The sequence below is a fragment of the Bradyrhizobium daqingense genome (genome assembly GCF_021044685.1).
Taxonomy (GTDB): domain Bacteria; phylum Pseudomonadota; class Alphaproteobacteria; order Rhizobiales; family Xanthobacteraceae; genus Bradyrhizobium; species Bradyrhizobium daqingense.
The window spans coordinates 454,867-568,653 of the sequence record NZ_CP088014.1 but is presented as its reverse complement, the minus strand read 5'-3'; the positions used below and the strand labels follow the sequence as shown (position 1 = coordinate 568,653).

Annotated in this window: 101 protein-coding genes (2 of these 101 cut by a window edge); 48 read left to right on the top strand and 53 right to left on the bottom strand. The window is 64.9% G+C overall.

The annotated features are described in order from the left end of the window. From LPJ38_RS02615 to LPJ38_RS02580, 8 genes are all read left to right on the top strand, one after another. Positions 1–520 carry the 3' portion of an acyl-CoA dehydrogenase family protein gene (locus LPJ38_RS02615; protein WP_167520608.1) on the top strand. 617 nt of this gene lie to the left of the window's left edge, so only the last 520 of its 1,137 coding nucleotides appear in the window; the start codon falls outside the window, past its left edge; it ends in the stop codon at positions 518–520. A 132-nt stretch (positions 521–652) separates the two neighbouring features. Then, positions 653–1,816 (top strand): acyl-CoA dehydrogenase family protein, encoded by a 1,164-nt coding sequence (locus LPJ38_RS02610; protein WP_145638516.1) that lies wholly within the window; start codon positions 653–655, stop codon positions 1,814–1,816. Continuing rightward, positions 1,816–2,472: a glutathione S-transferase family protein gene (locus LPJ38_RS02605; RefSeq protein WP_145638518.1), complete on the top strand. Its 657-nt coding sequence runs from the start codon at positions 1,816–1,818 to the stop codon at positions 2,470–2,472. Before LPJ38_RS02610 ends, LPJ38_RS02605 begins: the two co-directional genes overlap by 1 nt. Before the next feature lie 202 nt (positions 2,473–2,674). Continuing rightward, positions 2,675–3,475: a helix-turn-helix domain-containing protein gene (locus LPJ38_RS02600; protein WP_145638520.1), complete on the top strand. Its 801-nt coding sequence runs from the start codon at positions 2,675–2,677 to the stop codon at positions 3,473–3,475. A gap of 200 nt (positions 3,476–3,675) precedes the next feature. Beyond that, a complete protein-coding gene (locus LPJ38_RS02595; RefSeq protein WP_145638522.1) occupies positions 3,676–4,542 on the top strand; it encodes a beta-keto acid cleavage family enzyme in 867 nt (288 codons plus the stop codon). 91 nt (positions 4,543–4,633) lie between these two features. Next, a complete protein-coding gene (locus LPJ38_RS02590; protein ID WP_145638524.1) occupies positions 4,634–6,250 on the top strand; it encodes an acyl-CoA carboxylase subunit beta in 1,617 nt (538 codons plus the stop codon). Continuing rightward, entirely contained in the window at positions 6,247–8,223 is a 1,977-nt protein-coding gene (locus tag LPJ38_RS02585) for an acetyl-CoA carboxylase biotin carboxylase subunit (RefSeq protein WP_145638526.1), read from the top strand. Before LPJ38_RS02590 ends, LPJ38_RS02585 begins: the two co-directional genes overlap by 4 nt. Positions 8,224–8,489: 266 nt before the next feature. Beyond that, complete coding sequence (locus LPJ38_RS02580) at positions 8,490–9,302, top strand: hypothetical protein (protein WP_145638528.1); 813 nt, start codon at positions 8,490–8,492, stop codon at positions 9,300–9,302. Here the strand turns inward: LPJ38_RS02580 and LPJ38_RS02575 are convergent. The 7 genes from LPJ38_RS02575 to LPJ38_RS02545 all read right to left on the bottom strand — a co-directional run bounded on the left by LPJ38_RS02575 (position 9,274) and on the right by LPJ38_RS02545 (position 17,718). Then, a complete protein-coding gene (locus LPJ38_RS02575; RefSeq protein ID WP_145638530.1) occupies positions 9,274–10,260 on the bottom strand; it encodes an ABC transporter ATP-binding protein in 987 nt (328 codons plus the stop codon). The two genes, LPJ38_RS02580 and LPJ38_RS02575, sit on opposite strands and share 29 nt — an antisense overlap. Then, positions 10,257–11,264 (bottom strand): ABC transporter ATP-binding protein, encoded by a 1,008-nt coding sequence (locus LPJ38_RS02570; RefSeq protein WP_145638532.1) that lies wholly within the window; start codon positions 11,262–11,264, stop codon positions 10,257–10,259. Before LPJ38_RS02570 ends, LPJ38_RS02575 begins: the two co-directional genes overlap by 4 nt. Beyond that, positions 11,264–12,157 (bottom strand): ABC transporter permease, encoded by an 894-nt coding sequence (locus LPJ38_RS02565; RefSeq protein ID WP_061850745.1) that lies wholly within the window; start codon positions 12,155–12,157, stop codon positions 11,264–11,266. The genes LPJ38_RS02570 and LPJ38_RS02565 overlap by 1 nt, the downstream gene beginning before the upstream one ends. 9 nt (positions 12,158–12,166) lie before the next feature. Beyond that, positions 12,167–13,114: an ABC transporter permease gene (locus LPJ38_RS02560; protein ID WP_145638534.1), complete on the bottom strand. Its 948-nt coding sequence runs from the start codon at positions 13,112–13,114 to the stop codon at positions 12,167–12,169. 42 nt (positions 13,115–13,156) lie between these two features. Then, the gene (locus tag LPJ38_RS02555) at positions 13,157–14,755 is read right to left on the bottom strand and encodes an ABC transporter substrate-binding protein (RefSeq protein WP_145638536.1); all 1,599 of its coding nucleotides are present in this window, start codon (positions 14,753–14,755) and stop codon (positions 13,157–13,159) included. 238 nt (positions 14,756–14,993) lie between these two features. Continuing rightward, complete coding sequence (locus tag LPJ38_RS02550; RefSeq protein ID WP_145638537.1) at positions 14,994–16,544, bottom strand: AMP-binding protein; 1,551 nt, start codon at positions 16,542–16,544, stop codon at positions 14,994–14,996. Positions 16,545–16,563: 19 nt separating this feature from the next. Beyond that, on the bottom strand, positions 16,564–17,718 hold the full coding sequence (locus LPJ38_RS02545) for an iron-containing alcohol dehydrogenase (RefSeq protein WP_145638539.1): 1,155 nt from the start codon (positions 17,716–17,718) through the stop codon (positions 16,564–16,566). A 288-nt stretch (positions 17,719–18,006) separates the two neighbouring features. Here LPJ38_RS02545 and LPJ38_RS02540 point away from each other — a divergent pair, with 288 nt between their 5' ends. From LPJ38_RS02540 to LPJ38_RS02530, 3 genes are all read left to right on the top strand, one after another. Next, the gene (locus LPJ38_RS02540) at positions 18,007–19,212 is read left to right on the top strand and encodes an efflux RND transporter periplasmic adaptor subunit (RefSeq protein ID WP_145638541.1); all 1,206 of its coding nucleotides are present in this window, start codon (positions 18,007–18,009) and stop codon (positions 19,210–19,212) included. Next, positions 19,209–22,373: an efflux RND transporter permease subunit gene (locus tag LPJ38_RS02535; RefSeq protein WP_145638544.1), complete on the top strand. Its 3,165-nt coding sequence runs from the start codon at positions 19,209–19,211 to the stop codon at positions 22,371–22,373. Before LPJ38_RS02540 ends, LPJ38_RS02535 begins: the two co-directional genes overlap by 4 nt. A 160-nt stretch (positions 22,374–22,533) precedes the next feature. Continuing rightward, complete coding sequence (locus LPJ38_RS02530; protein ID WP_145638546.1) at positions 22,534–23,724, top strand: ABC transporter substrate-binding protein; 1,191 nt, start codon at positions 22,534–22,536, stop codon at positions 23,722–23,724. 158 nt (positions 23,725–23,882) lie between these two features. Here LPJ38_RS02530 and LPJ38_RS02525 read toward each other — a convergent pair whose 3' ends face one another. Genes LPJ38_RS02525 through LPJ38_RS02510 form a run of 4 tightly spaced genes read right to left on the bottom strand, consistent with a single transcriptional unit; the run spans position 23,883 to position 28,483 of the window. After that, the gene (locus LPJ38_RS02525; protein WP_145638689.1) at positions 23,883–24,272 is read right to left on the bottom strand and encodes an MAPEG family protein; all 390 of its coding nucleotides are present in this window, start codon (positions 24,270–24,272) and stop codon (positions 23,883–23,885) included. Positions 24,273–24,298: 26 nt separating this feature from the next. Further along, a complete protein-coding gene (locus LPJ38_RS02520) occupies positions 24,299–25,381 on the bottom strand; it encodes a lipocalin-like domain-containing protein (protein ID WP_145638548.1) in 1,083 nt (360 codons plus the stop codon). Beyond that, positions 25,371–27,833 (bottom strand): FtsX-like permease family protein, encoded by a 2,463-nt coding sequence (locus LPJ38_RS02515; RefSeq protein ID WP_145638550.1) that lies wholly within the window; start codon positions 27,831–27,833, stop codon positions 25,371–25,373. Before LPJ38_RS02515 ends, LPJ38_RS02520 begins: the two co-directional genes overlap by 11 nt. Then, a complete protein-coding gene (locus LPJ38_RS02510) occupies positions 27,830–28,483 on the bottom strand; it encodes an ABC transporter ATP-binding protein (protein ID WP_145638552.1) in 654 nt (217 codons plus the stop codon). The genes LPJ38_RS02515 and LPJ38_RS02510 overlap by 4 nt, the downstream gene beginning before the upstream one ends. A 144-nt stretch (positions 28,484–28,627) precedes the next feature. Here LPJ38_RS02510 and LPJ38_RS02505 point away from each other — a divergent pair, with 144 nt between their 5' ends. After that, positions 28,628–29,950, top strand: coding sequence for an MFS transporter (locus LPJ38_RS02505; protein WP_145638555.1), 1,323 nt, complete (start codon positions 28,628–28,630; stop codon positions 29,948–29,950). 53 nt (positions 29,951–30,003) lie between these two features. On the opposite strand, the gene LPJ38_RS02500 is transcribed toward LPJ38_RS02505, so the two are convergent. From LPJ38_RS02500 to soxX, 11 genes are all read right to left on the bottom strand, one after another. Next, the gene (locus LPJ38_RS02500) at positions 30,004–31,722 is read right to left on the bottom strand and encodes an N-acyl-D-amino-acid deacylase family protein (RefSeq protein ID WP_145638557.1); all 1,719 of its coding nucleotides are present in this window, start codon (positions 31,720–31,722) and stop codon (positions 30,004–30,006) included. 42 nt (positions 31,723–31,764) lie between these two features. Beyond that, positions 31,765–32,973 (bottom strand): MFS transporter, encoded by a 1,209-nt coding sequence (locus tag LPJ38_RS02495; protein WP_145638559.1) that lies wholly within the window; start codon positions 32,971–32,973, stop codon positions 31,765–31,767. Between the two features lie 198 nt (positions 32,974–33,171). Further along, on the bottom strand, positions 33,172–33,342 hold the full coding sequence (locus tag LPJ38_RS02490; protein WP_167520609.1) for a hypothetical protein: 171 nt from the start codon (positions 33,340–33,342) through the stop codon (positions 33,172–33,174). A gap of 76 nt (positions 33,343–33,418) precedes the next feature. Continuing rightward, complete coding sequence (locus LPJ38_RS02485; RefSeq protein WP_145638561.1) at positions 33,419–34,456, bottom strand: MBL fold metallo-hydrolase; 1,038 nt, start codon at positions 34,454–34,456, stop codon at positions 33,419–33,421. Positions 34,457–34,697: 241 nt separating this feature from the next. Beyond that, positions 34,698–35,156, bottom strand: a complete 459-nt coding sequence (locus tag LPJ38_RS02480) for a DsrE family protein (protein ID WP_145638563.1) — start codon at positions 35,154–35,156, stop codon at positions 34,698–34,700. Further along, the gene (gene soxB, locus LPJ38_RS02475; RefSeq protein WP_145638565.1) at positions 35,153–36,904 is read right to left on the bottom strand and encodes a thiosulfohydrolase SoxB; all 1,752 of its coding nucleotides are present in this window, start codon (positions 36,902–36,904) and stop codon (positions 35,153–35,155) included. The genes LPJ38_RS02480 and soxB overlap by 4 nt, the downstream gene beginning before the upstream one ends. Before the next feature lie 154 nt (positions 36,905–37,058). Beyond that, entirely contained in the window at positions 37,059–37,364 is a 306-nt protein-coding gene (locus LPJ38_RS02470; RefSeq protein WP_145638567.1) for a hypothetical protein, read from the bottom strand. Continuing rightward, positions 37,361–38,224, bottom strand: a complete 864-nt coding sequence (gene soxA, locus LPJ38_RS02465) for a sulfur oxidation c-type cytochrome SoxA (protein ID WP_167520610.1) — start codon at positions 38,222–38,224, stop codon at positions 37,361–37,363. The genes LPJ38_RS02470 and soxA overlap by 4 nt, the downstream gene beginning before the upstream one ends. Next, positions 38,224–38,535: a thiosulfate oxidation carrier complex protein SoxZ gene (gene soxZ / locus LPJ38_RS02460; RefSeq protein WP_145638571.1), complete on the bottom strand. Its 312-nt coding sequence runs from the start codon at positions 38,533–38,535 to the stop codon at positions 38,224–38,226. The genes soxA and soxZ overlap by 1 nt, the downstream gene beginning before the upstream one ends. A gap of 15 nt (positions 38,536–38,550) precedes the next feature. After that, the gene (soxY, locus tag LPJ38_RS02455) at positions 38,551–39,042 is read right to left on the bottom strand and encodes a thiosulfate oxidation carrier protein SoxY (protein ID WP_145638574.1); all 492 of its coding nucleotides are present in this window, start codon (positions 39,040–39,042) and stop codon (positions 38,551–38,553) included. Between the two features lie 25 nt (positions 39,043–39,067). Further along, positions 39,068–39,421, bottom strand: a complete 354-nt coding sequence (gene soxX, locus LPJ38_RS02450; RefSeq protein WP_145638576.1) for a sulfur oxidation c-type cytochrome SoxX — start codon at positions 39,419–39,421, stop codon at positions 39,068–39,070. 260 nt (positions 39,422–39,681) lie between these two features. Between soxX and LPJ38_RS02445 the strand changes: the two genes are divergently transcribed. Further along, positions 39,682–40,353 carry a DUF938 domain-containing protein gene (locus tag LPJ38_RS02445; protein WP_145638578.1) on the top strand — a complete coding sequence of 224 codons (672 nt, stop codon included), beginning with the start codon at positions 39,682–39,684 and terminating at the stop codon, positions 40,351–40,353. A 117-nt stretch (positions 40,354–40,470) separates the two neighbouring features. Here the strand turns inward: LPJ38_RS02445 and LPJ38_RS02440 are convergent, their stop codons facing one another. Beyond that, entirely contained in the window at positions 40,471–42,537 is a 2,067-nt protein-coding gene (locus LPJ38_RS02440) for a prolyl oligopeptidase family serine peptidase (protein ID WP_145638580.1), read from the bottom strand. Between the two features lie 195 nt (positions 42,538–42,732). On the opposite strand from LPJ38_RS02440, the gene LPJ38_RS02435 reads away from it, so the two are divergent. Continuing rightward, a complete protein-coding gene (locus LPJ38_RS02435) occupies positions 42,733–43,980 on the top strand; it encodes an MFS transporter (protein WP_167520611.1) in 1,248 nt (415 codons plus the stop codon). A 286-nt stretch (positions 43,981–44,266) separates the two neighbouring features. Further along, the gene (locus tag LPJ38_RS02430) at positions 44,267–45,502 is read left to right on the top strand and encodes an MFS transporter (protein ID WP_145638584.1); all 1,236 of its coding nucleotides are present in this window, start codon (positions 44,267–44,269) and stop codon (positions 45,500–45,502) included. A 129-nt stretch (positions 45,503–45,631) separates the two neighbouring features. On the opposite strand, the gene LPJ38_RS02425 is transcribed toward LPJ38_RS02430, so the two are convergent. Next, positions 45,632–46,126 (bottom strand): VOC family protein, encoded by a 495-nt coding sequence (locus LPJ38_RS02425; protein ID WP_145638586.1) that lies wholly within the window; start codon positions 46,124–46,126, stop codon positions 45,632–45,634. Positions 46,127–46,215: 89 nt separating this feature from the next. Continuing rightward, positions 46,216–46,761, bottom strand: coding sequence for a carboxymuconolactone decarboxylase family protein (locus LPJ38_RS02420; RefSeq protein ID WP_145638588.1), 546 nt, complete (start codon positions 46,759–46,761; stop codon positions 46,216–46,218). A 129-nt stretch (positions 46,762–46,890) separates the two neighbouring features. Here LPJ38_RS02420 and LPJ38_RS02415 point away from each other — a divergent pair, with 129 nt between their 5' ends. Both LPJ38_RS02415 and LPJ38_RS02410 read left to right on the top strand, forming a co-directional pair. Beyond that, the gene (locus LPJ38_RS02415) at positions 46,891–48,090 is read left to right on the top strand and encodes an acyl-CoA dehydrogenase family protein (protein WP_167520612.1); all 1,200 of its coding nucleotides are present in this window, start codon (positions 46,891–46,893) and stop codon (positions 48,088–48,090) included. A 149-nt stretch (positions 48,091–48,239) separates the two neighbouring features. Continuing rightward, a complete protein-coding gene (locus LPJ38_RS02410; protein ID WP_145638591.1) occupies positions 48,240–49,379 on the top strand; it encodes an acyl-CoA dehydrogenase family protein in 1,140 nt (379 codons plus the stop codon). Positions 49,380–49,590: 211 nt separating this feature from the next. Here LPJ38_RS02410 and LPJ38_RS02405 read toward each other — a convergent pair whose 3' ends face one another. The 10 genes from LPJ38_RS02405 to LPJ38_RS02360 form a co-directional block, all read right to left on the bottom strand. Then, positions 49,591–50,628: an amino acid ABC transporter substrate-binding protein gene (locus LPJ38_RS02405; protein ID WP_145638691.1), complete on the bottom strand. Its 1,038-nt coding sequence runs from the start codon at positions 50,626–50,628 to the stop codon at positions 49,591–49,593. Positions 50,629–50,687: 59 nt separating this feature from the next. Further along, the gene (locus tag LPJ38_RS02400) at positions 50,688–51,281 is read right to left on the bottom strand and encodes a L,D-transpeptidase (protein ID WP_060737353.1); all 594 of its coding nucleotides are present in this window, start codon (positions 51,279–51,281) and stop codon (positions 50,688–50,690) included. A 405-nt stretch (positions 51,282–51,686) separates the two neighbouring features. Next, positions 51,687–52,661, bottom strand: coding sequence for a hypothetical protein (locus LPJ38_RS02395; RefSeq protein ID WP_167520613.1), 975 nt, complete (start codon positions 52,659–52,661; stop codon positions 51,687–51,689). A 103-nt stretch (positions 52,662–52,764) separates the two neighbouring features. Continuing rightward, positions 52,765–53,328 carry a thioredoxin family protein gene (locus LPJ38_RS02390; RefSeq protein ID WP_145638596.1) on the bottom strand — a complete coding sequence of 188 codons (564 nt, stop codon included), beginning with the start codon at positions 53,326–53,328 and terminating at the stop codon, positions 52,765–52,767. A 31-nt stretch (positions 53,329–53,359) separates the two neighbouring features. Beyond that, entirely contained in the window at positions 53,360–54,058 is a 699-nt protein-coding gene (locus tag LPJ38_RS02385) for a cytochrome c biogenesis CcdA family protein (protein WP_145638598.1), read from the bottom strand. Between the two features lie 323 nt (positions 54,059–54,381). Next, complete coding sequence (locus LPJ38_RS02380) at positions 54,382–54,993, bottom strand: sigma-70 family RNA polymerase sigma factor (RefSeq protein ID WP_145638599.1); 612 nt, start codon at positions 54,991–54,993, stop codon at positions 54,382–54,384. Positions 54,994–55,292: 299 nt separating this feature from the next. Continuing rightward, complete coding sequence (locus LPJ38_RS02375) at positions 55,293–56,030, bottom strand: response regulator (protein WP_060737349.1); 738 nt, start codon at positions 56,028–56,030, stop codon at positions 55,293–55,295. Between the two features lie 4 nt (positions 56,031–56,034). Beyond that, entirely contained in the window at positions 56,035–57,783 is a 1,749-nt protein-coding gene (locus tag LPJ38_RS02370) for an ATP-binding response regulator (protein WP_145638602.1), read from the bottom strand. Next, entirely contained in the window at positions 57,753–59,831 is a 2,079-nt protein-coding gene (locus LPJ38_RS02365; protein WP_167520614.1) for a sensor histidine kinase, read from the bottom strand. Before LPJ38_RS02365 ends, LPJ38_RS02370 begins: the two co-directional genes overlap by 31 nt. Positions 59,832–59,837: 6 nt before the next feature. Next, a complete protein-coding gene (locus LPJ38_RS02360) occupies positions 59,838–60,833 on the bottom strand; it encodes a TRAP transporter substrate-binding protein (RefSeq protein ID WP_145638604.1) in 996 nt (331 codons plus the stop codon). Positions 60,834–61,020: 187 nt separating this feature from the next. Between LPJ38_RS02360 and ugpB the strand changes: the two genes are divergently transcribed. The 10 genes from ugpB (at position 61,021) to LPJ38_RS02310 (ending at position 72,207) form a co-directional block, all read left to right on the top strand. Further along, positions 61,021–62,361 (top strand): sn-glycerol-3-phosphate ABC transporter substrate-binding protein UgpB, encoded by a 1,341-nt coding sequence (ugpB, locus tag LPJ38_RS02355; protein WP_145638605.1) that lies wholly within the window; start codon positions 61,021–61,023, stop codon positions 62,359–62,361. A gap of 179 nt (positions 62,362–62,540) precedes the next feature. Beyond that, entirely contained in the window at positions 62,541–63,488 is a 948-nt protein-coding gene (locus LPJ38_RS02350; RefSeq protein ID WP_145638607.1) for an aminoglycoside phosphotransferase family protein, read from the top strand. Between the two features lie 322 nt (positions 63,489–63,810). Beyond that, positions 63,811–65,433, top strand: a complete 1,623-nt coding sequence (locus tag LPJ38_RS02345) for an ABC transporter substrate-binding protein (RefSeq protein WP_145638609.1) — start codon at positions 63,811–63,813, stop codon at positions 65,431–65,433. Between the two features lie 209 nt (positions 65,434–65,642). Then, entirely contained in the window at positions 65,643–66,656 is a 1,014-nt protein-coding gene (locus tag LPJ38_RS02340) for an ABC transporter permease (RefSeq protein WP_145638611.1), read from the top strand. 9 nt (positions 66,657–66,665) lie between these two features. Next, positions 66,666–67,565: an ABC transporter permease gene (locus LPJ38_RS02335; protein WP_145638613.1), complete on the top strand. Its 900-nt coding sequence runs from the start codon at positions 66,666–66,668 to the stop codon at positions 67,563–67,565. A gap of 145 nt (positions 67,566–67,710) precedes the next feature. Further along, positions 67,711–69,486, top strand: a complete 1,776-nt coding sequence (locus LPJ38_RS02330; protein ID WP_145638615.1) for a dipeptide ABC transporter ATP-binding protein — start codon at positions 67,711–67,713, stop codon at positions 69,484–69,486. Between the two features lie 18 nt (positions 69,487–69,504). Further along, on the top strand, positions 69,505–69,684 hold the full coding sequence (locus tag LPJ38_RS02325) for a DUF4089 domain-containing protein (RefSeq protein WP_167520615.1): 180 nt from the start codon (positions 69,505–69,507) through the stop codon (positions 69,682–69,684). A 7-nt stretch (positions 69,685–69,691) separates the two neighbouring features. Next, on the top strand, positions 69,692–71,086 hold the full coding sequence (locus LPJ38_RS02320) for an AtzE family amidohydrolase (RefSeq protein WP_167520616.1): 1,395 nt from the start codon (positions 69,692–69,694) through the stop codon (positions 71,084–71,086). 1 nt (position 71,087) lies between these two features. Beyond that, entirely contained in the window at positions 71,088–71,480 is a 393-nt protein-coding gene (hpxZ, locus tag LPJ38_RS02315; RefSeq protein WP_145638619.1) for an oxalurate catabolism protein HpxZ, read from the top strand. A gap of 4 nt (positions 71,481–71,484) precedes the next feature. Beyond that, positions 71,485–72,207 (top strand): GntR family transcriptional regulator, encoded by a 723-nt coding sequence (locus LPJ38_RS02310; RefSeq protein WP_167520617.1) that lies wholly within the window; start codon positions 71,485–71,487, stop codon positions 72,205–72,207. Positions 72,208–72,351: 144 nt separating this feature from the next. On the opposite strand, the gene atzF is transcribed toward LPJ38_RS02310, so the two are convergent. Beyond that, the gene (gene atzF, locus LPJ38_RS02305) at positions 72,352–74,160 is read right to left on the bottom strand and encodes an allophanate hydrolase (RefSeq protein WP_145638622.1); all 1,809 of its coding nucleotides are present in this window, start codon (positions 74,158–74,160) and stop codon (positions 72,352–72,354) included. 183 nt (positions 74,161–74,343) lie between these two features. Beyond that, the gene (locus tag LPJ38_RS02300; protein ID WP_145638624.1) at positions 74,344–74,838 is read right to left on the bottom strand and encodes a MarR family winged helix-turn-helix transcriptional regulator; all 495 of its coding nucleotides are present in this window, start codon (positions 74,836–74,838) and stop codon (positions 74,344–74,346) included. Between the two features lie 146 nt (positions 74,839–74,984). Here LPJ38_RS02300 and LPJ38_RS02295 point away from each other — a divergent pair, with 146 nt between their 5' ends. Beyond that, positions 74,985–76,835, top strand: a complete 1,851-nt coding sequence (locus LPJ38_RS02295) for a feruloyl-CoA synthase (RefSeq protein WP_167520618.1) — start codon at positions 74,985–74,987, stop codon at positions 76,833–76,835. A gap of 370 nt (positions 76,836–77,205) precedes the next feature. On the opposite strand, the gene LPJ38_RS02290 is transcribed toward LPJ38_RS02295, so the two are convergent. Next, positions 77,206–77,712, bottom strand: a complete 507-nt coding sequence (locus tag LPJ38_RS02290) for a MarR family winged helix-turn-helix transcriptional regulator (RefSeq protein ID WP_145638628.1) — start codon at positions 77,710–77,712, stop codon at positions 77,206–77,208. An 83-nt stretch (positions 77,713–77,795) separates the two neighbouring features. Here LPJ38_RS02290 and LPJ38_RS02285 point away from each other — a divergent pair, with 83 nt between their 5' ends. The 3 genes from LPJ38_RS02285 to LPJ38_RS02275 all read left to right on the top strand — a co-directional run bounded on the left by LPJ38_RS02285 (position 77,796) and on the right by LPJ38_RS02275 (position 80,647). After that, positions 77,796–79,016, top strand: a complete 1,221-nt coding sequence (locus LPJ38_RS02285) for a cytochrome P450 (RefSeq protein WP_145638630.1) — start codon at positions 77,796–77,798, stop codon at positions 79,014–79,016. A gap of 11 nt (positions 79,017–79,027) precedes the next feature. Further along, positions 79,028–79,351, top strand: a complete 324-nt coding sequence (locus LPJ38_RS02280) for a 2Fe-2S iron-sulfur cluster-binding protein (protein ID WP_145638632.1) — start codon at positions 79,028–79,030, stop codon at positions 79,349–79,351. An 84-nt stretch (positions 79,352–79,435) separates the two neighbouring features. Then, a complete protein-coding gene (locus tag LPJ38_RS02275) occupies positions 79,436–80,647 on the top strand; it encodes an ABC transporter substrate-binding protein (protein WP_145638634.1) in 1,212 nt (403 codons plus the stop codon). A gap of 195 nt (positions 80,648–80,842) precedes the next feature. On the opposite strand, the gene LPJ38_RS02270 is transcribed toward LPJ38_RS02275, so the two are convergent. Beyond that, complete coding sequence (locus tag LPJ38_RS02270; protein ID WP_167520619.1) at positions 80,843–82,105, bottom strand: NAD(P)/FAD-dependent oxidoreductase; 1,263 nt, start codon at positions 82,103–82,105, stop codon at positions 80,843–80,845. A gap of 298 nt (positions 82,106–82,403) precedes the next feature. Here LPJ38_RS02270 and LPJ38_RS02265 point away from each other — a divergent pair, with 298 nt between their 5' ends. After that, entirely contained in the window at positions 82,404–83,576 is a 1,173-nt protein-coding gene (locus LPJ38_RS02265; RefSeq protein WP_167520620.1) for an ABC transporter substrate-binding protein, read from the top strand. Positions 83,577–83,778: 202 nt separating this feature from the next. Here the strand turns inward: LPJ38_RS02265 and LPJ38_RS02260 are convergent, their stop codons facing one another. From LPJ38_RS02260 to LPJ38_RS02220, 9 genes are all read right to left on the bottom strand, one after another. Then, entirely contained in the window at positions 83,779–85,650 is a 1,872-nt protein-coding gene (locus LPJ38_RS02260) for a bifunctional sugar phosphate isomerase/epimerase/4-hydroxyphenylpyruvate dioxygenase family protein (protein WP_145638640.1), read from the bottom strand. Next, positions 85,647–86,384 (bottom strand): ABC transporter ATP-binding protein, encoded by a 738-nt coding sequence (locus tag LPJ38_RS02255; protein WP_145638642.1) that lies wholly within the window; start codon positions 86,382–86,384, stop codon positions 85,647–85,649. The genes LPJ38_RS02260 and LPJ38_RS02255 overlap by 4 nt, the downstream gene beginning before the upstream one ends. Positions 86,385–86,393: 9 nt before the next feature. Then, positions 86,394–87,137: an ABC transporter ATP-binding protein gene (locus LPJ38_RS02250; RefSeq protein ID WP_061850706.1), complete on the bottom strand. Its 744-nt coding sequence runs from the start codon at positions 87,135–87,137 to the stop codon at positions 86,394–86,396. Beyond that, positions 87,134–88,132: a branched-chain amino acid ABC transporter permease gene (locus LPJ38_RS02245; RefSeq protein WP_145638644.1), complete on the bottom strand. Its 999-nt coding sequence runs from the start codon at positions 88,130–88,132 to the stop codon at positions 87,134–87,136. The genes LPJ38_RS02250 and LPJ38_RS02245 overlap by 4 nt, the downstream gene beginning before the upstream one ends. Beyond that, complete coding sequence (locus LPJ38_RS02240) at positions 88,129–89,004, bottom strand: branched-chain amino acid ABC transporter permease (protein WP_145638646.1); 876 nt, start codon at positions 89,002–89,004, stop codon at positions 88,129–88,131. Before LPJ38_RS02240 ends, LPJ38_RS02245 begins: the two co-directional genes overlap by 4 nt. A 232-nt stretch (positions 89,005–89,236) precedes the next feature. Then, complete coding sequence (locus LPJ38_RS02235; protein ID WP_145638648.1) at positions 89,237–90,367, bottom strand: ABC transporter substrate-binding protein; 1,131 nt, start codon at positions 90,365–90,367, stop codon at positions 89,237–89,239. 55 nt (positions 90,368–90,422) lie between these two features. Beyond that, complete coding sequence (locus LPJ38_RS02230) at positions 90,423–91,301, bottom strand: shikimate dehydrogenase (RefSeq protein WP_145638650.1); 879 nt, start codon at positions 91,299–91,301, stop codon at positions 90,423–90,425. A 133-nt stretch (positions 91,302–91,434) separates the two neighbouring features. After that, positions 91,435–92,373: a LysR family transcriptional regulator gene (locus LPJ38_RS02225; RefSeq protein WP_145638653.1), complete on the bottom strand. Its 939-nt coding sequence runs from the start codon at positions 92,371–92,373 to the stop codon at positions 91,435–91,437. A gap of 191 nt (positions 92,374–92,564) precedes the next feature. Further along, positions 92,565–92,741, bottom strand: a complete 177-nt coding sequence (locus LPJ38_RS02220) for a hypothetical protein (protein WP_145638655.1) — start codon at positions 92,739–92,741, stop codon at positions 92,565–92,567. A 166-nt stretch (positions 92,742–92,907) separates the two neighbouring features. Here LPJ38_RS02220 and LPJ38_RS02215 point away from each other — a divergent pair, with 166 nt between their 5' ends. The 9 genes from LPJ38_RS02215 to LPJ38_RS02175 all read left to right on the top strand — a co-directional run bounded on the left by LPJ38_RS02215 (position 92,908) and on the right by LPJ38_RS02175 (position 101,733). Further along, entirely contained in the window at positions 92,908–93,645 is a 738-nt protein-coding gene (locus LPJ38_RS02215) for a helix-turn-helix transcriptional regulator (protein ID WP_145638656.1), read from the top strand. An 84-nt stretch (positions 93,646–93,729) separates the two neighbouring features. Further along, the gene (locus LPJ38_RS02210) at positions 93,730–94,389 is read left to right on the top strand and encodes an acyl-homoserine-lactone synthase (RefSeq protein ID WP_167520621.1); all 660 of its coding nucleotides are present in this window, start codon (positions 93,730–93,732) and stop codon (positions 94,387–94,389) included. A gap of 1 nt (position 94,390) precedes the next feature. Beyond that, entirely contained in the window at positions 94,391–94,609 is a 219-nt protein-coding gene (locus LPJ38_RS02205; protein ID WP_145638660.1) for a hypothetical protein, read from the top strand. A 281-nt stretch (positions 94,610–94,890) separates the two neighbouring features. Beyond that, the gene (locus LPJ38_RS02200; RefSeq protein WP_060737326.1) at positions 94,891–95,808 is read left to right on the top strand and encodes a branched-chain amino acid ABC transporter permease; all 918 of its coding nucleotides are present in this window, start codon (positions 94,891–94,893) and stop codon (positions 95,806–95,808) included. Then, positions 95,805–96,749 carry a branched-chain amino acid ABC transporter permease gene (locus LPJ38_RS02195; RefSeq protein WP_145638662.1) on the top strand — a complete coding sequence of 315 codons (945 nt, stop codon included), beginning with the start codon at positions 95,805–95,807 and terminating at the stop codon, positions 96,747–96,749. Before LPJ38_RS02200 ends, LPJ38_RS02195 begins: the two co-directional genes overlap by 4 nt. Next, positions 96,742–97,509 (top strand): ABC transporter ATP-binding protein, encoded by a 768-nt coding sequence (locus LPJ38_RS02190; protein ID WP_145638664.1) that lies wholly within the window; start codon positions 96,742–96,744, stop codon positions 97,507–97,509. The genes LPJ38_RS02195 and LPJ38_RS02190 overlap by 8 nt, the downstream gene beginning before the upstream one ends. After that, positions 97,502–98,215 (top strand): ABC transporter ATP-binding protein, encoded by a 714-nt coding sequence (locus LPJ38_RS02185; RefSeq protein WP_145638666.1) that lies wholly within the window; start codon positions 97,502–97,504, stop codon positions 98,213–98,215. The genes LPJ38_RS02190 and LPJ38_RS02185 overlap by 8 nt, the downstream gene beginning before the upstream one ends. A gap of 263 nt (positions 98,216–98,478) precedes the next feature. After that, entirely contained in the window at positions 98,479–99,255 is a 777-nt protein-coding gene (locus tag LPJ38_RS02180) for a helix-turn-helix transcriptional regulator (RefSeq protein WP_231088566.1), read from the top strand. 183 nt (positions 99,256–99,438) lie between these two features. Beyond that, positions 99,439–101,733, top strand: coding sequence for a TonB-dependent siderophore receptor (locus tag LPJ38_RS02175; RefSeq protein WP_231088565.1), 2,295 nt, complete (start codon positions 99,439–99,441; stop codon positions 101,731–101,733). Positions 101,734–101,764: 31 nt separating this feature from the next. Here LPJ38_RS02175 and LPJ38_RS02170 read toward each other — a convergent pair whose 3' ends face one another. Further along, a complete protein-coding gene (locus tag LPJ38_RS02170) occupies positions 101,765–102,112 on the bottom strand; it encodes a hypothetical protein (RefSeq protein ID WP_145638670.1) in 348 nt (115 codons plus the stop codon). A 204-nt stretch (positions 102,113–102,316) separates the two neighbouring features. Between LPJ38_RS02170 and LPJ38_RS02165 the strand changes: the two genes are divergently transcribed. Continuing rightward, on the top strand, positions 102,317–103,663 hold the full coding sequence (locus LPJ38_RS02165) for an IS5-like element ISBj5_B family transposase (protein ID WP_011084757.1): 1,347 nt from the start codon (positions 102,317–102,319) through the stop codon (positions 103,661–103,663). A 278-nt stretch (positions 103,664–103,941) separates the two neighbouring features. Here the strand turns inward: LPJ38_RS02165 and LPJ38_RS02160 are convergent, their stop codons facing one another. Both LPJ38_RS02160 and LPJ38_RS02155 read right to left on the bottom strand, forming a co-directional pair. Then, positions 103,942–105,378, bottom strand: coding sequence for a glutamine synthetase family protein (locus LPJ38_RS02160; protein ID WP_145642248.1), 1,437 nt, complete (start codon positions 105,376–105,378; stop codon positions 103,942–103,944). Between the two features lie 145 nt (positions 105,379–105,523). Then, positions 105,524–106,882, bottom strand: coding sequence for an aromatic ring-hydroxylating dioxygenase subunit alpha (locus LPJ38_RS02155; protein WP_145642246.1), 1,359 nt, complete (start codon positions 106,880–106,882; stop codon positions 105,524–105,526). 111 nt (positions 106,883–106,993) lie between these two features. On the opposite strand from LPJ38_RS02155, the gene LPJ38_RS02150 reads away from it, so the two are divergent. Together LPJ38_RS02150 and LPJ38_RS02145 are read left to right on the top strand one after the other, a co-directional pair. Then, the gene (locus LPJ38_RS02150) at positions 106,994–107,779 is read left to right on the top strand and encodes an IclR family transcriptional regulator domain-containing protein (RefSeq protein ID WP_145642243.1); all 786 of its coding nucleotides are present in this window, start codon (positions 106,994–106,996) and stop codon (positions 107,777–107,779) included. A gap of 102 nt (positions 107,780–107,881) precedes the next feature. Then, on the top strand, positions 107,882–108,214 hold the full coding sequence (locus tag LPJ38_RS02145; protein ID WP_145642240.1) for a PRC-barrel domain-containing protein: 333 nt from the start codon (positions 107,882–107,884) through the stop codon (positions 108,212–108,214). Between the two features lie 21 nt (positions 108,215–108,235). Here LPJ38_RS02145 and LPJ38_RS02140 read toward each other — a convergent pair whose 3' ends face one another. After that, complete coding sequence (locus LPJ38_RS02140) at positions 108,236–108,631, bottom strand: group II truncated hemoglobin (RefSeq protein WP_145642238.1); 396 nt, start codon at positions 108,629–108,631, stop codon at positions 108,236–108,238. Then, positions 108,632–109,540, bottom strand: coding sequence for a helix-turn-helix transcriptional regulator (locus LPJ38_RS02135; protein WP_145642235.1), 909 nt, complete (start codon positions 109,538–109,540; stop codon positions 108,632–108,634). It lies immediately after the preceding gene. Positions 109,541–109,671: 131 nt separating this feature from the next. On the opposite strand from LPJ38_RS02135, the gene LPJ38_RS02130 reads away from it, so the two are divergent. The 4 genes from LPJ38_RS02130 to boxC form a co-directional block, all read left to right on the top strand. After that, positions 109,672–111,213 (top strand): benzoate-CoA ligase family protein, encoded by a 1,542-nt coding sequence (locus tag LPJ38_RS02130; RefSeq protein ID WP_145642232.1) that lies wholly within the window; start codon positions 109,672–109,674, stop codon positions 111,211–111,213. Between the two features lie 112 nt (positions 111,214–111,325). Then, on the top strand, positions 111,326–112,144 hold the full coding sequence (locus LPJ38_RS02125) for an alpha/beta fold hydrolase (protein ID WP_145642229.1): 819 nt from the start codon (positions 111,326–111,328) through the stop codon (positions 112,142–112,144). A gap of 21 nt (positions 112,145–112,165) precedes the next feature. Further along, on the top strand, positions 112,166–112,690 hold the full coding sequence (locus LPJ38_RS02120; protein WP_145642226.1) for a DUF309 domain-containing protein: 525 nt from the start codon (positions 112,166–112,168) through the stop codon (positions 112,688–112,690). A gap of 119 nt (positions 112,691–112,809) precedes the next feature. Further along, positions 112,810–113,787, top strand: partial view of a 2,3-epoxybenzoyl-CoA dihydrolase gene (gene boxC, locus LPJ38_RS02115; RefSeq protein WP_145642223.1) — the 5' portion only. Its footprint extends 711 nt past the window's final position; 978 of the gene's 1,689 nt are visible here — the first part of the coding sequence; the start codon lies at positions 112,810–112,812; its stop codon lies off the right edge, out of view.

Here is a 113,787-nt window from a genome sequence, read left to right as displayed (position 1 = left end):
CGACACCGCGACCGTGCATTTCGACGAGTGCCGCGTGCCGGCCGAAAACTTGATCGGCGAAGAGGGGCAGGGCTTCAAGATCATCATGCAGAACTTCAACAGCGAGCGCATGGGCATGGCCGCCAGCTGCACCGCCTTCGCGCGGGTCTGTGTCGACGAGGCGATCGCCTACGCCAAGGAGCGCAAGACCTTCGGCAAGCCGCTGGCCCAGCATCAGGTCATCCGCCACAAGATCGTCGACATGGCACAGAAGGTCGCGGCCTCGCAAGCGATGCTGGAGATGCTGGCCTGGCGGCTCGAGCAGGGCGAGAGCCCGGTCGCCGAAATCTGCATGATGAAGAACCAGGCGACCCAGACCATGGCTTTCTGCGCCTCTGAGGCGGTGCAGATCTTCGGCGGCGCCGGCTTCATGCGCGGCATCAAGGCCGAGCGCATCTACCGCGAGGTCAAGGTCAACGCCATCGGCGGCGGCACTGAGGAGATCATGAAGGACCTGGCGTCGCGGCAGATGGGGTTGTAGCCGCATTCTCCGTCATGCCCGGGCTTGTCCCGGGCATCCACGTTCTTCTGCCGGGTGACGAAGCCGTGGATGGCCGGGACAAGCCCGGCCATGACGAGCACATCAGAGATACGAGAGCTGAGCTGACAAAAAATGCTATTCACCGCCGACCACGACGACATCCGCCGCTCCCTGCAGAAGTTCATCGCCAACGAGATCAATCCTCGTGTCGATGAGTGGGAGAAGGCCGACATCTTCCCGGCCCACGAGCTGTTCAAGAAGATGGGCAGCCTCGGCTTTCTCGGTCTGAACAAGCCCACCGTGTTCGGCGGCTCGGGCCTCGACTATTCCTATGCGCTGATGATGGCGGAGGAACTGGGCGCCATCACCTGCGGCGGCGTGCCGATGGCGATCGGGGTGCAGACCGACATGGCGACCCCGGCGCTGGCGCGGTTCGGCTCGGACGAGGTGCGGCGCGAGTTTCTCAGCCCCTCGATATCAGGCGACTATGTCGCCTGCATCGGCGTCTCCGAGCCCGGCGCCGGATCGGACGTGGCCTCGATCAAAACCAACGCGCGCTCGGACGGCGACGACTACGTCATCAATGGCGGCAAGATGTGGATCACCAACGGCACCCAGGCCGACTGGATCTGCCTGCTCGCCAATACCGGCGAGGGGCCCGTTCACCGCAACAAGTCGCTGATCTGCGTGCCCATGAAGAGCAAGGGCGTCACGGTGGCGCGTAAGCTCGACAAGATGGGCATGCGCTCGTCGGACACCGCGCAGATCTTCTTCGACAATGTCCGCGTGCCCAAGCGCAACCGGATCGGAGAGGAGGGCAAGGGCTTCACCTATCAGATGATCCAATTCCAGGAGGAGCGGCTGTGGGGCGCGGCCGCCTGCCTGAAGGCGCATGAATACATCATCGAACAGACCATCGAATACACCCGCAACCGCCAGGCCTTCGGCAAGTCGATCCTCGATAACCAGGTCGTGCACTTCAAGCTGGCGGAGATGCAGACCGAGGTCGAGCTGTTGCGTGCGCTGATCTATCGCGCCGCGGAGCAACTGGTCGCCGGCGAGGATGTGACGCGGCTTGCGACCATGGCCAAGCTGAAGGCCGGGCGGCTCGGGCGTGAGCTCACCGACGCCTGCTTGCAATATTGGGGGGGAATGGGCTTTACCAACGAGACGCCGGTGAGCCGCGCCTATCGCGACAGCCGCCTGACCTCGATTGGCGGCGGCGCTGACGAGGTCATGCTGATGGTCCTGTGCAAGATGATGGGCACGCTGCCCGGCAGCAAAGGAAGCGCTTGATGATCACGCTCTATCACTGCGACGCTGCTCGCTCGTTCCGTCCGCTCTGGATGCTCGAGGAGATGGGGCTGCCGTACGAGTTGAAGATGCTGCCGTTTCCCCCGCGGGTCTTCGCCAAGGACTATCTTGCGCTCAATCCGCTCGGCACCATCCCCTTCCTGATCGACGGCGAGACGCGGATGACCGAGTCTTCCGGAATCTGCCATTATCTCGGCATCAAATATGGTCCGACGCCGCTGATGGTCGGCCCGGAGGATCCCGCCTATGGCGCGTTCCTGAACTGGATGTATTTCAGCGATGCCACGTTAACCTTCCCGCAGACGCTGGTGCTCAGATACACCCAGCTCGAGCCGGAGGAGCGGCGCAATCCGCAGGTCGCCGGCGACTATGCCAAATGGTTCCTGGGACGCCTGCGCGCCGTCGAGGCAGCGACCGCGAATGCCGAAACTTTATGCGCAGGCCGCTTCACCGCCGCTGACATTGTCATCGGTTACGCGCTTCGCCTCGCCGATAACATCGGCCTCGCCAGGGATTTCGGGCCAAATGTCGCAGCCTATTGGGCGCGCCTGCAACAGCGGGACGGCTTCAAGCGCGCGGTTGCTGCGGAGCAAGCGGCCGGAAAGCAGCAGAATGTTGCGCCGCGGGTGAGAGGATAATCTCCGCCGTCGTCCTGGCTCTGCGGTCCGCTTCGCTTTGCTTGTCAGACGACGGGATGGACGGTTCCGAACGCTACTCATCCTGCTGGAATGCCAGCGGTTTGCGTCTCATGACAGCGCTATCGCGTCGTGACAGCGCCCAAATTTCCGCTAAGGTGACCTCCGTCCGCAGCGGCCAGAGAGCCGCGCGAGGAGGAACCCAATGGAATATATCGGTCGCGAATCCGACCATCTGATGCTGATCACACCGGAGCGCGTGTTCTATGCCGGCCTGCTTGGCCGGCCCCGCAAGCGGACCCCCGGTTGCTGCCATGTCTATGTCGCGGTGAAGGGCAGCCTGCATCTGACGATCGACGACGTGCACACATCAGACGAATTGATCGTGACCCTGCCTAACCAGCGCCATTCGATTGCGAGCGACTACCGGACTGCGATCAGCGTGACGCTGGAGCCGGAAAGCATGCCGGATGGCGTGATCGAAGCTCTGGCCGATCGGCTGCGGGGCCCGGACAAGGCCGCCTATGCCCGCAAGATCCTCGCCGCCTATGCGCTGCTGCGCCAGCGCCGCTATGGCGACCTCACCACCGCCGAGTTCGACGAGATGTGTTTTGGCGAGCCGCTGCCGCGCCGCGTGCTCGACCCGCGCGTGATGCGCGCGGTCGCCCGCATCGAGCGCTTCTCCGGCGAGCCGGTGACGGCCGACACTTGCGCGGCTGAAGCGGGCCTATCCGCCTCGCGCTTCCTGCATCTGTTCAAGGAAGAGACCGGCATCTCGTTCCGCTCCTTCCGCGCCTGGAAGCGCGCGCGGCATCTGCTGCACTTCGCCAACCAGGACCTCAACCTCGCCCATCTCGCGCAGGATATCGGCTATCCCGATTCCACGCATTTCAGCCACTCGATCCGCCGCTTCTACGGTTTGAAGCCGCGTGCGATCTTCGTCGGCTCGCGCGACCTTGCGATCTACCGCAGCAACGAGACTGTGCGGCTGGCAGAGGCGAGCTAGCGCCGTTCTTGTAGGGTGGGCAAAGCGAAGCGTGCCCACCATCTTTGCCAGACACGGAGAATGGTGGGCACGGCGCAAGAGCGCCTTTGCCCACCCTACGATTTCCTATCCTGTACTCAGCTTCTCCGCGCAAGAAGCCGCATCCCCGCGCGTCACATGATCGCAACCGTTGAATTCTCAACGTGCGAGACATTTTTGGCATGAGCGACAAGGCCGTCATCACCTGCGCGCTGAACGGCGTGCTCACCGACCCGAAGCAGCACAACGTGCCCGTGACGCCCGAGCAGATGGCGCGCGAGGCCAAGGCTGCTTTCGATGCCGGCGCGTCCGTCATGCACATCCATCTGCGCCAGCAGGCGCCGAACAAGGGGCACCTGCCGTCCTGGGAGGTCGCGGTCAGCAGGGAGATCCAGCAGGCGATCCGCGAGGCCTGTCCCGGGGTCATCATCAACCACACCTCGGGCGTCTCAGGTCCGAACTACTCGGGCGCGCTCGACTGCATCCGAGAAACCAAGCCCGAGATCGCGGCCTGCAACGCCGGCTCGCTGAATTACCTGAAGGTCAAGTCGGACAACACCTGGGCCTGGCCGCCGATGATGTTCGACAACGCGGTCGAGAAGGTGAAAGACTATCTCGACGTCATGAACGCCATCGGCACCATCCCCGAGTTCGAGTGCTTCGACGTCGGCATCGTCCGCTGCGTCGGCATGTACCACCAGGTCGGCATGTACAAAGGTCCGCTCGAATACAACTTCGTGATGGGGGTCGCCTCAGGGATGCCTGCCGATCCCGAGCTGTTGCCGATCCTGATCAAGCTGAAGCGTCCAGAAGCGCATTTCCAGGTCACGGCGATCGGCCGCGAGGAGATCTGGCCGTTGCACCAGCGTTGCGCCGAGCTCGGCGGCCATTTGCGCACGGGGCTGGAGGATACATTCTATCTCGCCGACGGCAAGAAGGTGACGTCGAACGGCCAGCTCATCGAGGCCATCGCCGCCTGCGCCCGCCGCGCAGGCCGCGAGATCGCAAGCCCCGCCGAGGCGCGGAAGATCTTTGGGACGAATCGCTGAACGTCGTTCCGGGGCGCGCGGCAGCGCGAACCCGGAACCTCGAGATTCCGGGTTCGATGCTCCGCATCGCCCCGGAATGACGGAGTAAACTGTGTCCATTCTCGAAAACACCATCTCCTCCGGCAGCGCCGCCTACCAGGCCAACCGCGACGGCATGCTCGGTCTGATCGAGCGCATGCGCGCGCTGGAGGAGCGCACGCGTGCGGCCTCGGCGGCCGCCAAAGACCGCTTCCACAAGCGTGGCCAGCTGCTACCGCGCGAGCGCGTCGCGCTGGTGCTCGATCCCGGCGCGCCCTTCATCGAGCTGTCGACGCTCGCCGGCTACATGTTCGACGTGCCGGATGCGGCCAAGAGCGTGCCGGGTGGCGGCGTCATCGCCGGCATCGGCTTCGTCTCGGGCATCCGCTGTATGGTCAGCGCCAACGACGCCGGCATCGATGCTGGCGCGCTGCAGCCCTACGGCCTCGACAAGACGCTGCGGGTGCAGGAGCTCGCGCTGGAGAACAAGCTGCCTTACGTCCAGCTCGTCGAAAGTGCCGGCGCCAATCTGTTGCGCTACCGCGTCGAGGATTTCGTTCGCGGCGGCAACATCTTTCGCAACCTCGCGCGGCTCTCGGCCGCCGGTCTGCCGGTCGTCACCGTCACGCACGGCTCTTCCACCGCCGGCGGCGCCTATCAGACCGGCCTTTCGGATTACATCGTGATGGTCCGCGGCCGCACCCGCGCTTTCCTCGCAGGGCCGCCGCTGCTGAAGGCTGCGACCGGCGAGGTCGCGACGGAGGAAGAGCTCGGCGGCGCCGAGATGCACACCCAGGTCTCCGGCCTTGGCGATTATCTCGCCGAGGACGACCGCGACGCGCTGCGCATCGCGCGCGAGATCATGGGTGCGATGGAATGGGATCGGCCGGACAAGGCAGCTACGCAATTCAAGCCGCCGCGCTACGATCAGGACGAGCTGCTTGGCATCATGCCGATGGACCACAAGCGGCCCGTCGACATGAAGCAGGTGATCGCCCGCATCGTCGATGATTCCGATTTCACCGAGATGGCGCCGAACTACGGACCCGCCACCGTCTGCGGCCACGCCCGCATCGAGGGTCAGGCCATCGGCATCATCACCAACAACGGCCCGCTCGATCCTGCCGGCGCCAACAAGGCGACGCATTTCATCCAGGCCTGCTGCCAGACCCGTACGCCGCTGCTCTATCTGAACAACACCACCGGCTACATGGTCGGCAAGGCCTATGAGGAAGCCGGCATGATCAAGCACGGCTCGAAGATGATCCAGGCGGTGACCTCGGCGACGGTGCCGCAGATCACGATCTATTGCGGCGCTTCCTTCGGCGCCGGCAATTACGGCATGTGCGGCCGCGGCTTCCATCCGCGCTTCTGCTTCTCCTGGCCCAACGCCAAGACCGCGGTGATGGGCGGCGAGCAGGCCGCGGAGACCATGGCCATCGTGACCGAAGCCGCCGCCGCGCGCCGCGGCAAGCCGATCGAAAAGGATAAGCTAGAGGCCATGAAGGCACAGATCATCGGCGTGTTCGACGGCCAGATGGACGTGTTCTCCACCAGCGCGCGGGTGCTTGACGATGGCGTCATCGATCCGCGCGACACCCGCGCGGTATTGTCCGAGGTGCTCGCGATCTGCCGCGAGGGCGACGCGCGCACGCCCCAGCGCATGCAGTTCTCGGTGGCCCGCCCATGAGGAACGGATCAGTGCAGCACCGGCCGTTCTTCAAGGTTTTGGTGGCCAATCGCGGTGAGATTGCAATCCGCGTGATGCGAAGTGCGCGGCAGCTTGGGCTCGGCGTCGTCGCGGTCTATTCGGATGCAGATCGCGACGCGCTCCACGTCAAGCACGCCGATCAGGCCGTGCGGATCGGCGAAGCCTTGCCGGCGCAATCCTATCTCAACATCCGCGCGATCATCGCTGCCGCCAAGGCCAGCGGCGCCGACGCCGTCCATCCCGGCTACGGCTTCCTCGCCGAGAACGAGGAATTCGCGCAGGCCTGCAAGGATGCCGGTCTCGTCTTCATCGGTCCGTCGTCGCAGGCGATCGAAGCCATGGGCAACAAGGCTGGCGCCAAGGAGATCATGAAGAAGGCCGGCGTTCCCATCGTGCCCGGCTATCAAGGCGCTGACCAGGGCGACGAGGTCATGCTCGCGGAAGCCAGGAAGATCGGCTTCCCCGTGATGATCAAGGCTGTCGCCGGCGGCGGCGGTCGCGGCATGCGGCTCGTCACTGACGGGGCATCCTTTCCCGATGCGTTGCGCAGTGCGCGATCGGAAGCGAAGGCCGCGTTCGGCGATCCCACCGTCATCCTCGAACGCGCCATTCAGAACCCACGCCACATCGAGATCCAGGTGTTCGGCGACAGCCATGGCAATGCCATCCATCTCGGCGAGCGCGACTGCTCGGTGCAGCGCCGGCACCAGAAGCTGATCGAGGAGGCGCCGTCGCCCGCCGTCACGCCCGAGCTGCGCGCGAAAATGGGCGAGGTCGCGGTCGCCGCCGTCAGGGCGCTGCGCTATGAGGGTGCCGGTACGCTCGAATTCCTGCTCGATGCAAGCGGCGAGTTCTACTTCATGGAGATGAACACGCGGCTCCAGGTCGAGCATCCCGTGACCGAGGCGATCACCGGACTGGATCTCGTCGAGCTGCAGCTGCGCGTCGCGCGTGGCGAGCCGCTGCCGATCAAGCAGCAGGACATCAGGTTCTCCGGCCATGCCATCGAGGTGCGGCTCTGCTCGGAAGATGCCGCAAACGATTTCATGCCGCAGTCCGGCCGCATGGCGCGCTGGCAGGCGCCCGCTGGCATCCGCGTCGAGCATGCGCTGCAATCGGGCACGGAGATCCCGCCGTTCTACGATTCCATGATCGCCAAGGTCATCAGCCACGGCGCCACGCGCGAGGAGGCGCGGGGGCGGCTGATCGTCGGCCTGGAGCAGCTCACGGCGTTCGGCGTGACCACCAACCAGGCGTTCCTGATGTCGTGCCTGCGTCATCCCGGTTTTGCCAAGGGCGAGGCGACGACGGCCTTCATCGGCGCGCATCGGGACGAGCTGTTGGCGCCGCGGGCGGATGGCGCATTCGACGCAGCGCTCGCGGGCCTGCTGCTCTACGTCACCAATCCCCGCGCGCCGTCATGGCAAAGGGGCCGCAGCCTGTCGGCAACGTTTCCTATGCCCGCAAAGATCGAGATCGCCGGCCACCCGCACGAGCTCGACATCACGCGCGAGCGCGACGGCAGCTACATGGTTGCCGCCGATGGTCGCCAGGAGGGATTCGAAATCGATCGGCTCGATGCCGACGCCATACGCTTCCGCCATGATGGCGTGATGGACAGCGCCAAATTCCTGCGCGACGGCGACCGGCTATACGTCCAGCACCGCGGTATCCCGCTTGCGGTGACCGATCTCACCCTTGCCGCACCGAAGGCTGCGGCAAGCAACGGCGGCGACGGCAAGGTGCGCGCGGCCCTGAACGGCCGCGTCGTCGCTGTGTTGGTCAAGCCGGGCGATCGCGTCACCGCTGGTCAACCGGTGATGACCTTGGAAGCGATGAAGATGGAGCATGTCCACAAGGCCGGCATCGACGGCGTCGTTGCTGCGATCGACGTCGCTGAAGGTGAGCAGGTCACGACGGGGAGGGTCGTCGCCGAGATCGGAGCGACCTAGCCTCTTTCCTCGTCATTGCGAGCGCAGCGAAGCAATCCAGAATCTTTTACGCGGGAGGGGTCTGGATTGCTTCGCTGCGCTCGCAATGACGCTGGGGGCGCCGTGAGCCTCCCGCGTTCTGGAAAGGCGAGCCGTGCGCCTACGGGATAAAAATACATAGTTTCAATAGGATGCAGGTTTTCTCGCCTCGAATACGAGTTTCATTGAACTTCGTTCATTTTCAGGCTACAAATGTTGAACAATGTTCAGTCATTTTGGAGCCCCGAATGTTCCGCACAAATGATCCCAACCGGGTGTCCGGCGCCATACTCCCCTCAGTGCCGCGCCGCATCTCGTTCGCCGCCCCGCAAGCCCGCGAAAAATATCTATTGGCCGCGCTGTTGGCTCTCGCACTCGCGGCACTTTTCGCGCCCGCGCTGCCGGCCGCCAGTTGGCACATCCCGCATTTCGTCGATACGCGCTCCTGGCTCGGCGTGTCCAACGCCGGCGACGTGCTGAGCAATCTCGCCTTTCTCGCGATGGGTGTCTGGGGCTCGGAGCGGCTGCGCGCCCGCAGGGATGCGCCCGTGGGTGCGAGCTGGTTCTTCGTCGGACTGATCCTCACTTGCCTGGGCTCCGGTTTCTATCACCTCGATCCCGACATGCCGCAGCGGCTCGTGGCCGATCGTCTCGGCATGGCGGTGGCGTTCGCGGGCTTTCTGGGCATCGCGGCCAGCGAGCGCGTCAGCCCGCGCGCGGGCGAAGCGGTGTTGGTTCTGATGATGGTTGCGGGCCTGCTCGCGGCCTGGGTGGCACGAGAGAATCTCACGCCTTGGGTGGTCGTGCAGTTCGGCGGCATGGCGCTCGCAGTCGGGCTGGCTTTGACACAGCCTCGGCCCGGCGCGATCGGCGTGCCGCTCGGGGGCGTGCTCTTCTTCTACGTGCTGGCCAAGCTGTTCGAGCTCGGCGACGAGACCATCTTCGAAGCGACCGGACACATCGTCTCGGGCCACACGCTCAAGCATCTCGCTGCTGCGCTGGCAGCATGGCCGGTGATCCGGGCGCTGCGGCCTACTGGCTCCGTCCCGTCCCCTCATTGAGCAGACACGCCACCTGATGCCCGTCGCCGGCGTCCGCCAGCGCCGGCCGCTCGGTCTTGCAGCGCTCCATCGCGAACCGGCAGCGGGTGTGAAACGCGCAGCCCGAGGGCGGATTGACCGGGCTCGGCACGTCGCCGTCAACCAGCGGTGTAAGTCTTTTCGCGAGCGGATTGGCGACCGGTACCGAAGCGAGCAGGGCCTGCGTATAGGGATGCCGCGGGTTTCGGAACAGCTCGTCTTTGTCGGCGATCTCGACGATGCGGCCGAGATACATCACGGCGACGCGGTGGCTGATATGAGCGACCACGGCGAGGTCGTGCGCGATGAAGAGATAGGAGAAGCCGTGCTGGCGTTGCAGGTCGATCAGGAGGTTGATCACCTGCGCCTGGATCGAGACGTCGAGCGCAGAGACCGGTTCGTCGCAGACGATCAGCCTTGGCTCCAGCGCCAGCGCCCGTGCGATGCAGATGCGCTGGCGTTGGCCGCCGGAGAATTGATGCGGGAAGTTGCGCATCTGGTCCGGCCTCAGGCCCACCTGCTCGAACAGTCTTGCGACGCGCGCCTCCAGCGCCTTGCCGGTCGCCAGGCCATGCACGGCGAGCGGCTCGCCAACGATGTCGCCCGCGGTCATGCGTGGATTGAGCGAGGCGAAGGGGTCCTGGAACACGATCTGCATCGACCGCCGGTGCGGGCGAAGATCGGACTTGGAGAGATGGGTGATGTCCTCGCCTTCGAGGCGGATCTGCCCCGAGGTCGGCTCCACCAGCCGCAATACGCTGCGCGCCACCGTCGACTTGCCGCAGCCGGATTCGCCGACGAGGCCGAGCGTCTCGCCGATACCAAGCGAAAACGACACGCCGTCGACCGCATGCACCGTGCCGACGCGCCGGCGCAGCACGCCCGCGCGCACTGGATAGTGCTTCTTGAGATCGGTGACCTCGAGCAGCGCTTCGGTCATGCCACCTCCGCAACTTCAGCGGCGCGCCAGCACGCCGCGAGATGGCCGCCGCCCCAGTCCGCGAGCGGTGGATATTCGGCCTCGCAGCGCTTGATCGCGAGCTTGCAGCGCGGCGCGAAAGCGCAACCTTGCGGCAGCCGCACCAGCGAGGGCACGGTGCCAGGAATTTCGTTCAGCCGCGCCTGCGCGGCGGCGCCGGACGCCGGTACCGCGGGGATCGACGCCATCAGCCCGCGCGTATAGGGATGTTTTGGCGCCGCAAACAAGGCCTCGACGCTGGCTTCCTCGACCTTCCGACCGGCATACATCACGATCACGCGCTGCGCAGTCTGCGCGACGACGCCGAGATCATGCGTGATCAGCACGAGGCCGGTGCCGAGCTCTTTCTGGAGATCGAGGATCAGCGCCAGAATCTGCGCCTGGATGGTGACGTCGAGCGCGGTGGTCGGCTCGTCCGCGATCAGCAGCGCCGGCCGGCAGGCCAGCGCCATGGCGATCATCGCGCGCTGGCGCATGCCGCCGGAGAGCTGATGCGGATATTCCCGTGCGCGCCGCGCCGGCTCGGGGATGCGCACCAGCCGCAGCATCTCGACTGCGATATTCCCGGCCTCCTTGGCCGACAGGTTCCGGTGCAGCCGCACGGCTTCGACGATCTGGTCGCCGATCCGCATTACGGGGTTGAGCGAAGTCATCGGCTCCTGGAAGATCATGGAGATGCGGTTGCCGCGGATCTTGCGCATCTCCGCTTCCTCCAGCGCCAGCACATCGGTGCCTTCGAGCGACACGGAGCCGCCGACGATACGCCCGGGCGGATCGGGCACCAGCCGCATCAGCGAGAGCGCCGTGACGCTCTTGCCGCAGCCGGATTCGCCGACGATTGCCAGAGTCTCGCCGCGTCTCACACTGAAGGAGAGATCGTCGACGGCCTTGAACAGGCCTGAATTGGTGAAGAACACCGTCTTCAGGTTCTTCACGTCGAGCACGAGATCGGATTTGTCAGCCATCAGCCGCGCTGCCGTGGATCGAGGACGTCGCGCAGGGCGTCGCCGAACAGGTTGGCGCCGAATACGGCGAGGCTGATGGCGATGCCCGGGAAGATCACCAGCCAGGGCGCGGTGCGGACATATTCGGCGGCGGATTCCGAGAGCATGCGGCCCCATGACGGATACGGCTCGGGAATGCCGAGGCCGAGGAAGGAGAGGGAAGCTTCGGTGAGGATGGTCGAGCCGAGTTGCGCGGTGGCGAGCACGATCAGCGGCGCCAGCGTGTTCGGCAGCACGTGGCGGAGCGCGATGCGCATCTCGCTCATGCCGATCGATTTTGCGGCCTCCACGAAGGGCTGCTCGCGCAGCGCCAGCGTGTTGGCCCGGATCACGCGCGCGACCGTCGGGATCAGCGGAATCGCGATGGCGATGATGACGTTCGGCAGCGACGGGCCGAGCGCGGCCGTCATCACCAGCGCGAGCACCAGCAGCGGCAGCGCCTGGAGCACGTCCGAGACGCGCTGGAACACGAGATCGACCCAGCCGGAGAGATAGCCCGACGTCAGGCCGACGATCACCCCGATGATGCCGCCGAGCGCGGTCGAGCCGAGTCCGACCGCGAGCGAGATCCGTGCCCCGTGGATGATGCGGCTGAACACGTCGCGGCCGAAGGAGTCCGTGCCCATCCAGTGCGCCAGGCTCGGGCGGGCCAGCGCACGGGCGGAATCGACCGTCAGCGGATCGTAGCGCGCGATGAAGTCGGCGAAGATCGCGGTGAGAACGAACGCCGTCATGATGACGAGCCCGGCCGCGCCCAGCACATGCCGCTGCGCCATGAACAGCACGCGCCGCCACCCGCCGGTCGCATGCGCCCCGGCGCGCCTGAGTTCAACGTCGAAGTCGATCGCGGCCAAGCTGATCTCCTAATCCGTGTACCTGATCCGCGGATCGAACACCGCGTAGAGCATGTCGACGATGAAATTGGCGAACACCACCACGACGGCGATGAACATCACGAGGTTCTGCACGATCGGATAGTCGCGCCAGCGGATCGCCTCGACCAGGTAGCGGGCGACGCCGGGGATGTTGAACACGGTCTCGGTCACGATCAGGCCGCCGATCAGGAACGCGGCCTCGATGCCGATCACGGTGATGACCGGCAGGATCGCGTTCTTCAGCGCGTGGTGATAGTTCACGGCGGCCTCGGAGGCACCCTTGGCACGGGCGGTGCGGATGTAGTCCTGCCGCAGCACCTCCAGCATCGAGGAGCGAGCGATGCGCATGGTCAGCGCTGCGCTGCGGAAGCCGACCGCGGCGGCCGGCACGGCGTAGGTGGCGAACGCCTCGAGCCAGGTCTGCGGATTCGGATTGAAGATCGGCATCTGGCCGAACATCGCCACCGACGCGGTGAGGATGAGCAGGCCGAGCCAGAACGAGGGCAGCGACAATCCGCTGAGGCTGACGACGCGTAAGGCGTAGTCGAGCTTCGTGCCCTGTTTCACCGCGCTGATGACGCCGAGCGGGATGCCGATGGAGGCCGAGAACAATAGCGCAAGGCCGGCGAGGCGCGCCGTGATCGGGATCCGCGGCAGGATCTCCTGCAGCGCGGGCTTTTCCGAGACGTAGGAGTAGCCGAAATCGCCGCGCAGGAAACCGCTGATCCAGTGCCAATATTGCACGACCAGCGGCCGGTCGATGCCGAGCTCCTTCTCCAGATTGGCCTTGTCGGCGGGATCGACATAGCCGGCGGCGGCGAACAGGATGTCGACGATGTTGCCGGGCACGATGCGCAGCAGGAAGAAGATGACGATCGAGATCCCGAACAGGGTCACGAGCATCAGGAATAGGCGCCGCACCAGATAGGCAAACATGCACCGCCTCCCGTCGAACCCGTCAGCTGCCCACGGCCTGCGCTACTTGTCCAGCCACGCATCCTCGTAGCGATAGCCGTTATAGGAGCTGTTCGTCATGATGGTGATGCCCTTGACGTAAGGCTGCCAGCAGCTACCCATGCGGCTGTGGAAGATGATGGGCCGCGCGACATCCTCCTGCAGCTTCTTGTCGATGTCCCAGACCAGCTTCTTGCGCTTCTCGACATTGGTCTCCTGTGACTGCACGTCGAACAGCTTTTCGATCTCCTTGTTGCAATAGTTGGTGTAGTTGCGCTCCGAGCCGCAGGCATAGTTCTCGTAGAAGGACTGGTCGGGGTCGTCCACGGCATTGCCGGTGAGATTGAGCCCGATCATGTAGTCCTTGCGCGCGACCTTCGGGAACCAGTTCGCTGTTTCTACCACGTCGACCTCGCCGTCAATATAGATGTTCTTGAGCTGGTCGATCAGGATCACCGCGGGATCGCGATAGATCGGGATGTTGCGCGTGGAGACCTTTACGGCGAGATGCTTGTCGGGCCCGTAGCCGGCCTTCTGCATCAGCTTCTTGGCCTCCTCACGATTGGCCTTCACGTCGGGGCCGTATCCGGGAATGGTCTCCAGCATCTCCTTGGGCATGCCCCACAGGCCGTTCGGCGGCGGCAGCATGGTGCCGCCGACGTCGCCCTGGCCCTCGAACATGATCGAGATGAACGCCTTGCGGTCGAGCGCCATCGCCATGGCGCGGCGGATGTCGACATTGTCGAACGGCGGCGAGGACGAATTGACGATGATGTTGGTGGCAACATTGGTCGGCGCGATCTCGCAGATCGCGTTCGGCGCCTGCGACTTGACGTCCTTCACCAGCGGGATCGTCACCTCCGTCGGGAAGGTCATGTCGAACTTGCCGGCGATGAAGGCGAGGATCGCGGTCGAGCGGTTCGGGATGATGGTGAACTCGATGCCGTCCAGATAGGGCCGGCCCTTGCGCCAGTAATCGGGATTGCGGGTCAGTTTGATGGATTCGTTGGCCTTGAACTCGACGAACTTGAACGGGCCGGTGCCGATCGGATGCGTGCGCATCTCCGCGGGCGGGACATGGCAGGGATAGACCGGCGTGTAGCCCGAGGCGAGCAGCGCCAGCAGCGAGGGCTGCGGCCGCTTCAGGTTGAACGAGACCTCGAAGTCGCCATTGGTCGAGACGTCGTTGACCTGGTCGTACCAGGTCTTGCGCGGGTTCTGCCGGAACTTCTGCTGCGCCTTGCCCATCAGCATGTCGAAGGTGCATTTCACGTCGGCCGAGGTGAACGGCTTGCCGTCGTGCCATTTCACGCCCTGGCGCAGCTTGAAGGTCAGCGTCTTGTTATCGCCCGCCCAGGCCCAGCTCTCGGCGAGCTCGGGCACGATGCTGTCCATGCTGTTCTGCGCCACGTCCTGCTTGTAGATGACGAGGTTGTTGAACACCGGCATGAAGGGAATGTTGAGCGAGTAGGTCGCGCCCTCATGGATGGAGGCGTTGGCGGGGCTGTCGCGATGATACATCCGCAGGATGCCGCCCTGCTTGGGCTCGCCGGCCAGCGTGGTGGTCGAGGCCGTCAGCACAGATAGCGCCGCCATTGCGGCGAGCGCCCACACGCTCCGCATGCTCATCCTCCCTAGACAACGGCCTTTGCGGCCTGTTTGTCAGACGATAGCGAGACAGGTGGAGCGAAGCAACGGGCAAGTCCGCAGGAAGCCTCGACAATTCGGATGACGGATGGCCGCGGGGTTTCACACGTTCATCATGTGAGAGTGCAGGTGCGAAGGGACGGATCACGCGGTATCCCGGCCCCGCGCGCAGTTGCGCGCCAGGCGGGGACGACGATGAATGTGTCGTTGGCCCTCACACGATCCGCGACGCCTTGTTCGCCCAATAGCGGTCCCTGAGCAGCCGCTTGTACAGCTTGCCTGTCGGCAGCCGCGGCAATTCCTTCTCGAAATCGACCGAGCGCGGCACTTTCTGCCGCGACAGCGATTTGGCGCAGAACGCGATCAACTCATCCGCGAGCGCGGGGCCGGGCACCACGCCGGGCATCGGCTGCACCACCGCCTTCACCTCTTCACCGAGGTCAGGATTGGGCACGCCGAACACGGCGGCATCGGCGACCTTCGGGTGAGTAATCAGCAGATTCTCGCATTCCTGCGGATAGATGTTTACCCCGCCGGAGATGATCATGAAGGTGGCGCGGTCGGTGAGATAAAGGAAGCGGTCCTGGTCGACATAGCCGACGTCGCCGACCGTGCTCATGCTGCCGTCGGCCGAGCGGGCTTCCTTGGTCTTCTCGGGATCGTTGAAATATTCGAATGGTGTGGCCGTCTTGAACCAGACCTGGCCGGGCGTTCCGGTCGGGCATTCCTGCATGTTCTCGTCGAGAATGTGGAGGTCGCCGAGCAGAACCTTGCCAACGGTGCCGCGATGGGCCAGCCATTCCTCGCTGTTGCAGGCGGTGAAGCCGAGGCCCTCGGTCGCGCCGTAATATTCGTGGATGATCGGTCCCCACCATTTGATCATGTCGTCCTTGACCAGGGCCGGGCAGGGCGCGGCGGCGTGGATCGCGATCTCGAGCGAGGACAGGTCGTAGCGCTTTCGCACCTCCTCCGGCAGCTTCAGCATGCGCGAGAACATGGTCGGCACCAGCTGGGTGTGGGTGATGCCCCAGCGCTCGACGAGCTGGAGATAGCGTTCGGGATCGAAGCTCTCCATGATGATCACGGTGCCGCCCATGCGGATCGTGAGGTTCACGGCCGCCTGCGGCGCCGAGTGATAGAGCGGCGCCGGCGACAGATAGACCATGCCCTCGCGGTAGTTCCAGAGCTTGGTCAGAAAATCGAACAGCGGCAGATTGTGCCTCGGCGGCTCCTCGGGCAGCGGCCGCAAAATGCCTTTGGGCCGTCCCGTCGTGCCCGATGAATAGAGCATGGCGGTGCCGAGCCACTCGTCGGCGATCGGCGTCGCCGGCAGGCCGGCGGTCACCTCGGCAAGGCCGACGATGCGGTCGCTCTCGCCGGGGCCGTCGGCGACGATGCAGAGCTTGACCTCGGGGCAGGCCTGGATCGCCTCGCGCGCGATGTCGAGCTTGGCCACCGACGTGATCAGGATCCTGGACCGACTGTTGACGAGGAGATAAGCGAGCTCGCCCGGCGTCAGGAAGGAGTTGATGCAGGTGTAGTAGAGGCCGGACCGCTCGCCCGCGCCGCAGGCTTCGAGATAACGGGAATTGTTCTCCATGAAGATCGAGTAGTGATCGAGCCGCTTCAGGCCGTGCTTCCGGAACAGATGCGCGAGGCGGTTACTGCGTGCCTCCAGCTCGCGATAGGTGATGGTCTCGCCTGTCGCCGCCATGATGAAGGCGGGCTGAAGCGGGCGTAGGCGGGCATGCTGACCTGGGTACATCAGTCCTCCGGCTTGGGGATCATGCGGCAAGAAGCAGGATTTCGCGCACGTCGGCGGGGCCGTCGATCCTGCGCGGATTGCGCGGGATCCAGTTCGTGCGCATCGCCTGTTCGGCAATGCCATCGAAATGCTCCCGCAACACGCCGACGTCGGCGAGGCTGCGTGGCATGCCGAGCGAGCGGATGAAGGCATCGAGCACGTCGGCCGCGCTCCGACCGGGATAGCCCATCGCGGCGGCGACGATCATCTGGCGCTCGGCATTGTCGCGCGCGTTCCAGCGCATCACCGCCGGCAGCATGACGCAGGAGGTGTAGCCATGCGGCACGTCGAAAGCCCCGCCCAGCACGTAGCCGATGCCGTGGCTCGCGCCCATGGGAACGCCGGCCGAAAGCGCGCCCATCGACAGCCAAGTGCCGATCTGCGCGTCCATCCGGGCGTCGAGATCGGCAGGGTCCGCCTTCACCCGCGGCAGCGCGTCGGCGAGCATGGCGAGGCCCTTGACCGATTGCGCGTCGGCATAGGGATGCGTCTCGCGCGAGCAGATCGCTTCCACGCAATGGTCGACGGCGCGGATACCCGTCGACAGAAACAGCCATTCCGGCGTGTGTACGGTGATGGCGGGGTCGAGGATGGTCGCGCGCGGCACCGTGAGCGGATGCCGCAGCATCTGCTTCACATGGGCAGCTCGGTCGGTGATGCCGGCGATCGCGCTGAACTCGCCGCCGGCGATCGTGGTCGGCACGCTGATCTGGCGCACCGCGGGTGCGTTCATCTGCGGCGCGGCGCCCTTGTGGACGCGAATGCGGTCGATGCCCTCGATATCGTCGATGCCGTTGGCAAGGCAGAGCTGCACCGCCTTGGCGCCGTCGGTGATGGAGCCGCCACCGACGGTGACGATCAGGTCGGCGTCAACTTCGCGCGCCGCGCGAGTGGCGGCGATCACCGCTTCGCGCGGCGTGTGCGCCGGCATCGCGTCGAACAGTCCGGCGCAGCGTGCGCCGAGCGCCAGCTTGATTCTTGTGATCTCGTCGGTCTGCCGGTTGAGCGTGCCTGAGACCATCAGGAAGGCGCGGCGCGTTCCCAGCCGGTCCATCTGCGCCACGATGGCCTCGGCTGCGGGATGGCCGAACACGACCTCCTCGATCGCGCCGTAAACGACACGTCCCTGGTGCACGCCTGTCCTCCCCGGACAATTCCTCTTGTTTTTGTTGGAGTATCCTAGCCGAGGCCGCCTTGCCCGTCATGTGCGAAGACGCTGACCCGCCCTTCCTTCTCCTCCGCCCGTCCCGCCGCAGGCGAGGAGAGGCGAACAAGTCGTGTCAACCGGCCATCCGGTCAGGCCTCCCGGCGGAGCATTGCACGCGCATTGGTCTTGAAGAGTTCATTATTGCCGCCCATCTTGTGACGCCCGTGAGCAGGCGCGCACCCTGCATTTGCCGCGGCTTTTGATGCGAGGACTGGGATGGGCGGACCGGACGGAAACGAGCGACCTGTCAAAAAGCACGATTTCATCCAGGTGCGGCACGGCGCCATGGGCGGGCTCCTCATCGCGGCATTCGCGCTCGCGGGCTGCGACAAACCGGCATCCCAGGCTGCTGCCCCGCCGCCGGCGCCGGTCACTGTCGCCCAGCCGGTCAAGCGCACCGTCACCGATTGGGACGAATACACCGGCCGCTTCGAGGCGGTCGAGGAGGTGCAGGTGCGCCCCCGCGTCGGCGGCTTCGTCAACTCGGTCGAATTCCAGGACGGGGCCATCGTGCGTCAGGGCGATCTGCTCTACGTGATCGACCCGCGTCCGTTCGAGGCGGTGGCGACGCAGGCGGAAGGGCAGCTCTCCGACGCGCGCGCCCGGGTCGAGCTTGCCAAGCGCGAGCTCGATCGCGGCCTCAGCCTGGTGCAGACCAGTGCGGTCTCCGAGCAGGTCGTCGATCAGCGCCGCCAGGCCTTGCAGGCCGCGCACGCTGCCGAGAAGCAGGCCGAGGGCGCGCTGAAGGCCGCCAAGCTCAACATCGAGTTCACGCATGTCACGGCGCCGCTGACCGGCCGCGTCAGCCGCCACCTCGTCAGCCCCGGCAACCTCGTGCAGGGCAGCGATAGCGGAACGTCGACATTGCTAACGTCGATCGTCACGCTGGATCCGATCTACATCTATTTCGACATGGATGAGGCGACCTTCATCAAATACAGCAAGCTGTGGTTCGAAGGACGGCGCCCAAGCTCGCGCGACACCGCAAATCCGGTGCAGGTGACGCTGGCAGGCGAGACCAAGCCGTCGCGTGAGGGCGCCGTCAATTTTCTCGACAACCGCCTCGACGTCTCGACCGGCACGTTGCGCAGCCGCGCCGTGGTCAAGAACACCGACCTCTCGATCCTGCCCGGCCAGTTCGGCCGCGTCCGCCTGATCGGCAGCGCGCCCTATGAGGCGCTGCTGATCCCCGACGTTGCGATTGCGACCGATCAGTCCCGCAAGATCGTGTTCGTGGTCAAACCTGATGACACCGTCGAGGCGCGCCCGGTGGTGCTCGGTCCGCTGGACGACGGCCTGCGCGTGATCCGCGAAGGCTTGAAGGCGGAGGACCGCGTCATCGTCAACGGCATCCAGCGCGCCCGTGTCGGCGCCAAGGTCGCCCCGCAGACCGCGCAAGCCCCGGCCGGTGGCAAGTCATGAATCTTGGCCGTCTCTCCATCAACCAGCCTATCCTCGCGATGGTGCTGTCGATCGTGCTGCTGATCGTCGGCGCGCTGGCCTATACCACGCTGCCGGTCTCCGAATATCCGCAAGTGGTGCCGCCGACGGTCGTCGTCACCACGCAATATCCTGGCGCCTCGGCGCAGACCGTGTCCGACACGGTCGCAGCTCCGATCGAGCAGGAGATCAACGGCGTCGAGGACATGCTGTATCTCTACAGCCAGGCCACCTCGAACGGCCAGCTCACCATCACCGTCACCTTCAAGCTCGGCACCGATCTCGACAAGGCTCAGGTGCTGGTGCAGAACCGCGTCGCCATCGCGCAGCCGCGCCTGCCGGAGGAAGTGCAGCGCAACGGTGTCACCACGCGCAAGAACTCGCCCGACATCCTGATGGTCGTGTTCATGCTGTCGCCGGACGACACCTTCGACCAGCTCTACATCTCCAACTATGCGCTGCTTCAGGTTCGTGACCAGCTCTTGCGCCTCGACGGCGTCGGCGACATCCAGATCTTCGGCGCGCGCGACTATTCGATGCGTCTGTGGCTCGACCCCGACCGCATCGCCAATCTCGGCCTGACATCGGCCGAGGTGCTGGCGGCGATCCGCGCCCAGAACGTGCAGATCGCGGGCGGCCAGATCGCCGAGCCGCCGATCGCCGACCGCGCCTTCCAGCCGAACCTCACCTTCACGGGCCGCTTGAAGGATCAGAAGCAGTTCGAGGACATCCTGATCAAGGCCGGCTCAGACGGCCGGATCGTGCGCCTGCGCGACGTTGCCCGCATCGAACTCGGGGCCTTGTCCTACTCCACCAACAGCTTTCTGCTGCGCAAATCCGCCGTCGCCATGCTGGTGACGCAGCGACCGGGCTCGAACGCGCTCGCGACGGCGAAGAATATCTCGGACACCATGACGACGCTCAAGGAGAGCTTCCCCAGGGGTCTCGACTACAATATCGGCTACAACCCGACCGAGTTCATCGCGCAGTCGGTCCACGAGCTGATCAAGACCATCTACGAGGCCATGCTGCTCGTGGTGATCGTGGTGCTGGTGTTCCTGCAGGGATGGCGGCCGGCGATCATTCCGATCATCGCCATCCCGGTCTCGCTGGTCGGTACGTTCGCGGTGATGGCGGCGCTGGGCTTCTCCATCAACAATCTCACGCTGTTCGGCCTCGTGCTCGCCGTCGGCATCGTGGTCGACGACGCCATCGTCGTGGTCGAGAATGTCGAGCGCCATCTCGAGCATGGCATGAGCCGGCGTGATGCCGCGCTGAAGACGATGGAAGAGGTCGGCAGCGCGCTGGTCTCGATCGCGCTGGTGCTCTGCGCGGTGTTCGTGCCGACCGCGTTCCTCGGCGGCATTTCCGGGCAATTCTTCCAGCAATTCGCCGTCACCATCGCGGTTGCGACCGCGATCTCATGCTTCTGCTCGCTGACGCTGTCGCCGGCACTGGCATCGCTGATCCTCATCCCGCACGAGGAGAAGAAGCCGCCCGCCGCCTGGAATCTCATCGCGCGCGGCTGGAATGCCTTCACGGGCGTATTCAACCGCGTGTTCGACCGGCTGGCGCATGGCTACGCGGGTCTCGCCAATTTCGTGATCCGGCACTCCGTTGTGATGCTCCTGGCTTACGTCCTGCTGATCGGCGGCGCAGGCTGGCTGCTCGTGACGACGCCACAGGGCTTCATCCCCGCGCAGGATCGCGGCTATGTCATCGTATCCGTGCAATTGCCGGGCGCGGCGTCACTGGCGCGCACCACCGAGGTCGTGCGCGAGATCGAGCGGATCGCGCTGGACACCCCAGGCATCGTCCGCGTCGCGGCCTTTGCCGGCTTCTCCGGCGCGACGCGCACTCAGGCCGGCAATGCGGCCGCGCTGTTTCCGGTGTTCGACGAACCCGAGGCGCGGATGAAGAAAGGACTGACTGCGAATGCCATCACGGTCGAGCTGCGCAAGCGCCTGTCCGCGATCGAGGGCGCCTTCATCATCGTGATTCCGCCGCCGGCCGTGCCTGGCATCGGCACCGGCGGCGGCTTCACCATCCGCATCCAGGATCGCCAGGGTCGCGGGCCCGAAATGCTCGCGGCCGCGACCGACGAACTGGTCGCCGCGGCGCGCAAATCGCCCTTGCTGCTCGGCCCCACGGTGTTCTCGCCGTTCTCGGCCAACACGCCGCAGCTCTTCGTCGACATCGACCGCACCAAGGCGCAGAAGCTCGGTGTGCCCATCTCGAACATCAACGAAACGATCCAGACCTATTTCGGATCGAACTATGTCAACGACTTCAATCTGTTCGGCCGCACCTATCACGTCACCGCGCAGGCCGATTTCCCCTACCGTAAGGAGCCGAGCGACCTCGCGCGGCTGCGCACGCGCAACGCCTCCGGCGACATGGTGATGCTCGGCAGCGTGGTCGAGTTCAAGGACGTCTCGGGCCCCGACCGCGTCGCGCGCTACAATCTCTACGCGGCGTCCGAATTGCAGGGTGAGCCCGCGCCGGGCACCAGCTCGACCACCGCGCTCAACACCATCAAGCAGCTCGCGAACGATACCTTGCCGAGCGGCTTCACCTTCGAGTGGACCGATCTTTCCTATCAGCAGGTCACCGGCGGCAATGCGGGTCTGCTCGTGTTCCCGATTTGCGTGCTGTTCGTCTATCTCGTGCTCGCCGCGCAATATGGCAGCTGGACCTTGCCGTTCGCGGTGATCCTGATCGTGCCGATGTGCCTCTTGGCCGCCACCATCGGCGTGCGCATCATGGGCCAGGACGTCAATATCCTCACCCAGATAGGCTTCGTCGTGCTAGTGGGGCTGGCGGCAAAGAACGCGATCCTGATCGTCGAGTTCGCGCGCGACATCGAGAACGAAGGCAGGTCGCGGCTGGAGGCCGTGATCGAGGCCTGTCGCCTGCGCCTGCGGCCGATCCTGATGACGTCCTTCGCCTTCATCCTTGGCGTGCTGCCGCTGGTGATCTCGAGCGGCTCCGGCTCGGAAATGCGGCAGGCCGTCGGCGTCGCCGTGTTCTTCGGCATGATCGGCGTCACCCTGTTCGGGCTGCTGTTCACGCCGATTTTCTACGTGGTGGTGCGGAACCTGGCCGAGGGGCGCAGGGACAAGAAGCCAGAGACGGTGGCGTAATCAGTGTGGCCCTCGGCTTCTCCACAACCTTCGCCGGGACGACAGCCGAGAATTAAGCGCCACCCTCCATACTAACGGCCAACATGAAATCGATGGGCACACGCGGGGTTCTTCACTACTATCCGCGCGATTTCACAGAAGACTGCTGGGAGACAAACATATGAAATCAGCACTTTGGGCCGCAGCGGCGTCAGCCCTATTGATTGCGGCGCCGGCCGCCGCACAAGGCGTCAAGATCGGCATCCTCAACGACCAGTCCGGCGTCTATGCCGATTACGGCGGCAAATGGTCGGTCGAGGCAGCCAAGATGGCGATCGAGGATTTTGGCGGCGAGGTGCTCGGCCAGAAGATCGAGCTCATCACCGCCGACCACCAGAACAAGCCGGATCTCGCCGCCTCCATCGCGCGGCGCTGGTACGACGTCGAAAACGTCGACATGATCACGGAGCTGACGACGTCTTCGGTTGCGCTCGCGATCCACGAGCTGTCGAAGGAGAAGAAGAAGATCGACATCGTCGTCGGTGCCGCGACCTCGCGCCTCACTGGCGACGCCTGCCAGCCCTATGGCTTCCACTGGGCCTACGACACCCGCGCGCTCGGCGTCGGCACCGGCGGTGCGCTCACCAAGGCCGGCGGCGACACCTGGTTCTTCCTCACCGCCGATTATGCCTTCGGCTATGCGCTGGAGAAAGACACCAGCGAGATCGTCACCGCCAATGGCGGCAAGGTGGCCGGCTCGGTGCGCGTGCCGCTCAACTCCTCCGACTTCTCCTCCTTCCTGCTCCAGGCGCAAAGCTCGAAGGCGAAGATCGTCGGCCTTGCCAACGCCGGGCTCGACACCACCAACTCGATCAAGCAGGCCTCGGAGTTCGGCATCGTCGCCAGCGGCCAGAAGCTCGCGGGCCTCTTGATGACGCTCGCCGAGGTCAACGGCCTCGGACTGCAGGCCGCGCAAGGCCTGGTGCTGACCGAGGGCTATTACTGGGATCTCAACGATCGCACCCGGAATCTCGGCGAACGCTTCCTCAAGCGCACCGGGCGGATGCCGAGCATGATCCACGCCGGCACGTACTCGGCCACTCTGAGCTATCTGAAAGCGGTCAAGGCCGCCGGCACCAAGGATCCGGATGCCGTCGCCAAGAAGCTGAAGGAGCTGCCGGTCGACGACGACTTCGCGCAAGGCGGCAAGGTGCTCGAGAACGGCCGCATGATCCACGACATGTATCTGTTCGAGGTCAAGAAGCCCTCCGAATCGAAGAAGCCCTGGGACTACTACAAGCTGCTCGCCACCGTCCCCGGCGACAAGGCCTTCTTCACCGCCAAGGAAAGCGGCTGCCCGCTCACGAAGTGAGGCTCTCCTGTCCCGGACGCGCTGCAGCGTGAAGCGCTGTTGCGCAGAGCCGGGACCCGGGCCTCTCCGGGCGTGGAGGCCTGACTGGGTCCCGGTTCAGCGGCGCAGCGTTACACGCTGCACCGCGCCCGGGACACGAGCGCGTGTGATGCCGTGGTTTACTTCACCAGCCGCAATACCACCGCCCCCAGCGCGCCCATCCACAGCACAAGCGCCGCGAGGACCTGAATCGCAAAGCCCGTGCCGCGCTTGGCGGCCGCCTGCGAATAGCCCACGAAATAGACGATGCGGCCGATGATCCAGACGACGCCCATGCCGGCTGCGATGGCGTCGCCGATATAGACCGCGAAAAGCCAGAGCGCCGGCAGGAAGATCGGCATCCATTCCAGCGTGTTCATCTGGATGCGGAAGGCGCGGTCGAAATCCGGATGCCCCGACATCGCTGGCACCTTGACACCGGTCTTGGTGCGCAAGCGCGACACGTTGATGGCGGTGAAGAAATAAAATGCGATCGCCAGCAGCGTGACGAGAGCGGTGAGATGATACATCGCGAATCCCTCGAAGAGATCGCGCTTCAATAGCCGGTCATCTCGAGATAGCCAACGCCGTCATGCGTGCCCGCAAAACTGATCGGCCCTTCCCAATAGGAGAAGCCGGTCCCCATCCAGGCCTTCGGGTTCAGCGGCTTGCAGGCAATCGAGAACGATCGCGACGGAATCGCGATCTGCCATTCCACCGGCACCTTGCGTCCCGCAATGTCCACTGTCGCCTTGGGGACCATCTGGATATCGCTGCCCGCGATCATCTGCGTGTCGCCGGCGGCGCTGATCCAATTGCCGAACGGATAGTTTTGGCCGTCCTTCTGCCGCAGCCGGTACAGCATCAGCTTGTCGCCGGACGCCAGATGCAGCGACAGCCAGTCCCAGCCGGTCTGGTCGGCATCGAGCGGCTGGCTGCTCCATTCGCGGTCCAACCAGGCCTGGCCCGAGACGTCGACCGGCTTGTCGTCGATGCTGAGCGTGCCGCGCGCGCGGTAGAACGGCTGGCTGTAGTAGTAGGACGCCTGACCGCGCTCCGACTTGCGGCTGTAGCCGCGATCGCCTTGAAGCACCACCGGACGATCGCTTTCGAGCGTCAGTGCGTAGCTGAAGTCGGGGCCGGAGGCCTTCAGCGTCAACGGCGCAAGTGTGCGATCGTCGGTGCGCTCACCACCTTTCATTTCCCAATCGTCGATCCAGGCCTCGAACGGCTTGGCCGTGACGCCGGCCTGCCCCACGCCGCCGCGCGAAAATGTCTCGCTGAAACGGTGAGTGTCGGCGCGCGTCACCGCCGCATGTCCCATCCACACATGTTGGTTGGCCCAGCCTTCGCCCTGCGGCCCCGGTTGCGCTGCCTGGCGGAATAGCGTCCATTGCAGGCCGCAGGCCGCGCCGCCGGCATCGACGAGATTCGCCGTGAGATACCACCACTCGATACGGAATTCCGGATGCGGCCCGTGATCGCCAGGGAAGTCGAACAGCTTTCCCGGCGTCACCTTGGCAAAGTCGTCGGCGGTCTCGCCGAGACCGGCATAGCCCTGCGCACCTGCGCGGCGCGCCAGAGCGAGCGCGGCAATGACAGTGGCGAAGGCACGCCGCGAGATTTTGTCAGCGCTCATTGGCGAACACCTTGACGAGGCTCGCCGGCTGCATCCGCGCCAGGCGGATCATCGGCAGCAGCGCGGCGATCAGCGAGGCGAGCAGCGCGACCGCGACCAGCTCGACCAGCTGCAGCGGAAACACATGGAACGGCAGCCGCCAGCCGAACGCCTTCACGTTGACGATCGCGATCAGGCACCACGCCACCAGGAGGCCGAGCGGCACTGCCAGCAGCGATGTGAACAGCGCGACCGACAGCGTCTTGGTCAGCTCGATCGCGGCAAGGCGCGGCCGGGTGAGGCCGATCGCCCAGAGCGGCGCGAGCTGCGGCAGGCGCGAATTCGCAAGCGTCAGCAGGCTCGTGAGCAGCGCGATGCCGGCGACGCCGAGCGTGAACGCATTCAGCGCGGAGGTCACCGCGAAGGTGCGGTTGAAGACGCGGATCGATTCCGCCTTCACCGTCGCCTGGTCGGCAACGCTGCGGTCGTCGAGCGCAAATTGCTTCTGCAAGGCAGATATCAGCCCGGGGATGTTTTCCCTCGCGACGATGAGGCCGATCCGCGTCTGCGGCGTCTGCGGAAACTGCCGGATCAGCGCCGCGACATTGACCGCGAGCTGTCCCTTGGGATTGCCGTAATCGGCATAGATGCCGACGATGTCGAGCTCCCAGGTCCCGCCCGGCGCCGGCACCGCGACGACGTCGCCGAGACGGATATTCAGCCGGCGGCTGAGCTGCTCGCTGATGAAGGCGGCATTGCCCGGCACGAGCCGGGTCCAGGCGCGGGGCGCGGTTTCCAGCAGCGGCCAGCGTTCGCGATAGAGCGCATGGTCGGGCAGACCGAGCAACTCCACCGGCTGTCCCTGGACTTGCGCATCGGCGCGTCCGCCCGAAAGGATTGCCTGGACATCGTTGCGCTCGCGCAGCCAGGTCCGAATGGCAAGGCCTTGCGCATTGTCGGCGGCGCTGATGTAGACGTCGGGCGCCAGCCGTCCATTGAGCCAGCCGATGAACGTCCGGCTGAACGTCTCCACCATGGTGGAGACCCCGACATTGACGGCGAGCGCGAGCAGCAGCGCCATCAGCGCCAGCGACAGGCCAGAGAGCTGCTGCCGGCTGTCGGTCCAGAACCACAGCGCGAGGGGCCCTCGCGCCACGCGCTGGCCTGCGAGGAGGATGATCTCGAGGAAAGCCGGCAGGATCAGCGCCGCGCCCAGCATCAGCGCGGCCAGCACGCCAAAGCCTGCGATCAGCGTCTGTCCATAGTGCAGCAAGAGCAGCGCGACCGCGAACACTACGCATGCGGCAGCGCTTTGCAGAAGCAGCCAGCGGCCCTGCCTCTGCTGCCAGGCGCGCGGTTGCGCAGTCGCCAGCACCGGCATCCTGATCGCCTTGATCAGGCTGGTCGCGGCCGCCACCAGCGCGCCGGCGATGCTGATGCCGATGCCCGCCAGCCACCATTCGGAACGCAGCGTCAGCTGTCCTGGGATCTGCGCACCGTAGAGTCCGCGCAGCGACGCTGCGACATCTGGCAACAGGGCCGCTGCGATGAAATAGCCGCAGACCAGCCCGATCAGCCCGGCGACCAGCGCCAGCACGACCAGCTCGACGACCAGCACGGTGTTGACCAGCCGCGCCGAGGCACCGCAGGCGCGCAGCGTGCGCAGCATCGGCAGCCGCTGCTCGAAGGCGAGGCCGACGGCCGAATTGACGATGAAGAGGCCGACGAAGAACGACAGCAGGCCGAACGCCGTGAGATTGAGGTGAAAACTGTCGGTGAGTCGCTCCAGCTCCGTTTCCGCGTCGGGCTCGACCCGCTGCAACTGCTCACCGACGACGCTTTGCAGCGGTGCTGGCTTGCCCTTCGCCTTGCCGATCAGCAGCCGCGATAGCTGATCCGGCTTGTCGAGCAGCCGCTGTGCCACGCCGATATCGACCACAACAACGCCGGGCACGAGTTGCGGGAGCACGCGCAGCGGCGGCAGTTGTGCGCCATTGCTGATCACAGGCGCCGCGCCTTCCTTCTCGTGCAGATCGGTCAGCGTCTCCCGCGCCACCAGCGTCTGGCCCGGCGACGTCACGAAGCTGCTGAGATCCGCAGCGCCAAGGCGTGGCGCGTCGCCGACGTCGGCTGGCATCGTCACCGGCTCGATGCCGAGCAGCCGCAGCGAGCGTCCGTCGATCTGGACCCGCCCCTCCAGTATCGGCGAGACTGGCCACCCGGCACGCCTCAGCTTGACGAACAGGTCCTGCGGAAAGGTCGCCGCATCTGGCGCGATCAGCATCGCGGTGCGGACGCCGCCAAACGTCGCCGCGGCGCGGTCATAGGCGCTGCGGGCCTGCTGGTTGATCGCCTGAACGCCGCTCCACAGCGCGGTCGCCGCGATCAACCCGATCAGCAGCGTTGCGAACTGCATCTTGTGGCGCCGCCAATGGCTGAGCAGCACGGCGAGGATCCACAGCGCGCGCCTCATGCGATGCGCCCGCCATGCAAGGTGAGGTGGCGGTCGAGCGTCGCCGCCAGATGCAGGCTATGCGTCACCATCAGGAAGCCGCAGCCGGTGCGCGCGACGAGGTCGCGCGTCAGCGCCAGCACGTCCTCGGCGGTGGCTTCGTCCAGATTGCCGGTCGGCTCGTCCGCCAGCAGCAGCGCAGGCTTCGTCGCCAGTGCCCGGCCGATCGCGACCCGTTGCTGCTGTCCGCCTGATAATTGCTCCGGATAACGCTTGAGCAGGCTGCCGAGTCCGAGCCGCTCGGTCAGCTCTTTGGTCCAGGCGGTATCGTGCCGGCCTGCGATCCGGGCCTGAAAGGCGAGATTGTCCGCAACCGACAGGCTCGGGATCAGGTTGAATTGCTGAAAAACCAGGCCGATCCGGTCGCGTCGCAGCTGCGCGCGTCCTGTATCGGACAGCTTGGTGACCTCGACCTCCGCCAGCCGGATCGTTCCGCCATCGGCGGCATCCAGCCCTGCGATCAGGTGCAGCAGCGTGCTCTTGCCGCTGCCTGATTCGCCTGTGAGCGCGACGCGCTCGCCGGCCGCGAGGTCGAGATCGACACCGCGCAGCACGTGGACCGGCTCGCCGGCGGAGACGAAAGTCTTTGAGAGATCTTTGATACTCAGCACGATGAATGGCGCCGAACAAAATTGATGGAATTTGTTGCTAGCACACTTGCTCCGGAAATGCCGGGTTGCGTTGCTCCCGAAGCCGTTGTTAGCTTCCAAGTCGGCCAAATCAAAAAAGTGCCGAAAGGACCTGCGGGGAGAATGATGAGCGCTCAGGAAACGCCCAATCCGGGCAAGACGATCGAAACGCCCAAGGGCGCCTGGACGATCACTTTTCTGCTGTTCCTGTTCATGCTGGTGAACTTCGCCGACAAGATCGTCGTGGGTCTTGCCGGCGTGCCGATCATGACGGAGCTCAAGCTGACGCCGGAGCAATTCGGCCTGCTCGGCTCCTCGTTCTTCTTCCTGTTCTCGATCTCCGCCATCGTGGTCGGCTTCATCGTCAACAAGGTGCCGACGCGCTGGGTGCTGTTGGCGCTCGCAGTGGTCTGGGCGGTGACGCAGTTTCCGATGGTCGGCACCGTCTCCTTCACCACGCTGCTGATCTGCCGTATCGTGCTCGGCGCCGGCGAAGGCCCGGCCTTCTCGGTCGCCGCGCACGCGATCTACAAATGGTTCCCCGACGAGAAGCGCACGCTGCCGACCGCAATCCTGTCGCAAGGCTCGGCGTTCGGCGTCATCATCGCAGTGCCGGCGCTGAACTGGATCATCGTCAATCATTCCTGGCACTATGCTTTCGGCGCGCTCGGTATCGTCGGCCTGATCTGGGTCTGCGTCTGGCTCGCGCTCGGCAAGGAAGGCCCGCTGGAGGACACGCAGGCCCTCGCCGTCAGCGAGACGAAGATCCCCTACGTACAGCTGCTCACCTCGCGCACCTTCCTCGGCTGCGTCGCTGCGACCTTCGGCGCCTATTGGGCGCTGTCGCTCGGGCTGACTTGGTTCACGCCCTTCATCATCAAGGGCCTCGGCTTCTCGCAGAGCCAGGCGGGTTGGATCTCCGTTCTGCCCTGGGTCTTCGGCGCCACCATCGTGCTGCTCACGGGCTGGATCTCGCAATTGATGATGGCCCGCGGCTCGACCACGCGCGTTGCCCGCGGCGTGCTCGGCTCCGTGCCGCTGGTCATCGGCGGCCTGATCCTGGCGGCAATGCCGCATGTCCAGGGCGCCGGCCTCCAGCTTGCGCTGCTCGTGGTCGGAACCGGCCTGTGCGGCGCGATCTATGTGGTCTGTCCGCCGATGCTCGGCGAGTTCACGCCAGCCTCGCAGCGCGGCGCCATCCTCGCGATCTACGGCGCGCTCTATACGCTCTCGGGCATCATCGCACCCACCGTGATGGGCACCGTGATCCAGCACGCCAGCAGCACGCTCGAAGGCTACATGACCGGCTTCACCATCAACGCCGCGATCATGGTCGGCTCCGGCCTGCTCGGCTTGTTGCTGCTCTGGCCGAACACCGAACGCGCCAGGCTGACAGGCGGTACGGCCGCGCAATCGGCGCCGCTGAAGAGCGCCGTGTCGCCGACGTAGTTAGGAGTGGCCTCCGTCTTACCCTCCAGGGGAGGGTAAGCGGCAACGCCGCGCTAGTTCGCTACTCCCTGCGCGCCCCGAATCAACTTCCCGGGCCGCTTGCCGGTGGCCTCGCCCTGCCGCCGCGTCACTACGCCGGACACGATCGTGGCTTCATAGCCGTCGACGTCCTGCAGCAGCCGCCGTCCTCCGACCGGCAGGTCGTAATGCACCTTCGGCGGGTGCAGGTGCAGGCGATCATAGTCGATCACGTTGACGTCGGCCTTGTAACCGGGAGCAATGAGCCCGCGGTCGGTGAGGCCGACCGAGAGCGCGGTCTTGCGTGCCTGCGCCGCCACCACGAACGGGATCGACAGTTTCTCGCCCCGCTTGCGGTCCCGCGTCCAGTGCGTCAGCAGATAAGTCGGGAAGCTGGCATCGCAGATGATGCCGCAATGCGCACCGCCGTCGGACAAGCCCGGCACCGATTGCGGATCGATCAGCATTTCGCGCGTCGCATCCAGATTGCCGTCGGCATAGTTGAGGAACGGCACGTAGAGCATGCCGCGGCCGTCGGTCGACAGCATCGCATCGTAAGCGAGCTCTTCCGGCTGCCGGCCCTGCTTGCGCGCCTGCGGTCCGAGCGCGTTCTCCGGCGGCTGCTCGTAATCGGGGGGATCGCCGAGCAGGAACATCTTGTCGTAGTTCGGACGGAAGAACAGCGGATCGTCCGTCGCGGTCGCCGTCTCGCTCAGGATCGCCTTGCGCACGTCGCTCTGATGCAGCCGCGCCAGGCGCTCCTGCAGCGGCAGATGCGCGATCGCCTGGTAGCTCGGATGGGTCTGGAACGGATTGCGCGACAGTTCGAGCCCGAGCAGCAGGCCTACGGGGCGCGCCGCGATCTGCGCGGTGATGGAAAGGCCGCGCCGCGCGGCGGCATTGATCTCGTCCAGCGTCTGGCGCCAGCGCTGCGGCGCCTTGTCGTTCTGGGTGATCGAGAACGAGATCGGGCACTTCGTCGTGTCCGCCACCCGCAGCATCATCGGCAGGTCCTCGTGGATGGTTGACAGGTCCAGCACGAATTGCAGCACGCTGCGGCCCTCGCGGTGCATCGCGCCGGCGATCGCGGTGAGCTCGTCCTCGCCCGCCTTCAGGGTCGGCGTGAAATCGCCGGTCGAGGTGCGATGATTGAGCGTGCGCGAGGTCGAGAAGCCGAGCGCGCCTGAGCGCACCGCTTCGCCCGCGAGCTTCGCCATCGCCGCGTTGTCCTCTGCGGTCGAGGGATCGCGGCGGGCGCCGCGCTCGCCCATGACGTAGACCCGCAGCGCCGCATGCGGCAGTTGCGCGCCGACGTCGATGTCGAAATGTCGCTTCGACAGCCAGTCCATGTAATCGGGAAAGCTTTCCCAGGCCCAGGGGATGCCGGCGCTCAGCACCGGCTCGGGAATGTCTTCGACGCCTTCCATCAGCTGGATCAGGCGGGTGTGGTCGGCTGGCTTGCACGGCGCGAAGCCGACGCCGCAATTGCCCATGATCGCGGTGGTGACGCCGTTCTGCGACGACGGTGTGATGTCTTGGCTCCAGGTGACCTGGCCGTCATAATGGGTGTGCACGTCGACGAAGCCCGGCGTGACCAGCTTTCCACGCGCGTCGATCTCTTCGCGGCCTGTGCCCGCGACTTTCCCGACCTCGCTGATCTTGCCGCCGCTGATGGCGACATCCGCCTCGACCAATTCACCGCCGCGTCCATCCGCAACGGTGCCGCCGCGGATCACGAGATCAGGAGTGCTCATGGTGTTTCTTCCCGTTTGTTGTTTCTTTCGCCGGGACGACGACTAGCTTTGTGGTTGCCGCTTCCGCTCCGTGAACGGCGACAGCACCACTGTCGCCACCATGAAGATCACGGACGCGCCGAACACCCAGTGCGGCGCGCTGTGGTCCATGATCCAGCCGAACAGCAGCGGTGAGACGATGCCGCCGAGATTGAAGCCGGTGGAGACGATGCCGAAGGCGCGGCCCGCAGCGCCGGCAGGCGCCGCGTTGCGCACCAGCATGTCGCGCGAGGGTGCGATCACGCCGGAGAGGAAGCCCGCGGCCGTCATGGCGGCGGTCAGGGCCCAGCTCGGCAGCGTGACCAGCGCGATCAGCAGCACGATCGCCGCGTTGACCGCAAAGCAGGCCGCGGCGACCTGGCCGTGACGCTCGGTGCGGTCGGCGAGGACGCCGCCTGCGAGCACGCCAAGGGCACTGGCGCCAAGGAAGGCCGTCAGCGCGATATTGGCGGCGGAGTAGGAGGCGCCGTAGCCGCTCATCAGTGCCACCACGCCGAAATTGTTGATGCCGGCAACCGACAGGCTCAGCAGCATGAAGAGCGCAGTCAACGTGACCAGCGCCGGCGTGATCACGGCCTGCTTGGGCGCGCTCTCGCTGCCGGGCTTTTTCTTGTGCGCACCGGCGTCGGGAATGTTCATGACTATCAGCAGCAGGGCGACTGCGACGCCGATCGCGCCCGAGGCGATCAGCGCGCCCGTGCCGCCGGACAGCGTGACGAGCGCAGCCACGATCGCCGGTGCGACGGCGCCGCCGAGAAAGCCGGCAAAGGTGTGGATCGAGAAGGCGCGGCCCATCCGCGCCTCGTCCATGTGCTCGGCGAGGATCGCGTAATCGGCGGGATGATAGACGCTGTTGGCAAGGCCCAGCAGCACGGCGCAGGCGATCAGCGAGGCGTAGCTGAGATGCAGGCCGAGCAGGATCAGCGCCAAGCCGCCGAGCGCGAGCCCGGCCAGCAGGATGCGCCGCGCGCCAAAATGATCGACGAGATAGCCGGTCGGCGCCTGGGTCAGTCCGGACACCACAGCGAACACGGTGAGCGCGAAGCCGAGCTCGATATAGCCGACGCCGAGCTGGCTCTTGAGGAACGGGAACAGCATCGGCAGAACCAGCAGATGGAAATGGCTGACCCAATGCGCGATCGAGATTCCCGTTAGCGTGCGTAGCGCGCTGTCCGCCTTGCCTTGCTGCGGTGCGGCGAGAACGTCGACCATTGCAGTTCCGTTTCACTCCCGATGGACGCGCAAACTATCGGGGAGGGCGGTTATTTGTCCATGAACGCAGGCGCATGGCAGGTAGTGCGGGTGGGGCTCCATCCCGTCGTGGTCCTGCTCAAGGTCGGAGAAACGAGCAGGCTGCCTCCACATTGAAGGGTAGGGCAGCAGCGCACCACCAGACTTAACCTTCACGCCTCAAACCGGCTCGTCATCCGGGCCATAGCGATCACGCTTCGGCGTTGCGATGTCGCCGTCTTCGTAATCGTCGTCGTCGATCTCGCGCGGCTGTGGGGGCTTCGTCGTCTTGTCTTCCGCCTTCCTCTCAGGCGCCTTGGGCGGCTCGCTCGGCTTACCGGTCTTGGCCATGGTCATTCCCGGATGGTGATGCTGCATCCGATCCTATCAGGGACATATGTGCAGGACCTGATCTGGCGCAAGCCGTTCAGTGCAGCACCGGCCCGCCCGCCTTTTTCCAGGCGTCGAGGCCGCCGGCGATATGGGCGGTGTTGGACAGGCCGGCCGCCTTGGCGGCAGCCACCGCCATGGCCGAGCGTTCGCCGAAGGCGCAGAAGAACACGACACGGCGGCCGGTGGCGGCTGCGACCTCGCGCAGCATGCCGCCGGGCTTGAGGCTCTCCTCGACGGATTGATAGGGCGTGTGCAGCGCGCCTTCGAGCATGCCGTGCTTCATCCGTTCGTTGCTCTCGCGCAGATCGACCAGCAGGATGTCGGGCCGGCCGAGGATGCGGATCGCCTCGGTCGCGCTGAGCGCGCGGCCCTCTTTCTCGAGCTCCTCCTGATGCAGGCCGACATGCATGTTGGCGGGCACCGCGACGTCCATCATCTTCGGATTGGGCAGCTTCAGATTGGCCATCAGCTCGATATATTCGTCGACCGAGCGCACCTGGAGCCGCGGATTGAAACGCTTCTCCTCGCCGATGGTGGAGACGGTGTCGCCCTTGTAGTCGTGCGCCGGGAAGACCATCGTCTCGTCCGGCAGCTTGAGCAGGCGGTTGAAAATCGACTCGTACTGTGCGCGCGACGAGCCGTTTTGGAAATCGGTGCGGCCGGTGCCGCGGATCAGCAGGGTGTCCCCGGTGAAGACGCGGTCGCCCATCAGGTAGGAATAGGAATCGTCGGTGTGGCCCGGCGTGTACATCACGTCGAGCGACAGGCCTTCGATCGTCACCTTGTCGCCGTCGGCGACCCGCATCGCGACGACGTCGGCCTTAGTCTGGTCGCCCATCACGGTCATGCAATGGGTGCGGTCGCGCAGCTCGCCGAGCCCGGTGACGTGGTCGGCATGCAGATGGGTGTCCACCGCCTTGACCAGCTTGAGGTCGAGCTCGCGCAGCAGCTGGCAGTAGCGATCGACCTTCTCCAGCACGGGATCGAGGATCAGCGCCTCGCCGCCGGGGCGGCTGGCCAGAAGGTAGCTGTAAGTGCCCGAAACGCTGTCGAAGAGCTGTCGAAAGATCATGGCAGAACCCGGCGTGGAACTGATTTCGACGATTCTACTACCATATGGGTCCAGAGGAGAAGTATTTTGCTGCAAGACAAGTAAAATATAGAAGATTGTTGTTGCGCACGGTCGTCGCCCGCGAAGGCGGGCGATCCAGTATTCCAGAGGCCGTCGTGGGATACGGAGGGGCCGCGGCTTACTGGATTCCCCGCTTTCGCGGGGAATGACATCGCGTATGGGCAACGTCGTGCCCCAAACCCTATGGCCGAACCAATGTGTAACCGTTCTGCACCAGGAACAGGATCTGCCCGACCCCGACCTGCACCGGCGTCGCGCCCGGGATGAACTCCGGTCGCTTGCCGGTCTCCCGCTCCACCGTGTCGACCGTGTTGAGGCAGATGTCGAAGCGCACGCCCTGCGCGATCAGGCTCTCGACCTGCTTGCGGCGCTCGCTGCCTGATTGCAACAGGTCGATGCCGGGACCGAACGCCACCACCTCGATTGCGATCTTGTCGGGGTCGTAGGCCTTCAACAGATTGTTGGCGACGCTGAGCACCAGCGCCTGCTTCTTCGCATCGCCATCGGAGAGCTGGAGCACGACCTTGTGCTCGGCAAACGGCTTGTCCTGAAGCGGTACTTGCTGCGCAAGCGCCGGCGGCATCGCCGTCCACGCGAGCAGCGCCAGCAGAAGCGCAGATAAGATCGGCAGCCGCATCATCCCTGTCCTGCAATGCCCGGATTGCCGTCGACGCCTTTCAGCGTGACGCCGGCGCCGAGCCGTTCGGGCATCATCCGACCCGAGCGCAGATATTTTCCGACCACATCCCACACCGGCGCGCCCTGCTGGCCGTTGACCGAGGCCCAGCCCGCGACCTTGTAGCGGTGGTTGGCGGCGAGCGTCTTGCCGTTGCCGAGCTTCAGTTCGGAGATGCGACTGCCGATCGCAGCGTCCGGCGTGCAGGTGTAGCTGAGGCCGCCGGCGCGCACCATGTCGCCACCCTGCTGGTAGTAGGGATCGGCGTTGAAGAGGTTGTCGCAGATGTCCTCCAGCACGTCCTTGATCTGCGCGCCGGTCATCTCCTGCACATAGGTCTCGGGATAGGTGATGGCGGTTTCCGCGAGCAGATCCTCCATGGTCAGCGCCTGGCCCGTCAGCGCGGTGATGCCCCAGCGGAAACCGGGCGACAGCGCGATCTCGGCATCGAGCTCGGTGCGCAGTGCCGTGCAGATCAGCTCGTCGACCGGACCCGAAAAATTGCCGCGGCGGTAGAGCAGGCGGGCGGGCGTTGCGATCTTCTCCGACCAGTCGCTCACGTGCGGTTCGCGCAGCCGGCCGATCAACTCGGCCATGGCAGGGTCCGGCTTCAGCAGCTCGGAAAAGACCGGCAGCAGATGATATTTGACGTCGGTGATCTTGCCCTTGCTGATGGCGAGATCGAGCACGCCAAGAAATTTTCCGTTGGAGCCGGCATTGGTGACGAACGTGGTGCCGCCGGCGTTCCTCACCGGCATCGGCTGCGGTACGGCGTCATGGCTATGGCCGCCCAGGATGACGTCGATGCCGGTGACGCGGCTCGCGAGCTTGAGATCCACGTCCATGCCGTTGTGCGAGAGCAGGATGACGGCATCGACCTTGTCGGTGCCGCGCAGGGCATCGACATGCTTCTGCAATTCCTCCTCGCGGATGCCGAAGGTCCAGTCCGGCGTGAACCGCTTCGGATGGGCGATCGGCACGTAGGGGAAGGCCTGGCCGACGATCGCGATGCGGTGTCCGCCGAGCTCCCTGATAATGGACGGTTTGAAGACGCGACCGCTGGCCTTGTCGAAGGCGGGAGCGTCGTTGAACGCAGCCTCCTCGGTCAGGAAAACGTTCTGCGCCAGGAACTCGCCCTTGAAGCGCTCGAGATTGTCGCGCAGCGCCTGCTCGCCATAGGTGAACTCCCAATGCCCGGTCATCGCCTCGATGCCGAGCAGGTTGGCGACCTCGACCATGTCGCGGCCTTGCGTGACGTTGGCCAACCCCGTGCCCTGCCAGAGATCGCCGCCGTCGAGCAGCAGCGAATGCTTCTCATCGGCATCGCTGCGCAGGCGATCGATCAGCGTCTTCAGATGGGCAAAGCCGCCGAGCTTGCCGAAACGGCCCGCTGATTTCTCGAACTCGAAACAGGTGAAGGCATAGGCATCCGCGCTGTCGGAGCGGATGCCGAAGCGCTCCAGGAATGCCCGCCCGACCAGATGCGGCGGCCGCCCCGCCATCTCGCCGATGCCGATATTGACGCTGGGCTCGCGGAAATAGACTGGATTGAGCTGCGCATGCGTGTCGGTGATGTGCAGGATGCGCGCATTGCCGAAGCGCTCGACGTCGTAGATGCTCGCGGTGTCGGCACTGCGCGCGAGCCGCGGCAATCCGAGCGATGCGGCGGCAACGCCTGCGCTCTTCAGGAAATCGCGGCGGCGGATCGCCATCTCAAATTCTCCGCGCCTCTTCTCGACAACGCAACAGTTCCACAAGCATGATCCAGACCCTAAGGGCCTTTAGCGCAAAATGTGCAGCAGTTTTCCGACAAGATCATGCTCAAAGAGCAATTTGGAGCGCGATTTTCTCGCCCGCTCGGCCAGTTTAGCGGATTTCCATGGCCTTCCAGGCTTCTTTTTCGGACGTCGCCTGGAAGATGGAGGCCTTAGCCAGCGCTTCGGCCTCCTTGGCTGCCGCGGTCGCGCGGTCGAAATCGCCGCCATCGGCGGCCTTCTTTGCCGCCGCCAGCGCCGACACTGTGACGGTCCATTGGTTGCGCATGCCGGCCGCCTCCTTCGCGGCTGCTTCCGCCGCGGCGAAGGCCGCCTTGTAATCCGCTTCGGTGGCTGCGCGTGCCGCTGGCATCAGGCCCAGCGCAAGCAGCATGGCGAGAAGACATGCCCGCGTCATGGCCGTGCTCCGGGTCCCGAGATCGGCAGGCCGTTGGCGACATAGGACAGGAAATATTCGACGTCGCGATATTCGTCCGCCTGCGGCTCCAGCGGAACCGCGCGGGTCTGGCTGTTGCAGGTGACGAAGCGGCGGCTGGTCGTGCCCATGCCGCTCCATTCGGACCGGTAGATCGGCATCGCGTTGACGATGCCCAGCGCCGGCGCCAGGATCTCGGCGCGGATGCGCTCGCCCGGGCTCTGCACATGGCAGCTCGCGCAGGAGAAGTTCATCTGGCCGCGGCGGGTGTAGAAGTAGCGCTTGCCGTTCTCGTACGCCGCGAGCGCGCGGGGATCATCGGGAATCTTGATGTCCATCAGCTTGCCGCGGGAGGTGTAGGCCATGTAGGCGGTGAGTGAGGCCATCTCGTCCTTGACGTAGGAATAGGGCGCCTCGCCATTGGCTTCGCGGCAGCGGTTGAGCGCGAGCTCCAGCGTGACGACCTTGCCTTCCTTCTCGTCGAAATATGGATAGTTCTGGCGGATGCCGATGCCGCCGTTCGGGAAGCAATCGGCGTAGGTCTTGCCGTTCTTGAACGGGGTCGAGAACATCTCCTTGCCGGCCTCGAGCGCGAACTCGTAGGGCGGGAATTCCTCCTTCTCCTGCCACTGCCGCTTCAGATCCTCGTTCATGGAATAAGGACCGTTGACGAAGTCCTCGTGCTTCACATCAGGAAATTTCTGGAAGAAGAAGTTCTGGAACGCCTTGGCGTCGGTGACGGGATCGACCTTGTCGGCCGCGACCACGCGCGGAGAGGTGAGGGCGAACGCGACGAGCGCGGCGCTGAGCGAGCCAAGCAGGAGGACAGATCGGGTCTTCATCACGCGATCTTCGCGGTGGTCGTGTCCGAGCCACCCTTGTTGTCGGTCCAGGAGATCTTGAGCTCGTCGCCCTTCTTGGCACCCTTGAAGCTGAACTTGACGTAGGGGTCCTTGGAGACCGCGGTGCCCCAATTGGCGACGAAGACGTCCTTGCCGTTACATTCGAATTTCAGCTCCTTGATGTAGTGCGCCGGGATCAGCTCGCCGTTGGGATTCTTGACGAGGCCCGTATCCATGGGGTGCTGGATCAGCGCCTGCACCTCGGTGATGTCGCCGTTGGATGTTGCGCGCACGCGAATGCTGGATGCCATGTCGAACTGCCTCGCTTAACCGCCGCAACCGCCGACGGTGACCTTGACCTCTTTGGTCGCGCTGTAGAGCTTGCCGTCGGCTTCGACGATCGCGACCAGTTTGGTGGTCTTGGCCATCTTCAGCCGGTTGGCGACACCCGGAATCGTGCCATCTGCGATCTTGTAGGACGCGGCCAGCGCGAACGGGTTCTCGGCCACGAAGAACGAGATCGAGGTCACCTTGTCGAGCGTCGTCGTCACCGACACCGGAACGACGCCGCCGTTCTCGGCGATCTCCGGCGCATCCAGCTTGACCTTGTCGGAGGGCTCGGCTGTCTTGCCATAGAGCGCCTTGATCGCGTCGGCCTCGCTCTTCTGCTTGAACGCCTCTTCCGGATATTTGTCGTTCGCCGCCGCGCGCGCCGGGCTGGCTGCGAACAGCAGGTTGCCAAGGCCGATCAGCGCGACAGAGGCTGCGCCCTGCAGAATCAGGCGCCGCGTCGGGTGAGGGCCGGTGGTCGTGGTCATCGGAGGTCTCCTGGCGTGCCGGCCGTTACAGAGTCTGCAGGAAATCAACGATCGCGCTGATCTCCTGGTCGGTCAAAATCCGGTTCCGGCCGAACGGCGGCATCATGGTCTGCGGATTGCGCTTGGTCTCGTCGAAGATGATCGCGACCAGCTCGTTGCGGTCGGGATATCTGGCCTTCATGTCCTTCAGTTCCGGTCCGATCGTTCCCGGCAGGTCGCCGCCCTTGATGACATGGCAGGTCAGGCAATTGCCCTTGCTGCGGTCGAAGGCGAGCTTCCGGCCCTCGTCCACCGCGGACTGCGCCTGCGCCGGGCTGGCGAGGCCGGCGGCAATGGTCAGCAGAAGCAGCAGGACGGGTGTCCGGGACAAGGCGGTCAAGGCGTCATTCCCAGCATATGGTGATGTCGCAATCGGTGGAAAATAGACGCGTTCCAAAGCACAAAGGGCATCGCCTGACAATCGCGACTATGCACCGGGCAAAATGGAGTTAATATCTTCCGCATTGCACTTGAAGAGATTATTTGTTCGACCGATTTGGCCCAAGAACAAGTACAAGGGGCGCGGGGCCGGCTGTTTCCGGGGCGTTTTGGCGCTCATCCTGTTTTCAATGCGTTCTCGTTTTTTCAAGGGGACCTCACTTGGCTGAATATGTCCTCGAATTTGGCAGGGACGGCGGGCGGGTCGAGCCGGATGGGCGGCTCGATGCGCCGGCGTTCCATCGCAATCACGAGCCGATCTGGGCGGCGCTGGAGAAACATCTCACGAACGCGACCGGCAACGTGGTCGAGCTCGGTAGCGGAACCGGGCAGCACGTAGTTCATTTCGCCCGCCACACGCCCGGCCTGATCTGGTGGCCGAGCGACCTCAACCAGCGCCACCTCAAGAGCATCGAGGCCTGGCGTGTTCATGCTGGCTTGCCCAACGTCCGCAGTCCCCTCCGCATCGACCTGACCGATTCGGACTGGTGTCCGGAAATGCGAAGCGGGCAGGGGCCGACCAGTCTTGCCGCCGTGTTCTGCGCCAACGTCATCCACATCGCGCCATGGAGCGTGGCCGAGGGTCTGTTCGCCGGCGCCGGCCGCTACTTGCGCGCGGACGGCAAGCTGTTCCTCTACGGCCCCTTCAAACGCGCCGGCAAGCACACCGCGCTCAGCAACGCCGTGTTCGACACGTCCTTGCGGGAAGGCAATCCCGAATGGGGCGTGCGCGACATCAGCGACGTCGAGACGCTTGCGCGCGTGGCGGGCCTCGGATTGGTCGATACGATCGAAATGCCCGCGAACAATCTGACGCTGGTGTTTGCGCGTTAGAAGGTCGTCATGCCCGGGCTTGCCCCGGGCATCCACGTTCTCGGTTCGACACGTCAAGTCGTGGACGGCGGGGTCAGGTCCGGCCATGACGATGTGGAGATGTCCGCGTCCCGCACGCTAATCGCCATCCCTCCACCCGATCCTCTCCTTCAGGAACCGATAGCCCAGCACCTCGAAGCCGGCGCGCTCCTTGTTGTCCTTGCCGTAGCCGTGGCCGCCGGCTTCCGGCTCGTAGAACCAGGCTTCATAGCCCATCGCCTGCAGCTTGGCGGCCATCTTGCGCGCGTGGCCGGGATGGACGCGGTCGTCGCGCCGCGTCGTGGCGATCAGAATCGGCGGATAGGGCTGGCCGGCCTTGACGTTGTGATAGGCCGAATAGGTCTGCAGCCACTCCCAGTCTTCCGGCTTGTCGGGGTCGCCATATTCCGCGATCCAGCTCGCGCCCGCGAGCAGTTTTGTGTAGCGGCGCATGTCGACCAGCGGGATCGTGCAGAACAGCGCGCCGAACCGCTCGGGGTATCGCACCAGCATGTTGGTGATGAGGATGCCGCCGTTCGAGCCGCCTTGGGCTGCGATGCGTCTGGGCTGCGTCACGCCGCGGCGGACGAGATCGGCCGCGACCGCTGCGAAATCGTCGTGCGACAGCTTCTTGCCGGCAAGCCGCCCGGCATCGTGCCAGCGCGTGCCGAACTCGCCGCCGCCGCGCAAATTCGCCTGCACAATGGTGCCGCCGCGCTCCAGCCACAGCTTACCGAGGGAAGCGTTGTAATACGGCTTCACCGAGTGCCCGAAGCCGCCATAGGCGCTCATGTAGATTGGCGCATCGCCGCTCTCGCCCGCAGGGCCGGTCTGGACATAAGGAATGCGCTCGCCGTCGATCGAGATCGCTTCGTGCTGCGTCACCACCAGACCGTCGGCGGTGAACGTCTTCGGCGCCTGCTTCAACACGGTCGGGCTGGCGACGCGGCGCTCGATCAGCAGCAGCGAGGGCGGCGTGAGCGGATCCTGCACATTGGCAAGCAGGTCGCCGTTGCTTTCGGATGGATGGCGATCGAGCGTCCAGACGTCGACGACGCCGATTTGCGGCAGGCCGGGAAGCGTCGCGCGGCTCCAGCCCGCGGCGGATGGCGTGCAGATCTCGAAGCGCGGGCGCAGCTCGTCGAGGATCGACAGCACGAGCTTGCCCGCCGCCCAGAACAGGCCCTGCAAGGCGCGCCGCGGCGTCGGCTCGAACAGCACGGCAAAGTCGCGGCTGCCGCTCAGGAACGCCGAAAGCGAGATGCCAAGCACGGTGTCGGTGGCGTAGGTCCGCCCGCCGGCCATCCAATCCTTGCGGAGCTTGATCGCGAACCAATCGCCATGCGCCTGCATCCAGATGCCGGTCGGCAGGTCGAGCTTGGTCGTGTTACCGGCCGCATCGCGCAGCCAGATCGCATGATTGAAAAAGTCGATCTGGTCGACGATCCAGACCCGCGGTGCTGGACCGGTATCATCAATGCTGCCATAGATCACCATGTGATCGGCAATGGTCTCAGCGATGACCTCAGCCTGATCGACGGGCTGGCCGCGCCGCCACAGCCGAACCGTCCGCGCATATCCCGAACTCGTCGCCATGTCCTCGCCATGAGCGCTCGACAGCAACAGCGTGTCGTCATCGAGCCAGTCGACGCCGCCCTTGGCCTCCGGCAACGTGAAGCCGTCGGCGACGAAGTTCTTCGTAACAAGATCGAATTCCCGCAGCGTCACCGCGTCGCTGCCGCCGCGCGACAGGCTCAAAATGGCGCGCGAGCTTCCCGGCGTGCTGGCGATCCCGCTCAACAGCCAATCCTCGCCTTCGCTCGCCGCGAGCTTGTCGATATCCAGCATGATCTCCCACGCAGGACTGGCTTTGCGAAACTCCGCGAGCGTCGTTCGCCGCCACAAGCCGCGCGGGTTGGCGGCGTCCTTCCAGAGATTGTGCAGGTCACCGCCGCGCCGGCTGACATAGGGAATGTTGTCCGGGCGATCGTAGATCGCGGCAAGCAGATCGCGGTCGTGTTCGTAGGCCTTGCCACCGAACGCCGTGAGCGTCAGCTCATTCTGCCGCGTGACGAAATCGAGCGCCTGTGTGCCTTCGATCTCTTCGAGCCAAAGCCAGGGATCGTCGTCGGGAGCGCTGAGCGTGGGCCTGTCGTCGACGGTCATGGGCAAACTCCGAAAAGCGCGGCGGATAGGATTTGATCGAGCGCAAGCCGTCAAGCGCGCGGCCCGCTATCATGCGTCCGATTGCGTCAGAGGCATGGCCCGCGTCCGTTTGCGCCGGTTGTCCGCCCTTCCGTGCCCCTCCATAGTGCCGGGAATCAATGAGAGCCCCTTGAGCCCCTCGGGGCGGAAATGCCGATGTCAGACGTCACCTCCGCCGCCGAAATCACCGACGATTCGCGCGTGCGCGCCAATGTGGTGCGCCTCGCCGCCGCGCAGGCGCTGACCGGCGCCAACTCGGCCGTGATCTTCGCCACCGGCTCGATCGTCGGCGCGACGCTTGCGCCCGACATGTCGCTCGCGACCGTGCCGCTGTCGATGTACGTGCTGGGGCTCGCCGCCGGCACGTTGCCGACCGGTGCGATCTCGCGCCGCTTCGGCCGCCGCGTCGCCTTCGTCGTCGGCACGGGCCTCGGCATGCTCACCGGTGTTTTGGGTTCGTACGCGATCCTGCACGGCTCGTTCGTGCTGTTCTGCATCGCGACCTTCCTGGGCGGTCTCTACGGCGCGGTCGCGCAATCCTATCGCTTCGCCGCCGCCGACGGCGCCAGCGCGGCCTATCGGCCCAAGGCGGTGTCCTGGGTGATGGCGGGCGGCGTGTTCGCCGGCGTGCTCGGTCCGCAGCTCGTGCAATGGACCATGGACGTCTGGCAGCCTTATCTGTTCGCTTTCAGCTTCCTGGTGCAGGCGGCGGTGGCATTGGTCGCGATGGGCATCGTCGCCGGCGTCGACACGCCAAAACCCGCTCCGGCCGACCTGCATGGCGGACGGCCACTGCTCGACATCGTCACCCAGCCGCGCTTCATCGCGGCCGCGCTGTGCGGTGTCATCTCCTACCCCATGATGAATTTGGTGATGACCTCGGCGCCGCTCGCCATGAAGATGTGCGGCCTGTCCGTCTCCGATTCCAATTTCGGCATTCAATGGCACATCGTCGCCATGTACGGACCGAGCTTCTTCACGGGTGCGCTGATCGCGCGCTTCGGCGCCCCGAAGGTCGTTGGGGCCGGGCTGCTGCTCGAGGCTGGGGCCGCCGGGATCGGCCTGTCCGGAATCACCGCGATGCATTTCTGGGCGACGCTGATCGTGCTCGGCGTGGGCTGGAATTTCTCCTTCATCGGCGCTTCCGCCCTGGTGCTGGAGACGCACCGTCCGCAGGAGCGCAACAAGGTGCAGGCCTTCAATGATTTCCTGGTGTTCGGCATGATGGCGATCGGCTCGTTCTCCTCCGGCCAGTTGCTTGCCAATTACGGCTGGTCGGCGGTGAACATGGTGGTGTTTCCGCCCGTCGTGCTCGGCCTTGCCGTGCTCTCGCTGGCGTCGTGGGCCCGCCGCCGCAAGGCTCGCCTGGACGCGGCGATGGGCGAGTTCCCGGATGCGATCTGACGCATGATCCGGACCCGAAGGGCCGCGCTAGCGCAAAGTGTGCAGCGGTTTTCCGACAAGATCATGCTCGACAAGTTGGCAGGAGGCTGTCAGCAACGTTGATGCTTCGACCGCGGTCGAAGTGATTTTCGGGTGAGGGCTATTTAGATGTCGTCATGGCCGGGCTTGTCCCGGCCATCCATGTCTTGAACGCGCGGATCGAAGAACGTGGATGCCCGGGCATTGGCGAGCGGAAGCGACGCCGTCCTTCGGACGGCTATGCCCAGCCATCACGGAGTAAGGCGGCATGCTCGATAATCCTCAACATTCCACGATCGACGAAACCTCCCTCCGCTATGAAGGCTGGCGCATCGTCGCGGTCTGCTTCCTGCTGGCGACCTTCGGCTGGGGGCTCGGCTTCTACGGGCAGAGCGTCTATGTCGCCGAGCTCCAGCGCGCCCGGGGTTGGCCCACCTCGCTGATCTCCGCAGGCACCACGTTCTTCTACCTGTTTGGCGCGCTGCTGGTCGTGTTCGTCGGCGAAGCCGTGCGGAAGTACGGCCCGCGCCTCAGCCTGATCGCCGGCACGCTGGCGATGGCCGCGGCCGCGATCGCGATCGGCGCGGTGCGCGAGCCCTGGCAGCTCTATCTCGCCAATGCCGTACTCGCCTTCGGCTGGGCCGGCACCAGTCTCGCCATGATCACCAACACGATCAGCCTGTGGTTCGACACCAAGCGCGGCATGGCGATCAGCCTCGCGCTGAACGGCGCCAGTTTCGGCGGCATCGTCGGCGTGCCGCTGCTGGTGATGCTGATCAGCCATATCGGCTTCGCCAGCGCGATGTACGCCACGGCCGGCGCCATGCTGGTGCTATTGCTGCCCGTGATCCTCATTTTGGTCGGCCGCCCGCCTGATCTTCACGGCTGGCACGCGGCGACGAAGGGGAAGCCGCAATCGTCGACGCAGATCCGCGCCTGGGCGCTGCGGGATGTCGGTTTCTTGACGGTGACAATTGCGTTTGCCTTGGTGCTGTTCGCCCAGGTCGGCTTCATCGTGCACCTGATCTCGTTCCTCGACCCCGTGATCGGCCGCGAGCCTGCAGCCGTGGCCGTGGCGGTGCTGACGGCAATGGCGGTGGTCGGCCGGGTGCTGTTCTCGCTGGTGATCGACCGCCTCAATCAGCGGCTGGCCTCGGCGCTGTCGTTCCTCAGCCAGGCGGTGGCACTTCTCGTCGTCATCAATCTGCACAATGACTACGTGCTGATCGCCGCCTGTGCCCTGTTCGGCTTCTCGGTCGGCAACCTCATCACGCTGCCGTCGCTGATCGTGCAGCGCGAGTTCGACAGCGCCTCGTTCGGCGTGCTGATCAGCCTCAACACCGCGATCAACCAGGTGACCTACGCATTCGGCCCGGGCGTCGTTGGGGCTTTGCGTGATTGGTCCGGCGGCTATTCGCTGCCGTTCTATCTCTGCATCGCGCTGGAGGTGATCGCAGCCGCACTAATCATGGTGCGCGGCAAGCCGCGAGCAACGCTCTCGTAGGGTCGCGATGGCGCCTCAGCACACTCCGTCATTGCGAGGAGCTCTTGCGACGAAGCAATCCAGACTGTCTCCGTGGTTGGCAGCCTGGATTGCTTCGCTGCGCTCGCAATGACGAGGAGAGAGCGCGGCTCACTCCTCCCGCTGCTTCAACAACGCCTCCACATCCAGCCGCTTCGTGAACATCGCAAGCTTCCCATCCGGCCCGAACGGCCATTGCTCCCGCGGCTTATCCCAATACAATTCGACGCCGTTCTGATCCGGGTCGCGCAAGTACAGCGCCTCGCTGACGCCGTGATCACTCGCCCCATCCAGCGCGATGCCCGCCGTGAGCACCCGGTGCAGAGCGTCCGCCAGCGCCGGCCGCGTCGGATAGAGGATCGCGGTGTGAAATAGTCCTGTCGTGCCGGGCGGTGGCGGCGAGCCGCCCTTGCTTTCCCAGGTGTTGAGCCCGATGTGGTGATGATAGCCGCCGGCCGCGATGAAGGCCGCGCCCGAGCCCATCCGCTGCATCAGCTCGAAGCCGAGCACGCCGCAATAGAAGCCGAGTGCGCGATCGAGATCGGCGACCTTGAGATGGACGTGGCCGATTCGGGTGCCGGCATGGACGGGCTGGTGTTGCGACATGTGAATGCTCCGTTGCTGAGCTCCACATATGGAGGATCCCGCGACGTTGCCATCGCCCATCCCGAAACCCATCGTTTCCGGATGGGAAACTAGGCCAGCTCCGACACTTCTCCCTCGGGAAGTCCGAACTCGAACGTGTTCAGCGTCATCGACACCAGCGTGTAATAGCCGCACAGCCCGATCACCTCGACCACGCCGCGCTCGCTGAGCAGCTTTACGGCCTCGTCGTAGAGACCTTTCTCGACGCCGTGGCCCTCATGCAGCGACTTCGCGAGATCGTGGATCATCTTCCCCTTGGGATCCTCGAACTCGGGCGTGCGGCGCTCGCGGATCGCCTCGATGATTCCGGGGTCCATGCCGCCGGCGAGCGCGAGGCGCTTATGCGCATACCATTCGTAGTGCGCGGTCCAGTGCCGCGCCGTCACCAGGATCGCGATCTCCGAAAGCTTGGCGGGAAACATCGTGTCGAAGCGCAGGACCTCGCCGAGCCGCGTGGCGTGACGCGCCATCTCCGGGCTGTTGAGCCAGGCCATCATCGGCGCCGGCGGCTTGCCGCGCTTGCCGGCGATGGACTCATCATAGGTCTGCCGCTGGCTCTCGTTCATTTCGCCAGGCGAAAGAAGTGTCAGGCGCATGGTCGTTTCCTCTTTGTTTTCAAGCACCGTCGTCGCGGCGACTATAACCGAATGCGGCGCGCGGAAGTGGTTGAATTCCGCGGGAGCTTGGCCCAGAGTCGCCGCCAAACTTTGGTGATGGAAACGACCATGAGCGAAACTGAAAACGCCGAGCTCGAATCATTCCGCAACGAGACGCGTGCCTGGCTGGAAGCCAATTGCCCGCCGGAGATGCGCAAGCCCGCCACGTCGGATGCCGACGTCTATTGGGGCGGACGCAATGCGAAATTCTCGTCCGAGCCGCAGCGCATCTGGTTCGAGCGCATGCGCGACAAGGGCTGGACCGTGCCGGATTGGCCTAGGGAATATGGCGGCGGCGGCCTCAGCGCCGCGGAGCACAAGGTGCTGCGCGGGGAGATGGCGAGGATCGGCGCGCGTCCTCCGCTGTCGAGCTTCGGCATCTGGATGCTAGGGCCGGCGCTGTTGAAATACGGCAACGAGGCCCAGAAGAAGGAGCATCTGCCGAAGATCGCCGCGGGCGAGATCCGCTGGTGCCAGGGCTATTCCGAGCCGAATGCCGGCTCCGATCTCGCTTCGCTCCAGACCCGCGCCGAGAGCGACGGCGACGACTTCATCATCACCGGCCAGAAGATCTGGACGAGTTACGCCAATTACGCCGACTGGATCTTCTGCCTCGTGCGCACCGATCCTGCCGCCAAGAAGCACGACGGCATCAGCTTCATCCTGTTCGACATGACCTCGAAGGGCGTCTCGACCAAGCCGATCCTGTTGATCTCCGGCTATTCGCCGTTCTGCGAAACCTTCTTCGACGGCGTCCGCGTGCCGAAATCGCATGTGGTCGGCACGGTCAATCGCGGCTGGGACGTCGCAAAATATCTGCTCCAGCACGAGCGCGCGATGATCTCCGGCATGGGCGAGCGCGGCGTCGGCCGGCCGCTCGGCCAGATCGCCGCCGATTCCGTCGGTACCGACCCGCAAGGTAAGCTCGATGATACCATGCTGCGCGGCCAGATCGCGCGCTTCGACGTCGATGAAGCTGCACTCGCTGCCTGCGCCGAGCGTGCGGTCGACCTCGCCAAGGCCGGCCAGGCCCATCCGGCGTTCTCCTCGGCGATGAAATATTACGGCACCGAGCTCAACAAGCGCCGTCACGAGATCCTGATGTCGGCCGGCGGCGTCGATGCGCTGGAATGGGAGAGCGAGCGCTCCAAGCAGGGTGCTCGCGCGCGCGCCTGGCTGCGCACCAAGGCCAACTCGATCGAGGGCGGCACGAGCGAGGTGATGCTCGGCATCGTCGCCAAGCGTATCCTGGATCTGCCGGGGGCGTAACTCCACCGTCGTTCCGGGGCACGCGATAGCGCGAACTACGGTGCGCAGTTGCGCACCTGAGAACCTCGAGATTCCGGGTTCGATGCTGGGCATCGCCCCGGAATGACAGCAACAATAATCATTCCACGCGGCTTTAGAGACTTTGCACCATGGCCCTCGTCCTCACCGAAGAACAATCGATGCTCCGCGACAGCGCGCGCGGGCTGATCAGCGACAAGGCGCCGGTGTCGCATCTGCGCCATTTGCGTGACAGCAAGGATCGCACCGGCTTCTCGAAAGAACTCTGGCACGCCTTCGCCGAGATGGGCTTTGCCGGCCTTTTGGTCCCGGAAGAGTTCGGCGGCAGCGGCCTCGGCTATGTCGAAGCCGGTGTCCTGATGGAGGAGATCGGCCGCACGCTGATGCCGTCGCCCTTTCTCGGCACCAGCGTGGTCGCGGCTTCCGCCCTGAACCGCGGCGGCAACGCTGCGCAGAAGTCGGAGTACCTGCCGAAGATCGCGAGCGGCTCGCTGCTCGCGACGCTGGCGATCGACGAAGGCGCAAAGCATCGCCCGCTGCAGACCAGCCTGCAGGCCGTGCGCGCCGGCAATGGTTTCAAGCTCTCCGGCGCCAAGGCGCTTGTCGTCGATGGTCACGTGGCCGACCTGCTCATCGTCGCCGCGCGCACCGCCGGCTCTGCCGGTGAGCGCGAAGGCCTGACGCTGTTCCTGGTCGATCCCAAGGCGAAGGGCGTTGCGATCGAGCGCACCATCATGGTCGACGCCCACAATGCGGCGCGGATCGAATTCGCCAATGTCGAGGTCAATGCCGACAGCGTGCTCGGCGAGGTCGATCAGGCCGCCGGCCTGCTCGACGGCGTGCTCGACATCGGCCGCGGCGCGGTGGCGTCCGAGATGGTCGGCCTCAGCGACGAGGTCTTCAACCGCACCGTCGAGTACCTGAAGAGCCGCAAGCAGTTCGGCAAGCTGATCGGCGAATTCCAGGCGCTGCAGCACCGCGCCGCCGAGCTCTATGTCGACATCGAGATCACCCGCGCCGCCACCATGAAGGCGCTGCAGGCGCTCGATGCCGACGTCGCCAAGGCCGCATCGAGCGTCGCCGTCGCAAAGGCCCGCGCCGGCACCACCGCCACGCGCGCGGTGCAGGAAGGCGTGCAGATGCACGGCGGCATGGGCATGACCGACCAGTTCGACATCGGCTTCTTCATGAAGCGCGCGCGGGTATGCGAGGAGCTGTTCGGCGATGCCAACTACCACACCGAGCAGCTGGCACGGGCACGGGGGTATTGAGGCGAAGCGGCAGAGAGGGCACAGCAGCCACGTGAGCCGTCATGGCCGGGCTCGTCCCGGCCATCCACGTTCTCAGGTGCTGCAAAACGTGGATGCCCGGGCCTTCGCCTCGCCGAAGCGGCTTCGGCCGCGCGGCGGGACAAGCCCGGGCAAGACGATGGAGACTGTAGCGTGAGCCTGCGCTCGCACTGACGGCGGGTGGACCGTCGCCTCACCGCATCGGCGGCGCGTACTGCACGCCACCCGCATTCCACAACTGGTTCATGCCGCGGGGGATCTTCAGCTTCGACTTCTCGCCGATGTTGCGGTCGTACATCTCGCCGTAATTGCCGACGTGGCGGATGATGCGCGCGGCCCAGTCCTTGGTGAGGCCGAGCTGCTCGCCGTAACGGCCTTCGGTGCCGACGAGGCGCATCACTTCCGGCTTCTTCGACTTCAGGGCCTCGTCGATGTTCTCCGATGTGACGCCGAGCTCTTCGGCGTTGATCATGGCGTAGAGCGTCCACTTCACGATCATCATCCAGTCGTCGTCGCGCTGACGCACGACCGGGGCAAGCGGCTCCTTGGAGATCATGTCCGGCAGGATCATGTGGTCACCGGGCTTCGACAGGTTCAGCCGCAGCGCATAGAGCTGGGAGACGTCGGCCGACAGCGTATCGCACTTGCCGCTGTCGTAGGCCTTCACGACATCGTCGAGCTTGTCGAACTTCACCTCTTCATACTTCATGTTGTTGAGGCGGAAGTAATCGACGACGTTGAGCGTCGTCGTGGTCCCGGTCTGGACACAGACCTTGCTGTCGGCCAGGTCCAGTGAGGTCTCCTTGTTGCGCGAACGCGGCACCATGAAGCCGACGCCGTCGTAATAGGCCACCGCCGGAAAATACAGGTCGTAGTCGAGCTCGCGCGCCATGCTCCAGGTCGTGTTGCGCGAGAGGATGTCCACCTTGCGGCTCTGCAGCTCCTTGAAACGCTCATTGGCGTCGAGCGCGACGAACTTCGCCTTGCCGGGGTCGTTGAAGATCGCCGCAGCCACCGCGCGGCAGAAATCGACGTCGAAGCCGGTCCAGTTGCCCTTGTCGTCGGGGATCGAGAAGCCCGGCAGGCCCTTGTTGACCCCGCAGAGCACCTCGCCGCGGCGCACCGTGCGCTTCAGCGTGCGGGTGTCGTAGAATTCGTAAATGATGGCCGAAACGGCGACCAGCACGGCGACGGCGAGCCCGATCAGCAGGCCGCCACGAAAAGTGCGCATCATGTTGCTCTCTCGAAAAATCGGGAAAAGAAAGGGAGGTGGTCGAAGGGAGGGGGGCTTTACAGCTCCGGCTTCTGCCGGATGACCACCTTGGTGCCAACAGGCACGCGATCGTAGAGATCGGCGACGTCGGCGTTGACGAGGCGGAAGCAGCCCGAGGAGACCTTGGTGCCGATCGTATCAGGACGGTTGGTGCCGTGGATGCGGTAAACGGTGGTGCCGAGATACATGGCGCGGGCGCCGAGCGGATTGCCGGGGCCGCCGGCCATGAAGCGCGGCAGATAGGGCTGGCGCTGGATCATCTCCGGCGGCGGCGTCCAGTCCGGCCATTCCTTCTTGTTGGTGATGGTCACGAGCCCCTGCCACTGGAAGCCGTCGCGGCCGACGCCGATGCCATAACGGATCGCGCGCCCGCCCGGCTGCACCAGATAGAGATGACGTTCGGCGGTCGAGACGATGATCGTGCCGGGCGGCTCGGTGGTGCGGAAATAGACCACCTGCTTCTTCCATTCCGGCTCGAGCTGGTAGCCGTCATCGGCGATCAGGCCCGGCTCGTCGCCGCGATCAGGCTGCTGCGCGAAGACCTGCGGTGTGGACAGGGTCAGGCCGATCGCGGCCAGAAACATCCCGGTCAGGCGACGAAAATCCGTCATGTAAAGCTCTCCCCGCTGCCACAGCGCAAATCAATCAGGAACCATCAAACCTGAGGGGCAAGTTCATGGCAAGTTGATGGCGCGCCGCTCTGGTATGTCACGAGAATGCTTTGGTTTTTTGACGCGCTCCCGGCAATGCCGGAAACGGGGGATGGCGCGAAAAGCACAGGTGCGGGCCGCATGGTGGGTGCGCTCCTCCCTATTGGTTGCGCGAAACTGGATCGTATAGGACCTCTCGGCGGCGCCGGAGCACGCGCCTCGTCCTTCGAGATGACCGCTCCGCGGTCTCCTCAGGATGAGGCTAAGGCCCATCGGTAATCGTCGAGGTAGTCGCCACACGCTCCGTCCTCATCCTGAGGGCCCGCCGCAGGCGGGCGTCTCGAAGGATGGCCGCAGGAGAAAGAGCTAGATCTTATTGCTCTCCGCCGCGATCCCCAGCCGCCGCACGATCTCAGCTGCCACGGCGCGGGCTTCGACCCGCGAGCCGATGCGGGGGCTGCGAAACCGCTTTCCGGAGTGCAGCCGGATCACGACGATGCAGTGCTCGTCCTCGGACCGGCCGCGGCGCTCGACCGTGATCGACTTCACGTCGGGCCCTTCGATATGATCCGCGCGCGGCGTGCCGTCGCCCCACAGGCGTTCGACGCGGATATCTCCTTGCCGGATGATCCAGAAGGCGCCGGTGACGAGATTGGCATATCTGTACACGGCGAACGCGGCGATCACGCCGACCGGCAGCAGCAGGATCTCGACATGGCTCGGCGGCAGCCCACGCCACAGCTTGTAGGCATAGGGGAGGGCACACAATGCGACGGCGATCAGCGCAAGGATGCGGATGTCGCGCGCGGGAAACGGCTCGAGCGGTTCGCCGAGATGCATCTCCGGATTGCTGGCGTCGAGCGGATTGCGGGGTGCCTCGAAATTGGCAACGCCGAATTGCGCGGCGATCCGGGCCACGGTGTCGCGCACATGGGTGACGTCGGAGATCGGCGGAGAGGTCAGGCGTTCCCCGGAGGCCAGCGTGAAGGCGAGCTGGAAACGGGCTTTCACGCGCTTGCTGCCGGGAACCTGTAAGCCGCTGATGTCATCCTTAGGGACGACCCGTGTGCGGAGCTTTCCGAACGGACGCTGTTGCCCGATCAGGATCTCGTTCGGTGTGATGATCCACACCACCGCCGGCGCCATCATGATGCCGACGACGAATCCCGCCCCCACCAGCAGCGCCACTACCGAGATGATGATTTCCAGGGTGTCGCGCGTGAACAGGCCCGGCGTGAAGCATAGCGCAACCGCGGCCGCGCAGCCGGCCACAATCAGCCGCTGCGCAATCGAGGAGCCTTCACGAAGGCGGATGTCGGTGCTGGTGGTCGCGTCGTCCATCGCGGGCGGCTGATTCCGTCGCCTGCGAAACTCCACGGATGGGTCCGTGGAGTCAAGCAACAAGCGCGACAGACGAAGCGGCTGCGTAGCGTCGGCGCGCCCGTCAGCTGCTCACGTTGAGCAGCCGCGCCACGGTGCGGTCGATCTGGTCGTAACTGCCTTCGCCTTCGTGCTGGAACACGATCTTGCCGCTCTGGTCGACGATATATTGCGCCGGCCAGTAACGGTTGCGGTAGGCGTTCCAGGTCTTGGACTCATTGTCCTGCGCCACCGGATAGGTGATGCCGTGGCGTTTCAGCGCGGCTTGCACATTCGAGGCGGAGCGCTCGAACGGGAATTCCGGCGTGTGCACGCCGACCACGACCAGACCTTTGTCCTTGTACTTGGCGTAGAGCTCGGTGACGTGCGGCAGCGTATTGACGCAGTTGACGCAGCCATAGGTCCAGAAATCGACTAGCACGACCTTGCCGCGCAGATCGGTCATGCTCAGCGGCTTCGAGTTGAACCAATTGTTGATGCCGGTGAAGTCGGGCGCGCTCTCCTGGCTCGCGGCCGCGACGCGTAGCGGTGTTGCGCGGGACACCTCGTCGCAGATGCCGGGGATGACGGCGCCGGTGACGGTGAAGCCGATCAAGGCGGCGGCCACGGTGAGCAGTTTGAAAGTCATGCAAGCGTCCTCCGGTGAAATGGATCGATGATCACAGGCCGATCTGGCCGGTGGGATAGAAGCCGGTGAGCCACGCCACGATCAGCGTGTCGTATTGGAAATAGGCGGCGGCGGCGAAGGCGATCACGACGACGCCAAAGCCCTGCTGCAGCCGCGGCGAGATGCGGGCGAGGCTGCGCACCCGCGTGGTCGCCGCCTGTCCGCCATAGGCGATCGCCAGCATCGGGATCGCCGCGCCGATGGCGTAGGCGACCAGCAGCGTGCCAGCCCATGACAGGTTCTTCGAGGTCGCAACCAGCGTCAGGATCGAGCCGAGCACGGGGCCGGCGCAAGGCGTCCAGACCAGGCCGAGCGTGGTGCCGAGGATGAGACCGCCGAGCGCGCCCTCGCGCTGAGTGGCGCTGGAATTGCCGAGGTCGAGCCAGCCATTGAGCCGGATGGACAGAAATTCGAACGGCGCCGGCCACAGCATCAGCAGGCCGAAGCCGAGCAGCAGGATCGCGGCCGCTTCGCGCAGCACGTTCGGATCGAAATCGAACAGGCGCGTGATCGCGCCGAGCAGCAGCGCGGTCGCGGAGAACGAGATGACGAAGCCGAGCGCGATCATCGCAGGGCGCAAATGCCCTGCGCGCCCGATCGAGGCACCCAGCAGGATCGGCAGCATCGGCAGCGTGCAGGGTGCGGCGATGGTGAGAACACCGGCGAGGACGGCGAAGAAGAGTTCGAGCATGAGGCACTCGTGAAGGAGGTCACGAGGGCATTTCGAAAGGAAGGCGGGGCTCGTTACCCGGCGTCACGGCTTCGTGACGCGGTCGTGCTCGGCCGCGCCGACGAGCATTTCGGCTGTCAAACACAAAACGACCCGGAGGGGGGCATCCCATCCGGGTCGCTGGAGGTCCTTGGGAGGTTTAACGAAACCGTATGTGAGCTTTATAGAGGGGAAGTTTTTCCGCCTGATGTTGTGCTTTGTTTCAATTGTTTCGTCGGCGGTAACACTTCCGTGTCCGGGGAAAGGGTCAGAGTGCCGACCCTATCCCGTTGAATTCATTGAGATCAGGCGGCGAAACGCTCGACGCCGCAGCCCTTAAGCAATTCGGCCAGTTGCTTGCGGGCGTAGAACATCCGGGTCTTCACCGTGCTCTGGGGGATCCCGATGATCTGGCCGACCTCTTCCACCGACTTCTCGTGGTAGTAGACGAGGTTGATGATCTCGCGATGGGCAGGCGAGAGCTTCTGCACACAGGCGCGCAAGATGGCGCTGGTGTCGGTGCGGTCGAGCGAGGTCTCGGGCGTCTCCGCATCGTCGGGAATCTGGCGCACGTCCTCCTGGTCGATGTCCTCGAAGCGGCGCTGGCGCATCGCGGTCAGGGCCTTGAAGCGGGCGATCGAGAGCAGCCAAGTCGAGACCTGGGAGCGGCCCTGGAACTGGCCGGCGGTCCGCCACACGTCCAGGAACACCTGGCTGACCAGGTCTTCCGCCGTGGTGGCGTCACGCACGATGCGCAGGATGAAGCGGTACACCCGCACATTGTGCCGGCAGTAAAGGATGTGCATGGACGTCCTGTTGCCGCCCGCAATGCTTTCGAGAAGCATGTCGTCCGAAGTCGCCTGAGCGGCAATGATGCTCTGGCTGGCCTGGGCGTTGATGGCGATGACGTTCGGCATGGACTTGGCTCCCCGTAGCGCCGCAACCGAGCGGCGTTTCCTTGAGCCGAAGTGTTAATGAGCCAACGTTTCGGGATGTCTGCACGAAAAGGAGAAAATGGTTTCGTGCGCCGCCAAATTGTTTCGTCGGAATCGCCGCGACGAAACAGTCGGGGCAAAAAGGCGAGGAATTTCAATGTACGGAAGATGCGGGGGTGCAGATTTGGCGGGGCTGGAACGTTTTTCCAGCTCTTGCGTTCGGTCGCGCCCACATACACCGCTGTCGTTCCGGGGCGCCAAGCGAGCCCGTGCCGCGCGCCTTACGCCTTCTCGCCCGCCGGCGAGAACAGATAGCCGCCGCCGCGGATGGTGCGGATTACGGCGGGCTTTGCCGGATCGGGCTCGATCTTGCGGCGGATGCGCATGATGCGCAGGTCCACGGCGCGGTCGAAGGCTTCGGCGTCGCGCGCATTCGCAAGCTCCAGCAGGCGCTCGCGCGACAGCACGCGCTTCGGATTGGCCGCGAACACTTTGAGCAGCCCGAACTCGGACGCGGTCAGCGGATGCTCGTTGCCCTCGTCGTCGCGCAAGGCCTGCGCTTCCAGATCGAGCCATTTGGTGCCGAAGCGCACCAATTGGTCCTTGTCGGATTTCGCAGCGGCGGCCTCCGGCGCGGCCGCCTTGGCCGGCGCGCTCCGCCGCAGCACCGAACGGATGCGCGCCATCAGCTCGCGCAGCTCGCACGGTTTTGCCACGTAATCGTCGGCGCCAAGCTCAAGCCCGACGACGCGGTCGATCGGGCTTGCGGTCGCCGTCAGCATGATCACGGGCACGTTGATGCGGCTCTTGAGGTCGCGGATGATCGAGAGGCCGTCTTCCTCGGGCATGTTGAGGTCGAGCACGACGAGGTCGGGCATGCTGCCGTCGATCGCGGCGCGCAAGCTCTTGCCGCCGTCGCACAGCGTCACGGTGAAGCCGTGCATCTTGAGGTAATCCCCGACCATTTCCCGGGCCGGGGCCTCGTCGTCGACGATCATGATGTGCTGGCTTTGGGTCATGGCACTAGGTCGGCATTTCGGTCGCGGGGAGGGTGATGGTGAAGGTCGAGCCCTTGCCGGGGCCGTCGCTGTCGGCGGTCACCTCGCCGCCATGCATGTCGATAATACGCTTGACGATGGACAACCCAAGCCCCGTCGAGCTCTCGCCGGCGGTCGGCTTTGCCGACAGCCGCTGGAACCGGCCGAACAGGCGGCCGAGATCCTCCGGCGACAGGCCGGCGCCCTCGTCGCTGACGCGGACGATGGTTTCGCTGCCCTCATGGCTCACGGCCACGCCGATCTTGCCGCCCATCGGCGAGTATTTGATGGCATTGCTGATGAGGTTGTCGATCGCCTCGCGGATGCGGTCGGTGTCGCACATGGTGACGATGTTGGGCGGCGCGGTGACGCTGATCGTCTGCTGCTTGTTGACCGCGAGCGGCTGGTTGGCGTCGGCGACCTCTTTGACCAGGGCGGCGACGTCGACCGGCTCGCGGCGGATGGTGATGTCGAAGGCATCGGCCATCGCGTCCGAGATCAGATGATCGACCATCGTGGTCAGCCGCTTGGTGGCGTCGCGGATGTGGTCGACCTGGGCGACCACGCCGCTTTCCGAAGCGCCGGTCGAGATCAGCTCCTTCAGCATCTCGGTGCGGCCGAGGATGACGCCGAGCGGATTCTTCAAATCGTGCGCGACGGTGCCCAGAATCTCGTTCTTGAAGCCGTTGGCGCGCTGCAGCCGCAGCCATTGCGCGGACAGGCGGCGGTTGGCCTGCATCAAGGCGCGGGTGCGCTGGGCGACGCGGTCCTCCAGCTGCGCGTTGGCGTCCTGGAGCTGCTGGTAGAGGATGACGTTGTCGAACGCGATCGAAAGCCTCGAGGAGAAGATCTCGACCAGCGAGCGGTCGGTCTCGGACAGCTCGCGCTCGGCCTGCAGCAGCACCACGACCTCGCGGCCGGATCCGGTGCGCAAATAGATCACGCTGCGGTGGTCGGCGAATTCGTTCTTGCGGCGCTGGAATGCCGCCTCCACCATCGCCCGCAGATCGGGATCGAGTGCCTTCGACGTGGTGGTGCCGATGAAGCGGCTGTAGCAGCCGCTGCCGGCGAGCACCGAGAGCTCGGGATCGATGCCGCCATTGTCGCGCAGCACCAGGATCCCGGCGCAGTCGACGTTGAGCAGCGAGGCGAGCTGGGTCAGCACGCCCTCGGCGAGCCGCTGCATCGACTTGAAGTCGTACAGCGTCGAGGCCGCGTCGATGATGATCTCCAGCCCGCGCCGCGTCTGCACCATGCGCTCGAGCTGCTGGTAGGAGCGCAGCGCCGCCGTCAGCGAGGTGAAGAGTTTGTCGGCGGTGAGCTCGGTCTTGGCCTTGTAGTCGTTGATGTCGTACTGCACGATCACGCGCCGCTCCGGCGCCTGGCCGGGCTGGCCGGTGCGCAGGATGATGCGGACGGTCTCGTTCTTGATCTCGTTGCGGATGAACTCGACGAGCTCGAGACCGGCGACGTCGGTCTCCATGATGACGTCGAGCAGCACCGCGGCGATGTCCTTGTGCTCGGCCATCAGCTTGCGACCTTCGGCCGCGGAATAGGCCGACAGGATCTCCAGGCTCTGGCCGTTCAGGCTGTAATCCGAGAGAGCAAAGCGGGTGCCGTCATGCACGGCCGGATCGTCGTCGATGACGGCGATCTTCCATTTCCGGGCGTTGGCATCCTCCGACGCGGTACCGGTATCGTCGATCAGGTGGAGGACATCGTCCTGTTCGGCCATTGAGAAGTCCCGTCACTTTCTGTGCTTTGCGCGCCGCCCTTGGCGATGCGGGGCATGATAATGCGAAAAGTAGTGCCTTGTCCCAGCTTGGATTCCAGCATCATGCGGCCGCCCAGCTGCTGGGTCACGAGGTTATAGACGATATGAAGGCCGAGTCCCGTGCCACCTTCATTGCGCCGGGTGGTAAAGAATGGGTCAAAGGCCTGGCGCTGCACGTCCGGGGTCATGCCGGCCCCGTCGTCGGCGAAGCTGATCTCGATGTCGTCAGTCCCGCGGGGCCGGGCCGAGATCGCGATCGTGCCGGCGCGGCCGTCGGCGAAGGCGTGGTTGGCGGCATTGAGGAACAGATTGGTCAGGATCTGGCCGTAGGAGCCGGGATAGCCGTCCAGCAGCAGCCCTTCGGGCACGTCGACCTGGAGCGTGATCGGCGAGCGCTTCAGCACCGGACGCAGGCTGGCGATGATCTGGTCGGTGGCCTCGCTTAAGCTGAACTGCCGCCGCTCGGCATGGGAGCGGTCGACCGCGACCTGCTTGAACGACTGGATCAGCTCGCCGGCGCGGGTGAGGTTGGCGACGAGCTGCTGCGAGGCGTCGCGCGAGGACTGCACGAACTCCTCCAGCTGCGAGCGCCGCAGGCCGCCATCGCCCTTGAGCTGGGCCTCGAAGATCTCGGTGCGCCGGGCGAAGCTCGAGGCCACCGTCAGGCTGATGCCGATCGGGTTGTTGACCTCGTGCGCGACGCCGGCAACGAGGCCGCCGAGCGCGGCGAGCCGCTCGGCATCGATCAGGTTCTGCTGCGCGGCGTTGAGCTCGAGCAGCGCGCTCTCGGCCTTCTCCTTCGACGCACGCAGCTCGTCCTCGGTCTCGCGCTTTGCGATCGCGTTCTCGCGGAACACCTCGACAGCCCGTGCCATCGCGCCGACCTCGTCGCGTGCCTTGGTGCCCTGCACCTCGCGGTCGAGATCGCCGAGCGTGATCGCGCGCATCGCGGTCATGATCTGCTGCAGCGGCAGGCGGATCGACAGCGCGATCATCACGCCGGCGGTGAGGATGATGCCGAGGAAAATCACCGCGATCGACAGCACGCGGCGGGAAATGTCGGCCAGCGTGCGGTCGAAGGTCTCCTGCGCCTTCTGCTCGCGCTGGCGCATCTTGGTCGAGAGATCGTCGATGGCGCCGATCGCCTCGGCCTGGCTGGCGTCGATGGTGTTGCGCAACAGCTCCGTGCGGCTCGCCAATTGCTCGGAGAGCTTGGCAAAACCCACGCGCAGCGCAGAAGTGCGGGCGCCGAGGCGCCGCAAGGCCATCCTCTGGAGATCGTTGTCGGCGAGATCGATCATCACGGGGATGGTCTTCTCGATCGTCTCGGTGTGGCGCCGGGCGTCGTCGGCCGCGCCCGCCGACTGCGACAGATAGTACGAATTGGCCGCGACCAGCATCGCGGTGAAAGCCTCGCGGGATTTGCCGAGCGAGGGCCAGATCAGCGCGTCGCGATGGCCGGTGGCGCCTTCGATGATGGAGTAGAGGCCCGCCATGTCCCTGGCCGGGCCCTGCACTTCCTCCTCATAGGTCTTGGCGATGGTGGCCTGCACGCTGCGCAACTCGCCGAAGCCGTTGAGGAAGCGGTCGGTGGTGCGCTCGAGCTCCTCGACCGAGCCCGACAGCATCGGGTCCTTGGTGGCGCGGTTGGTCAGCGTTCCCAGCACCGCCTCGCGCAGCAGGAGGATCTCGGCGAACAGGTCGGGGCTCGGCTGGTTGATGTAGCGGTGGATCAGGTTCTGCAGCCGCCCGGTCTCGCTTTCCAAGAGCGCCAGGATCCGGTCGGATTCGCGCACCTGGCGCACGTCGTCCCAGGCCGAGCCCAGCACATGGGCGCCGTTCCAGATCATGGCGACCAGCACCACCACCACGGCGGAGTTCAGCGCCGCGATCGACAGGATGCGCCAGCGGATCGGCACCGCGCGCAGCACGCCGACGAGCCGCGCGCGCAGTCGCCCGAGCGGGCCGGCCGGCCTGTCCGCGTGCTCGCTATGTCCGGCTGCGATCAACTGGACCTACTCCACCTTGCGAATGCGTTCGATCAGCGCGGCCGCCGCCGGATCGCGCGCGGCCTTGGCATAGATCGGAGCCATGGCCTCCTCGAACGGCTTGCGATCGATGTCCTTGGTGATGGTAACGCCGGCCGCGCTCGCCTTGCGCTGCGACTGCTCCTCGAGGTCGCGCCATTTCTCGCGCATGAAATGGCTGGAGCGCTGCGCGGCCTCCTTGAAGATCGTCTGCTCCTCCGCCGAGAGGCTGTTCCAGGCCTTCAGGGAGATCACCAGCACCTCCGGGCTCATCGTGTGCTCGGTGAGGGTGTAATGGCCGGCATGCTTGTAATGGTCTGTGGTCACGAAGGATGGCCAGTTGTTTTCGGCGCCGTCGATCAGATGGTTGGCAAGCCCGGTGAGCACCTGCCCGTAAGGCAGCTCGACCGGCTCGGCGCCGAGCGAGCGCATCATCTGGCTCATCAACTCCGACTGCTGCACCCGGATCCGCAATCCCTTGAGGTCCGCGACGTTCCTGACCGGACGGAGCCCGTTGTAGATCGAGCGCGCGCCGGAATCGTAGAAGGCGAGCCCGACGAAACCATAGGGCTCGAAGCTGCCGAGGATCTCGCTGCCGATCGGCCCGTCCAGCACTTTCTGCATGTGCTCGATGGACCGGAACAGGAACGGCATTGCCAGCACGTTCATCGCCGGGACGAAATTGCCGATCAGGGCGACGTTGGTCCGGTTGAGGTCGATCGCGCCGGCCCGGGTTTGCTCGATGGTCTCCTTTTCCTCACCGAGCTGGCGGGAGTGGAACACCTTGATCTCGTGTCGGCCGCCGGTGCGTTCGGCGATCAGGGCGCCCATGTAGCGCAGCGCCTGGACGGTCGGATAGTTTTCGGTCTGGGTGTCGGCGGCGCGAAATTCGCGTGCGCCGGCGTCCGTCGCAAAGACGGCAAGCAAAAGCGCGACGAAGATCACCCCGGTCCGCGAGAGTTCGGCACGGCTCAGCACTGGCACACTCAACCCCTCAGTGGTGGAGTCTATGGCGGAAGGAAAAGGTTCAACGCAATCTAGCAAATGGTTAAGGGAAGGCCATCCCGCCGCGAGCCCGGGACCGATTGTGCAGCGCGGGCGGCGCGCATTCTCGGTTGAAACCGCAAGGTCCGCACCTTAAGCAGGGACGGTCGCCGTTGAGCCGCGCCAGATGGGAAGAGCCATCGTGATTTCAGCCTTGCGCCTTTTGCCGATCGTTGCCGCCCTCGCGGCCCTCACATTCGTCTCGAAAGCACAGGCAGCAACCGAGATCGCGTGGTGGCACGCGATGTCTGGCGAACTCGGCCGGCAGCTCGACAAGCTCGCCGCCGACTTCAATGCTTCGCAATCCGACTACCGGATCGTGCCGACTTACAAGGGCAATTACACCGAGACGGTGACGGCGGCGATCTTCGCCTTCCGCTCGCGCAGCCAGCCCGCCATCGTCCAGGTCAACGAGGTCGCGACCGCCACCATGACCGCGGCCAAGGGCGCGATCTATCCGGTGTTCAGCCTGATGCGGGACCAGGGCGAGCCGTTCTCGCTCAGCGACTACCTTCCCGCCGTCTCCGGCTACTACACCGATGCGGCCGGCAATCTGTTGTCGTTCCCGTTCAATTCCTCGACGCCGATCCTCTATTACAACAAGACCATGTTCCGCGACGCCGGCCTCGATCCGGAGGTGCCGCCGAAGACCTGGCCGGAGCTGGGCGCCGCGGCAAAACGCCTGCGCGAGCGCGGCGCGCCGTGCGGCTTCACCACGTCCTGGCCGTCCTGGATCCATGTCGAGAATTTCTCCGCCTTCCACAATCTGCCCGTGGCGACGCGGGCGAACGGCTTTGGCGGCCTTGATGCGGAATTGACCATCAACAATCCGTCGCTGGTGCATCACATCGCCGCGCTCAGCGAGTGGCAGAAGACCAAGCTGTTCGACTATAGCGGCCGCGGCCAATCGGCCGAGCCACGCTTCCAGAAGGGCGAATGCGGCATCTTCATCGGCTCCTCGGCGACGCGTGCCGACATAAGAGCGAATTCGAAATTCGAGATCGGCTACGGCATGATGCCGTACTGGCCAGACATGAAGGGCGCGCCGCAGAATTCGATCATCGGCGGCGCCACGCTCTGGGTGCTGCGCGACCGCCCGCGCGAGGAGTACAAGGGCGTGGCGCGCTTCTTCGCCTATCTGTCGCAGCCCGGCGTGCAGGCCGCCTGGCATCAGAACACCGGCTATCTGCCCGTAACCCGCGCCGCCTTCGAGCTGACGCGCTCGCAGGGCTTCTACGAGCGCAATCCGGGCTCGGCGATCTCGTTCGAGGAGATCACGCTCAATCCGCCGACGGAGAACTCCAAGGGCATCCGGCTCGGCTCCTTCGTGCTGATCCGCGGCGCGATCGAGGACGAGCTGGAGCAGGCCTTTTCCGGCCAGAAGAGCGCGCAAGCAGCGCTCAACTCCGCCGTCGAGCGCGGCAACAAGATCCTCCGACAGTTCGAGCGGGCCAGCCCGGAGCGGTAGGCTCAGCGTAAAAGGGGCAAGATCTTTCCACAGCGTCATGACCGGGCTTGTCCCGGCATCCACGCCTCAGCCACAGCCCGAAGATCGTGGATGCCCGGGCCTTCGCCTCGCCGAAGCGGCTTCGGCCGCGCAGGCGGGACAAGCCCGGGCATGACGACTCAAATGCATCGAGTGCGCCGATGTCGATGACGCTGCCCCACCTCACCGACGCGGAAAGCTTCCGCGCCTTTCGCTACGATTCCTCGCGATGGCTGCCCATCGCGCTCGACATCGCGCGCAGCCACGGCTTCGACGCCGACGCGCCGCATGTCTTTGCGACCGGCACCAATCTCGTGGTCGGACTTGGCGACACGCTGATCTTGAAAATCTTCCCGCCGCTGCTGCGCGCACAATTCGTCTCGGAGCGCGGCTCGCTGACGCAGCTCAACGGCCGGCTGCATCTGCCGATCCCCGAGATCGCCGCGGAGGGGATGCGCGACGGCTGGCCCTACCTGATCATCACGCGCCTTGCCGGCACGCTCGGCTCCGAGGTCTGGCCGCATCTGCCGGAAGACCAGAAGGAGCGCCTGCTGCGCCAGATCGGCGAAACCATCGCCGCTGTGCAGCGCGCGCCGCTCGGTGCGCTCGGTAGGATCGAGCCGCGCTGGGACGATTTCATGCGCCGGCAGATGCAGGGCTGCAGGGCGCGGCATACGCGTCTCGGTCTCGCGCCAAAATTCCTCTCCGGCCTCGACGACCTCCTGCGCGACGCGGAACAGCTGATCCCGATGGATGCGCCGCCGGTGATCCTGATCGGCGAATACATCCCTGAGAATTTTCTGCTCGCCTGCGATGACGGCCAATGGTCGCTCGCCGGCCTGTTCGACTTCGGCGACGTCCTGGCGGGATGGCGCGACTACGATCTGCTCGGCCCCAGCGCCTTCATGGCGGCGGGCCGGCCGGGTCGGGTGAAGAATCTGCTCGAAGGCTTCGGCCATCCGAAGCCCGACTATGCGCTGAAGCGTCGCCTGATGGCCCTGATGCTGTTGCACCGTGCCAGCGACCTCAACAGCCACATCTGTATCGAGGGCTGGCAGGAGCAGGCGGAGGATCTGGTCGAATTGCAGGAGCTGATCTGGCCCGGCTGATCGCTCTGAGGCGCACCGTCATTCCGGGCTCGATGCTGCGCATCGCCCGGGAACGACAACGATGGTGCCGCTGCAGCGGGACGCTCTTCAAAGGTCGTTCTGAGCCGCCTCGCGCCATGAGCGACAAGAATTTTCTGCGTAATTTATATGCAAATACCGATCTTTGTATGCAATTGAGGCCTAGTCACATTTCCTAGTTTTCAGGGGCTCGCCAAAAAATACAACGATATCATCCCCTTACAGGTCTTGTAGCGCTTCATTAACCTTGGCACGAACCTTGCGAATCCGGTTCCAACCAAAAACTTTGTGTTGGAGCGATTTCATGAAGCGCCGCGATTTCCTCAAGTCCGTTTCCGGATTGGCCGCTGGCGCGGCGCTTCCGGCCATGCCGTCCGTGATCTCCTCGGCCAAGGCCGACGCCCGCTCGGAGACGCTGCTGATCGTCTCGGAAGGCGGCCCCAACAATCTCGACATCCATGGCATCGGCACCAACGTGCCCGGCTATGAAGTGTCCTGGAATTGCTACGATCGCCTGATCAGCCACGAGATGAAGGCCGGCCCCGGCGGCGTGCCCTATTACGACCGCGACAAGTTCAAGGGCGAGCTCGCTGAGGACTTCAAGATCGACGACATGTCGGTCACCTTCAAGCTGAAGAAGAACGCCAAATTCCACGACGGCACGCCTGTTACCGCGAAAGACGTGAAATGGTCGCTCGACCGCGCGGTCAGCGTCGGTGGCTTCCCGACCTTCCAGATGAGCGCGGGCTCGCTGACGAAACCCGAGCAGTTCGTCGTGATCGACGACCACACCGTGCGCGTCGACTTCCTCAAAAAGGACAAGCTGACGATTCCCGATCTCGCCGTCATCGTGCCCTGCGTCGTCAATTCCGAGTTGGTCAAGAAGCACGCCAGCGAGAAGGATCCCTGGGGTCTCGAATTCACCAAGCAGCAGACTGCGGGCTCCGGCGCCTACAAGGTGACGAAGTGGACGGCCGGCACTGAAGTGGTGATGGAGCGCAACGACGATTGGGTCGGCGGGCCCCTGCCCAAGATCAAGCGCGTGATCTGGCGCATGGTGCCGCAGGCCGGCAACCGGCGCGCGCTGCTCGAGCGCGGCGACGCCGACATCTCCTATGAGCTGCCGTTCAAGGATTTCCAAGAGATGAAGGCGAACGGCAAGCTCAACGTGGTTTCGCTGCCCTTCTCCAACGGCATCCAATATATCGGCATGAACGTGACCAAGCCGCCCTTCGACAATCCGAAGGTGCGCCAGGCCGTCGCCTATGCGCTGCCGTACCAGAAGATCATGGACGCCGTGCTGTTCGGGCTCGGCAATCCCATGTTCGGTGCGCCCGCGGACAAGGCCACGGAAGTCGCCTGGCCGCAGCCGCACAAATACAACACCGACATGGCGAAGGCGAAGGCGCTGCTGGCCGAAGCCGGCTACGCCAACGGCTTCGAGACCACGATCTCGTTCGACCTCAACTTTGCCGGCGTCAACGAGCCGCTTTGCGTGCTCGTGCAGGAGAGCCTCGCCCAGCTCGGCATCAAGACCACCATCAACAAGGTGCCCGGCGCCAACTGGCGCACCGAGCTCAACAAGAAGGAGATGCCGCTCTTCACCAACGTGTTCTCGGGCTGGCTCGATTACCCCGAGTACTTCTTCTACTGGTGCTATCACGGCAACAATTCCGTCTTCAACACCATGAGCTACAAGTCGGCGGAGATGGACAAGCTCATCGACGGCGCGCGCACGGCCGCCGCCACCGGCGACACCGCGGCCTACGACAAGGACGTGAAGGGCTTCGTCGATCTCGCCTTCACCGACATCCCGCGCATCCCGCTGTACCAGCCCTTCGTCAACGTCGCGATGCAGAAGAACATCTCGGGCTATCAGTATTGGTTCCATCGGAGGCTGGATTACCGCGCAATGGCGAAGGGGTGACGAGTCATGGGTGAGGTGAGCACAGCTCTCTCTTACCCTCTCCCCTTGTGGGAGAGGGTGGCTCGCCGCGTAGCGGCGAGACGGGTGAGGGGTAGCCACGAACTCAGACCTCGCTTGCGGCTACCCCTCACCCCAACCCTCTCCCACAAGGGGAGAGGGGGCGCAGCGGAGTGCGGGGCGCAATCTCATTCCCACATCAGGAGCACCCCATGCTGACGATGATCGGCAAGCGTCTGATGTTCGCGATTCCCTCGCTGATCGGCGTCGTCATTGTCACCTTCCTGCTGACGCGCGCGCTGCCTGGTGATCCCGCCGCCTATTTCGCCGGGCCCGCTGCGACCAAGGAAGCCGTCGAGCAGATCCGCAAGAAGCTCGGGCTCGACAGGCCGCTGATCGAGCAGTTCTTCCGCTACACCAACGATCTCGCCCATGGCGATTTCGGCAACTCGCTCACGACCGGCCAGCCGGTGGCGACCGAGATCCGCAATCGCCTGCCGGCCTCCGCCGAGCTGACCCTGCTCGGTCTCTTCGTCTCGATCGTCATCGCCATTCCGCTCGGCGTGCTCGCAGCGACCCGGCCGGGATCATGGATCGACCATCTCTGCCGCGTCACGACCACGGCCGGCGTGTCGCTGCCCGTGTTCTTCACCGGCCTCGTGCTGGTCTACGTATTCTATTTCCGCCTCGGCTGGTCGCCGGCGCCGCTCGGCCGTCTCGACGTGTTCTACAGCGCGCCGCCGACCGTCACCGGCTTCTATCTGATCGACACCCTGATCGCCCGCGACGTCGAGGCGTTCCGCTCGGCCCTGAGCCAGCTCATTTTGCCCGCGACCTCGCTCGCGATCTTCTCGCTGGCGCCGATCGCACGCATGACGCGCGCCTCGATGCTGGCGGTGCTCGGATCGGAATTCGTACGAACGGCCCGGGCCAGCGGCCTGTCGCCGTCGACCGTGATCGTCACCTACGCCTTCCGTAACGCCATGCTGCCGGTCATCACCACACTCAGCATGGTGTTCTCGTTCCTGCTGGGCGCCAACGTGCTGGTGGAGAAGGTGTTCGCCTGGCCCGGCATCGGCTCCTACGCGGTGGAAGCACTGATCTCGTCGGACTTCGCGCCGGTGCAAGGTTTCGTGCTCACCATGGCAGTGATGTACGTGCTGCTCAACCTCGTGATCGACATCCTCTACGGCGTGATCGATCCGCGCGTCAGACTTGAAGGCTAGGGGGATCAAATGAGCTCCGTTGCGCCTGCCGTTGAACCCGTCGGTCCTGCCCGTACGTCCGGGCTGTCTGCGATCCTCGAACAGACCCGCTATGTGCTCAGCGAGAACAAGGTCACGGGCTTTGCCTTCGCGCTGCTCCTGATCATCGTGTTCGCGGCGATCTTCGGTCCCTACGTGGTGCCCTACGATCCGCTCGCCTCCGACACCGCTGCAACCCTGCAGCCGCCGTCGGCGGCGCACTGGTTCGGCACCGACCAATTGGGCCGCGACATTTTCAGCCGCGTCATCGTTGCAACGCGGCTGGATTTCTTCATCGCGATCGCCTCGGTCGCACTAGTGTTCCTGATGGGCGGCCTTGCCGGCATCGCCGCGGGCTATTTCGGCGGCTGGACCGATCGCATCGTCGGGCGCATCGCCGACACCATCATGGCGTTCCCGCTGTTCGTGCTCGCCATGGGCATCGTCGCCGCCCTCGGCAACACCGTGCAGAACATCATCCTGGCCACCGCCATCGTGAATTTTCCGCTCTATGCCCGCGTCGCGCGCGCCGAGGCCAATGTCCGCCGCAATGCCGGCTTCGTGCAGGCCGCGCGCCTGTCGGGCAACGGCGAATTCCGCATCCTCCTGGTGCACATTTTGCCGAACATCATGCCGATCATGGTCGTGCAGATGTCGCTGACCATGGGCTACGCCATCCTCAACGCCGCAGGCTTGTCCTTCATCGGCCTCGGCGTCCGTCCGCCCACCGCCGAATGGGGCATCATGGTCGCCGAAGGCGCCGGCTTCATGGTGTCAGGCGAATGGTGGATCGCGCTATTCCCGGGCCTTGCTCTGATGATCGCCGTGTTCTGCTTCAACCTCCTCGGCGACGGCCTGCGCGACATCGTCGATCCCCAGCGGAGGACGTGATGGTGGTCGGGTTCGAACTCCAGCATTTCGGGCGTGAGGAGGCGCGGCCTCCCTCAAAGATCCTTCAAAAATTCTCCAATGATTTCAGTGTCATCTCTACTGTGCATGGGGTTGTTTTCGACCTCGCGAAGGCCGGGAGGCCGGCATGACCGCCCAGCCCCTGCTCGACGTCCGGGATCTCACGGTCGAATTCACCACCCGCCGCGGCATCGTCAAGGCCGTGCAACACGTCAACATCTCCGTCGCCAAGGGCGAGACGCTGGCCATCGTCGGGGAGTCCGGCTCCGGCAAGTCGGTGACGTCCTATGCGGTGATGCGCATCCTCGACCGGGCCGGCAAGATTGCCGAGGGCTCGGTGATGTTCTCCGGCATCGACGTCAAGGCCGCGACTGAAGACCAGATGCGCGACCTGCGCGGCCGCGAGGTCTCGATGATCTTCCAGAACCCGCGCGCGGCCCTCAACCCGATCCGGAAAGTCGGCGACCAGATCGAGGACGTGCTGCGCACCCATGTGCAGCAGGCCCAGGTCAAGGATCACGGCGAGAAGGCGATCGAGGCGCTGGAGCAGGTCAAGATCGCCCGCCCCCGCGAGCGCTACCACGCCTATCCGTTCGAGCTGTCCGGCGGCATGTGCCAGCGGGTCGTGATCGCGCTCGCGCTCGCCTGCAATCCGCAGCTGCTGATCGCGGACGAGCCGACCACCGGCCTCGACGTCACCACGCAGAAGGCGGTGATGGATCTGATCGTCGAGCTGACCAAGCGCCGCGCGATGTCGACGATCCTGATCACGCATGACCTTGGCCTTGCCGCGGCCTATTGCGACCGCGTCGTCGTGATGGAGAAGGGCCGCGTGGTCGAGACCGCGAAGGCGGCCGACATCTTCGCGAACCCGCAGCACCCCTACACCAAGAAGCTGATGCGCGCGACGCCGCGGCTTGGTGTGAACTTGCGCGATCTGCTGCCGGAGGAAGAGGGCGCGCGCCAACCCGCATCCGTCATGGCCGGGCTTGACCCGGCCATCCATCACGCCTCGCAAGACTCCTCTCGATCGATGGACCCCCGGGGCAAGCCCGGGGGTGACGAGAAACCCCTCCTCCTCGTCGACAAGCTCGTGGAGGAATATCCCCGCCAGGGCGCCACCGCCGTGCTCGGAAAACTGTTCGGCCGCAAGCCGCCCGTGGAGCCGGATGTGTTCCGCGCCGTCGACGGCATCAGCTTCTCCATTGGTCACGGCGAGAGCGTCGGCCTCGTCGGCGAATCCGGCTGCGGCAAATCGACGACGTCGATGATGGTGATGCGCCTGCTCGACCAGACCTCGGGCCTGATCCAGTTCGACGGCGAGGACATCTCGGGCATCGCGCCTGCGTCGTTCGCCCGGCTGCCGCAGCGCAGCCGCATCCAGATGGTGTTCCAGGACCCGACCGACAGCCTCAACCCGCGCTTCACCGCCGCGCGCGCCATTGCCGATCCGATTCTGCAACTCGGTGACATCAAGGGCCGCGAAGCGCTGCGCGCCCGCTGCGAGGAACTGGCCACCATGGTCGGCCTGCCGCACAACCTGCTCGACCGCTTCCCGCATCAATTGTCCGGCGGCCAGAAGGCGCGCGTCGGCATCGCCCGCGCCATCGCACTGCATCCAAAGCTCGTCATCCTGGACGAGCCGACTGCGGCGCTGGACGTCTCGGTGCAGGCCGTGGTGCTCAACCTGCTGCAGGATCTCAAGCAGCGGCTAGGTATGAGCTATCTGTTCGTCTCGCATGATTTGAATGTGGTGCGCTTGTTGTGCGATCGTGTCATTGTGATGCGGACCGGACGGATCGTCGAGGAGGGCTCCTCCGAACAGGTGCTCAGCGATCCCAAGGACGACTACACCAAGGAGCTGCTGACGGCGATCCCGCATCCGCCGTTGCAGATGCACTGAGATCAGCTTGAGAGCGTGATGGCCGAATCCCTGGACGACTATATCGACGCAGTATCGAAAGCCCTGGCGCTGCCGGTCGAGGACGGCTGGAGGCCCGCGGTGCGCGCCAACCTCGAGGTCTCGCTGCGGCTCGCCCGGCTCGTCGACGAATTCGCGCTGCCGGACGAGACCGAGCCGGCGCCGATCTTCACGGTCTGATGCTGCCATGACCGCCAAGCCAGAGATGAATGCTGCCGAGATCGCGAAAGCGGTCGCGACCCGCAAGATGTCCGCGCTCGATGCCACCGAAGCCGCACTCGCGCGCATCGAGCAGCACGACGGTGTCCTCAATTCCTTCACCGACGTCACCGCCGATCGCGCCCGCGCCAAAGCGCGCGCGATCGATGCCGACATCGCGGCGAGAAAGGAAGTCGGCCCGCTCGCCGGCGTGCCCTTTGCGGTGAAGAACCTGTTCGATGTCGCCGGCCTCTCCACGCGCGCCGGCTCCAAGATCAATCGCGATCTCGCGCCCGCCAAGCGTGACGCCACGCTGATCGAGAAAATGGAGGCCGCCGGCGCCGTGCTGGTCGGCGCGCTCAACATGGGCGAATACGCCTATGACTTCACCGGCGAGAACGTCCATGACGGTCCCTCGCGCAATCCACATGATACGACGCACATGACCGGCGGCTCATCCGGCGGTTCGGGCAGCGCCGTCGGCGGCGCGCTGGTACCGATCGCGCTGGGATCGGACACCAACGGATCGATCCGCGTGCCGTCCTCCTTCTGCGGCATCTTCGGCCTGAAGCCGACCTATGGCCGCCTATCGCGGGCGCGCTCGTTTCCGTTCGTGGCGAGCCTTGATCATCTCGGGCCGCTGGCGCGCTCCGTCACCGACCTCGCGCTCGCCTATGACGCGATGCAGGGGCCGGATGCCGACGACGGCGCCTTCACGACGCGCGGGCTGGAGCCGACGCTGCCGCTGATCGCCAATCCGGTTTCGGATCTGCGCATCGCCATTGCCGGCGGGCACTTCCAGAACAACGTATTTCCGGAAGCGGTGGAGGCCGTGAGTCGTGTCGCCAAGGCGCTCGGTGTGACAAAAATCGTCGACGTGCCGGAGGCCTCGCGCGCTCGCGCCGCGGCTTACGTCATCACCACGACGGAGGGCGCTTCGCTGCATCTCGATCGCCTGCGCAAACGCCCGAACGATTTCGATCCGGCCGTGCGCGACCGGCTGATCGCCGGCGCCATGGTGCCGGCGCCACTGGTCGACCGCGCCCAGAAATTCCGCCGCTGGTATCGCGCGCAGCTCGCCGAGATATTCAGGTCGGTCGACGTGCTGCTCGCGCCGGCAACGCCCTGCACTGCGCCGAAGCTCGGCCAGGTGAATTTCACGCTCGACGGCGTCGAGCTGCCGGTGCGCGCCAATATCGGCATCCACACCCAGCCGATCTCGTTCGTCGGCCTGCCGGTGGTGGCGGTGCCGGTGCCGCTCGAGCCGCTACCGATCGGCGTGCAGATCATCGCCGCGCCCTGGCGCGAGGACATCGCGCTGCGCGTTGCCTATGCACTGGAACAGATGGGCGTCGTTGCCGCGCCCGCGCCAAGAGGATTATGAGATGGAGATCGATCTCCCCGACGTCATCGCGGAAGTCAAAGCCGCATTCGATCGCTATGAGCAGGCCCTCGTCAGCAACGACGTCGCGGTGCTCGGCGAGCTCTTCCGCAACGATCCCCGCACGATACGCTACGGCATCGGTGAGAACCTCTATGGCTACGAGGCAATCTCCGGCTTTCGCGCCAGCCGCTCGCCGGTCGGGCTGAACCGTCGCACGGCGAAGACCGTGATATCGAGCTACGGTCGCGACACGGCCGTGGCCTCCACCCTGTTCTATCGCGACACCGCGCCCGGCAAGGTCGGCCGGCAGATGCAGACCTGGATACGCTTCCCGGAGGGCTGGCGCGTCGTCGCCGCCCATGTCAGCATCATCGACGAGTCGAAAGAGACCTGACCGTATGACGCTTGACGATCTTCCGCCCGGGACGCTGCCGGCCGAGCCGGTGGTGCCACGGGTCGACCGCGCGCAACCCAGCCTGCACAAGGTCACGCGCGCCGAGGAGCTGCGGCTTCAACTCGCCGACGAGATCGTGCGCGGAACCCTGGCGCCCGGCGCGCCGCTGGACGAGACCGACATCGCCCGGCGCTTCAGCGTCTCGCGTACGCCGGTACGCGAGGCGCTGCGCCAGCTGGTCGCCAGCGGCCTCGTCGAGGCGCGCGCGCATCGCGGCGCCGTGGTGGCGCAGCCCTCGATCCAGCGTCTCACCAGCATGTTCGAGGCGATGGCCGAGCTCGAGGCGCTGTGCGCCGGCCTTGCCGCCGAGCGCATGTCCGCCGCGGAGCGCCATGGCCTGGAAGCGATTCACGAAGAGCTCCGGGTGCTGAGCCATGCCGGCAATCCCGAGCGTTTCCACGAGGTCAACGAGCGCTTCCACAACGCGATCTATGCGGGCTCGCAGAACGGCTACATCGCCGAGATCACGCTGGCGACGCGCGTTCGCGTGCAGCCGTTCCGTCGCGCCCAGTTCCGCAATCTCGGCCGACTCGCCAAATCGCAGGCCGAGCACGACCGCGTCGTCGTCGCCATCATGCGCGGCGACAAGCAGGGCGCGGCAGCCGCGATGCGCGCGCACATCGAGCTGGTGCGCGGGGAGTACGAGATCTACGCAGTGTCGGTGTAGGGCGGTATCCGTGTCCCGGACGCGGTGCAGCGCGTAGCGCTGCTCCGCAGAGCCGGGACCCATCTATCCGTCTCGCAAGTCGTTCCATGGGTCCCGATTCAGCAGCGCACCACTGCGTGATGCGCTGCGCCCGGGACACGAGACTTACCCCTTTGCCCTCTCCGCCATATACTTCCGCCAGCCGCCATACGCCGTGATATCCCGCGCTTCGTCCAGCACTTCCGGCTCGACGAGAAACCCCTTCACGCTGCGGCCATCCGCGAGTCGTATCGTCCCGATCGCCATCGGCGCTGGGATCGCGTTCACGAACTTGCCGAAGGCGGAGGGCGACAGTGACCAGATCTCCAGTTCGAGCGCCGCGCCCTTGCCGGCTTCGACGCGCAGCATGCCCGGCTTCGGCGGCGTGGTGTTGAGCGCAAAGAGCTTGTAGTCCGGCGCGGTTCTCGTTGCTTCGATCAGGCTTGCGTTCAGTGCCGTCAATTCTCCGTTCAGCACCATGCCGGACAGATGCGCGCCGACCACTGCAATCGGAATCTCCTCGCTGCTGTTTGCGGGAAGCGGCGCGAGCGGTGCCTGCGCCGCGCCCTTGGCCCCAAGACGCAGCTTCGTATCGGCATGGAACACGCGGCCGATGCTGGCGAGCAGCGCGTCGTGTCCTGCGGGCGCGAGTAGCGTGACGCCGAACGGAATGCCGTCCGCACGCATCGACGCCGGTATCGCAAGTCCGCAGAGATCGAGCAAATTGACGAAATTGGTATAGGTGCCGAGCCGGCTGTTGAGCTCGATCGGATTGGCCAGCACCTGCGCGGTCGTATAGGCGGTCGGCGCCGTCGGCAGCACCAGCGCGTCGATATCAGCAAACGTCCGCTCGGCGATCTTGCGCAGGCCCTGCAGACGATAAAGCGCCGCGAAGGTGTCCGCAGCGGTCAGCCGCGCGCCGGCCGCGGTGATCTCGCGCGTCACCGGATGAATCGCGTCAGGTGCGGACGCCAGCAGATCCTTGATCACGAGATATCGCTCGGCCACCCACGGCCCTTCATAGAGCAGCCGCGCCGTCTCATAGAACGGCTCGAGATCGAACTCGACCAGCTTTGCGCCGAGCGCCGTCCAGCGCTTCAGCGCATCGGCATAGGCAGCTTCCGCCTTCTTGTCGCCGAAGAAGATCAGTTGTCCGCTCCTGGGCACGCCGAGGCGCAAGTTCTGAGGGAACGGCGTGATCGGCTGAAGCGGCCGCTCGCGCGAGAACGGATCGGCCTCGTCGGGTCCCGCCATCACCGACAGCGCAAGCGCGGCGTCATCGACCGTCAAGGCAAACACCGAGATGCAGTCGAGCGTGCGGCACGCGGGCACGAGGCCCGTGGTCGAGATCATGCCGAGGCTCGGCTTCAGCCCGACGATGTTGTTGAGCATCGCCGGCACGCGGCCGCTGCCGGCGGTGTCGGTGCCGAGCGAGAGCGGCACCAGGCCCGCGCCGACGGCGACCGCCGAGCCCGAGCTCGAGCCGCCGGGAATGAGATCGTCGCGTATCGAGTTCCTGGGAATGCCGTAAGGTGAGCGGACGCCGACGAGGCCGGTCGCGAACTGGTCGAGATTGGTCTTGCCGATGATGATCGCGCCCGCGGTGCGCAGGCGCGCCACGGCGGTGGAATCCCGCGTCGGCGTGTAGGAGAAGGCCGGGCAGGCTGCGGTGGTCGGAAAGCCCAGCGCGTCGATATTGTCCTTCACCGCGACCGGGACGCCATAGAGCGGCAGGCTCGCGGCATCGGCGCGCGCGGCAAGTCTCTCGGCCTCCGCAATCGCGTCCGTCTCGTCGCGCAGGCTGATGAAGGTTGCGGGATCGTTGTGGTCGCGGATGCGCTGATAGCTGCGTGCGACCGTCTGCGCCGGCGTCAACGTGCCCGCGCGATGCGCGGCCACAATCGCGGCGATCGTTTCAGGCTGCTCAGCCCCCATGGCGACAAAACTCCGGCATTCATGTCCTCACCCGGATTGAAGCAAGCGATGTGCCATTGTGTACAGTTCTGGCGGCAGCCAGCCGTTCTCAATACCATAATTTGATCAATGGCTTGGCAGGGCCATAAGGCCGAGCGCAGACGCTCGGTTACAGGCATTTGCCCAAATTACGAGCAGTCTGTGTCAGGTGAAGTCGGCGAGGATCCGGAGCAGCTGCTGCCGGTTCTCCCGGCCGATCCTGGCCTCGACATTCCGCTCGTGTTCCGCGGCGAGGTGCTTGAACCTGGCTAGTGCCGTCTCACCCTGCGCCGTGAGGTGCAGCGCGTGTGAGCGCCGGTCGGTCTTCGACTTGATCCGCTTGACATATTTGCGCTGCTCGAGGCTGTCGAGCAGATGCACCAGCCGGGCCCGCTCGATGCCGAGGCGCTTGGCCACCGCCATCTGCGACAAGCCCGGATTGGCGCCGATCACCGTCAGCACCGAATATTGCGTCGGCCGGATATCGACCGCGCCCAGCGTCTTGATGAAATCCTGGAAGATCCAGATCTGGAAGCGGCGCACCGCATACCCGGCGTGCCCGACCAGCGCGTCGAGGCCGACTTCGTCGGCGTCATTCCGCGGTGCCTTCCCGTTGCCGGCGCCGTTGCGTGGGGACGTCCGGGCTGCGCTGCTTGTCACATCGTGTCTCCTTCGCCGACCTTAGCGCCTCGACGGGCGGGGCGAAAGATTGTTGTTGACGACAACAATTGCCGTGCCCAACATTATGGCCGAAGCAGCCCGGGACGAGGCTGCGGCCGATCCGGAGTCCGGGCGAGGAGGAAACCATGAGATCCGCGTCACGCGGTGACGTTGCAGGCCTGTTCGCAACGCCGAGAACCATCGCGGAGCACCGCGCCGACGGCAGCATCGTGCTGCGCTCACCCGAGCCGCTCGGCGAGAGTGCACGCTGCATCGGCGACTGGCTCGAGCAATGGGCGCGGCAAACGCCTGATGCGATCTTTCTCGCCGAGCGGGACGGTGTCGATGCGCCCTGGGCCACCATGACCTACGCGGGTGCCCTGCGGCGGGTCCGCGCCACGGCGTCCTGGATGCTGGCGCAGAACCTCAGCGCCGAGCGCCCCGTCGTCATCCTCTCCGACAACAGCATCGATCACGCCTTGCTCGCGCTGGCCGCCCAGCACGTCGGCGTTCCCTCTGCCGCGATCTCGCCGGCCTACTCGCTGATGTCGAAGGATTTCGACAAGCTCAAAAGCATGATCTCGCTGCTTCAGCCCGGCGCGATCTATGTCTCCGCGACCAAGCCATTTGCCGCGGCGCTAAACGCGATCAGGCCGCTGCACAATGCGCAGATCATCAGCGGTAAGGCCGGCGATGCCGATGCGCTTGCTTTCCGTGATGTCTCGGCAACGCCTGAAACGGCTGAGGTCGCAAAGGCCTTCGCCGCGATAACGCCGGATACGATCGCGAAATTCCTGTTCACCTCGGGCTCGACCGGCACGCCCAAGGCGGTCATCAACACCCAGCGCATGTTGACGTCGAGCCAGCAGGCCAAGGCGCAGACCTGGACATTCCTGGCGCCGGGCCGTGGCGATCTCGTGATCCTCGACTGGTTGCCTTGGAGCCACACCTTCGGCGCCAACCATAATTTCAACCTCGTGCTGCGCAACGGCGGTGCGCTCTATATCGACGGCGGCAAGCCTGCTCCGGGCCTGTTCGCGACCTCGCTCGCCAACCTGAAAAGCGTGATGCCGACGGTCTATTTCAACGTACCGCGCGGCTTCGACATGCTGGTCGCGGCGCTGCGCGGCGATGAGGAACTGCGCCGCCGCTTCTTCGGCGAGGTGAAGTTCGCCTTCTATGCCGGTGCGGCATTGCCGCAAAATCTCTGGGACGCCCTGGAGCAGCTGTCCATCGAGACCGTCGGCCGCGCGTTGCCGATGGTGTCGGCCTGGGGCTCGACCGAGACCTCCCCGCTCGCGACCGATTGCCACTTTCTTGCAGAGCGCTCGGGCAATATCGGTGTGCCGATTCCCGGCACGGAGCTCAAGCTCGTCCCCTCCGGCGACAAGCTGGAGGTGCGCGTGCGCGGGCCGAACGTGACACCCGGCTACTGGAAGGCGCCGGAGCTGACGAAGCAGGCGTTCGACGAAGAAGGTTTCTATCTCATCGGCGACGCCGTGAAGCTTGCCGATCCGGAGAGACCGGAGCGCGGCCTGTTCTTCGATGGCCGCGTCGCGGAGGACTTCAAGCTCAATTCCGGCACCTGGGTCAGTGTCGGCACGTTGCGTGTCGCCGGCATCGCTGCATTGGCGCCGCTTGCGCAAGACATCGTCGTTGTCGGCCATGGTGGCGATGAGGTCCGCTTCCTGGTATTCCCCAACGTCGCGGCCTGCCGCGCTCATGCCGGTCTCCCCGAGACGGCGGCTGTGAGCGAGGTGCTGGCACATGACAAGATCAGGTCCGCGATCGCGCAAGGCCTGGCGAGGCTCAAGCAACAGAGTGGCAATTCCTCCGGCCATGCCACACGCGCGCTGCTGCTGGCGGAGCCGGCCTCCGTCGACGGTGGCGAGATCACCGACAAAGGCTACATCAACCAGCGCGCCGTGTTGACACGCCGCGCCGATGCGGTGGCGCGGCTGAATGATGACGCGTCGGGTGAGTGGATCGGGCTGTAACCGGGGCGCCTTAACGGCTCTCGTGCCCCGGACGCAGCGCAGCAGGCAGTGATGCGCTGCAGAGCGGGGCCCATCTCTCGTCGTGCACATAGCTGCTGGGTACCGGCGCTGCGTCGCGTCATTTCATGCCGCGCCGCGTCCGGGACATGAGAATGAGGGCTGGGTTAGGCCAACGACCCTGCCGCATTATCTTGCCGATTCTTTTGTTGCCTAAGCAACTAATTTATGCGAACCGTTCCAGACACAGATGACGGCGGACGAACCGCTGCGTTCTTTTCTGGAGGAAGCAATGCACGGCAGAAGGGGTGCCGCCGGCAAATGCCGGCGCATGACCGGGAACGACGGGAGTTTGCGCGCCGCGCGCGATCCGTCAGGTCTCGGTGCCGCCGGTCACCGCGCCGAGATTTTCGTGCAGCCGGCGCAGCAGGTCGATGAGCACTTCGCGCTCGTCCTTGCTGAGGCAGGACAACAGACGCCGCTCGCGCTCGAGCGCGGCGGCGATCACCTTGTCATGGGTGGTGCGGCCCTTCGCAGTGAGCGAGATCGAATGGGTGCGGCCATCGTTCGGATCGGTGCGGATCGCGACCAGCCCGCGCTTCTCGAGCCCGGCGAGCGTCCGGCTCACCGGTCCCTTGTCGAAGCCGATGACCTGGCAGATACGCGAGGCGGGAATGCCGGGTTCGATCGCGAGCAGCGACATGATCCGCCATTCCGTGACGTTGACGCCGAATTCACGCTGATAGAACGCGGTCGCGCTGTTCGAGAGCTTGTTGGCGATGAAGGTGACGAACGCCGGGACGTAACGATCGAGATCGAGCGTCGGTCCGACGTCAGCGGGCGCAGGCTTAGGGCGGGATCTGGTCGAAGGCACGGGCATGTCGGGCTTCTGGCTTGCGGCGGACCCCGTGACCTAAGGGTAAGCGCCGCCCTTTCACAAGATCAAAATGAGGGAGGTCTCCCATGACCACATCCGGCTCCCCCGAATCAACCGGTGTCGCGTCCGTTCCGCATCTCGACGTCGACCCCTTCGCGATGAGCTTTTTTGCCGACCCCTATCCGACGCACGAGCTGCTGCGGGAGGCCGGGCCGGTGGTCTATCTCGACAAATGGAACGTCTACGGCGTGGCGCGATATGCCGAGGTTCACGCCGTGCTGAACGATCCCGCGACCTTCTGCTCCAGCCGCGGCGTCGGCCTCTCCGACTTCAAGAAGGAGACACCTTGGCGGCCGCCGAGCCTCATCCTCGAAGCCGATCCGCCCGCGCACACCCGCACCCGGGCCGTGCTGTCGAAGGTGCTGTCGCCGACCGTGATGAAACAGGTGCGCGATCGCTTTGCCGCCGCAGCCGAGGCGCGGGTCGATGCGCTGCTGGAGAGGCGCAGCTTCGATGCGATCGCCGATCTCGCCGAAGCCTATCCGCTCTCGATCTTTCCGGATGCGCTTGGGCTGAAGCCGGAGGGACGCGAGCATTTGATTCCCTATGCGAGCGTGGTGTTCAACGCCTTCGGTCCGCCCAACCAGTTGCGCCAGGAGGCGATCGAGCGCTCGGCGCCGCATCAGGCCTATGTCGCAGAGCAGTGCCAGCGCGAGAATCTCGCGCCCGGCGGCTTCGGGGCTTGCATCCATGCGCAGGTCGACGAGGGAGCCATCACAGCTACCGAAGCGCCGCTGCTGGTGCGGTCGCTGCTGTCCGCTGGCCTCGACACCACCGTCAACGGCATTGGCGCCGCGGTCTATTGTCTCGCGCGCTTCCCGGATCAATGGCAGCGCCTGCGCGATGATCTTTCGCTCGCGCGCGGCGCCTTCGAAGAAGCCGTGCGCTTCGAAAGCCCGGTACAGACCTTCTTCCGCACCACGACACGGGAGGTCGAGCTTTCAGGCGCCAGAATAGGTGAGGGCGAGAAGGTCTTGATGTTCCTCGCCGCCGCCAATCGCGATCCCCGCCGCTGGGACAAGCCCGACAGCTACGACATCAGCCGCCGCACTTCCGGCCATGTCGGCTTCGGCTCCGGCATCCACATGTGCGTCGGCCAGCTCGTCGCCCGCCTCGAAGGCGAGGTGATGCTGACGGCGCTGGCGCGGCGCATTGCGAAGATCGAGATCACGGGCGAGCCGAAGCGCCGCTTCAACAACACGCTGCGCGGGCTCGATAGCCTGCCTGTCACCATCACCCCGGCCTGACGAGGATCTTCATGCCTGCCATCACTTTCATCCATTCCGACGGCAAGTCCGACCGCGTCGAGGCCAGCGACGGCGAGAGCGCCATGCAGGCCGCAACGCGCCACGGCCTCGATGGCATTCTCGCCGAATGCGGCGGCAACGCCATGTGTGCGACCTGTCACGTCTATGTCGACGACGCCTGGCTCGCACGCCTGCCCGACATCGCCGACGACGAGGATGCACTGCTCGACGGCACCGCGAGCGAGCGGCGGCCGAACAGCCGGCTGTCCTGCCAGATCCACCTCACGCCCGTGCTCGACGGGCTCGTGCTGCGATTACCGGAACGACAAGTCTGAAGCGAAAAGTCTGAAGCGGCAAGTGACGTCCGAGCTGCACCGGTAACGATCGGTGTGACAACACATCCAACAGGGGAGGGAATGATGAAACAACTGAAGTGGACGCTCGCATTGGCCGCGAGCCTGATGACCGGCGCGGCGAGCGCCCAGATATCGGACAATGTCGTGCGCGTCGGCGTGCTCAACGACATCTCCGGCATTTTCCAGGACACCAACGGCATGGGCTCGGTCGAGGCCGCGCGCATGGCGGCGGAGGATTTCAACGGCGGTGGCAAGGGCATCAAGGTCGAGATCGTCTATGCCGATCACCAGAACAAGGCCGATGTCGGCAACGCGATCGCGCGCAAATGGCTCGATGTGGAAGGCGTCGACGCGATCGTCGACGTGCCGAACTCGGCCGTCGGCCTGTCCATCAATTCACTGCTGCGCGACAGCCGCATGACCTTCCTGGCGTCGTCGACCGCAAGTTCGGACCTCACCGGCAAGGCGTGCTCGCCGAATACCATCCAATGGGTCAACGATGCCTGGGCCACCGGCAACACCACGGCGGCCGCGATGATGTCTCGCGGCGGCAAGGATTGGTATTTCCTGACGGTCGACTATGCGCTCGGCAAGGGTATCGAGGCGGAGGCGCAGAAATACATCGAGGGACATGGCGGCAAGGTGCTGGGCTCGTCCAAGCATCCGCTCGGCACCTCCGATTTCGCGTCCTTCCTGTTGCAGGCGCAGAGCTCAAAAGCGCAGGTGATCGGCCTTGCCAATGCCGGCGGCGACACCATCAACGCGGTGAAGCAGGCCGCCGAGTTCGGCATCCAGCAGAGCGGCCAGAAGCTCGTCGCCTTCCTGCTCTTCATCAACGACGTACACGGCATGGGCATCAAGGTCGCCCAGGGCCTTCAACTCATGGAAGCGTTCTACTGGGACATGAACGAGGACACCCGCGCGTTCGCCAAGCGGTTCGCCGCGCGCCCCGGCATGAACGGCAAGATGCCGAGCGGCAACCAGGCCGGCGTCTATGCCTCGACGCTCGCTTATCTCAACGCCGTCGCCGCCACCGGCAGCGACAACGCCAAGAACGTCGTGCCCGAGATGAAGAAGTTTAGGGGCAAGGACAAATTGTTCGGCGACACTGCCATTCGCCAGGACGGCCGCGTCGTGCACCCGATGTACCTGTTCGAGGTGAAGAAGCCGGACGAGTCGAAATATCCGTATGACTATTACAAGCTGGTGTCGACGATTCCCGCGGACCAGGCGTTTCGTCCGCTCGCGGAAGGTGGGTGCGAACTGGTGAAATAGGGGACACGAGTGCAGTCCCCTTCACCCTCCCCTGGAGGGGGAGGGTCGTTCGCGCGCAGCGCGAGCGGGGTGGGGTGATCTCTCAACACAGGCACTGTTGGATGAGGAGAGACCGTCACCCCGCCCCGGCTCACATTTCGCTGCGCTCATTGTGAGCCGACCCTCCCCCTCCAGGGGAGGGTAAGAGAAGCCTCCCTATACCACCTTGCTTGATCCCTGCGTGATCAGCCGCGCCGCCCTCTGATCCCTCGCGTAGATCCAGAGCCAGCTCAGGGCGACGCTGAGGCGGTGGCGGAGGCCGATCAGGAAGTAGATGTGGGCGATGCCCCAGATCCACCATGCGATGGTGCCGCGCAGCTTGACCTTGCCGAAATCGATCACCGCGAGCCGCTTGCCGATCTGCGCGAGGCTGCCGGCGTGCTTGTAGCGGAACGCGCCCTTGGTCTCTCCGCGCAGCCGCGCCTTGATGGTTTCGGCGACGTGCCGGCCCTGCTGCTTCGCCGCCGGCGCGATGCCGGGCACGGGCTTGCCGTCCCAGGCATTGATGCTGACGGTATCGCCGATCGCAAAGATCTCGGGATGGCCCGGAATGGTCAGGTCGGCCTCGACCTGCACGCGCCCGGCGCGATCACTTGGCGCGCCCAGCCATTCCGCAGCGGGCGAGGCGCGCACGCCGGCGGCCCAGATCCGTGTCTTTGCCTCCAGCAGTTTGCCGCCGAACACCACGCCCTCGCGATTGATCTCGGTCACGGCTTGCCCGAGCACGACCTCGACGCCGATCTTTTCCAGCGAAGCCTGCGCGTAAGCCGAGAGCTCGTCGGGAAAGCCTGCAAGCACGCGCGGGCCCGCTTCGATCAGCACCACGCGCGCCTTCGTCGTGTCGATGTTGCGGAAGTCGGCGGGCAGGGTGTGATGCGCCATCTCGGCGATGGTGCCGGCGAGTTCGACGCCGGTCGGACCGGCACCGATGATGACGAAAGTCAGCCGTGCCGCGCGCCGCGCGGAATCCGTCTCGCGCTCGGCGCGCTCGAACGCCACGAGAATGTGACGGCGCAATGTGGTCGCGTCCTCCAGCGTCTTCAGGCCCGGCGCCCATGCCTCCCATTCGTCATGGCCGAAATAGGCGTGCCGCGCGCCGGTGGCGAGCACCAGGGTGTCGTAGGGCACTTCGCTGCCGTCGTCGATCAGCACGCAGCGCCGTGCCGCATCGACGCCGCTCACGGTTGCAAACAGCGTCGTCACCTCGCGCCGGTCGCGCATCAGATGGCGGATCGGCCAGGCGATCTCGCTGGTCGCGAGCGAAGCGGTCGCGACCTGGTAGAGCAGCGGCTGGAACAGATGGTGGTTGCGGCGGTCGATCAGCGTGATCTCGACCGGTGCGCCCGCGAGCCTATAGGCCGTCTCCAGGCCGCCAAAGCCGGCCCCGACGATGACGACGCGGTGTGGTTTAGCGGTCATGGTGCGCCCTCGAATCTCGCTGCTGTGCCTGCTCATTTAAGTGCGGATTAGGGGCTGCGGTCCAATAGCCGTCACCAATGGGCGCATAGGCGGGACATATCGATCCAGCGCGAAAAAGCGCCGCAGCCTTGGTCGAAGTAAGTAGAATTATATTTCTTGCCATCGCCGATTGGAGCGAAATATGGTGCAGGCACGGCGCTGAGCCATTGGCGGCGCGATAGATTTTGCGTTGAATAGAGACAGGCCCGGGGCGGCGATCACCCCGTTTCCGGGACCAATAATAAGGAGGGGAATGGTTATGAGGACGGCATTCTGGCTGGCGGGCGCAGCGGCGCTGGTGCTGGCAGGTCCGGCATGCGCCGGCGACACCATCAAGATCGGCTTCGTTTCGACCTTCAGCGGTCCGACCGCCGTGATCGGCAACGACATGCGCAACTCCTTCGAGCTCGCGCTCGATCATCTCGGCCGCAAGATGGACGGCAAGCCGGTCGAGGTGATCTACGAGGACGACGGGCAGAAGCCCGACGTCGGCAAGCAGAAGACCGAGAAGCTGGTGCAGTCCGACAAGGTCGATTTCATCGTCGGCTATATCTGGTCGAACGTGCTGCTGGCCTCGCTCAAGACCGCGGTGGATTCCCAGACCTTCCTGATCTCGGCCAATGCCGGTCCCTCACAGCTCGCGGGCGAGCTGTGCTCGCCTTACGTGTTCTCGACCTCCTGGCAGAACGACCAGACGCCGCAGGCGATGGGCCTCTACATGAACCAGAAGGGCGTCAAGAGCGTGTTCCTGATCGGCCCGAACTACGCCGCCGGCAAGGACATGCTCGCGGGTCTGAAGAGCACCTTCAAGGGCGAGGTGAAGGGCGAGGAGTACACGGTCTGGCCGAGCCAGCTCGACTTCTCGGCCGAGCTCTCCAAGGCGCGCGCCTCCGGCGCCGAGTCGATCTTCGTGTTCTATCCAGGTGCTGCCGGCGTGCAGTTCCTCAATCAATACGCCCAGGCCGGCCTGAAGAGCACGATGCCGCTCTACACCGCCTTCACCATCGACGAGCTGTCGCTGCCGCTGCAGAAGGAGAACGCGCTCGGCGTTCCCGGGGCGCAAGAATGGGTCAACGACCTCCCCAACGAGCAGAACAAGCGCTTCGTGGCCGACTACCGCAAGAAGTACACCGGCCTGCGGCCGACCTATTACGGCGCACAATCCTATGACGCGGCCCAGCTCATCAACAGCGCAGTGGTCGCGGTGAAGGGCGACACCAGCAAGAAGGACGCGATGCGGGCCGAGATGGAGAAGGCCAACTTCAAGTCGGTGCGCGGCGCGTTCAAGTTCGGCAAGAACCACATCCCGATTCAGAGCTTCTATCTGCAGGACGTGGTGAAGGACTCCGAAGGCCAGCTCGCGCTGAAGACCGTCGCCACCATCGTCGAGAACGACCAGGATCGTTTCCACGACAAGTGCAAGATGAAGTGAGCTGAAGCTTCTTCCTCTCCCGCCTGCGGGGAGAGGTTGCGGTGAGGGGGACTTTCCACGGGGGCGGAGCCAGCCGAATTCCTCGATAGTCGCCACATCGTCATTGCGAGCGCAGCGAAGCAATCCAGGATCCCTCCGCGGAAGGACTCTGGATTGCTTCGTCGCAAGGGCTCCTCGCAATGACGACGCGGTGAGAGAAGCCCTACACCCGCGGCACACTGGCGGGGCGCACCTCGCGGGCTTGCGCGGCGAGTCTGATGCCGGCATTGGCCGCGCCAAAACCCTGATAGTTCCTCCGCTCGACGATCTCGAAGAAGAAGCGCTCGTCGAAAATGTGGGTGTAGACCTGGAAGAACTCGCCGTCGCCCTCGCGATCGTAGAGGATGTGGTTGGCGCGCAGCTGCGCCATCAGCTCGGGCGCGAGATCGTATCTGGCTTCGATGTCGTCGTAGTAATTGTCTGGGATGTCCAGGAAATCCGCACCGCGCTGTCGCATCTGCCCGACCGCCGCAAAGATGTCCCGGCACGCGAACGCGACGTGCTGGACACCCGAGCCGAAGAACTCGGAGATGAAGCGCGACGGCAAAGTGCGGTTGGCAGAGGAGCCGTTGAGCACGAAGCGCAGGCTCTGGTCGCCGTTGACGATGGCCTGGCTCTGCACGAGGCCTCTGGGGTCGGCGATCTCCATCTGCGGTAGCCGCGTCAGGTCGAGAATGCCGGTGTAGAACAACAGCCAGGACAGCATCTCGTCATAGGGCATCGACTGTGCGATGTGATCGACCGCGAGCAGCGCATCGCCGCTGGCGTCGCTCGCGACAGGCTCGAAATCGGTGTCCCAGTTCTTGCCGGCCTGATCCAGGAAATAGAGCAGGCTGCCGCCGACGCCGTGGATCGCGGGGATCTCCAGCTCGCCCGGCCCGACCGGCTGGTAGAACGTGCGCGCCTTCAGCGTCTCGGCGCGCTGCATGGCAAGGCCCGCATTGTCGACGTCGAGCGCGATGGCGCAGACGCCGGGGCCGTGCGTGACGTAATGCGAATGGGCAAAGCCGCCGCTCTCGCAATTGATGACGAGCTCGACCTTGCCTTGCGACCAGCGCTCCACCGCCTTGCTGCGGTGCTTGCCGCTCCTGCGGAAACCGAGCTGCGCGAACAGGCGGGCGAGCTCGCCGGCCTTGGTCTCGTTGACCGCGAACTCGACGAAGCCGGTCCCGCGGCTTCCGGCCCTTGGTGCCAGCGGCTCGCGGACGAGCTTTGGCCAATCCGGCGCAAGCTGGTTCTCCAGCAGGATCAGCGAGCGCAGGCCGTCCACCGCGGTCTGCGCGGCCGAGCCGGCGCGGAACTGGTCGTTGAAGATCTCCAGCGACAGCGGCCCGGCATAGCCGGTCGCCGCGATCGCCGCCATGAACTCGCCGACCGGCAGATCGCCCTGGCCGGGGAAGGAGCGGAAGTGCCGGCTCCACGACAGGATGTCGAGCTCCAGCTTCGGCGCGTCCGCAAGCTGGACCAGGAAGATCTTGTCAGCGGGGATCGAGGCTATGGCGCGGGTCGGAAAGCCCGGTGCCAGCGCGTGAAAACTGTCGAGGATGATTCCGATCGCGGGATGATCGGCGCGCCGCACGATCTCCCAGGCATCGCGGTAGTCGTTGACATGGCGGCCCCAGGCCAGCGCTTCGTAGCCGACGCGCAAGCCACGCTTCGCGGCGCGCTCGCCGAGCTCGCGAAAATCGTCGGCGGCGCGGTCGATGCCGCCGAGCGAAGCCGGCGAAACGTTGGAGCAGATCAGCAAGAGGTCGGTGCCGAGCTCCTGCATCAGGTCGAACTTCCGCTCCGCGCGGGCAAAATTGCGTGCACGCTGCGGCTCGGGCATGCCCTCGAAATCGCGAAACGGCTGGAACGCGCAAATCCCGAGGTTGAGATCCTTGCAGAGCCTTGCGATGTCGCGCGGTCCCGCGCCGAAGGACAGCAGGTCGTTCTCGAAGATCTCGACGGCATCGAAGCCGGCCGCGGCGATGGCACGGAGCTTTTCGTCGAGAGTGCCCGAGAGGGAGACGGTGGCGATCGAACGCTTGTTCATGCCGCGCTCTCCTCCATGACGCCGCCCAGGAAAAGCTGCCCGATGCGGGGATCGTTCAGGATGCGCTTGGCGTCGTCGACCATGCGGGTCTGGCCGAGCTCGAGCACGATGCCGATGTCGGAGATCTCCAGCGCCGAGCGTGCGTTCTGCTCGATCATCAGGATGGTGACGCCGCGGTTGCGCAGGCTCTTGAGGATGTCGAAGGTCTGCTGCACCATCAGCGGCGACAGCCCGATCGAGGGCTCGTCGACGAGAACCAGCTTGGGTTCGAGCAGCAGCGAGCGGGCGATCTCGAGCTGCTTCTGCTCGCCGCCCGAGAGCGTGGAGGCCTGTTGTGTCGACTTGCGCCGCAGTGCCGGGAACAGGTCGAGCGCGGCCTCGATACGCTTGGGCAGGTCGAGGCCCTTGCCGGCAGCGACGCCGCCGAGCTCGATGTTATGGCGCACCGATAGCTCGGGGAAGATGTTGCGGCCCTGCGGCACGTAGCAGATGCCGGCATTGAGCAACGCGCGTTGACTCAAACTCGTGACATCGCGGCCCGCGAAGCTGATCTTGCCTTCGCGCAGCCTGAGCAGGCCGAAGATGGCCTTGAACACGGTGGACTTGCCGGCGCCGTTCGGGCCGATGATGGTGGTGATGGTTGCCTGCGGCACGGCGAAATTCGTGCCGTTCAGGATCGTCATCTTGCCGTAGCCGCCGACGAGATTGTGGACCGAGAGGATCGGATCGCTCATCGCTCGCTCCTAATGTCCGAGATAGGCTTCGATCACGGCGGGGTTCTTGCGCACCTCGTCCGGACGTCCCATCGCCAGCACCTTGCCCTCCGCCATGACCATCACGCGCGAGCACAGGGACATCACGAATTCCATGTTGTGCTCGATGACGACGAAGGTGGCGTTCTTCTCGCGGTTGATCGCGACTAGGCGGTCCTTGAGGTCCGCCAGCATCGACGGATTGACGCCGCCCGCGGGCTCGTCGAGCAGCACGAGGCGCGGTCCGCCCATGAAGGCCATGGCGGCGTCGAGCAGTTTCTGCTGGCCGTAGGAGAGGCCGCCGGCCGGCTCGTCGGCGAGGTGGTCGAGTTTGAAGAAGCCGATCATCTGGTTGGCGGCCTCGGTCAGCCCGGCATCGGAGCGGCCGACGAGGCGCGAGGCCATGTTGCCCTGGTGCTCCTGTCCGGCGAGGATCAGGTTCTCGCGCACCGAGAGTTTTGGGAACACCTGCAGCAGCTGGAATGTTCGGCTGACCCCGAGCTTGTTGAGTTCGGCGGGCCGCAGGCCCGTGACCAGCCTGCCGTCGAGCTTGACCTCGCCGCCACTTGGGGTGAGCTGGCCGAGGATGCAGTTGAACAGGGTCGACTTGCCGCAGCCGTTCGGGCCGATCAGGCCGAGGATCTCGCCCTCGCGGACGTCGAAGGAGACGCCGTCGACGGCGCTGATGCCGCCAAAATTCTTCTTGATGTCGGTGACCTCGAGGACCGCGCTCATTGTGCCGTCTCCAGGCGGGATTTCGCGACGGCGCGGAGCGCAGAGGCCGCCTTGGTGCGGCGCTCCGCGAGGTAACGGTCGAGGATCCCGAGAATGCCGGTCGGCGACCAGATCAGCAGTAGCATCACGGCGACCGCATAGAGCATCAGATAATAGCCGTCGGTGAAGCGCAGCCATTCCGGCAGCAGCACCGCGATCATCGCGCCGAGGAACGGGCCGAAATAGAAGCCGGCGCCACCGACGATCACCATCATCAGCAGATCGAGCGAGAGCGACAGGTTGAACGGCACGGGGTCGATATATTGCGTCAGCGGCGCATAGAGTGCGCCGGCGACGCCGCCGAGCGCGGAGCCGATCGCAAACGCCATCAACGTGTAGCGACGGGTGTCGACGCCGAGCGACTGCGCGCGCAAGGGATTCTCGCGCAGCGCCATGAAGGCGCGGCCCCAGGGCGAACGGATCAGCCACCACACCGCCAGCGAGACGATCGCAAGTGAGCCGAGGCAGACATAGTAGAACGGCAGTGGTCTGTTGGTCGCGAACCCGAAGATGTGGGGGCGCGGAATGTTGGAGATGCCGTAGATGCCGCCGGTGAGCCAGCTCTCGTTGCGGAACACCAGGAAGGCGAGCGTGGAGAACGCGAGCGTGACGAAGGCGAGGTAGTGGTGCTGCACGCGCAGCGCGGGATAGCCGAGCACCCAGCCGATCGCAAAGCTCAGCACGATCGCGACCAGAATCGCCGCCGGCAGCGGCCAGCCATGCGTGGTCATGATCGCGGAGGCGTAGGCCCCGATGCCGACGAACGCGCCCTGGGCGAGCGAGACCTGGCCGGCGTAACCGAGCGTGAGGTTGAGCCCCATCGCCGCGATGCTCATCACCGCCCATTGGCTCAGGATGAACAGGCCGTAGCGGTTGAAGTTCATGGGGACGATGATCAGCGCGGCGATGATGGCAAGGCCGAGCGCGATCTTCAGGGATCTGGCGAAGCCGCTCATACGGTGCGCTCCTCGGCGCGGCCGAGCAAGCCCTGCGGCCGGAACAGGATGACAGCGATCAGGAACAGCATCGGCACGGCGGCGCGATACTGCGTCGAGACGTAGGCGGCGGCGAGATTGTCGAGCACCCCGATCAGGAGGCCGCCCGCGATCGCGCCACGCACCTGGTTGAAGCCGCCGACGATTGCGGCGATGAAGGCGGCCTGGCCCAGCACCTCGCCCGACGAGAACTTCGCAAGGTAGATCGGCGTGATCAAAAGCGAAGCCAGTGCCACCAGGAAGGCGTTGATCAGGAAGGTCAGCATGATCATGCGCTCGACCGGCACGCCGATGATGCGCGCCACCGTCGGGTTCTGCGCTGCGGCCTGCATCTGGTGGCCGAGCGAGGTGCGGTTGAGCAGCGTGGTCAGGCCGACCACGGCGAGGATGGCGACGACGAGCACGCCGATGCTTTGCAGCGACACCGCGTGGCCGAGAATGGAGACGTCGCCGGTCGGTACGATCGAGGGGAAGGGCGAGGCTTCGGCGCTGAAGAACTGCTTGACGGATTCCTTGATGCCGATCGCCAGCGCCATGGTCGCGATCGCCAGCGGCAGCACGCCGTGGCGCATCATTGGATCGACCAGCAGCAGCTTGAAGGCAAGGCCGAGCAGGATCATCGACAGGAGGATGCCGAGGATGATCGCGAGCCAGAACGGCGCGCCGACATGCATTGCCGCCAGCATCAGGAACGCCGGCAACATCACGAATTCGCCTTGCGCGAAATTGATGGTCTGCGAGGTCTGCCACAGCAGCGTGAAGCCGACGGCGACCAGCGCGTAGATCGCGCCGGTGGCAAGTCCCGCGACCAGAAGATCGAACAGATTGGACATTTTCCTCTCTTTGTTCTTCCTCGCTCCGCTCTCTCGTCTCCTCGCCCCGCACTTGCGGGGAGAGGGCGGGGTGAGGGGCTATCTCCGCGAATTCAACTGTCACCGCCATTGCGGAGGCGGCCCCTCGCCCCAACCCTCTCCCCGTAAGAACGGGGAGAGGGAGAGGAGAGATCTCTCCCCGCATCCGCCTTCGCTAAAGCTTCGGCGAGACAGGCGCGGGGAGAGGCGAAGATCACTTCACCTTCGGCAGCACCTGTTTCACCACCTGCTTGCCCTCGACCACTTCGACCAGGAAGCTCTGGCGGTCGATGTCGCCGGTGTCGCTGAAGGTGACGTCCATCAGGATGCCCGGCTCGTCCGCGGCCTTGATGGTGAGGCCGTGCAGCGTGTCGGCGAACTTCTTCGGGTCGACCTTGCCCATCTTCTCGGTGGTGGCCTTCACCATGTAGACGGCGAGATAGCCCTTCAGGCCGTTATGATCGGGGACGTAATTGTACTTCTTGGAGAACTTCTCGCGGAACGCCTTGATCAGGTCGACCGGCGCGTCGGTAGTGAGGCCGACATGGCCGCGCGCGCCGTTGGCGGCGTCACCCGCGAGCTCAATCACCTTCTGGCCGATCAGCGTCGTCTCGCCCATCAGCGGCGCGGTGACGCCCTGGCGCTTCAGCTCTTTCAGGATGCGCGCGCTCTCCTCTTCGTTCAGATAGACGAATACGGCGTCGGGATTGGCGGCCTTGATCTTGCCGACGTCGGCGGCGAAATCGGCCTGGCCCGCTTCGGTCGAGAGGTCGGCGACCACCTTGGAGCCGAGCCGGTCGAGCTCCTTGACCACGACGTCGCGACCACCGCGGCCGAAATCGTTGTTGACCCAGACCACTGCGACCGTCTTCGCCTTCATCTCATCGTTGATGTACTTGGCGACCTTCGGCATCGAGGATTGCTGGCCGAAGGAGGTGCGGAACAGGAATTTGTTTCCTGTCTGCGTCAGCTCGGCGGCCTCGCCGCCCATGATCTGCGCGATGCCGGCTTCGGCCGCGAGCGGGGCGGTGACCTTCACGGAGCCGGAATAGCCGGGCCCGAGCAGCACATAGGGTTCGGCGTCGAGCGCCTTCTGCACCTGGGCGCGCGCGACGCCGGGGTTGGACTGCGAATCGGCGTGGGTCACTTCGAGCTTGCGGCCGAGCACGCCGCCCTTGGCGTTGATCTCCTCGATGGCGAGGTCGATGCCGTTCTTCCAATTCGTGCCGACGGTGGCGCCACCACCCGAGAGCTCGGCGACGTTGGCGAGCTTGATCGCCTGGGCAAGGGCGCTCGTTGCGGTCATGGCGGTGAGCAGCGCGCCCACCAATAGCGTTGATTTCATCGTCCTCTCCTCCCGTTTCAAATCTTGCAAGCGGCCTTGTGCCGGCCGCTTCGCCTCAAGCTGCCTGATAGGCTGCGCTGCGCGCAGCCATCACGGCGTCGAAAGCCTCTCCCATGATCTCGGTGGATGGGGCAAGGCCTGTGAACAGTTCGAAGGCGTCGGCGGCCTGGTAGATCGCGAGCTCGCGGCCCGTCATGATCCGGGCGCCTTTCTCTCGCGCCGCGGCAAGCAGCGGCGTGATCAGCGGCGAATAGACGGCGTCGGCGACCCACAGCTTCGCCCTGAGCAGTCCCGCCGGCACCGGCGTGTCCCGGTTCGGCAGCATGCCGACCGGCGTGCCGTTGACGAGGCCGGTCGCACCTTCGAGCGCCTCCTCGACGCTGCCGGCAACGCGGGCACCGCCGCGCGGGGCGAGCAGGGCCGCCAGCTTTTCGGCGCGCGCCGGCTCGCTGTCGAAGATCCGGATGTCGGTCACATCCAGGCTCGCCAGCGCAAACGCGATTGCCTTGCCGACGCCGCCGGCCCCGATCAGAGCCACGGCGTTGGCGGAGGTTGCAAGCAGCGGCGCCACCGCGCGCGCAAAGCCGGTCGTGTCGGTGTTGTGGCCGGTCAGCCGGCCATCCCTGACGACGACGGTGTTGACCGCGCCCATGCTGGCTGCCCCCGGTGCCAGCGCGTCGAGCAGCGGGACCACGGCCTCCTTATAGGGGAAAGTGACGTTGACGCCGGCGAAACCAAGTCGCCGCACGCCTTCGAGCATCATGGCAAGGGCGGCCGCATCGGCGCCGGCGACCTCGATGAGCTGGTAATGGCCGCGCAGGCCGAGCGCCTCGGCGGCGCGCTCATGCATGGCAGGGGACGCAGAATGCGCGATCGGCGCGCCGATCAGGCCGGTGAGAAGCTTTTGGCTGGCGGCGTATCCGCGCTTCGACATGGTTCGCTATCGTCTCGTTGGGAGCGTCCGGTCCCGGCCCCTTAGCGGGGAAATCCGCGTCATTCCAGCCGTGACGATAGCCTTTCCCCCGCCTAACACAATTACCCTTTTATCGGGCAAACCTAACATCATGTTATTTCTTCCGGACGCGTGCCGGGGTGGCCCTGCCGTTGCCGCGGGCGGGCTCGACTGCGCGCATCTCGGTGCGCAGAGCGTCGATGAAATACTCGGCATGGAGCGACAGCGGCGCGCCGCGCTTGACGGCAATATAGGTGTCGAACCGCGTCGGCTCAGTGACCTTCAACAGCTCGATCCCGGGATAGCCGCCATGAGCGACCGTGAACTGGTCGATGATGGCGATGCCGAGCCCCGCCTTCACCAGCGCGCAGACCGTGGTGCCGAAGCGCGCGCGGATGGTGATGTTGTAGTCGAGCCGGTTGCGCGCGAAGATCTCGGCCATGATCCGGCCGTAAGGATCGTTCGGGTCGATGCCGATCAGCGGATAGCGGGTGATCTCGGCGGCAGAGACCTGCTTGCGGCCGGCGAGTTCATGGCCCGCAGGCACGATGCAATAGAGCTCGCCCGAGGCGAGCGGCATGAAGTCGAGCCCGGAATGCTCCAGGCGGTAGCTCATCGCGACGCACTCGCCGCGACCGAGCATCAGATAGTCGATGGCTTCCTCGAGCTTGAGGATGTTGATGTCGATGCCGAGATCCGGATAGCGGCGGCGGACGCGCTCGATCGCGCGCGGGACCATCACCTGCGAGATGCTCGGCACCGAGCCGATGCGCAGCTCCGACAGGCCGCCGCGGCCGATCTTGGAGATGATCTCGGAGAGGTCGTCGACCTTCTTGTAGACGCCGTTGATCTGCTCGAAGATGCTCTCGGCTTCCGGCGTCGGGAAGTAGCGCCCGTTCTGGCGCTGGAAGAAGCGGATGCCGAGCGAGCGCTCGGTGTATTTGACGAGGCGGCTGATGCCCGGCGCCGAGACGTTGAGCAGCTTCGCCGCACCGCCGATGGTGCCTGTCACCATCACGGCGCGGATCACTTCGACCTGGCGCAGCGTCATCATGTCGTGGGCATCCGAGAGACGATCTGGCAGGGATCATCTCACGAGAGCGGCGCCGTCATCCAGCAGCAAGTGTGTGTTGACGGGGCGATGCGGCGAACCGTTCTGATGTCCCGGACTCGCTGCAACGCGTCCAGCGTTGCCGGTGCAGAACCGGGATCTATGTTGCAGCGCTCGATAGCTGCGGCTGCGCTCTAGCTTGCAGGGCCCTCGGGCAAGAGACTTTCCGTCAGCTCCGCGCGCTCGCTTTTGAGCACCTCGCGCGCGAACTCGATGATCTTCTGTTTGTTCGCCGTTTGGTGGACGGCGAAAAACACACGGTTCAATTCCAGGCCGAGCACGCTGTTGAGGGCAATGTCCTCGTCTTGCATCGTGGTTTTCCCTACGGACGCGTTCAGGTGTATCTGGGCGCCGCTTCTGCCACAAGTAGATTAAATCTTCCGGGTCGGCGGAACACCGGCAAACTACGGGAGCAGCGAATTGAGGCAGCCCCCAGATACGTGCTATACGGAGGACGAGGGTTCAGGAAACGCACCGATGTCTGCCGCAGATGCAGTTGATTATGGCCGAGAGGCGCTCGACTTCATCGAAGGCCTTGGCGCCTACACCAAGGTGCCGGACGCGATGAATGCGCTTGCAGCCGCGTTCGGTCGGTACGGCTTCGAACATATCATCGTGACGGGTTTGCCGAATCCGGAGCAGCGCTTTTCCCAGATGGTGCTCGCCAAGAAGTGGCCGGCGGAGTGGTTCAGCCTCTACACCGAAAAGAGCTACGACCGCGTCGATCCCGTGATCCGCAAATGCCGGCAGACGGTGAACCCTTTCGAATGGTCTGAAGCGCCGTACGATCCGGAGCTGGAGCCGGGCGCGGTGGAGGTGATGCGGCGCGCCGCCGATTTCCGCATGTCGCGCGGCTTCGTCGTGCCGATCCACGGCTTGACCGGCTACGAGGCCGGCGTCTCGCTCGGCGGCGTCCACCTCGATCTCAATGCGCGCAGCAAGCCCGCACTGCACCTCATCGGGATGTACGGGTTCGATCACATTCGCCGTCTCCTCGACCCCGCGCCGCATCCGTCGACGCGCCTGACCCCCCGCGAGCGCGAGGTGATCTCCTGGGCTTCGCAGGGCAAGTCCGCGTGGGAGATCGGCGAAATCCTGCACATCACGCAACGCACCGCGGAAGAGCATCTTGCAACTGCCGCGCGCAAGCTCGGTGCGGTCAACCGGACGCATGCGGTCGCGATCGCAATCCGCCACAGAATCATCAATCCCTAAAATCTTCGCCTACTGGGAAATTTCCCAATAGTCGATTTTGCCTTTTTGGCTGAGGCTCACCCCATTTCAAGCATGGGGGAGCTCATGATTCATGTGATTTCTGCCGCCAATCGGCACCTGTATGAGGACGTCCTCGAACAGCATTTTCGGATTCGTCACCAAATTTTCGTCGAGGAGCGGAAATGGGAGGCGCTGCGCAAGCCCGATGGCCGCGAGATCGATAGCTACGACAATGAGGACGCGGTGTACCTGCTGGCTCTCGAGGATCGCCGGGTGCTCGGCGGCTCCCGCCTGTATCCGACCACCAGGCCGACGATGATGCGCGAGGTCTTCCCGCATCTGGCCGCGGTGCGCGGTTGCCCCTCGGATCCGCTGGTATGGGAGTGGTCGCGCTTCTTCGTCTCACGCGAGCGTCGCGATGGCGCATTCAATCTGCAATTGATGGCGGCCGCGCAGGAGTTCTGCCTCGATCAGGGCATCGAGCGGCTCTGTCTCGTCATGGAGACTTGGTGGTTACCGCGCTTCCACGACATCGGATTCGTTGTGACGCCGCTGGGAGTGCCGGCGTTGGTGGAAAGTTCCTGGACCATGGCGGCAACGATCGAGATCCGTCAGGAGTCGCTCGATGTGGTGCGCGACCGTATCGGGACGACGCACGTCGTCCAGCAGGACGGTCCGCGGATCGATTGCATTGCCCGTGCCAACCTCAGCGGCTTCGCCGCCACGCAACGAAAGAGTGCCTGAAATGTCGAACATGATGCGGGACAGCCAGATCATGGCGCAGACCAAGGACGAAAATCTCGGCTACATGTCCGACATGGCGCTGGAACTGGCGCAGATGGCGGACGATTCCGGATTGGCGACGCTGGCCTATCTGTTCCGGATGGCGGCGCTGGAGGCCTCGACGGCCAACAGCATGCTCGCCGAACCGGATGACCTCCCTCAGCAGATGACGTCGCACTAGACGCTCACACGCTCACGAATGTCGCATCCTCCCTCGGTCATCCGGGGGAGGTATTCTTTTGGGTGCGACAGGACGCCCCATGCTCCGCGGCTCTTGCTCCGCGGGCTGGGCGCATGCGCCGAGATGCAACAAAGTGCATGTTTGGCGCAGAATCGCTCTTGCCTCGGAACGATACTGCCATTACCCATTTTTCCGCCTTGAACAGGCAGGGGGAGCTCTTTCACTGATGGCGACTGTGTTCGAACATCGGCGCGACGCTGCGTGCGCCTGAAAGAGTCTTGATGCTGCTCGTCGTCGAACAGTTCTTGAACGGATTGCAGTTCGGCCTGCTGCTGTTCCTGCTTGCCGCCGGCCTGACGCTGGTGTTCGGGATCATGGATCTCGTCAACCTCGCGCACGGCTCCCTCTACATGATGGGCGCCTATTTTGCCGCGACTTTCGCGGCGTGGACGGGCAGCTTCCTGCTCGGTGCGCTGATGGCGTTAGGGGCCACGCTCGTGCTCGGCATCGTGCTCGAGGTGTCGGCGCTGCGGCATCTCTACGGCCGTGACCATCTCGACCACGTGCTCGCGACCTTCGGCCTGATCCTGTTCTTCAACGAAGCGGTGCGGCTGATCTGGGGTCCGGCCGGCCTTGCGCTGCCGCTGCCGGCCTGGCTCACCGTGCCGGTGCCGATCCTGCCCGGCATCCACTATCCCGCCTATCGCCTCGCCATCATTGCGGTGGCGCTGCTGGTCGCGCTGCTGCTTTATCTCGGCGTGATGCGCACCCGCATCGGCATGCTGATCCGGGCCGGCGCGTCCAACCGTGAGATGATCGGCGCGCTCGGCATCAACATCAAGCTGCTCTACACGCTGGTGTTCGGCTTGGGCGCCGCGCTCGCGGGCCTCGCCGGCCTGATGCAGGCGCCGATCCTCACCGTGCAGATCGGCATGGGCGAAAACATCCTGATCCTCGCCTTCGTCATCATCGTGATCGGTGGCATCGGCTCGATCCGTGGTGCGTTCCTCGCCGCGATCTTCGTCGGCATGATCGATACGCTCGGCCGCGCCTTCCTGCCGAACCTGCTCCGGCAGGTGCTGAGCGGCGCCGCCGCCTCCACCGCCGCGCCCGCGCTGTCGTCCATGCTGATCTATCTCCTGATGGCGATCGTGCTGGTGGTGCGGCCGGAGGGGCTGTTTCCGGCCAATCGTCGATGAAGGCTTTCACTGTGAGCAAGGCCGTCACGGTCCTGATGCTGGCGGGCCTCGCGCTGCTGCCGCTCTATTCGCACCTCACCGGCAACATCTTCATCCTGACGCTGTTCACGCGCATCATCATCCTGGCGCTCGCGGCCGCGAGCCTCAACCTCATCATGGGTTTTGGCGGCATGATGAGTTTCGGCCATGCCGCCTATCTCGGCATCGGCGGCTATGCCGTCGGCATGCTGGCGCAGGAAGGCGTCGGGTCCGGCTTCATCCAGTTTCCGGTCGCGCTTGCCGCTTCTGCCATTTACGCGCTGGTGATCGGCGCACTCTCTCTGCGCACCCGCGGCGTCTATTTCATCATGATCACGCTGGCCTTTGCCCAAATGGCCTATTACGTCGCATCGGGCCTGGCGCGCTACGGCGGCGATGACGGTCTCACCGTCTACAACCGCAGCGACTTCTCCGGGCTGATCAACCTGGGCAACCGCACGCAGTTCTATTATCTCTGCCTCGCCTGCCTGTTCGGCGTCATCTTCCTGATCTGGCGCATCGTCAATTCGCGCTTCGGCCTCGTCGTGCAGGGGCTGCGCTCCAACGAGCAGCGCATGCAGGCGATCGGCTTCCCGGCCAAGCGTTACCAGCTGGTCTGCTTCGTCATATCGGGTACCATGTGTGGCTTGGCCGGCGCGCTGCTCGCCAACAATACCGATTTCGTCAGCCCGGCCGTGATGTACTGGACCCGCTCCGGCGATCTCATGGTGATGGTGATCCTGGGCGGCATGGGCACGCTGTTCGGTCCGATCATGGGTGCGGTGTTTTTCCTGCTGCTGGAAGAGCTGTTGTCGCAGATCACCGAATATTGGGCGCTGATCATGGGCCCGCTGCTGCTGCTCATCGTCCTGTTCGGCCGCGGCGGCATCATGGGCGCGCTCGGGAGGGCTGGCCGTGGCTGAACCCTTGCTCCGCGTCGAGAAGCTGGTGCGCCGCTTCGGCGGCATCATCGCCACCGACAACGTCTCGCTCGACGTCGCCAGCGGCGAGCTGCATGCCATCATCGGCCCGAACGGCGCCGGCAAGACCACGTTGATCAGCCAGCTCACCGGGCATCTCGAGCCTCATTCCGGCAGCGTCTCGCTGGCCGGGCGCGACATCACCTATCTGCCAGCCTATCGTCGCTGTGCGCTGGGCCTGGCACGTTCGTTCCAGATCACCTCGCTGCTGCTCGATTTCACCGCCGCCGACAATGTCGCGCTGGCGGCGCAGGCGCATGCCGGCACGTCGTTCCGCTTTTTCGCCAATGCCCGCAAGGAGCAGGGCCTGCGCGATGCCGCGCACGCCGCGCTCGACCGCGTCGGCCTGTTGAATCGCGCCGACGTCGTGGTGAGCAGGCTCAGCCATGGCGAGCGTCGCCAGATCGAGCTCGCGGTCGCGCTCGCGAGCAAGCCGAAGCTGCTGCTGCTCGACGAGCCAATGGCGGGCCTCGGCGTCACGGAGTCCCAGCGCATGGTGCAGCTCCTGCAGGAGTTGCGGAAGGAAGTCTCGATCGTGCTGGTCGAGCACGACATGCCGGCGGTGTTCGCGCTCGCCGACCGCATCACGGTGCTGGTCTATGGCCGCGTCATCGCCTCTGGCGATCCCGCTGCGATCCGGGCGAACGAAGACGTCAAGCGCGCCTATCTCGGCGATCAGCATGTGGTGACGCATCATGGCTGACACGCTGCTCGAGGTCGAGGGCATCGAGACCTGCTACGGTCTGTCCCAGGTGCTGTTCGGCCTGTCGCTGGCGATCAGGCCGGGCGAGATGGTCTCGCTGATGGGCCGCAACGGCATGGGCAAGACCACCACCATTCGCTCCATCATGGGTCTGACGCCGGCGCGATCAGGCGCGATCCGCTTCGCGGGCGCCGAGGTGCGGCAGCTTCCGTCCTACAGAATTGCAAAGCTCGGTGTCGGTCTCGTTCCCGAGGGACGCCAGATCTTCCCGAACCTCACCGTGCGCGAAAACCTGGTCGCGGCCGCCGCCGATCGTTTCGGTAGTCCCAATCCCTGGACGCTTGCTGCGATCTATGTGCTGTTTCCGCGTCTCGCCGAGCGCGCCGCCAACATGGGTAACCAGCTCTCCGGCGGCGAGCAGCAAATGCTCGCCATCGGCCGCGCGCTGATGACCAACCCGAAGCTCCTGATCCTGGACGAAGCGACCGAGGGCCTCGCCCCGCTGATCCGCCAGGAGATATGGAACTGCCTGTCGCTGCTCAAGAGCCGGGGACAGTCGATCCTGGTCGTCGACAAGAACGTCGACCATCTCGCCCGCATCTGCGATCGCCATTACATCATCGAGCGCGGCAAGACGGTGTGGAGCGGCACCTCCGACGAACTGATGGCCGAGCCGGATCTCCAGCACAAATATTTGGGAATTTGACGCGTTCGTTGCGTTCTCGTTGCCTTCTCTCTCCCTTGGGCCGCCGCAGCGTAAGATTGCTTCGAGCGAATCCAGTTTCGAAATCCTCCAAACTGCGCGCTGTCCCCTTGAGCGCGCCGCCGTCTGCCGTCAAAGAGGCCGCGATGTAAGCGGATTCGATGCGGGACTTTTACGAGCAAATTATCGGACGGCCCAAAGACGACATCGGTTCCGCGCAGCAAGGCGCTTCGACGAGAGGCCAATGGCTGGATTTCCCGGGCTGCGTGTTCGTCAGAGGTGAGTTTCGCGCCGACACGCGCGGGCCTGCGATGGTCGCGCCGGGTCTGTTCATCTCCGTGGTGTTCGATGACGGTGCAGACCGCGGCAATGCGACGCGCGCGATCGGCGAAAGGCAGATCACGACAATTGCCGTGCGCGAATCTCTCGCGATGTGCCGCTCGGTCCGGCGCGACGAACGTCCTGCGATCGGCCTGGCACTGCCCCAGACTTCGATCGATGAGCTCGGCCTCGGCGATGAGTTTCGGACCCTGTTCCGGGACGAGGGGGCTAAGCCGGCCATCGTCTCGCTGGCGGCATCTGCACGCGTGCAGGCCGTCGCGGCGGAAATGTTCTCGCCGCCGGTCGCCGGAAATGCGGCGCGACTGCTGCTGTCGGCGCATGCCGCCGAGATCGTCGTCCATGCCTTGTGCAGCGAGCGTTGCCGAATCGCGCTCGATCCGGCGACCGACCTCCAGCGGATGCGGCTGCAATCGGTCAAGGAGCGGATGGACGCCGATCTCGCCTATCCCTGGAGCATCGACGAGCTGGCGCGGAACGCAGGCCTGAGCCGGCGGTCATTCAATCAGAAGTTCCAGATGGCGTATGGCGAGAGCGCGATCGACTATTTGCGGGCCCGGCGGCTCGATGCCGCACGTGACCTTCTGATTCATCAACGGTTGTCAGTCACCGAGGCAGCCTTTCGGGTGGGCTACGCCCATCCGGCCAATTTCGCGACGGCCTTTCGCAGGCACTTCGGCTATTCGCCCAGCCGCTGTCAGTAGCGGCGAGAGGATTGCGCGCCGGCCGAAATGTTTCGCGATGTGTCTGCGCCGTTCGCGATGAAGTCTCCGTCCGCAGTCTTGAAAGCCTCCACGTGGAATCAAAGGCGATTTGCACAATCGCAAAGGCGGTGCGTGCCTCGATCTGGTTACTCCCGGTTCGTTTGAAGACGGAACTCGGGGAAGATGATGCGGCGCGACGACGGACAGACGTTCAGTTGGGAGCGGGTGGTGAAGGCCGGGCTGGGTATGGCCGGCCTCGGTGTGGTGCTGCACGCCACACCGACGCTCGCGCAGGTCTCCGGGACGAATTCTGGATCAACAGCAGCGACCTTGCCGCCCGTCACCGTCGAGGCGCCGAACCAGGCGCGTCCGCGCGCCCAGTCCGCCCAGCGCAATTCAGCGTCACAGCGCGGCCGCGTCGCGGCGCAGCGCAATGCCGCATCCGGGCAGGCCCGAAACCCGGAGGCGCGCGAGGCTGGCATCGGCGAAGGCAAGCTGGCGAGCGAGAACAGCTACGTTGCCAACAGCAGTTCTGCCGGTACCAAGACCAACACTCCGTTGCTGGAGACACCGCAGTCGATCTCGGTGGTGACGCGCAAGGAGCTGAACGATCGCGCCGTGCAGACGCTGACGGAGGCGGTCGGCTATGAACCGGGCGTCCGCATCGATGCCGCCGGCTACGATCCGCGTTTCGATGCCATCTCCATCCGCGGCTTCGACATCACCTATAACGGCATCTATCTCGACGGCTTGCGCCTCGCCGGCGCCGGTCTCGGCGTGTTCAAGACCGAGCCCTATGGCGTCGACAGCATCACCGTGGTCCGCGGCCCGAGTTCGGCACTCTACGGCCTCGGCTCGCCCGGCGGATTGATCGACCTCCAGAGCAAGCTGCCGACCAGCCGGCCGTTCCACGAGGTGCAGACACTGTTCGGCGACCGCGATCGCGTTCAGGGTAATTTCGATCTGTCGGGGCCGGTCGATGCCAATGGCCAATTTTCCTATCGGCTGACCGGCGTCGTGCGCGACGCTGACGTGTTCGTGCCTGGCGGCAAGGACAACCGCGTCTACGTCGCACCGGCGGTCACCTGGAGACCGGACCAGTCGACGACGTTCACGCTGCTCGGCGCCTATCAGAAATCGAAGACGCCGGGGTCGATGTTCACCTATTCGTCGGGAATCGGGACGACGACGGATATCTTCACGGGCAGCCCGTCCTACAATTCGCTCGATCAGGAGCAGGGGCGCGTCGGCTACCTGTTCGAGCATGCGTTCAACAACGCCGTGACCGTCCGCCAGAAATTCCGCTATGTCGATCTCGACGCGGTCACCCGCTATGTCGGCATTCTCGGCGTATCCGCCGGCAACATCGCCTCGCGCTATACCGGCTATGTCCACGACACCCTGCAATCGGCCATCATGGACAATCAGGTCGAGGCCAAGCTGGCGACCGGACCGGTGCAGCACACGCTCCTGGTCGGCACCGACTACACGTCGTCGAAGTTCAGCGACAAGCAGGGGTTCGGCTTCGGCGTCTCCGATCTCAATCTGGCCGCGCCGGTCTATGTGCCGGAATCCATTCCCGATCCCGCGATCTCGTCCTCGACGCAGCAGCGCCAGACCCAGTCCGGTGTGTACATCCAGGATCAGGCCAGGCTCGACCACTGGATCCTGACGCTGAGCGGCCGCAGCGACTGGGTCAGCACCACCGGCGAGAATCTGTTCGCGCTGACCCGGCAGCAGCAATCCGATCAGGCCTATAGCGGCAGAGCCGGGTTGACCTACGTGTTCGATTCCGGCGTCGCGCCCTATGTCGCCTATTCGACGTCGTTCTTTCCCAATCTCGGCGTCGACCCCTCGGGCGCCTTCTTCAAGCCCACCACCGGCAAGCAGACCGAGGTCGGTATCAAGTATCAGCCACAGGGGACGAGGAGCTTCATCACCGCCGCGGTGTTCGACCTGACCCAGGACGGCGGGCTGGTCACGACGGGGACCGGCGTGACGGTCCAGCGCGGCGAGATTCAAAGCCGCGGCTTCGAATTGCAGGGGCTCGCGAGTCTCGGCGGCGGCTTCGACATCACCTCGTCCTACACCTATCTCGATATGGTCACCAAGCAGGCCGGCGACAGTTCGCTGGTCGGCAAGTTTCCGTCGGGCAATCCTCCGCACACGGCAACGCTATGGGGCAACTATACCCTGCCGTTTGCCGGCCCGTTCGCGGGGCTGAGCATCGGTGGCGGCGTGCGTTACATGTCGTGGAGCTATGGCGACGATCTGAACACGTTCAGGAACAGTTCGGTGACCCTGGTCGACGCGGCGCTGAAATATGATTTCGGCCAGGCGGCGAAGGAGCTGAAGGGGCTTCAATTCCAGGTCAATGCCAAGAACCTGTTCAATCTGCACTACACCACGTGCCAGGTCGGCTATTGCTACCGCGGCGCCCCGCTGACCGTCATCGCCACGCTCGGCTATCGCTGGTGAGCGTTGCTGTCGGATGGAAGCGGCCGGACGGTCACCAATAGATGCCGTGGCGGTGCAGTTCGCGGATCACGCGGGCTTCCACGGACGGCTGCCGGCGCTTCGGCTTCGGCGCCTCGATTGTCCTCGCCGCCGGTGCGGGGCTCGATTGCACAGGAGCCGTTGCAGTCGACGCCGTTGCGGCCGGCGGAGGTGACGTTGGCGTTGTGGTCGCTGTCTGGACGTTTGCCGGTGACGGCGACGTCGCTTGCGAGGATGTAGCGGCCTGCTCGGTGACCGGCTGCTTTGCATTGGCGGCGGCCAAGCTGAGGCCTCGCGAACTGCCCGCATAGGCGTGGTTTGGCAGCAGCGACACCGCGGCGATCAGAATAAGCTTGCGCATGGGAAGGCCCCGTATCCGTCAAAATGCCTTACCTAGTCGTCCGTGAAGAAGGACTAAGCCACTGATCGGGAATCTCGATTTGGGCTAAGGGGCATTTCCAGATTGCAAGGTTTTGATGCTTTGGGCGTCAGAACCTTGCGATTTGGTTTTCGTGGATTCCCTCGAAGCGGGAAGCATGATTCCTTGTCTGCATCGGAGGGAACGATGCGGCCGAAGAAGCACAAGACGACGGGATCGAACGATCTGTTCCGGGCTCGGCTCGACCAGATCATCAATATGAAGCACGAGCTGGTTCTGCTCGCCGGCAAGGTCGATTGGGACTGGATCGACGGCGAGATCGCGCCGCTCTACAGCGAGAACGGCAGGCCCGGGATCGAGACGCGCTTCATGATCGGTCTGCTGTTGCTCAAGCACATTTACGGGCTGTCCGATGAGGAGGTGTGCGAGCGCTGGGTCCATGACCCATACTTCCAGTTCTTCACCGGGGAAGAGTTCTTTCAGCACACGTTCCCGCACGAGCGCTCGGACCTGAGCCATTGGCGCAAGCGGCTTGGCGACAAGCTGGAGTTGCTGCTGGCCGAGAGCTTGCGGGTAGCGCACGAGGCCGGTGCATTACGCAGCCAGGACCTCAAGCGGGTTACGGTCGACACCACGGTGCAGCCGAAGGCCATCACCTTTCCGACCGATGCCAAGCTGCTGCATGCGGCCATCAAGGGGCTCAACCGCCTGGCGATCAGGCACGGCGTCAGGCTGCGGCAATCCTATGCTCGCATCGCCAAGGCCGCCGCGATGATGGCCGGCCGCTACGCCCATGCCAAACAGTTCAGGCGGCATCAGCGGCAGTTGCGTATCCTGCGTAGCCGGCTGGGCCGGATCATCCGCGACATCCGCCGCAAGATCGAAGGCCAGCCAGCACTGGAGCAGGCGTTCGCCCTCCCGCTCGGCCGGGCCACGCAGATCCGCTCGCAGCAGCAGCGCCAGCGCGGCTGGAAGCTCTATTCCTTCCATGCCCCGGAAGTGGAGTGCATCGGCAAGGGCAAGGCCAGCGCGCCTTACGAGTTCGGCGTGAAGGCCTCCATCGTCACCAACAACCGCCGGGCTCCCGGTGGCCTGTTCGTGCTGCACGCCAGCGCACTGCCCGACAACCCCTACGACGGTCACACCTTGCGGGACGTCATTGACCGCACCGAGACACTCACCGGCTGTCCGATCGAGCGGGCCTATGTCGACAAGGGATACCGCGGCCACGACGCACAAAATCCCCGTCGCGTCTTCATCTCCGGCCAGAAGCGCGGCGTTTTCGGTGTCATCAAGCGCGAGCTGCGCCGCCGCTCCGCCATCGAGCCCATCATCGGACACCTGAAGGCGGAAGGCCACCTCGGGCGCTGCTACCTCAAAGGCCGCGCCGGCGATGCCGCCAACGTCGTCCTCTCAGCCGTCGGACACAACTTCCGCCGCATCCTCGCCTGGCTGAGATATCTCTTGTGCCTGTTCCTGGCCCAGCTATGGCGCACGCTCGCCCGGCCAGCCTCGATCAATCCGGCTTCTTAACGGACGACTACCTATCTCGCATCCGCTGGGCGTCAGCGCGCCAGGCGATGCACGCCGATCTCGATCAAGGTGGTGCGGCACGACAGGCGATAGATCAGGTTGAACAATTGACCCCACATGACCGAACTCCATTGTTGATCACATGTTTGCAGCCTAGCGCGGCCGTTTTTCCGGCGGTTTTCGAGACATTGGGAAATTGGTTTCGTCGGCGCGCGGAGTGATGTCGTCGGAACAGGCCAGACGAAGTCGCCTCACGCCGGCGTGAGGCCCCATCCCCATCAAAACGTCTCGAAATATTCGCGATGCTCCCAGTCGGTCACCTCGGACAGGAAGCGGTCGATCTCGGCGTTCTTGATGTGGGTGTAATAGTCGACGAATTCCGGCCCGAACTTCTCGCGGAAGAACGGATCGTCCTTCAGCGCGCTGACCGCATCGCGCAGCGACTTCGGCAATAGCGGCGCCTTGGTCTCGTAAGGCGTGTCGGCGGACGGGCCGGGATCGAGCTTGCGGTCGACGCCGTCGAGGCCCGACAGGATCTGCGAGGCCATGTAGAGATAGGGATTGGCCGCGGGCTCGCCGATGCGGTTCTCCAGGCGCGTTGCGGCATCATTGGCTGCCCCGAGCACGCGGATCATCACGCCGCGATTGTCGCGGCCCCAGATCGCGCGATCCGGCGCCAGCGAATAGGAGCGATAGCGCTTATAGCCGTTGATGGTCGGCGTCGTGAACACCGTCGACGCGCGGGCGTGGTCGAGCAGGCCAGCAAGGTACGCCTTGCCGAACGGGCTGAGCGGCTCGCCGCCGTCTTTCGCCATGAATAGATTTTCGCCGCTTGCGCACGACACGACCGACTGGTGCAGATGCCAGCCGCTGGCGAAGACGTTCGGCAGCTTCGGCCGGCACATGAAGGTGGCGTGATAGCCGTGACGGCGCGCGATCTGCTTCACGGCGGAGCGGAACAGCACCATGTTGTCGGCGGGCTCCAGGCCCTTCTTCGGTGCAAAGGTGAATTCGCATTGGCTCGGCCCGAACTCGACCTCGACCGAGCGCAGGGGTAGCCCGAGGGCGACGATGTCACGCCGCAGGATCTCCAGCACCGGCTCCATCTGATCGAAGCGCTGCTCGGTGAGATATTGATAGCCGTGGCTGAGCAGGCTCACGGAGGGCGGCGTGCCCGGCTGGCCGGCGTCCTCAGGCCGCATATGCGCGTCGTCGAGCTTGAAGATGTGGAATTCGACCTCGAGACCCGCGACGAAATCATGGCCGCGGGCGGCGAGATCATCGAGCACCTTGCGATAGAGCCCGCGTGTTGCGAACGGCACCGGGCGACCGTCGCCAAAATAGAGGTCGCACAGCACCGAGCCCGTCGTGGGCGCCCAAGGCAGCACGCGAAACGTGGTGGGATCGGCGACCATCAGCACGTCCGCCGCGCCCTCCATCTCCTTCATGCCGAAGCCGCCGCCCGCGGTGAACACCGGAAACACCGTGCGGTGCGAGGTGTCTTTGGCCAGCATGGTGGTGGTGATGGAGCAGCCGCTCTCCAGCGACGCAATCGCCTCGGAGGCGATGATGGTCTTGCCACGCAGGATGCCGTGCTGGTCGGGGAAGGCGAGGCGGATGACCTCGAGGTTCTTCTCTTCGACGATGCGGCGCATGCGCGTCACCGCATCTCTCTGCTCATCCGACCACAGCGCATGGCGCGCGACGAAAGTCACTTTGCTACTCCTTGAGTCGCGGAAGCATGCGCCACATTCTCCGTCATTGCGAGCAGCTCTTGCGACGAAGCAATCCAGAGTCTCTCCGGAGAGGCAGCCTGGATTGCTTCGCTGCGCTCGCAATGACGAGGATAGGCCGTCACGTTCACTCTGCCGCGGTCAGCCGGTGCACGTTGTCGGCGATGTCCTTCGGCACCGGCGCGGTCCACGGCGCGCCGCGGCGGCGCTTGACGTCAACTTCCATCCAATAGGTTTCCCAGCCTCGCGTCGGGCCGATGCCGTCCATGGTCGCCGGGCCCTGGATGCTGCGCGCATTGGCTTCGTCCAGGAACAGCATCGGCTTCTCGCCGCCACTGACCTTCTCGATCTCCTGCCGCAGCAGGCGGCGATATTGCACGATCGCCTTGTCGCTCGAACCGAGATGCTCCTTGGTGCGGTCCTGGATCGCGCCCATGGATTCCACCGCCCATTGGTCGTGGACATTGATGTCGGTGCCCATGCCGGTATAGGTCGCGGTCTGCTGTTCGTGCGGATCGAAGCCGTAATCGTTGCTGCGGTTCTTGCGCGATTTGTAGTCCGGCAGCTCGTAAAGCTCCAGCCGCTGCTCGCGCATCTTTTGCTTGTCGACCGGGTTCGAATAGCTGGTGAAGATCGCGTACCAGTAGCAGTTCTCGTCGTCCACAGGCACGTGCCACTGCGTGATCGTCATCTCTGTGCTCATGGGGATGACGAAGCCGTGCGGGAAGAGCTGGTTGGTGACGCGCACATGGGTGCGCTCCTCGTCGATCTCCCGCAGCGCGATCAGCCGCAGGCCATATTCGGTGTGCTCGACATTGATGATCGGGCGGTCGTATTCGCGCAGGATCTTGGTCATCGGCAGGTCGGAGCCGGCGGAAGCCCCGCGGAATTGCTTGCCGTAGGCGGTGGACGTGTCCTCGTCCTCGAAGAAGCGGTGTAGGTAAGAGGCATGCGCGGGATCGATGCCGACCTCCAGCGCCTGCAGCCAGTTGCAGGCCATGTGGCCTTTGAACGCAAAGGTGTGCGTGCCAGGCGCGACGAAACAGTCGAGCTCCGGGAATGCCGGCGGTTCACCTTCGCCGAGATAGGCCCAGAGGATGCCGCTCTTCTCGACCACGGGATAGGAGCGCTGGCGGATGTTCTGGCAGAGTTTTGACTCCTTCGGCTCGGCCGGCGTCTCGATGCATTGGCCATTGGCGTCGAACAGCCAGCCATGGAAGGCGCAGCGCAGGCCGCCATGCTCGAGCCGGCCGAAGGCGAGGTCGGCGCCGCGATGCGCGCAATGGCGATCAATCAGGCCGTAGCGTCCACTCTCGTCGCGGAACAGCACCAGGTTCTCGCCGAGCAGTTTGACCGGACGGATCGGCCGCGCACCCTCGAGCTCATCGACCAGGGCGGCGGGTTGCCAATAGCTCCGCATCAGCTTGCCGCAGGGATCCTTCGGACCGGTGCGGGTGATCAGGTCGTTCTGCTCCTGGCTCATCATGGCGCATGCATCCTTGTGGAGTGGCGTTTGTTCGCCTATTGAACGAATGGGCGAATTATGACATGCCTTGGAGCGGCAGCAAGCACTATTTTGCAGGATTGTCCCGAGGCCATGCCCAAGTTGAAGCGGAGCGAGAGCGAGGAACGCGCGACGGATTTCGTCGAGGCGCTCGATCGTGGCCTGCGCCTGCTTCAATGCTTTGGCGCGACTGCCGGCCCGATGACGCTGAGCGATCTCGCGCGTGCCGCCGATCTTCCGCGCGCCACCGCGCGGCGCATCCTGTTCACGCTGCAACACGGCGGCTTCGTGGCCAGCGACGGAAAGCTGTTCACGCTGACGCCGCATGTGCTGACGCTGGCGGCGTCCTATTTGCGCTCCAGCCAGCTCGTCGCCGTGCTTCAGCCCGTGCTCGACCGCGTCGCGACGGCAGCGCAGGAAATCTCCTCGCTCGCCGTGCTTGACGGCGACGACGTCGTGTTCATCGCCCGCGGCGGACCGTCACGCGTGTTCTCCGGCGGGCTGGACATCGGCTACCGCCTGCCCGCCTTCTGCACTTCGGTTGGCCGCGCCATGCTCGGCCAGCTCGACGATGCCGATCTTGCCGTACGTCTGAAGGCAATCAAGCGCGAGGCACTGACGCCGCAGACCGTGACCGATCCCATGGCGCTGCTCGCGCGCATCGTCGCCGACCGCGCGCAGGGCTATTCGCTGGTCGACCGCGAGGCGGAGCCGCACTTCCGCTCGATCTCGGTCCCGGTGCATCGCTACGACGGCGTCATCGTCGCGGCCATCAACATGGGCGCCCATGTCGACCGCGTGCCTGCTCGGGAATTGCTCGACCGCTTCCTGCCCTTGCTGCGCGAAGGCGCGGAAGCGGTGCGTTCGCAATTGCTGTAGCGGCGTAGCCGGTAGCGAAAGTGTCGCAAGACCCCGGATCTCGCTTCGCTCATCCGGGCTGCGGGCCTATAATCGGCTCCAGACAAGACCAGGGAGCACGCCATGCAACACACCATGGTTCCCAGTGATCGTGTCGAGCACGTGGCCGTCTATGGATGTGACGGCACCAAGCTCGGCACGATCGAACGATTGATGCTTGACAAGGTGAGTGGAACCGTCGCCTACGCCGTCATCAAGACCGGAAGGCTGCTCGGGGCCCATCACCATTATCCCGTGCAGTGGAGTGCGCTGAAGTATGATTCGGGACGTCAGGCCTTCAAGGTCGATCTGACGCCGGAGCAATTGAGCAGCGGCCCCTGCGAAGCCGATGGCGATGAATTCGACTGGGGCGACCGCTCGCGGCCGTACCAGCATCCGAATTATTGGTCGATTTGATTGGTTCGATACGGGCTGCGGTCACTGCCTGTTGCGCATCCAGTCGGCGAGGCCGGACAGCGCCTTGTCGAGATCCTGCCGCGCGGCGGCATCTGTCACCGTCTCCTCCATCGCGCCGCGCATGCAGAGCATCCATGCGTCGCGCTCGGCATCGCCGATGGCAAAGCCGATGTGCCGCTGACGCAGCCGCGGATGGCCCTTTTCGGGCGTATAGAGCCGCGGCCCGCCGGTCCATTCGGTGAGATAGCGCTTCAAGACGTCCCTGATCAGGCCGAGATCGTCCGCATGCATGGCACGGATGATCTTCGCTTCCGGCAGCGTGTCCATGCGGTCGTAGAAGCGGTCGACGAGACGATCGATCGCGCTACTCCCGCCGATCCGTTCGAACATGGAGAGGGTGACGGTGCCGTCGGTCATCTACAGGGCCACGCTGCGCAGGCCGAAGCTGCGCGCCTCGTTCTGCAGCACCGGCCGCACCGCATCGATCAGCCGCACTGCCGCGGCATCGACGCTGAGCCCCGCAGTATCCACCACGGCCGTCGCGCGCGAATACAGCGGCTCGCGGCTCAGCAAGATGTTGCGCAGCTCCGCCATCGCGGAGCGGTCGTCGGCCATCGGGCGGAGATCGCCCTGGCGGCGCACGCGGGCCATGTGCTCCTCGGGCTCGGCCTTCAGCCAGATCGTGTAGAACGAAGACAGGATCTGATCGAAGGTCAGCGGCTCGGAGACGATGCCGCCGCCGGTCGCCAGCACCATCAGCTCGTTGCGCGCGAGCAGCTGCTGCAAGGCTGCCTGCTCCATGCGGCGAAAGCCTTCCTGGCCGTAGAGCGCGATGATCTCGGCGACCGAGAGCCCGTTCTGCTGCTCGACCTCCTTGTTGAGCTCGACGAAGCTCCAGCCGATCTTCTTCGCCAGCATCCGCCCCAGCGTCGATTTGCCGGCACCGCGCAGACCGATCAGCGCAATGCCACAGAACGGCGCGCGCCGCGGCGCGGTTGCGCTGCCGCCGGCGAGCAGGTCCTTGGCCTGCGCGATCTGCGCCGGTGTCGCCTTGCGCAGGAGGTCGCGAAACATCTGCCAGTCCGGTGTCGGATCGGCCGAAGGCAGCAGATCTTCGAGATGCGCGCCCATCGCATCGGAGACGCGGCGCAAGAGCACGATCGAGACATTGCCCTTGCCGCTCTCGAGCTGCGCGATGTAGCGCTCCGAAATTCCTGATACCTTGGCGAGCACCTTGCGCGACATGCCGCGCAGTGCGCGCATGGTTCGCACGCGCTGGCCGAGCTGTTCGAGGAAGTGGGATTCGGCGTCGGGACTGTCGGTCATGAGCCTTCTTTAACGGATGTCTTCCTGAAGAAGGTCCCCGTTTTAATGAAACATAGTGCCTGATAGCATTGACAGCAAGCCGCGGCAGTGTCTTTCTATGAATTATAATTCTAAATTCTGGGGAGACGTCCGTGAGCGAGGGATCCTACAACGCGGTGACCTGGCTGCTCGACCGTAACGTCGAGGAGGGCAGGGGAAGCAAGCTCGTCTTCGACGACACCGTCTCGCGGCTCACTTATGGCGAACTCCAACGCGAGAGCCGCCGCGCTGCCAACATGCTGCGCCGGCTCGGCGTCCGCCGCGAGGAACGCGTGGCGATGATCATGCTGGATACGGTCGATTTCCCGATCGTGTTCCTGGGCGCAATCCGCGCTGGCATCGTGCCGGTGCCGCTCAACACGCTGCTCACCGCGGACCAGTACGCCTATATCCTCGCCGACTGCCGCGCGCGCGTGCTGTTCGTCTCGGAGGCGCTCTATCCCGTCATCAAGGACGTCGTCGGTCGCATGCCCGATCTCGAGCATGTCATCGTGTCCGGCGCAAAGCAGAACGGCCACAAGCAACTCGCCGAGGAGATCGCCGGCGAGAGCGACCAGTTCACGACCGCGGCGACGCATCCCGACGAGCCGGCGTTCTGGCTCTATTCATCGGGCTCGACCGGCATGCCCAAGGGCGTACGCCATCTGCACTCCAATTTGCAGGCGACCGCCGATGCCTATGCCAGGCAGGTGCTCGGCATCCGCGAGAGCGATGTCTGCCTCTCCGCGGCAAAGCTGTTCTTCGCCTATGGTCTCGGCAACGCGCTGACCTTCCCGATGTCGGTCGGTGCCAGCGTGATCCTGAACAGCGAGCGGCCGACGCCGGCGCGAATGTTCGACCTGATGAACCGCTACAATCCCTCGATCTTCTACGGCGTGCCGACGCTGTTCGCGGCGATGCTCAACGACGAAACGATGAAGGGCGAGCTCGGCGGCAAAAACTTGCGCATCTGCACCTCCGCCGGCGAGGCGCTGCCGGAATCCGTCGGCAACAGCTGGAAGGCGCGCTTCGGCGTCGACATTCTCGACGGCGTCGGCTCGACCGAGCTGTTGCACATCTTCCTGTCGAACGCGCCCGGCGACATCAAATACGGCTCGTCCGGCAAGCCGGTGCCGGGCTATGCGGTGCGGCTCGTCAACGAGACCGGCCAGGACGTGGCCGACGGCGAGGTCGGCGAACTCCTGGTCGATGCGCCCTCCGCCGGCGAGGGCTACTGGAATCAACGCCACAAGAGTCGCCGCACCTTCGAGGGCCCGTGGACCCGCACCGGCGACAAATACGTTCGTGACAGCGACGGCCGCTACACCTTCTGTGGCCGCGCCGACGACATGTTCAAGGTCTCCGGCATCTGGGTCTCGCCTTTCGAGGTCGAGAGCGCACTGATCACGCACCCGGCCGTGCTGGAAGCTGCCGTCGTGCCCGAAGCGGATCCGGAAGGGCTGCTCAAGCCAAAGGCCTTCGTCGTGCTGCGGCCCGGCGCCAGGACGAACGACCTGCAGGAGATGCTGAAGGAGCACGTCAAGCAGAAGATCGGCCCCTGGAAATATCCGCGCTGGATCGACGTTGTGGACTCCCTGCCGAAGACCGCGACGGGGAAGATCCAGCGGTTCAAGCTGCGGGAAGGGACGAATTGACCACAGCCGTCATGGCCGGGCTTGTCCCGGCCATCCACGTGCGGCCGCGAACGAGGAAGACGTGGATGCCCGGGTCAAGCCCGGGCATGACGACCGAGAAGGACGAACGAACATGACCAACCTCACCCCCACCGGCTTCCTCAGCATCGGCAGCGCCAGTCTCGAATACAAATGGCTGGCGCCGCAATCTGCCGACGCTCCCACCATCGTCATGCTGCATGAAGGTCTCGGCTCCGTCGGCCTTTGGGGCGACTTCCCGGAAAAGCTCCAGCAAGCCACGGGCGCCGGCATCTTCGTCTATTCGCGCGCGGGCTACGGCCAGTCGAGCAAGGTGACGCTGCCGCGTCCGCTCGATTACATGCAGCGCGAGGCGTTGGACGTGCTGCCCAAGCTGCTCGACGCCATCGGCTTCAGGCGCGGCCTGCTGCTCGGTCATTCCGACGGTGCCTCGATCGCGACGATCTATGCCGGCGCGCATCAGGATCATCGCCTCAGCGGTCTCGTGCTGATCGCGCCGCATTTCATCGTCGAGGACATCTCGGTCCAATCCATCGCCGCGATCAAGACGACGTTCGAGACCACGGACCTCAAGGCAAAGCTGGCGCGCTGGCACCAGGATGTCGACAACGCCTTCTACGGCTGGAACGGTGCCTGGCTCGATCCGAAATTCCGCGACTGGGACATCTCTGAATACCTCGCCTATATCCGCGTTCCCGTCCTGATCCTGCAAGGCACGGACGATCAATATGGGACATTGCGTCAGATCGAAATCGCGCAGGAAGAGTGCTACTGTCCGGTAGATTTTAAAGTCATTTCAGAGGCGGGCCATTCCCCGCATCGTGAAGCGCCGGGGGCGACGCTTGACGCAATCGAGCAATTTGCAAGCGCGGCCCTGCGCGACGATCAGGGACTTCAGGGACGCGCCGCATGACGTTGCAGGGGCGCACTTTCAATGAGTGCGCCTACGAACGCGATCAGGCCGCTGCCGTGGCCGCAATGGGCCTATGTGCCGGGCGAGACCGGCGCGCCCGATGCCGATGGCGAGACGCTCGACATGGCCAAGGCGCTGGTGCCTCCGGCGTTCCGCGGCTACGTGCCGGCGCGCCATCCAGCGCTACGGTACGGACTTGCTCTCAACGACCGCGGCTATTTCTGGGAAGCGCAGGAGGTGCTGGAGGCGGTATGGGCTGCAGCCCCGCAAGGCGGTCGCGAGCGCATTCTGCTGCGGGCCTGCGTCCACATCGCGAATGCCAATCTGCGGCTGCGGATGCAGCGGCCGCACTCGGCCGCGCGCCTGTTCGGGGATGCGCTCGGCGAACTGCGGGCGCTGAATTCCCGCAAGGCGGCAGCGGTCGGCGACGGCTTCGTCGAGACCTTCCCGGTCGCGGCCCTGATCGCACTGTTGCAAGCCAAGCTCGGCCGTCCAGAGCTCTCCAAGGCCGACTGGATCGCGCTCGGGGCCATCGTGCGCTCGTAAGTGCGTTCATGAAACAAAGTGCATGTGGTGGCCGTTAAGGACTAGACGCGTTCAAAAAGATGCACTATTGTGCATCTAACGCTACGGCGACAATGCATAACCAAGCTCAGGGATGACCCATGGCCGGGGAAGATCGGCGCCTCGCAGGCGGCGCGACATTCATCGATTTCCAGACCGAACCCTCTCGCTACAAGCACTGGAAGCTGGCGGTCGAGGGTGACGTCGCGACGCTGACCATGGACGTCGACGAGAACGGCGGCCTGTTCGAGGGCTATCTGCTCAAGCTCAACTCCTACGACCTCGGTGTCGACATCGAGCTCGCCGATGCGATCCAGCGCCTGCGCTTCGAGCACCCGGAGGTGAAGGTCGTGGTGATGCGCTCGGCCAAGAACCGCGTGTTCTGCGCCGGTGCCAACATCCGCATGCTCGCCGGCTCGACGCACGCCCACAAGGTCAATTTCTGCAAATTCACCAACGAGACCCGCAACGGCATGGAAGATTCTTCCGAGAATTCCGGCCAGCGCTTCATCACCGTGGTGAACGGCTCCGCGGCCGGCGGCGGCTATGAGCTGGCGCTTGCGACCGATCACATCATCCTCGCCGATGACGGCTCGTCCGCCGTGGCGCTGCCCGAGGTGCCGCTGCTCGCGGTGCTGCCGGGCACGGGCGGGCTGACGCGCGTCGTCGACAAGCGCAAGGTGCGCCGCGACCACGCCGATTTCTTCTGCACCATCGAGGAGGGCGTGAAGGGCAAGCGCGCCGTCCAATGGCGCCTCGTCGACGAGATCGCGCCGAACTCGAAGCTGGAGGCCAAGATCACCGAGCGCGCCAAGGAGTTCGCGGCCGCCTCGACGCGCAAGGGCAGCGGCAAGGGCATTGCGCTGACACCGCTCAAGCGCCTCGTGGATCAAAACAGCATCCGCTACGGCTTCGTTACGGTCGATATCGACCGCACGGCGCGCATCGCCACGATTTCCATCAAGGCGCCCGAGGCGGCGCCGCCAGCCGACATCGACGGCATGATGGCGCAAGGCGCTGCGTTCTGGCCGCTCCAGGTCGCGCGTGAGCTCGACGATGCCATCCTGCACCTACGCATC

What these genes read in the sequence shown, in the direction of transcription:
- LPJ38_RS02400 (WP_060737353.1), bottom strand. Translation starts at nt 51,281, where the DNA reads ATGACGGATTTTCGTCGCCTGACCGGGATGTTTCTGGCCGCGATCGGC.
- LPJ38_RS02420 (WP_145638588.1), bottom strand. Translation starts at nt 46,761, where the DNA reads ATGCGCCTGACACTTCTTTCGCCTGGCGAAATGAACGAGAGCCAGCGG.
- LPJ38_RS02215 (WP_145638656.1), top strand. Translation starts at nt 92,908, where the DNA reads ATGTCTGCCGCAGATGCAGTTGATTATGGCCGAGAGGCGCTCGACTTC.
- LPJ38_RS02150 (WP_145642243.1), top strand. Translation starts at nt 106,994, where the DNA reads ATGCCCAAGTTGAAGCGGAGCGAGAGCGAGGAACGCGCGACGGATTTC.
- LPJ38_RS02490 (WP_167520609.1), bottom strand. Translation starts at nt 33,342, where the DNA reads ATGGCCAAGACCGGTAAGCCGAGCGAGCCGCCCAAGGCGCCTGAGAGG.
- LPJ38_RS02540 (WP_145638541.1), top strand. Translation starts at nt 18,007, where the DNA reads ATGGGCGGACCGGACGGAAACGAGCGACCTGTCAAAAAGCACGATTTC.
- LPJ38_RS02425 (WP_145638586.1), bottom strand. Translation starts at nt 46,126, where the DNA reads ATGTCGCAACACCAGCCCGTCCATGCCGGCACCCGAATCGGCCACGTC.
- LPJ38_RS02270 (WP_167520619.1), bottom strand. Translation starts at nt 82,105, where the DNA reads ATGACCGCTAAACCACACCGCGTCGTCATCGTCGGGGCCGGCTTTGGC.
- LPJ38_RS02390 (WP_145638596.1), bottom strand. Translation starts at nt 53,328, where the DNA reads ATGACTTTCAAACTGCTCACCGTGGCCGCCGCCTTGATCGGCTTCACC.
- LPJ38_RS02165 (WP_011084757.1), top strand. Translation starts at nt 102,317, where the DNA reads ATGCGGCCGAAGAAGCACAAGACGACGGGATCGAACGATCTGTTCCGG.
- LPJ38_RS02575 (WP_145638530.1), bottom strand. Translation starts at nt 10,260, where the DNA reads ATGACCGAAGCGCTGCTCGAGGTCACCGATCTCAAGAAGCACTATCCA.
- LPJ38_RS02125 (WP_145642229.1), top strand. Translation starts at nt 111,326, where the DNA reads ATGACCAACCTCACCCCCACCGGCTTCCTCAGCATCGGCAGCGCCAGT.
- LPJ38_RS02275 (WP_145638634.1), top strand. Translation starts at nt 79,436, where the DNA reads ATGAAACAACTGAAGTGGACGCTCGCATTGGCCGCGAGCCTGATGACC.
- LPJ38_RS02250 (WP_061850706.1), bottom strand. Translation starts at nt 87,137, where the DNA reads ATGAGCGCGGTCCTCGAGGTCACCGACATCAAGAAGAATTTTGGCGGC.
- LPJ38_RS02385 (WP_145638598.1), bottom strand. Translation starts at nt 54,058, where the DNA reads ATGCTCGAACTCTTCTTCGCCGTCCTCGCCGGTGTTCTCACCATCGCC.
- LPJ38_RS02170 (WP_145638670.1), bottom strand. Translation starts at nt 102,112, where the DNA reads ATGCGCAAGCTTATTCTGATCGCCGCGGTGTCGCTGCTGCCAAACCAC.
- hpxZ (WP_145638619.1), top strand. Translation starts at nt 71,088, where the DNA reads ATGGAGATCGATCTCCCCGACGTCATCGCGGAAGTCAAAGCCGCATTC.
- LPJ38_RS02245 (WP_145638644.1), bottom strand. Translation starts at nt 88,132, where the DNA reads ATGAGCGGCTTCGCCAGATCCCTGAAGATCGCGCTCGGCCTTGCCATC.
- LPJ38_RS02145 (WP_145642240.1), top strand. Translation starts at nt 107,882, where the DNA reads ATGCAACACACCATGGTTCCCAGTGATCGTGTCGAGCACGTGGCCGTC.
- LPJ38_RS02205 (WP_145638660.1), top strand. Translation starts at nt 94,391, where the DNA reads ATGTCGAACATGATGCGGGACAGCCAGATCATGGCGCAGACCAAGGAC.
- LPJ38_RS02405 (WP_145638691.1), bottom strand. Translation starts at nt 50,628, where the DNA reads ATGCGCACTTTTCGTGGCGGCCTGCTGATCGGGCTCGCCGTCGCCGTG.
- LPJ38_RS02605 (WP_145638518.1), top strand. Translation starts at nt 1,816, where the DNA reads ATGATCACGCTCTATCACTGCGACGCTGCTCGCTCGTTCCGTCCGCTC.
- LPJ38_RS02375 (WP_060737349.1), bottom strand. Translation starts at nt 56,030, where the DNA reads ATGACCCAAAGCCAGCACATCATGATCGTCGACGACGAGGCCCCGGCC.
- LPJ38_RS02585 (WP_145638526.1), top strand. Translation starts at nt 6,247, where the DNA reads ATGAGGAACGGATCAGTGCAGCACCGGCCGTTCTTCAAGGTTTTGGTG.
- LPJ38_RS02175 (WP_231088565.1), top strand. Translation starts at nt 99,439, where the DNA reads ATGATGCGGCGCGACGACGGACAGACGTTCAGTTGGGAGCGGGTGGTG.
- LPJ38_RS02335 (WP_145638613.1), top strand. Translation starts at nt 66,666, where the DNA reads ATGAGCTCCGTTGCGCCTGCCGTTGAACCCGTCGGTCCTGCCCGTACG.
- LPJ38_RS02430 (WP_145638584.1), top strand. Translation starts at nt 44,267, where the DNA reads ATGCTCGATAATCCTCAACATTCCACGATCGACGAAACCTCCCTCCGC.
- LPJ38_RS02255 (WP_145638642.1), bottom strand. Translation starts at nt 86,384, where the DNA reads ATGAGCGATCCGATCCTCTCGGTCCACAATCTCGTCGGCGGCTACGGC.
- LPJ38_RS02505 (WP_145638555.1), top strand. Translation starts at nt 28,628, where the DNA reads ATGAGCGCTCAGGAAACGCCCAATCCGGGCAAGACGATCGAAACGCCC.
- LPJ38_RS02600 (WP_145638520.1), top strand. Translation starts at nt 2,675, where the DNA reads ATGGAATATATCGGTCGCGAATCCGACCATCTGATGCTGATCACACCG.
- LPJ38_RS02345 (WP_145638609.1), top strand. Translation starts at nt 63,811, where the DNA reads ATGAAGCGCCGCGATTTCCTCAAGTCCGTTTCCGGATTGGCCGCTGGC.
- LPJ38_RS02295 (WP_167520618.1), top strand. Translation starts at nt 74,985, where the DNA reads ATGAGATCCGCGTCACGCGGTGACGTTGCAGGCCTGTTCGCAACGCCG.
- LPJ38_RS02235 (WP_145638648.1), bottom strand. Translation starts at nt 90,367, where the DNA reads ATGAAATCAACGCTATTGGTGGGCGCGCTGCTCACCGCCATGACCGCA.
- LPJ38_RS02380 (WP_145638599.1), bottom strand. Translation starts at nt 54,993, where the DNA reads ATGCCGAACGTCATCGCCATCAACGCCCAGGCCAGCCAGAGCATCATT.
- LPJ38_RS02395 (WP_167520613.1), bottom strand. Translation starts at nt 52,661, where the DNA reads ATGGACGACGCGACCACCAGCACCGACATCCGCCTTCGTGAAGGCTCC.
- LPJ38_RS02320 (WP_167520616.1), top strand. Translation starts at nt 69,692, where the DNA reads ATGACCGCCAAGCCAGAGATGAATGCTGCCGAGATCGCGAAAGCGGTC.
- LPJ38_RS02225 (WP_145638653.1), bottom strand. Translation starts at nt 92,373, where the DNA reads ATGATGACGCTGCGCCAGGTCGAAGTGATCCGCGCCGTGATGGTGACA.
- LPJ38_RS02135 (WP_145642235.1), bottom strand. Translation starts at nt 109,540, where the DNA reads ATGACCGACAGTCCCGACGCCGAATCCCACTTCCTCGAACAGCTCGGC.
- LPJ38_RS02440 (WP_145638580.1), bottom strand. Translation starts at nt 42,537, where the DNA reads ATGACCGTCGACGACAGGCCCACGCTCAGCGCTCCCGACGACGATCCC.
- LPJ38_RS02285 (WP_145638630.1), top strand. Translation starts at nt 77,796, where the DNA reads ATGACCACATCCGGCTCCCCCGAATCAACCGGTGTCGCGTCCGTTCCG.
- LPJ38_RS02230 (WP_145638650.1), bottom strand. Translation starts at nt 91,301, where the DNA reads ATGTCGAAGCGCGGATACGCCGCCAGCCAAAAGCTTCTCACCGGCCTG.
- LPJ38_RS02500 (WP_145638557.1), bottom strand. Translation starts at nt 31,722, where the DNA reads ATGAGCACTCCTGATCTCGTGATCCGCGGCGGCACCGTTGCGGATGGA.
- LPJ38_RS02200 (WP_060737326.1), top strand. Translation starts at nt 94,891, where the DNA reads ATGCTGCTCGTCGTCGAACAGTTCTTGAACGGATTGCAGTTCGGCCTG.
- LPJ38_RS02495 (WP_145638559.1), bottom strand. Translation starts at nt 32,973, where the DNA reads ATGGTCGACGTTCTCGCCGCACCGCAGCAAGGCAAGGCGGACAGCGCG.
- LPJ38_RS02280 (WP_145638632.1), top strand. Translation starts at nt 79,028, where the DNA reads ATGCCTGCCATCACTTTCATCCATTCCGACGGCAAGTCCGACCGCGTC.
- LPJ38_RS02350 (WP_145638607.1), top strand. Translation starts at nt 62,541, where the DNA reads ATGTCGATGACGCTGCCCCACCTCACCGACGCGGAAAGCTTCCGCGCC.
- LPJ38_RS02195 (WP_145638662.1), top strand. Translation starts at nt 95,805, where the DNA reads ATGAAGGCTTTCACTGTGAGCAAGGCCGTCACGGTCCTGATGCTGGCG.
- LPJ38_RS02610 (WP_145638516.1), top strand. Translation starts at nt 653, where the DNA reads ATGCTATTCACCGCCGACCACGACGACATCCGCCGCTCCCTGCAGAAG.
- LPJ38_RS02580 (WP_145638528.1), top strand. Translation starts at nt 8,490, where the DNA reads ATGTTCCGCACAAATGATCCCAACCGGGTGTCCGGCGCCATACTCCCC.
- LPJ38_RS02470 (WP_145638567.1), bottom strand. Translation starts at nt 37,364, where the DNA reads ATGACGCGGGCATGTCTTCTCGCCATGCTGCTTGCGCTGGGCCTGATG.
- LPJ38_RS02370 (WP_145638602.1), bottom strand. Translation starts at nt 57,783, where the DNA reads ATGGCCGAACAGGACGATGTCCTCCACCTGATCGACGATACCGGTACC.
- soxA (WP_167520610.1), bottom strand. Translation starts at nt 38,224, where the DNA reads ATGAAGACCCGATCTGTCCTCCTGCTTGGCTCGCTCAGCGCCGCGCTC.
- LPJ38_RS02525 (WP_145638689.1), bottom strand. Translation starts at nt 24,272, where the DNA reads ATGTATCATCTCACCGCTCTCGTCACGCTGCTGGCGATCGCATTTTAT.
- LPJ38_RS02435 (WP_167520611.1), top strand. Translation starts at nt 42,733, where the DNA reads ATGTCAGACGTCACCTCCGCCGCCGAAATCACCGACGATTCGCGCGTG.
- LPJ38_RS02310 (WP_167520617.1), top strand. Translation starts at nt 71,485, where the DNA reads ATGACGCTTGACGATCTTCCGCCCGGGACGCTGCCGGCCGAGCCGGTG.
- LPJ38_RS02555 (WP_145638536.1), bottom strand. Translation starts at nt 14,755, where the DNA reads ATGCGGAGCGTGTGGGCGCTCGCCGCAATGGCGGCGCTATCTGTGCTG.
- LPJ38_RS02120 (WP_145642226.1), top strand. Translation starts at nt 112,166, where the DNA reads ATGAGTGCGCCTACGAACGCGATCAGGCCGCTGCCGTGGCCGCAATGG.
- soxY (WP_145638574.1), bottom strand. Translation starts at nt 39,042, where the DNA reads ATGACCACGACCACCGGCCCTCACCCGACGCGGCGCCTGATTCTGCAG.
- LPJ38_RS02260 (WP_145638640.1), bottom strand. Translation starts at nt 85,650, where the DNA reads ATGAACAAGCGTTCGATCGCCACCGTCTCCCTCTCGGGCACTCTCGAC.
- LPJ38_RS02240 (WP_145638646.1), bottom strand. Translation starts at nt 89,004, where the DNA reads ATGTCCAATCTGTTCGATCTTCTGGTCGCGGGACTTGCCACCGGCGCG.
- LPJ38_RS02520 (WP_145638548.1), bottom strand. Translation starts at nt 25,381, where the DNA reads ATGAGCGCTGACAAAATCTCGCGGCGTGCCTTCGCCACTGTCATTGCC.
- LPJ38_RS02140 (WP_145642238.1), bottom strand. Translation starts at nt 108,631, where the DNA reads ATGACCGACGGCACCGTCACCCTCTCCATGTTCGAACGGATCGGCGGG.
- LPJ38_RS02550 (WP_145638537.1), bottom strand. Translation starts at nt 16,544, where the DNA reads ATGTACCCAGGTCAGCATGCCCGCCTACGCCCGCTTCAGCCCGCCTTC.
- LPJ38_RS02515 (WP_145638550.1), bottom strand. Translation starts at nt 27,833, where the DNA reads ATGAGGCGCGCGCTGTGGATCCTCGCCGTGCTGCTCAGCCATTGGCGG.
- LPJ38_RS02410 (WP_145638591.1), top strand. Translation starts at nt 48,240, where the DNA reads ATGGCCCTCGTCCTCACCGAAGAACAATCGATGCTCCGCGACAGCGCG.
- LPJ38_RS02265 (WP_167520620.1), top strand. Translation starts at nt 82,404, where the DNA reads ATGAGGACGGCATTCTGGCTGGCGGGCGCAGCGGCGCTGGTGCTGGCA.
- LPJ38_RS02330 (WP_145638615.1), top strand. Translation starts at nt 67,711, where the DNA reads ATGACCGCCCAGCCCCTGCTCGACGTCCGGGATCTCACGGTCGAATTC.
- LPJ38_RS02210 (WP_167520621.1), top strand. Translation starts at nt 93,730, where the DNA reads ATGATTCATGTGATTTCTGCCGCCAATCGGCACCTGTATGAGGACGTC.
- LPJ38_RS02185 (WP_145638666.1), top strand. Translation starts at nt 97,502, where the DNA reads ATGGCTGACACGCTGCTCGAGGTCGAGGGCATCGAGACCTGCTACGGT.
- soxB (WP_145638565.1), bottom strand. Translation starts at nt 36,904, where the DNA reads ATGGCGATCCGCCGCCGCGATTTCCTGAAGAGCGCAGGCGTTGCCGCC.
- LPJ38_RS02480 (WP_145638563.1), bottom strand. Translation starts at nt 35,156, where the DNA reads ATGATGCGGCTGCCGATCTTATCTGCGCTTCTGCTGGCGCTGCTCGCG.
- LPJ38_RS02290 (WP_145638628.1), bottom strand. Translation starts at nt 77,712, where the DNA reads ATGCCCGTGCCTTCGACCAGATCCCGCCCTAAGCCTGCGCCCGCTGAC.
- LPJ38_RS02325 (WP_167520615.1), top strand. Translation starts at nt 69,505, where the DNA reads ATGGCCGAATCCCTGGACGACTATATCGACGCAGTATCGAAAGCCCTG.
- LPJ38_RS02155 (WP_145642246.1), bottom strand. Translation starts at nt 106,882, where the DNA reads ATGATGAGCCAGGAGCAGAACGACCTGATCACCCGCACCGGTCCGAAG.
- LPJ38_RS02340 (WP_145638611.1), top strand. Translation starts at nt 65,643, where the DNA reads ATGCTGACGATGATCGGCAAGCGTCTGATGTTCGCGATTCCCTCGCTG.
- LPJ38_RS02570 (WP_145638532.1), bottom strand. Translation starts at nt 11,264, where the DNA reads ATGGCTGACAAATCCGATCTCGTGCTCGACGTGAAGAACCTGAAGACG.
- ugpB (WP_145638605.1), top strand. Translation starts at nt 61,021, where the DNA reads ATGGGAAGAGCCATCGTGATTTCAGCCTTGCGCCTTTTGCCGATCGTT.
- LPJ38_RS02535 (WP_145638544.1), top strand. Translation starts at nt 19,209, where the DNA reads ATGAATCTTGGCCGTCTCTCCATCAACCAGCCTATCCTCGCGATGGTG.
- LPJ38_RS02560 (WP_145638534.1), bottom strand. Translation starts at nt 13,114, where the DNA reads ATGTTTGCCTATCTGGTGCGGCGCCTATTCCTGATGCTCGTGACCCTG.
- LPJ38_RS02595 (WP_145638522.1), top strand. Translation starts at nt 3,676, where the DNA reads ATGAGCGACAAGGCCGTCATCACCTGCGCGCTGAACGGCGTGCTCACC.
- LPJ38_RS02220 (WP_145638655.1), bottom strand. Translation starts at nt 92,741, where the DNA reads ATGCAAGACGAGGACATTGCCCTCAACAGCGTGCTCGGCCTGGAATTG.
- LPJ38_RS02415 (WP_167520612.1), top strand. Translation starts at nt 46,891, where the DNA reads ATGAGCGAAACTGAAAACGCCGAGCTCGAATCATTCCGCAACGAGACG.
- LPJ38_RS02485 (WP_145638561.1), bottom strand. Translation starts at nt 34,456, where the DNA reads ATGATCTTTCGACAGCTCTTCGACAGCGTTTCGGGCACTTACAGCTAC.
- atzF (WP_145638622.1), bottom strand. Translation starts at nt 74,160, where the DNA reads ATGGGGGCTGAGCAGCCTGAAACGATCGCCGCGATTGTGGCCGCGCAT.
- soxZ (WP_145638571.1), bottom strand. Translation starts at nt 38,535, where the DNA reads ATGGCATCCAGCATTCGCGTGCGCGCAACATCCAACGGCGACATCACC.
- LPJ38_RS02530 (WP_145638546.1), top strand. Translation starts at nt 22,534, where the DNA reads ATGAAATCAGCACTTTGGGCCGCAGCGGCGTCAGCCCTATTGATTGCG.